The sequence below is a fragment of the Prauserella flavalba genome (assembly GCF_003202235.1).
GTDB lineage: Bacteria > Actinomycetota > Actinomycetes > Mycobacteriales > Pseudonocardiaceae > Prauserella_A > Prauserella_A flavalba.
The window spans coordinates 335,361-448,613 of record NZ_MASU01000002.1; the positions used below are offsets into that span (position 1 = coordinate 335,361).

The 113,253-nt window shown below is 71.0% G+C and carries 108 protein-coding genes (2 of these 108 running past the window's edge); 70 read left to right on the forward strand and 38 right to left on the reverse strand.

What is annotated here, in order from left to right:
* From BA062_RS03965 to BA062_RS03990, 6 genes are all read left to right on the forward strand, one after another.
* On the forward strand, positions 1-255 hold the final stretch of the coding sequence (locus BA062_RS03965) for a thioesterase family protein (protein WP_110334641.1). It extends 570 nt beyond the left edge of the window; the window shows 255 of its 825 coding nt (coding positions 571-825); the start codon falls outside the window, past its left edge; it ends in the stop codon at positions 253-255.
* Positions 256-265: 10 nt separating this feature from the next.
* Positions 266-1,078, forward strand: coding sequence for a pyrroline-5-carboxylate reductase (gene proC, locus BA062_RS03970; protein WP_110334642.1), 813 nt, complete (start codon positions 266-268; stop codon positions 1,076-1,078).
* 182 nt (positions 1,079-1,260) lie between these two features.
* Entirely contained in the window at positions 1,261-1,476 is a 216-nt protein-coding gene (locus BA062_RS03975; RefSeq protein ID WP_110334643.1) for a helix-turn-helix domain-containing protein, read from the forward strand.
* 110 nt (positions 1,477-1,586) lie between these two features.
* Positions 1,587-1,688: a 30S ribosomal protein bS22 gene (locus tag BA062_RS03980; RefSeq protein WP_005453035.1), complete on the forward strand. Its 102-nt coding sequence runs from the start codon at positions 1,587-1,589 to the stop codon at positions 1,686-1,688.
* A gap of 166 nt (positions 1,689-1,854) precedes the next feature.
* Entirely contained in the window at positions 1,855-2,889 is a 1,035-nt protein-coding gene (locus BA062_RS03985; protein ID WP_110334644.1) for an NAD-dependent epimerase/dehydratase family protein, read from the forward strand.
* Positions 2,886-3,854 (forward strand): lysophospholipid acyltransferase family protein, encoded by a 969-nt coding sequence (locus BA062_RS03990; protein ID WP_110334645.1) that lies wholly within the window; start codon positions 2,886-2,888, stop codon positions 3,852-3,854. Before BA062_RS03985 ends, BA062_RS03990 begins: the two co-directional genes overlap by 4 nt.
* An 84-nt stretch (positions 3,855-3,938) precedes the next feature.
* Here BA062_RS03990 and BA062_RS03995 read toward each other — a convergent pair whose 3' ends face one another.
* From BA062_RS03995 to BA062_RS04005, 3 genes are all read right to left on the reverse strand, one after another.
* Positions 3,939-4,892, reverse strand: a complete 954-nt coding sequence (locus tag BA062_RS03995) for an HAD family hydrolase (RefSeq protein WP_110334646.1) — start codon at positions 4,890-4,892, stop codon at positions 3,939-3,941.
* A gap of 60 nt (positions 4,893-4,952) precedes the next feature.
* Entirely contained in the window at positions 4,953-6,032 is a 1,080-nt protein-coding gene (locus BA062_RS04000; RefSeq protein ID WP_110334647.1) for a DUF5667 domain-containing protein, read from the reverse strand.
* A gap of 75 nt (positions 6,033-6,107) precedes the next feature.
* Positions 6,108-6,749, reverse strand: coding sequence for a sigma-70 family RNA polymerase sigma factor (locus tag BA062_RS04005; RefSeq protein ID WP_110334648.1), 642 nt, complete (start codon positions 6,747-6,749; stop codon positions 6,108-6,110).
* A 192-nt stretch (positions 6,750-6,941) separates the two neighbouring features.
* Here BA062_RS04005 and BA062_RS04010 point away from each other — a divergent pair, with 192 nt between their 5' ends.
* The 8 genes from BA062_RS04010 to BA062_RS04045 all read left to right on the forward strand — a co-directional run bounded on the left by BA062_RS04010 (position 6,942) and on the right by BA062_RS04045 (position 16,099).
* Positions 6,942-8,459 carry an AMP-binding protein gene (locus BA062_RS04010; protein ID WP_110334649.1) on the forward strand — a complete coding sequence of 506 codons (1,518 nt, stop codon included), beginning with the start codon at positions 6,942-6,944 and terminating at the stop codon, positions 8,457-8,459.
* Between the two features lie 7 nt (positions 8,460-8,466).
* On the forward strand, positions 8,467-8,703 hold the full coding sequence (locus BA062_RS04015) for a glutaredoxin family protein (RefSeq protein ID WP_110334650.1): 237 nt from the start codon (positions 8,467-8,469) through the stop codon (positions 8,701-8,703).
* Between the two features lie 57 nt (positions 8,704-8,760).
* Positions 8,761-10,320 carry a molybdopterin-dependent oxidoreductase gene (locus BA062_RS04020; RefSeq protein ID WP_110334651.1) on the forward strand — a complete coding sequence of 520 codons (1,560 nt, stop codon included), beginning with the start codon at positions 8,761-8,763 and terminating at the stop codon, positions 10,318-10,320.
* Between the two features lie 71 nt (positions 10,321-10,391).
* The gene (locus tag BA062_RS04025) at positions 10,392-11,075 is read left to right on the forward strand and encodes a fasciclin domain-containing protein (RefSeq protein ID WP_245959665.1); all 684 of its coding nucleotides are present in this window, start codon (positions 10,392-10,394) and stop codon (positions 11,073-11,075) included.
* A 266-nt stretch (positions 11,076-11,341) separates the two neighbouring features.
* On the forward strand, positions 11,342-12,169 hold the full coding sequence (locus tag BA062_RS04030; protein WP_110334652.1) for a redox-sensing transcriptional repressor Rex: 828 nt from the start codon (positions 11,342-11,344) through the stop codon (positions 12,167-12,169).
* On the forward strand, positions 12,166-13,497 hold the full coding sequence (locus tag BA062_RS04035) for a glutamyl-tRNA reductase (protein ID WP_110334653.1): 1,332 nt from the start codon (positions 12,166-12,168) through the stop codon (positions 13,495-13,497). Before BA062_RS04030 ends, BA062_RS04035 begins: the two co-directional genes overlap by 4 nt.
* 58 nt (positions 13,498-13,555) lie before the next feature.
* Positions 13,556-14,482: a hydroxymethylbilane synthase gene (gene hemC / locus BA062_RS04040; protein WP_110335017.1), complete on the forward strand. Its 927-nt coding sequence runs from the start codon at positions 13,556-13,558 to the stop codon at positions 14,480-14,482.
* A gap of 84 nt (positions 14,483-14,566) precedes the next feature.
* Positions 14,567-16,099: a bifunctional uroporphyrinogen-III C-methyltransferase/uroporphyrinogen-III synthase gene (locus BA062_RS04045; RefSeq protein ID WP_110334654.1), complete on the forward strand. Its 1,533-nt coding sequence runs from the start codon at positions 14,567-14,569 to the stop codon at positions 16,097-16,099.
* 73 nt (positions 16,100-16,172) lie between these two features.
* Here BA062_RS04045 and BA062_RS04050 read toward each other — a convergent pair whose 3' ends face one another.
* Positions 16,173-17,291 carry a M20 family metallopeptidase gene (locus BA062_RS04050; RefSeq protein ID WP_110334655.1) on the reverse strand — a complete coding sequence of 373 codons (1,119 nt, stop codon included), beginning with the start codon at positions 17,289-17,291 and terminating at the stop codon, positions 16,173-16,175.
* A 64-nt stretch (positions 17,292-17,355) separates the two neighbouring features.
* Between BA062_RS04050 and BA062_RS04055 the strand changes: the two genes are divergently transcribed.
* The 8 genes from BA062_RS04055 to BA062_RS04090 all read left to right on the forward strand — a co-directional run bounded on the left by BA062_RS04055 (position 17,356) and on the right by BA062_RS04090 (position 23,229).
* Entirely contained in the window at positions 17,356-18,285 is a 930-nt protein-coding gene (locus BA062_RS04055; RefSeq protein ID WP_110334656.1) for a nucleoside hydrolase, read from the forward strand.
* Positions 18,286-18,390: 105 nt separating this feature from the next.
* On the forward strand, positions 18,391-19,362 hold the full coding sequence (hemB, locus tag BA062_RS04060) for a porphobilinogen synthase (protein WP_110335018.1): 972 nt from the start codon (positions 18,391-18,393) through the stop codon (positions 19,360-19,362).
* 10 nt (positions 19,363-19,372) lie between these two features.
* Positions 19,373-19,891, forward strand: coding sequence for a hypothetical protein (locus BA062_RS04065; RefSeq protein ID WP_110334657.1), 519 nt, complete (start codon positions 19,373-19,375; stop codon positions 19,889-19,891).
* Positions 19,888-20,325, forward strand: a complete 438-nt coding sequence (locus tag BA062_RS04070; RefSeq protein WP_110334658.1) for a hypothetical protein — start codon at positions 19,888-19,890, stop codon at positions 20,323-20,325. Before BA062_RS04065 ends, BA062_RS04070 begins: the two co-directional genes overlap by 4 nt.
* Entirely contained in the window at positions 20,322-20,669 is a 348-nt protein-coding gene (locus BA062_RS04075) for a hypothetical protein (protein ID WP_110334659.1), read from the forward strand. Before BA062_RS04070 ends, BA062_RS04075 begins: the two co-directional genes overlap by 4 nt.
* A gap of 24 nt (positions 20,670-20,693) precedes the next feature.
* Positions 20,694-21,995, forward strand: a complete 1,302-nt coding sequence (gene hemL, locus BA062_RS04080) for a glutamate-1-semialdehyde 2,1-aminomutase (protein ID WP_110334660.1) — start codon at positions 20,694-20,696, stop codon at positions 21,993-21,995.
* Complete coding sequence (locus BA062_RS04085) at positions 21,992-22,624, forward strand: histidine phosphatase family protein (RefSeq protein WP_110334661.1); 633 nt, start codon at positions 21,992-21,994, stop codon at positions 22,622-22,624. The genes hemL and BA062_RS04085 overlap by 4 nt, the downstream gene beginning before the upstream one ends.
* Positions 22,621-23,229, forward strand: coding sequence for a TlpA family protein disulfide reductase (locus BA062_RS04090; protein ID WP_110334662.1), 609 nt, complete (start codon positions 22,621-22,623; stop codon positions 23,227-23,229). Before BA062_RS04085 ends, BA062_RS04090 begins: the two co-directional genes overlap by 4 nt.
* Here BA062_RS04090 and BA062_RS04095 read toward each other — a convergent pair.
* Positions 23,134-24,198 carry a hypothetical protein gene (locus BA062_RS04095; RefSeq protein WP_245959666.1) on the reverse strand — a complete coding sequence of 355 codons (1,065 nt, stop codon included), beginning with the start codon at positions 24,196-24,198 and terminating at the stop codon, positions 23,134-23,136. The genes BA062_RS04090 and BA062_RS04095 overlap by 96 nt on opposite strands.
* Positions 24,199-24,318: 120 nt before the next feature.
* Here BA062_RS04095 and BA062_RS04100 point away from each other — a divergent pair, with 120 nt between their 5' ends.
* The 4 genes from BA062_RS04100 (at position 24,319) to BA062_RS04115 (ending at position 28,941) form a co-directional block, all read left to right on the forward strand.
* The gene (locus BA062_RS04100) at positions 24,319-25,068 is read left to right on the forward strand and encodes a cytochrome c biogenesis CcdA family protein (protein WP_110335019.1); all 750 of its coding nucleotides are present in this window, start codon (positions 24,319-24,321) and stop codon (positions 25,066-25,068) included.
* Entirely contained in the window at positions 25,065-26,681 is a 1,617-nt protein-coding gene (gene resB / locus BA062_RS04105; RefSeq protein WP_110334663.1) for a cytochrome c biogenesis protein ResB, read from the forward strand. The genes BA062_RS04100 and resB overlap by 4 nt, the downstream gene beginning before the upstream one ends.
* Positions 26,681-27,649 (forward strand): c-type cytochrome biogenesis protein CcsB, encoded by a 969-nt coding sequence (gene ccsB / locus BA062_RS04110; protein ID WP_110334664.1) that lies wholly within the window; start codon positions 26,681-26,683, stop codon positions 27,647-27,649. Before resB ends, ccsB begins: the two co-directional genes overlap by 1 nt.
* An 86-nt stretch (positions 27,650-27,735) precedes the next feature.
* Positions 27,736-28,941 carry a MinD/ParA family ATP-binding protein gene (locus BA062_RS04115; protein WP_110334665.1) on the forward strand — a complete coding sequence of 402 codons (1,206 nt, stop codon included), beginning with the start codon at positions 27,736-27,738 and terminating at the stop codon, positions 28,939-28,941.
* Between the two features lie 25 nt (positions 28,942-28,966).
* Here the strand turns inward: BA062_RS04115 and BA062_RS04120 are convergent, their stop codons facing one another.
* Positions 28,967-29,152: a hypothetical protein gene (locus BA062_RS04120; RefSeq protein ID WP_110334666.1), complete on the reverse strand. Its 186-nt coding sequence runs from the start codon at positions 29,150-29,152 to the stop codon at positions 28,967-28,969.
* Positions 29,153-29,289: 137 nt separating this feature from the next.
* Positions 29,290-29,499 (reverse strand): BldC family transcriptional regulator, encoded by a 210-nt coding sequence (locus BA062_RS04125; RefSeq protein ID WP_110334667.1) that lies wholly within the window; start codon positions 29,497-29,499, stop codon positions 29,290-29,292.
* A 193-nt stretch (positions 29,500-29,692) separates the two neighbouring features.
* Here BA062_RS04125 and BA062_RS04130 point away from each other — a divergent pair, with 193 nt between their 5' ends.
* The 3 genes from BA062_RS04130 to cds1 are packed head-to-tail and all read left to right on the forward strand — an operon-like array spanning position 29,693 to position 31,517.
* A complete protein-coding gene (locus BA062_RS04130) occupies positions 29,693-30,151 on the forward strand; it encodes an Lrp/AsnC family transcriptional regulator (protein ID WP_110334668.1) in 459 nt (152 codons plus the stop codon).
* Between the two features lie 11 nt (positions 30,152-30,162).
* Positions 30,163-30,447 (forward strand): DUF4229 domain-containing protein, encoded by a 285-nt coding sequence (locus tag BA062_RS04135; RefSeq protein WP_110334669.1) that lies wholly within the window; start codon positions 30,163-30,165, stop codon positions 30,445-30,447.
* Positions 30,444-31,517, forward strand: a complete 1,074-nt coding sequence (gene cds1, locus BA062_RS04140) for an L-cysteine desulfhydrase Cds1 (RefSeq protein ID WP_110334670.1) — start codon at positions 30,444-30,446, stop codon at positions 31,515-31,517. Before BA062_RS04135 ends, cds1 begins: the two co-directional genes overlap by 4 nt.
* Here cds1 and BA062_RS04145 read toward each other — a convergent pair.
* The 4 genes from BA062_RS04145 to BA062_RS04160 form a co-directional block, all read right to left on the reverse strand.
* A complete protein-coding gene (locus tag BA062_RS04145) occupies positions 31,510-32,382 on the reverse strand; it encodes a 1,4-dihydroxy-2-naphthoate polyprenyltransferase (RefSeq protein ID WP_110335020.1) in 873 nt (290 codons plus the stop codon). The two genes, cds1 and BA062_RS04145, sit on opposite strands and share 8 nt — an antisense overlap.
* Before the next feature lie 100 nt (positions 32,383-32,482).
* A complete protein-coding gene (locus BA062_RS04150; protein ID WP_110334671.1) occupies positions 32,483-33,595 on the reverse strand; it encodes a hypothetical protein in 1,113 nt (370 codons plus the stop codon).
* 75 nt (positions 33,596-33,670) lie between these two features.
* A complete protein-coding gene (menE, locus tag BA062_RS04155) occupies positions 33,671-34,810 on the reverse strand; it encodes an o-succinylbenzoate--CoA ligase (protein ID WP_110334672.1) in 1,140 nt (379 codons plus the stop codon).
* Positions 34,810-35,733: a 1,4-dihydroxy-2-naphthoyl-CoA synthase gene (locus BA062_RS04160; protein ID WP_110334673.1), complete on the reverse strand. Its 924-nt coding sequence runs from the start codon at positions 35,731-35,733 to the stop codon at positions 34,810-34,812. The genes menE and BA062_RS04160 overlap by 1 nt, the downstream gene beginning before the upstream one ends.
* Before the next feature lie 48 nt (positions 35,734-35,781).
* Here BA062_RS04160 and menD point away from each other — a divergent pair, with 48 nt between their 5' ends.
* The 3 genes from menD to BA062_RS04175 all read left to right on the forward strand — a co-directional run bounded on the left by menD (position 35,782) and on the right by BA062_RS04175 (position 39,610).
* Positions 35,782-37,452, forward strand: coding sequence for a 2-succinyl-5-enolpyruvyl-6-hydroxy-3-cyclohexene-1-carboxylic-acid synthase (gene menD, locus BA062_RS04165; RefSeq protein WP_110334674.1), 1,671 nt, complete (start codon positions 35,782-35,784; stop codon positions 37,450-37,452).
* A 177-nt stretch (positions 37,453-37,629) separates the two neighbouring features.
* The gene (locus BA062_RS04170) at positions 37,630-39,138 is read left to right on the forward strand and encodes a M1 family metallopeptidase (RefSeq protein WP_110334675.1); all 1,509 of its coding nucleotides are present in this window, start codon (positions 37,630-37,632) and stop codon (positions 39,136-39,138) included.
* 22 nt (positions 39,139-39,160) lie between these two features.
* Positions 39,161-39,610, forward strand: coding sequence for a DUF3592 domain-containing protein (locus tag BA062_RS04175; protein ID WP_245959667.1), 450 nt, complete (start codon positions 39,161-39,163; stop codon positions 39,608-39,610).
* Positions 39,611-39,704: 94 nt separating this feature from the next.
* On the opposite strand, the gene BA062_RS04180 is transcribed toward BA062_RS04175, so the two are convergent.
* On the reverse strand, positions 39,705-40,547 hold the full coding sequence (locus tag BA062_RS04180; protein WP_110334676.1) for an inositol monophosphatase family protein: 843 nt from the start codon (positions 40,545-40,547) through the stop codon (positions 39,705-39,707).
* Positions 40,548-40,723: 176 nt separating this feature from the next.
* Here BA062_RS04180 and BA062_RS04185 point away from each other — a divergent pair, with 176 nt between their 5' ends.
* From BA062_RS04185 to nuoN, 18 genes are all read left to right on the forward strand, one after another.
* Complete coding sequence (locus BA062_RS04185; RefSeq protein WP_210406755.1) at positions 40,724-41,842, forward strand: glycosyltransferase family 4 protein; 1,119 nt, start codon at positions 40,724-40,726, stop codon at positions 41,840-41,842.
* Entirely contained in the window at positions 41,842-42,945 is a 1,104-nt protein-coding gene (locus BA062_RS04190) for a glycosyltransferase (RefSeq protein ID WP_110334677.1), read from the forward strand. The genes BA062_RS04185 and BA062_RS04190 overlap by 1 nt, the downstream gene beginning before the upstream one ends.
* Positions 42,946-42,955: 10 nt before the next feature.
* A complete protein-coding gene (locus BA062_RS04195) occupies positions 42,956-43,672 on the forward strand; it encodes a demethylmenaquinone methyltransferase (protein ID WP_110334678.1) in 717 nt (238 codons plus the stop codon).
* A complete protein-coding gene (locus tag BA062_RS04200; protein WP_110334679.1) occupies positions 43,669-44,937 on the forward strand; it encodes a geranylgeranyl reductase family protein in 1,269 nt (422 codons plus the stop codon). Before BA062_RS04195 ends, BA062_RS04200 begins: the two co-directional genes overlap by 4 nt.
* Positions 44,938-45,368: 431 nt before the next feature.
* The gene (locus BA062_RS04205) at positions 45,369-45,761 is read left to right on the forward strand and encodes an NADH-quinone oxidoreductase subunit A (RefSeq protein WP_391354980.1); all 393 of its coding nucleotides are present in this window, start codon (positions 45,369-45,371) and stop codon (positions 45,759-45,761) included.
* A gap of 4 nt (positions 45,762-45,765) precedes the next feature.
* Positions 45,766-46,314 (forward strand): NuoB/complex I 20 kDa subunit family protein, encoded by a 549-nt coding sequence (locus BA062_RS04210; RefSeq protein ID WP_110334681.1) that lies wholly within the window; start codon positions 45,766-45,768, stop codon positions 46,312-46,314.
* Positions 46,314-47,081 (forward strand): NADH-quinone oxidoreductase subunit C, encoded by a 768-nt coding sequence (locus BA062_RS04215; protein WP_110335023.1) that lies wholly within the window; start codon positions 46,314-46,316, stop codon positions 47,079-47,081. The genes BA062_RS04210 and BA062_RS04215 overlap by 1 nt, the downstream gene beginning before the upstream one ends.
* Positions 47,078-48,451, forward strand: a complete 1,374-nt coding sequence (locus BA062_RS04220; protein WP_110334682.1) for an NADH-quinone oxidoreductase subunit D — start codon at positions 47,078-47,080, stop codon at positions 48,449-48,451. Before BA062_RS04215 ends, BA062_RS04220 begins: the two co-directional genes overlap by 4 nt.
* Complete coding sequence (nuoE, locus tag BA062_RS04225; RefSeq protein ID WP_110334683.1) at positions 48,448-49,308, forward strand: NADH-quinone oxidoreductase subunit NuoE; 861 nt, start codon at positions 48,448-48,450, stop codon at positions 49,306-49,308. The genes BA062_RS04220 and nuoE overlap by 4 nt, the downstream gene beginning before the upstream one ends.
* Positions 49,305-50,588 (forward strand): NADH-quinone oxidoreductase subunit NuoF, encoded by a 1,284-nt coding sequence (gene nuoF, locus BA062_RS04230; RefSeq protein ID WP_110334684.1) that lies wholly within the window; start codon positions 49,305-49,307, stop codon positions 50,586-50,588. The genes nuoE and nuoF overlap by 4 nt, the downstream gene beginning before the upstream one ends.
* A complete protein-coding gene (locus tag BA062_RS04235; RefSeq protein ID WP_110334685.1) occupies positions 50,585-53,086 on the forward strand; it encodes an NADH-quinone oxidoreductase subunit G in 2,502 nt (833 codons plus the stop codon). Before nuoF ends, BA062_RS04235 begins: the two co-directional genes overlap by 4 nt.
* A gap of 29 nt (positions 53,087-53,115) precedes the next feature.
* The gene (nuoH, locus tag BA062_RS04240; RefSeq protein ID WP_110334686.1) at positions 53,116-54,414 is read left to right on the forward strand and encodes an NADH-quinone oxidoreductase subunit NuoH; all 1,299 of its coding nucleotides are present in this window, start codon (positions 53,116-53,118) and stop codon (positions 54,412-54,414) included.
* Between the two features lie 183 nt (positions 54,415-54,597).
* The gene (gene nuoI, locus BA062_RS04245) at positions 54,598-55,158 is read left to right on the forward strand and encodes an NADH-quinone oxidoreductase subunit NuoI (RefSeq protein WP_110334687.1); all 561 of its coding nucleotides are present in this window, start codon (positions 54,598-54,600) and stop codon (positions 55,156-55,158) included.
* A complete protein-coding gene (locus tag BA062_RS04250; RefSeq protein ID WP_110334688.1) occupies positions 55,158-56,042 on the forward strand; it encodes an NADH-quinone oxidoreductase subunit J in 885 nt (294 codons plus the stop codon). The genes nuoI and BA062_RS04250 overlap by 1 nt, the downstream gene beginning before the upstream one ends.
* Positions 56,039-56,338, forward strand: coding sequence for an NADH-quinone oxidoreductase subunit NuoK (gene nuoK / locus BA062_RS04255; protein WP_110334689.1), 300 nt, complete (start codon positions 56,039-56,041; stop codon positions 56,336-56,338). The genes BA062_RS04250 and nuoK overlap by 4 nt, the downstream gene beginning before the upstream one ends.
* A 10-nt stretch (positions 56,339-56,348) precedes the next feature.
* Positions 56,349-58,247: an NADH-quinone oxidoreductase subunit L gene (gene nuoL, locus BA062_RS04260; RefSeq protein WP_110334690.1), complete on the forward strand. Its 1,899-nt coding sequence runs from the start codon at positions 56,349-56,351 to the stop codon at positions 58,245-58,247.
* The gene (locus BA062_RS04265; protein WP_110334691.1) at positions 58,244-59,845 is read left to right on the forward strand and encodes an NADH-quinone oxidoreductase subunit M; all 1,602 of its coding nucleotides are present in this window, start codon (positions 58,244-58,246) and stop codon (positions 59,843-59,845) included. Before nuoL ends, BA062_RS04265 begins: the two co-directional genes overlap by 4 nt.
* A gap of 8 nt (positions 59,846-59,853) precedes the next feature.
* A complete protein-coding gene (gene nuoN, locus BA062_RS04270; RefSeq protein ID WP_110334692.1) occupies positions 59,854-61,422 on the forward strand; it encodes an NADH-quinone oxidoreductase subunit NuoN in 1,569 nt (522 codons plus the stop codon).
* Here the strand turns inward: nuoN and BA062_RS04275 are convergent.
* Genes BA062_RS04275 through BA062_RS04290 form a run of 4 tightly spaced genes read right to left on the reverse strand, consistent with a single transcriptional unit; the run spans position 61,415 to position 64,486 of the window.
* Positions 61,415-62,098, reverse strand: a complete 684-nt coding sequence (locus BA062_RS04275; RefSeq protein ID WP_245959668.1) for an ESX secretion-associated protein EspG — start codon at positions 62,096-62,098, stop codon at positions 61,415-61,417. The two genes, nuoN and BA062_RS04275, sit on opposite strands and share 8 nt — an antisense overlap.
* A gap of 3 nt (positions 62,099-62,101) precedes the next feature.
* Positions 62,102-63,406, reverse strand: coding sequence for a hypothetical protein (locus tag BA062_RS04280; protein WP_110334693.1), 1,305 nt, complete (start codon positions 63,404-63,406; stop codon positions 62,102-62,104).
* Between the two features lies 1 nt (position 63,407).
* Positions 63,408-64,037: a DUF3558 domain-containing protein gene (locus tag BA062_RS04285; RefSeq protein ID WP_110334694.1), complete on the reverse strand. Its 630-nt coding sequence runs from the start codon at positions 64,035-64,037 to the stop codon at positions 63,408-63,410.
* On the reverse strand, positions 64,037-64,486 hold the full coding sequence (locus BA062_RS04290; RefSeq protein ID WP_210406756.1) for a hypothetical protein: 450 nt from the start codon (positions 64,484-64,486) through the stop codon (positions 64,037-64,039). Before BA062_RS04290 ends, BA062_RS04285 begins: the two co-directional genes overlap by 1 nt.
* Before the next feature lie 231 nt (positions 64,487-64,717).
* Here BA062_RS04290 and BA062_RS04295 point away from each other — a divergent pair, with 231 nt between their 5' ends.
* Both BA062_RS04295 and BA062_RS04300 read left to right on the forward strand, forming a co-directional pair.
* The gene (locus BA062_RS04295) at positions 64,718-65,737 is read left to right on the forward strand and encodes a polyprenyl synthetase family protein (RefSeq protein WP_110334695.1); all 1,020 of its coding nucleotides are present in this window, start codon (positions 64,718-64,720) and stop codon (positions 65,735-65,737) included.
* A 16-nt stretch (positions 65,738-65,753) separates the two neighbouring features.
* Positions 65,754-67,022, forward strand: coding sequence for a sunset domain-containing protein (locus BA062_RS04300; RefSeq protein ID WP_110334696.1), 1,269 nt, complete (start codon positions 65,754-65,756; stop codon positions 67,020-67,022).
* Between the two features lie 95 nt (positions 67,023-67,117).
* Here the strand turns inward: BA062_RS04300 and BA062_RS04305 are convergent, their stop codons facing one another.
* From BA062_RS04305 to BA062_RS04315, 3 genes are all read right to left on the reverse strand, one after another.
* Positions 67,118-68,182 carry a 2-oxoacid:ferredoxin oxidoreductase subunit beta gene (locus BA062_RS04305; RefSeq protein ID WP_110334697.1) on the reverse strand — a complete coding sequence of 355 codons (1,065 nt, stop codon included), beginning with the start codon at positions 68,180-68,182 and terminating at the stop codon, positions 67,118-67,120.
* Positions 68,182-70,098, reverse strand: coding sequence for a 2-oxoacid:acceptor oxidoreductase subunit alpha (locus tag BA062_RS04310; protein ID WP_110334698.1), 1,917 nt, complete (start codon positions 70,096-70,098; stop codon positions 68,182-68,184). The genes BA062_RS04305 and BA062_RS04310 overlap by 1 nt, the downstream gene beginning before the upstream one ends.
* Positions 70,099-70,242: 144 nt before the next feature.
* Positions 70,243-70,689, reverse strand: coding sequence for an Lrp/AsnC family transcriptional regulator (locus BA062_RS04315; protein ID WP_110334699.1), 447 nt, complete (start codon positions 70,687-70,689; stop codon positions 70,243-70,245).
* A 73-nt stretch (positions 70,690-70,762) separates the two neighbouring features.
* Here BA062_RS04315 and ddaH point away from each other — a divergent pair, with 73 nt between their 5' ends.
* Complete coding sequence (ddaH, locus tag BA062_RS04320; protein WP_210406757.1) at positions 70,763-71,611, forward strand: dimethylargininase; 849 nt, start codon at positions 70,763-70,765, stop codon at positions 71,609-71,611.
* 59 nt (positions 71,612-71,670) lie between these two features.
* Here ddaH and BA062_RS04325 read toward each other — a convergent pair whose 3' ends face one another.
* The 4 genes from BA062_RS04325 to BA062_RS04340 are packed head-to-tail and all read right to left on the reverse strand — an operon-like array spanning position 71,671 to position 75,155.
* A complete protein-coding gene (locus BA062_RS04325; protein ID WP_110334700.1) occupies positions 71,671-72,540 on the reverse strand; it encodes a metal ABC transporter permease in 870 nt (289 codons plus the stop codon).
* The gene (locus tag BA062_RS04330) at positions 72,527-73,414 is read right to left on the reverse strand and encodes a metal ABC transporter permease (protein ID WP_110334701.1); all 888 of its coding nucleotides are present in this window, start codon (positions 73,412-73,414) and stop codon (positions 72,527-72,529) included. The genes BA062_RS04325 and BA062_RS04330 overlap by 14 nt, the downstream gene beginning before the upstream one ends.
* The gene (locus BA062_RS04335) at positions 73,411-74,160 is read right to left on the reverse strand and encodes a metal ABC transporter ATP-binding protein (protein WP_110334702.1); all 750 of its coding nucleotides are present in this window, start codon (positions 74,158-74,160) and stop codon (positions 73,411-73,413) included. The genes BA062_RS04330 and BA062_RS04335 overlap by 4 nt, the downstream gene beginning before the upstream one ends.
* Entirely contained in the window at positions 74,157-75,155 is a 999-nt protein-coding gene (locus tag BA062_RS04340) for a metal ABC transporter solute-binding protein, Zn/Mn family (protein ID WP_110334703.1), read from the reverse strand. Before BA062_RS04340 ends, BA062_RS04335 begins: the two co-directional genes overlap by 4 nt.
* 222 nt (positions 75,156-75,377) lie before the next feature.
* On the opposite strand from BA062_RS04340, the gene BA062_RS04345 reads away from it, so the two are divergent.
* Genes BA062_RS04345 through BA062_RS04385 form a run of 9 tightly spaced genes read left to right on the forward strand, consistent with a single transcriptional unit; the run spans position 75,378 to position 84,686 of the window.
* On the forward strand, positions 75,378-76,613 hold the full coding sequence (locus tag BA062_RS04345) for a class I SAM-dependent methyltransferase (protein WP_110334704.1): 1,236 nt from the start codon (positions 75,378-75,380) through the stop codon (positions 76,611-76,613).
* Complete coding sequence (locus tag BA062_RS04350) at positions 76,610-77,407, forward strand: glycosyltransferase family protein (RefSeq protein ID WP_110334705.1); 798 nt, start codon at positions 76,610-76,612, stop codon at positions 77,405-77,407. Before BA062_RS04345 ends, BA062_RS04350 begins: the two co-directional genes overlap by 4 nt.
* Positions 77,404-78,051, forward strand: a complete 648-nt coding sequence (locus tag BA062_RS04355; protein WP_110334706.1) for a PIG-L deacetylase family protein — start codon at positions 77,404-77,406, stop codon at positions 78,049-78,051. Before BA062_RS04350 ends, BA062_RS04355 begins: the two co-directional genes overlap by 4 nt.
* Positions 78,052-78,054: 3 nt before the next feature.
* Positions 78,055-79,077, forward strand: a complete 1,023-nt coding sequence (locus BA062_RS04360) for an NAD-dependent epimerase/dehydratase family protein (protein ID WP_110334707.1) — start codon at positions 78,055-78,057, stop codon at positions 79,075-79,077.
* The gene (locus BA062_RS04365) at positions 79,077-80,399 is read left to right on the forward strand and encodes a DUF4910 domain-containing protein (protein ID WP_110334708.1); all 1,323 of its coding nucleotides are present in this window, start codon (positions 79,077-79,079) and stop codon (positions 80,397-80,399) included. Before BA062_RS04360 ends, BA062_RS04365 begins: the two co-directional genes overlap by 1 nt.
* A gap of 3 nt (positions 80,400-80,402) precedes the next feature.
* A complete protein-coding gene (locus tag BA062_RS04370; protein WP_110334709.1) occupies positions 80,403-81,656 on the forward strand; it encodes an MATE family efflux transporter in 1,254 nt (417 codons plus the stop codon).
* Complete coding sequence (locus tag BA062_RS04375) at positions 81,653-82,810, forward strand: polysaccharide pyruvyl transferase family protein (protein WP_110334710.1); 1,158 nt, start codon at positions 81,653-81,655, stop codon at positions 82,808-82,810. The genes BA062_RS04370 and BA062_RS04375 overlap by 4 nt, the downstream gene beginning before the upstream one ends.
* Positions 82,807-83,355, forward strand: coding sequence for a dTDP-4-dehydrorhamnose 3,5-epimerase family protein (locus BA062_RS04380; RefSeq protein WP_110334711.1), 549 nt, complete (start codon positions 82,807-82,809; stop codon positions 83,353-83,355). Before BA062_RS04375 ends, BA062_RS04380 begins: the two co-directional genes overlap by 4 nt.
* Positions 83,356-83,366: 11 nt before the next feature.
* Positions 83,367-84,686: a glutamate-1-semialdehyde 2,1-aminomutase gene (locus tag BA062_RS04385; protein WP_210406774.1), complete on the forward strand. Its 1,320-nt coding sequence runs from the start codon at positions 83,367-83,369 to the stop codon at positions 84,684-84,686.
* Here the strand turns inward: BA062_RS04385 and BA062_RS04390 are convergent.
* Entirely contained in the window at positions 84,658-85,317 is a 660-nt protein-coding gene (locus tag BA062_RS04390) for a phosphatase PAP2 family protein (RefSeq protein ID WP_110334713.1), read from the reverse strand. The genes BA062_RS04385 and BA062_RS04390 overlap by 29 nt on opposite strands.
* A 124-nt stretch (positions 85,318-85,441) precedes the next feature.
* On the opposite strand from BA062_RS04390, the gene BA062_RS04395 reads away from it, so the two are divergent.
* Genes BA062_RS04395 through BA062_RS04410 form a run of 4 tightly spaced genes read left to right on the forward strand, consistent with a single transcriptional unit; the run spans position 85,442 to position 88,206 of the window.
* Positions 85,442-85,693, forward strand: a complete 252-nt coding sequence (locus tag BA062_RS04395; protein WP_110334714.1) for a PqqD family protein — start codon at positions 85,442-85,444, stop codon at positions 85,691-85,693.
* The gene (locus BA062_RS04400) at positions 85,674-86,843 is read left to right on the forward strand and encodes an asparagine synthase-related protein (protein WP_110334715.1); all 1,170 of its coding nucleotides are present in this window, start codon (positions 85,674-85,676) and stop codon (positions 86,841-86,843) included. Before BA062_RS04395 ends, BA062_RS04400 begins: the two co-directional genes overlap by 20 nt.
* Entirely contained in the window at positions 86,840-87,259 is a 420-nt protein-coding gene (locus BA062_RS04405) for a lasso peptide biosynthesis B2 protein (protein WP_245959669.1), read from the forward strand. The genes BA062_RS04400 and BA062_RS04405 overlap by 4 nt, the downstream gene beginning before the upstream one ends.
* A 5-nt stretch (positions 87,260-87,264) precedes the next feature.
* The gene (locus BA062_RS04410; protein WP_110334716.1) at positions 87,265-88,206 is read left to right on the forward strand and encodes a hypothetical protein; all 942 of its coding nucleotides are present in this window, start codon (positions 87,265-87,267) and stop codon (positions 88,204-88,206) included.
* Positions 88,207-88,467: 261 nt separating this feature from the next.
* Here BA062_RS04410 and BA062_RS04420 read toward each other — a convergent pair whose 3' ends face one another.
* Entirely contained in the window at positions 88,468-90,240 is a 1,773-nt protein-coding gene (locus BA062_RS04420; RefSeq protein WP_110334717.1) for an ABC transporter ATP-binding protein, read from the reverse strand.
* Between the two features lie 190 nt (positions 90,241-90,430).
* Between BA062_RS04420 and BA062_RS04425 the strand changes: the two genes are divergently transcribed.
* Both BA062_RS04425 and BA062_RS04430 read left to right on the forward strand, forming a co-directional pair.
* On the forward strand, positions 90,431-90,568 hold the full coding sequence (locus tag BA062_RS04425) for a lasso RiPP family leader peptide-containing protein (protein ID WP_110334718.1): 138 nt from the start codon (positions 90,431-90,433) through the stop codon (positions 90,566-90,568).
* 280 nt (positions 90,569-90,848) lie between these two features.
* A complete protein-coding gene (locus tag BA062_RS04430; RefSeq protein ID WP_245959670.1) occupies positions 90,849-92,018 on the forward strand; it encodes an asparagine synthase-related protein in 1,170 nt (389 codons plus the stop codon).
* On the opposite strand, the gene BA062_RS04435 is transcribed toward BA062_RS04430, so the two are convergent.
* From BA062_RS04435 to BA062_RS04450, 4 genes are all read right to left on the reverse strand, one after another.
* Complete coding sequence (locus BA062_RS04435) at positions 91,973-93,103, reverse strand: nucleotidyltransferase family protein (protein ID WP_110334720.1); 1,131 nt, start codon at positions 93,101-93,103, stop codon at positions 91,973-91,975. The genes BA062_RS04430 and BA062_RS04435 overlap by 46 nt on opposite strands.
* Positions 93,104-93,107: 4 nt before the next feature.
* Complete coding sequence (locus BA062_RS04440; RefSeq protein ID WP_210406758.1) at positions 93,108-93,968, reverse strand: class I SAM-dependent methyltransferase; 861 nt, start codon at positions 93,966-93,968, stop codon at positions 93,108-93,110.
* Positions 93,969-94,032: 64 nt separating this feature from the next.
* A complete protein-coding gene (locus BA062_RS04445; RefSeq protein WP_110334722.1) occupies positions 94,033-95,700 on the reverse strand; it encodes a right-handed parallel beta-helix repeat-containing protein in 1,668 nt (555 codons plus the stop codon).
* Between the two features lie 14 nt (positions 95,701-95,714).
* Positions 95,715-96,956 (reverse strand): O-antigen ligase family protein, encoded by a 1,242-nt coding sequence (locus tag BA062_RS04450; protein WP_245959671.1) that lies wholly within the window; start codon positions 96,954-96,956, stop codon positions 95,715-95,717.
* A gap of 333 nt (positions 96,957-97,289) precedes the next feature.
* On the opposite strand from BA062_RS04450, the gene BA062_RS04455 reads away from it, so the two are divergent.
* Positions 97,290-98,258 carry a glycosyltransferase family 2 protein gene (locus BA062_RS04455; RefSeq protein WP_110334723.1) on the forward strand — a complete coding sequence of 323 codons (969 nt, stop codon included), beginning with the start codon at positions 97,290-97,292 and terminating at the stop codon, positions 98,256-98,258.
* A gap of 20 nt (positions 98,259-98,278) precedes the next feature.
* On the opposite strand, the gene BA062_RS04460 is transcribed toward BA062_RS04455, so the two are convergent.
* From BA062_RS04460 to BA062_RS04500, 9 genes are all read right to left on the reverse strand, one after another.
* Complete coding sequence (locus tag BA062_RS04460) at positions 98,279-99,481, reverse strand: glycosyltransferase (protein WP_110334724.1); 1,203 nt, start codon at positions 99,479-99,481, stop codon at positions 98,279-98,281.
* A complete protein-coding gene (locus BA062_RS04465; protein WP_110334725.1) occupies positions 99,478-101,463 on the reverse strand; it encodes a heparinase II/III family protein in 1,986 nt (661 codons plus the stop codon). Before BA062_RS04465 ends, BA062_RS04460 begins: the two co-directional genes overlap by 4 nt.
* On the reverse strand, positions 101,463-103,628 hold the full coding sequence (locus BA062_RS04470) for a bi-domain-containing oxidoreductase (RefSeq protein WP_110334726.1): 2,166 nt from the start codon (positions 103,626-103,628) through the stop codon (positions 101,463-101,465). Before BA062_RS04470 ends, BA062_RS04465 begins: the two co-directional genes overlap by 1 nt.
* Entirely contained in the window at positions 103,625-105,529 is a 1,905-nt protein-coding gene (asnB, locus tag BA062_RS04475) for an asparagine synthase (glutamine-hydrolyzing) (RefSeq protein ID WP_110334727.1), read from the reverse strand. The genes BA062_RS04470 and asnB overlap by 4 nt, the downstream gene beginning before the upstream one ends.
* 1 nt (position 105,530) lies before the next feature.
* Positions 105,531-107,120 carry a Wzz/FepE/Etk N-terminal domain-containing protein gene (locus tag BA062_RS04480; protein ID WP_110334728.1) on the reverse strand — a complete coding sequence of 530 codons (1,590 nt, stop codon included), beginning with the start codon at positions 107,118-107,120 and terminating at the stop codon, positions 105,531-105,533.
* Complete coding sequence (locus BA062_RS04485) at positions 107,117-108,472, reverse strand: YveK family protein (protein WP_110334729.1); 1,356 nt, start codon at positions 108,470-108,472, stop codon at positions 107,117-107,119. Before BA062_RS04485 ends, BA062_RS04480 begins: the two co-directional genes overlap by 4 nt.
* A 138-nt stretch (positions 108,473-108,610) precedes the next feature.
* Positions 108,611-109,801: a glycosyltransferase family 4 protein gene (locus BA062_RS04490; RefSeq protein WP_110334730.1), complete on the reverse strand. Its 1,191-nt coding sequence runs from the start codon at positions 109,799-109,801 to the stop codon at positions 108,611-108,613.
* Positions 109,782-111,098, reverse strand: a complete 1,317-nt coding sequence (locus BA062_RS04495; RefSeq protein WP_110334731.1) for a nucleotide sugar dehydrogenase — start codon at positions 111,096-111,098, stop codon at positions 109,782-109,784. The genes BA062_RS04490 and BA062_RS04495 overlap by 20 nt, the downstream gene beginning before the upstream one ends.
* Before the next feature lie 418 nt (positions 111,099-111,516).
* The gene (locus BA062_RS04500; RefSeq protein WP_245959672.1) at positions 111,517-112,455 is read right to left on the reverse strand and encodes a YncE family protein; all 939 of its coding nucleotides are present in this window, start codon (positions 112,453-112,455) and stop codon (positions 111,517-111,519) included.
* 235 nt (positions 112,456-112,690) lie between these two features.
* Here BA062_RS04500 and htpX point away from each other — a divergent pair, with 235 nt between their 5' ends.
* Positions 112,691-113,253, forward strand: the 5' portion of a protein-coding gene (gene htpX, locus BA062_RS04505) for a zinc metalloprotease HtpX (RefSeq protein WP_110334733.1). 292 nt of this gene lie beyond the right edge of the window; only the first 563 of its 855 coding nucleotides appear in the window; it begins with the start codon at positions 112,691-112,693; the stop codon falls past the right edge of the window.

The window sequence follows — 113,253 nt, forward strand, 5'->3', positions numbered from 1 at the left end:
CCTGACCCGTACTTCGCGCTGCTGGCAGGTGACATCAACCCGCCCGTGGTGTTCAACCTCGGACGCTTCGGCTGGGCGCCGACGGCGCAGCTCACGGCGTTCGTGCGCACCCGTCCCTCGGCGGGCTGGCTGCGGGTGCTGGCGGAGAGCCGGTCGGTGCAGGAGGGCTGGTTCGACTCCGACGCGCTCGTGATCGACGCGCAGGGCCGCATCGTGTGCCAGGCACGGCAACTCGCGCTTTCGCCCTCGCCCTAAAGTCAGTCGCATGGCAACTATCGCTGTACTGGGTGCTGGCAAGATCGGTGAGGCGCTGCTCTCTGGCCTTCTGCACGCCGGGCGCAAGCCGGAGGAGCTGCTGTTCACCGAACGGCATCCGGAGCGCTCCGCCGAGCTGACCGGGCGCTACGGCATCGCCGGCGTCGACGTGTCCGAGGCGGCCAAGCGTGCGGACGTGCTGATCGTCGCCGTGAAGCCACAGGACATCGAGCCCGTACTGGACGAGCTGGCCCCGCTGGTGGGCCCGGGCTCCCTGGTGGTGTCGCTGTGCGCGGGCCTGCCGACGGCGCTGTACGAGCGCAGGCTTCCGGAGGGCACGCCGGTCGTCCGCGTCATGCCGAACACCCCGATGCTCGTGAACGAGGCGATGAGTGCCGTCTCGCCGGGCCGCCACGCCACCCCCGAGCACATCCGCGTGGTGGAGGAGCTGCTCTCCAGCGTCGGCAAGGTGCTGGAGGTGCCGGAGTCGCAGCAGGACGCCGTCACCGCGCTGTCCGGCTCGGGCCCCGCGTACTTCTTCTTCCTGGTCGAGGCCATGATCGACGCCGGGATACTGCTCGGGCTCCCTCGCGCGGTCGCCGAGCAGCTCATCGTCCAGTCGGCGGTCGGCGCCGCGAAGATGCTCGCCGAGAGCGCCGAGCACCCGGTGATCCTGCGCGAGGCGGTCACCTCGCCGGCCGGCACCACGATCAACGCGATCAGGGAGCTGGAGAAGCACGGTGTCAGGGCCGCGCTGCTCGCCGCTATCGAGGCCGCCCGCGACCGTTCGGTTGAACTCGGTAAGGCGCACGAGGAGGACTGACCGGCCTTCGACGTGCCGTTCGTCACGATGCGTGCTCGCGACCACGGTACGTATTGCCCTCGACAGCCGTCGCATTGGTCCCACGTGTCCCGCTACCCTCGGTGGTAGCACGTGCGTGTCGATACCGTTCGGTGGGGAAGCCGAGCGGCGCGACACGTGTAAAAGGACACGGTGAATGACCTATGCCGCCGAACAGGAAAGACGACGTGCCGGGCCCCCGGCAGGTCCAGTTCTTGACGGTCGCCGAGGTGGCGACGCTGATGCGGGTCTCCAAGATGACCGTCTACCGGCTCGTTCACTCGGGTGAGCTGCCCGCCGTCAGGGTGGGCAAGTCCTTCCGGGTGCCCGAGAAGGCCGTCCACGACTACCTCGACAACGCCTACTTCGACGTCGGTTAGCGGTAGCCGGAGACGAGCGCGGAAGAAGCCCCAGGTAACCTGATAGGCCGTTCGTGTGCTTGCCCCACGCGATTTTCACGACCGAACGTTCCGAACGTTAAGGAGCACCTGTGGGCTCGGTGATCAAGAAGCGCCGCAAGCGTATGTCCAAGAAGAAGCACCGCAAGCTGCTTCGCCGCACGCGGGTGCAGCGTCGCAAGCAGGGCAAGTAAACGCGCCTGGGCACAACTGCTTCACGCAGTCGGGTGAGCCCTGGTGGCCGGTAGGCGTAACCCCGGTTAATAGCATGTAAGAGGCGGTTCCGTAGCTCCCTGCGCGGAGTAACATCCGGAATCGCCTCGCCTCTTCGCAAACCGTCGCCTTCCGCCAGGGGGTCTGATGCCGCCCAACATCGTCCTCGTCACCGGGGTCGCCGGCGAGCTGGGCGGAAGGCTCCTGGCCAGGTTGGGCAACAACCCGGAGCTGGAACGGGTGATCGGCGTCGACACGTCGGCGCCGCACCCGGACATCCTCCGCCGGATCGGCAACGCGGAGTTCGTCCGCGCCGACATCCGCAACCCACTCATCGCGAAGATCATCAGCTCCGCGAAGGTCGACACGGTGGTGCACGCCTCGACGACGTGCCATCCCGCGGGTCCCGGCAGGCGGATGGCGATCAAGGAAGTGAACGTCATCGGCACCATGCGGCTGCTCGCCGCGTGCCAGCGTTCACCGCTCGTGCGCAAGCTCGTCGTCAAGTCCACCGCGGCCGTCTACGGCGCGAGCTCACGCTCGCCCGCGGTGTTCACCGAGAACTCCGAGCTCATCCCGGCCTCGTCCAACGGCTATGCCAAGGACGCCGTCGAGATGGAGGGCTACGTGCGCGGCCTGTCGCGCCGCCGCCCGGACATCACCGTGACGATGGGCCGGTTCGTCAACATCATCGGGCCCGAGGTCGACACCGTGCTCTCGCGCTACTTCGCGCTGCCGGTGGTGCCCACGGTCCTCGGCTACGACGCTCGCCTGCAACTGCTGCACTCCACCGATGCGCTGAACGTGCTGGAGTGCGCGACGTTGCAGGACAAGCCCGGTGTCTTCAACGTCGCCGCCGACGGCGTCATGACGCTCTCGCAGGCGATCCGCAGGGCGGGCCGGGTCGAGCTGCCCATGCCGCGCCAGGTGATGCCGTCGGTCAGCAGGCTGCTGCGGGGCGCCCGCGTGGTCGACTTCTCCTCCGACCAGGTGCGGCTGCTCAACTTCGGCCGGGTCGTGGACAACACGAGACTCAAGGACGAATTCGGGTACACCCCCCGGTGGAGCACCCGCGAGGCCTACGACGACTACATCCTCGGCCGGGGACTGCGGCCGGTGGTTGACGGTGACCGTCTCGCGGAGCTGGCCACCACGGTCGACGGTTGGAGGGTGAAGCAGTGACAACCGGCTCTTCGGCGCAGGTCATCCCACTGCACCGGAGCAGAGACGACGAGGCGCAGCCGGCCGCCCCCAGGGAGCACGACGCCCCCGTCGTGGCGTTTCCCGGTGCCACCGCGGACACGGAGCAGCAGGAACAGGGCGACCCGCTGGCGCGGTTCCTGACGTTCCTGCGGCACCGGCTCACCGGTGACTACACCGTGGACGAGTTCGGCTTCGACCCCGAGCTCACCGACACGCTCGTGCTGCCGCCGCTGCGTGTGCTGTACGAGAAGTGGTTCCGGGTGAGCACTCACGGCGTGGCCAACCTGCCCGCCGAGGGCGGCGCGCTGCTCGTGGCCAACCACTCCGGCGTGCTGCCGATCGACTCGGTGATGACCGCGTTCGCCGTCCACGAGCAGCGCGCGCGGCACCTGCGCATGCTGGGCGCCGACCTGGTGTTCAAGACGCCGCTGCTGGGCACGCTCGCCCGCAGGTCGGGGCAGACGCTCGCGTGTGGTCCCGACGCGGAGCGGCTGCTGCGCGCGGGCGAGCTCGTCGGCGTGTGGCCGGAGGGTTTCAAGGGCGTCGGCAAGCCGTTCTCGGAGCGGTACAAGCTGCAGCGGTTCGGTCGCGGCGGGTTCGTGTCGGCGGCGCTGCGCACGGGTGTGCCGATCATCCCGGTGTCGATCGTGGGCGCCGAGGAGATCTACCCGAAGCTCGCCGACCTGAAGCCGCTGGCCCGCCTGCTCGGGCTGCCGTACTTCCCGGTGACGCCGTTCTTCCCGCTGCTCGGCCCGCTCGGCGCGATCCCGCTGCCGACGAAGTGGCACATCGAGTTCGGCGAGCCGATCCCCACGGACGGCTTCGCGGCGGAGGCGGAGGAAGACCCGCTGCTGATCTTCAACCTCAACGACCAGGTCCGCGAGGCCATCCAGCAGATGCTGTACCGCCGCCTCTCCCAGCGCCGCAGCATCTTCCGCGACTGAGCCTTCCCCTACCGGCCCCCAAGGCCACCTTTGTTGCGTTCAACGCAACAAAGGTGGCCTTGGGGGCCGTTGGCGTTACTCCGGTCAGGCGGCTCGGCGGCGGTAGGCGATGCCCGCGGCGACGGCTCCGGCGACCGCGCCTGCGCCGAGCACGGAGGGCACGCCGATCTTCGCGGCCTTGCGCCCGGTGCGGAAGTCGCGGATCTCCCAGCCCCGGCTCCGCGCCGTCTCGCGCAGTCCCGAGTCGGGGTTGACGGCCACGGCGGTGCCGACGACCGAGAGCATCGGCACGTCGTTCTGCGAGTCCGAGTACGCCGTGCAGCGGCGCAGGTTCAGCCCCTCGCGGGCGGCCAGCGCGCGCACGGCGTGCGCCTTCGCCCTGCCGTGCAGCAGATCCCCGACGAGCCGTCCGGTGTACACGCCGTCGACGCTCTCCGCGACCGTGCCCAGCGCGCCGGTGAGCCCCAGGCGCCGCGCGATGATGGCCGCCAGCTCGACGGGTGTCGCCGTCACGAGCCACACGCGCTGACCCGCGTCGAGGTGCATCTGGGCGAGTGCACGCGTGCCGGACCAGATCTTGTCGGCCATCAGCTCGTCGTAGATCTCCTCGCCGACGGCCACCATCTCGTCGACGGTCCGTCCCGCCACAAAGGACAGTGCCTGCTCGCGGCTGGACTGCATGCCCTGCTTATCCTCGCGCCCACCGACGCGGAACTTCACCTGCTGCCACGCGAACCCGGCGAGGTCGGAGGTGGTGAAGTACTTGCGCGCGGCGAGTCCCCGCGCGAAGTGGAAGATCGACGCGCCCATCATCATCGTGTTGTCCACGTCGAAGAACGCCGCCGCGGTGAGGTCGGGCGGAGCGGGTGGTGGAGCGGGTCCGCCGCCCTCGGGCGCCGGGACCTCGAGGGTCGCCACCTGCGCGGCTTCCATGGCCACGGCAGCGTCGGCCGAGGCTTCGCCTGCCAGTGCGGCGAGCCGCTCGCGTTCGTGCCCCTTACCGCGGGCCCGCCACAGTGCCACGCACACCGCCTCCACGTTCGAGTTGCACTCCGGTGCTGTGCACAGAGTAGCGAGGATACAACTGACGACGGAGCGCTATCCGATGCTCACCCCCGGCAGCCCCGGCAACAGCGGCGGGATGGACACGACCGGGGCGGGCGGCGGCGACGAGTCCGGCAGCCGCGGCCCCGTCGGCGCCGGGATGGGCGCGGGAACGGCGGTCTCGCTCGGTGTGGGCGCCGGTGTCGGCGGTGGAGGTGTCGGTGACGGCGTGAGTACGGGCTCGGGCGTTGAGGTGCCCGCGCTCGTCAGCGGCTGGACCGCCGGTGGCTCGGGTGGCTCGTAGGCGGGCGGCGGGATGGTGCCCGGTCGCCGGTACTCCCCGGCGCGCAGGCTCTCCGGGAGGCCACACGTCCCGGTGGCGGGCAGCGCGCCCAGCTCGTCGAACTCGCCCGAGGTGATCTGGTAGCAACCCATCCGGTCGCTCAGCGCGGTGACGCGCTGCCGGACCCTGGCCAGCAGCTCCACCGGCTCGGTGGCGTCGGTGGCATTCGCCGGGAGCACCCGGTGCAGTGCCGCGAGCCTGCTCGACTGCCGCTCCGCCCAGTCGCCGAGCGGCTCCAGCTGCCGCCCGTCCGAACTGGTCGCGAGCGCGGTGAGCTGGAGGACGCCGGCCCGCGTGTCTCCGGTGAAGTCGGCCATGCCGGTCGCGTAAGCGTGCTCGTCGAACCGCCCCCGCTCGACGAGCACGGTCAGCTCGTCGATACGGCGCGCGGCGTACTCCAGGTGCGTGAGCGCCCTGGCCTCGTCGTCGAACGTCAGCTCCAGCACGGCCGTCTCGCGCAGGCGCTTCAGGTCGTAGAGCGGCTCGCCGGGCAATGCGTCGTCGGCGAGCAGCAGCCCGAGCCCCGACAGCGCGAAGAGCAGCGCCATCGCGGCAGCGACCACGGGAACGGTGCGGGGACGGCGGCGTGGCGGCCGCTGCCGCGCGTCCTCGATGCGGCCCGCGATGCGCGTGCGGGCCTCGTCGTCCGGCGCGGTGTCGGCGCCGAGCCTGCGCAGCGCGGCGACCACAGCCAGCTCGTCGCTGAACTCGGGCCCGTGCCCGTGCTCGACCGCGCGAGCGAAGCGCTCGTGTTCCCCGCGCCCCTGGCGCGGCCACGGAGGCCTCCACATGTCGCGCGCCTCCCGGCCTGCTCCGCCGAATCCTTCGCACTGGCAACGATCGGCGGGGTGACCGGTTACGCGGAATCAGCGCAGACCGGTGGGCAGAAGTTTCGCGAGCCTGCGCACGGCGCGGTGCTGGAGTGCCTTCACGGCGCCCTCGTTGCGCTGCATGATCTGCGCGGTCTCGGACACCGAGAAGCCCTGGATGAACCGAAGGATGATGCATTCCCGCTGGTCGTCGCCCAGCCCGGCGATGCAGCGCAGCAGCTCGTCGTTGGTGGTCTTGCTGATCACCTGCTGCTCGGGGCCCGGCGAGTGCTGCGCGGAGGCGCCGAAGGTCTGGGTGCCGGATTCGGTCACCTCGTCGGTGACGATCTCCAGGCGGAACCGGCTCGACTTCACGTGGTCGAGCACCAGGTTGCGGGCGATCGTGGTGAACCACGCACCGACGTCGCGGCCCTGGTACGAGATCGACGTGATCCGGCGCAACGCGCGCAGGAAGGTCTCGCTCGTGACGTCCTCCGCGAGGTGGCGGTCGCCGACCCGCAGCAGCACGTACCGGTACACCCAGTCGACGTAGCGGTCGTAGAGCTTGCCGAACGCCGCGGTGTCGCCGCGCTGGGCCGCGCGCACCAGATCCCAGTTCTCGTCGACGCTCGCGTCGCTCTCCACCGCGCGGAGCCTCGCAGGCGCTGGACCTGCCGCAACAGCGATCGGCATGCTCATCGTGTTGCACCTCCTCCGGGCCCGTTCCCGGACTCCGCGTGATCATCGCCACTACGTCGCCTGACGGAGCATACGCGTTGTTACCGCGAAGTAGGTAGTGGTGTCTCGATTGCGAAAAGGAGACGAGGTCAAAACCACCTTGTGACGTCGCACTCGGCTGGCACACTGGCCGGTGATCGAAAGGGGCTGGTTGTGGCTGCTGGGGCAGGCAGTGTCGCCGAAGTCGCCAACGTCGCGGACCTCGTCGCCGCCAACGCGCGCGAGCGGCCCGGAGCGACCGCGCTCGTCGACACCGTGGCCGAGACCACACTGACCTGGGCGGAACTCGACGCCGCCGTCGACACGCAGGCCCGCCGCCTGCTCGGAGCCGGGCTGGGCCGCGGCGACCGCGTGGCACTGCGGCTGCCGACCTCCTCGGCGTTCGCGGTGGCCTTCTTCGCGGTGACCAGGGCTGGCGGGATCGCCGTGCCGCTGTCGCCGCAGGCGCCGGAGGGCGAGTGGCGGCCCGTGCTCGCCGACAGTGGCGCGCGGCTGCTCGTCGGCGCCGACCCGGGCGAACCGGACGTGCCCGTGCTGGAACCCGTGATCGACACCTCCGCGGGCGAGCCCGTCGAGGCGACCGGGGCGGGCGAGGACGTCGCCGCGCTGTTCTACACCTCGGGCACCACCGGACCCCCGCGCGGCGTGATGCTGTCGCACCGCGCGCTGCTGGCCAACGTCGCCCAGCTCGGGCAGCTGAGCCCGCCCGTGGCCGACCCCGGCGACCGGGTGTTCGTGGCCATCCCGCTGCACCACATCTACGGGCTCGGGCCGGGCCTGCTCAACGCCGTCGCCGCCGGGGCCACCGCGGTGCTCGCGCAGCGGTTCGACGCGCGGAAGGCGCTCGCCGCGTGCGCCGACCACCGCGTGACCGTGATCGTCGGGGTGCCCGCGATGTACGCCGAGCTGGCCGTGCTGCCCGCCGACGAGGTCGGCGAAGCGCTGTCGACGGTCCGCCTGCTCGTGTCGGGTGCCGCACCGCTGCACCCGAAGGTGCTCGCCGCCATCCGGGGCGCCACGGGGCTGGCCGTGTTCGAGGGTTACGGGCTCACCGAGGCCGCGCCCGTGGTGACGTCCACGCTGGTCACCGGCTACGCCAAGCCGGGGTCGGTCGGCCGCCCGCTGCCCGGCGTCGAGCTGCGGCTCGTCGAGAGCGACGGCACGCCGGGCCCGGTGCCGCTCGACCCCGCGGATCCGTCCGACGCGTTCGCCGACGACACCGGCGGCACCGGACTGGTCGCCGTGCGCGGGCGGAACCTGTTCAGCGGGTACTGGCCCGACGGCGCACACGGGCCGGACGAGGACGGCTGGTTCCGCACGGGCGATGTCGGTTACGTCGACGTCGACGGCGACCTGCACCTGGTCGACCGCGCCAACGACCTGATCATCGTCAACGGCTTCAACGTGTTCCCGCACGAGGTGGAGGACGTGATCGGCGCACTGCCCGAGGTCGCCGAGGTCGCGGTGGTCGGGGTGCTGGACGAGCGCAGTGGCGAGGCGGTGAAGGCCGTGGTCGTGCCGAAGCCGGGTGTGGCGCTGTCCGAACAGCAGGTGGTGGACGCCTGCGCGGCCACGCTCGCGGCGTACAAGGTGCCGCGCACCGTCGAGTTCGCCGAGGCGCTGCCGCATTCGTCGGTCGGCAAGCTGCGCCGCTTCCGGTTGCGGGGATGATGGAGCCATGCATCGGGTGACCGTGATGACGAGGGTCGGCTGCCACGCGTGCGAGCACGCGGAGGAGGACGTGGCGCGGATCTGCGGTGAGCTCGGCGTCGAGTGGACCACCGCCGACGTCGACTCCGACCCCGAGTGGCGGGCCGAGTACGGCGACCGCGTTCCGGTGATCCTCGTGGACGACGAGGAGCACGGGTACTGGAAGGTCGAGGAAGACCGCCTGCGGGCCGCGTTGCGGTCGTAAGCCACTCGTAAGCGCCGCGCAGCAGTCCGGAAGCCGTTCGGCGCCGAATATGGGGACATGAGCGATCTCGCCGTCTCCGAACGCACCGACACGCGCCTGCGGGCGACCCACGCCGTGCTCTGCGGCCTGCTCGGGCTCGCCTCGGCGCTGGCCGCGGGGCATCTCGTGGCGGCCTTCGTCGGCCGGAACGCCTCGCCGTACCTAGCGGTCGGCAACTCGGCGATCGACCTCACGCCCACCTGGCTGAAGGACTGGGCGGTGCGCACCTTCGGCACCGCGGACAAGCTCGTGCTGCTCAGCGGCATGGCCGTGGTGCTCGTGGCGGTGGCCGCCGGTGCGGGGCTGCTGTCGCGCCGGAGCCCGCTGGTGGGGACCGTGGTCATCGGGGTGTTCGGCGTCCTCGGCGGCCTCGCGGTGTTCACCCGACCCGACCTCGGGCAGCTGGCGCTGGCCGCTCCCGCGGCGAGCCTGCTCGCGGGCCTGTGGGCGTTCCGCTGGCTGCACGCGCGGGCGCTGCGGGCGGCCGGGGCCGGGGACATCGGCTCGCCCGAGCGGCGGCGGTTCCTGCTCGGCGCGGGCGCGATCGCGGCCGGGGCAGGCGTGGCCGGGCTCGCCGGTCAGCTGCTCGGCTCCAGCCGCAGCGCGGACAGCTCACGCGCGGCGGTGGGCGAGCTCGAACCGGCCCGGCGCGTGCCGCCGGTTCCCGCCGACGCCGACTTCGCCAAGCTCGGCACGCCGTCGTTCCTCACGCCGAACGAGAACTTCTACCGCATCGACACCGCGCTGATCGTGCCGCAGGTCCGCGCTGAGGACTGGAGCCTGCGCATCCACGGCATGGTGGAGCGGGAGCTGACGTTCACCTTCGACGACATCCGCGACCGCCGACTGGTGGAGCGCACGATCACGCTGTGCTGTGTGTCCAATGAGGTCGGTGGGTCGCTGATCTCCACCGCGAACTTCGTCGGTGTCGACCTGGGGGAGTTGTTGCGTGAGGCCGGAATCCGGCGTGGCGCGCAGCAGCTGTACTCCACGAGCACTGACGGCTGGACGTGCGGCACACCGCTGGACGTGGTGCTCGAACCCGGCAGGGGCGCGCTGCTCGCCATCGGCATGAACGGCGAACCGCTACCGGTCGAACACGGCTTCCCCGCCCGCATGGTGGTTCCCGGGCTCTACGGGTACGTGTCGGGCACCAAGTGGGTCACCGACCTGGAGGTGACCACGTGGGAGGCGCGGCAGGCGTACTGGCTCGAGCGCGGCTGGGCGCGGGAGGCTCCCGTGAAGACGCAGTCGCGCATCGACTCGCCCAAGGGCTTCGCGACGTTGTCGCCCGGCCGTGTCGTGGTCGCCGGGATCGCGTGGGCACAGCACACGGGCATCGAGAAGGTCGAGGTGCGCCTTGACCGTGGGCCGTGGCGGGAGGCGGAACTGTCCACAGTGGTCACCGACGACGCGTGGCGGATGTGGCAGGTCGCACTCGACGTCACCGAGCCGGGCAGTCACCAGCTCACCTGCCGCGCCACGGACAAGTCCGGGTACACGCAGACCGAGCACCGTGCACCCGTGGTGCCCGACGGCGCGACCGGCTGGCACACCGTCACATTCACCACCCGATAGCGGCAATCCCTCCGGGAACCGGCTCCGAATCACTCACAACGACAGGGACAGTCGAGAATGGAGTGATCTTCGTGAGCAACGCGCGACGCTATGCCGGTGCCGGATTCGTGTTGGCCGCCGTACTCGGGCTGGCCGCCTGTGGCAGCGGTGAGGGTTCGGAGGACAGGGCCCAGGCGGACGCGGGCGGTCAGCGGTCGGGCAGCAGTCAGCTGCCGCAGAGCAGCAGCTCGGCGATGCCGTCCGGGGAGGGTGTGACCACGGCCGACGACGTCTTCGGCCCCGCCTGTGGCCAACTGCCCCAGGGCAACGAGCCCGGCAGCCTCGACTCGATGGGCCCGCAGTCGGTCGCCACGGCGGCGAGCACCAACCCGCTGCTGACCAAGCTCGTGGCCGCCGTGAAGGCCACCGACCTCGTGGACACGCTCAACAGCCAGGAGGCCATCACGGTCTTCGCGCCCGCCGACGCGGCCTTCGACGCGCTCGGTGAGCAGAAGCTCAACGAGCTCGCGGGCAAGCCGGACGAGCTGGCGCCGATCCTGCAGTACCACGTCCTCGGCCAGCGCTATGACGCCAAGGGCCTCGAGCAGGCCGGCGAGGTGGACACCCTCAACACCGAGGGCGGTCCGGTGACGATCGAGGGCAGCGGCGAGAACCTGACCGTCAACGGCGCGAAGGTGCTGTGCGGCAACATCCCGACCAAGAACGCCACGGTGTTCGTGATCGACCAGGTGCTCACCCCAGGCGCCAACATGTGATGTGCCCCACCGGCACCAACCGCAGTGAAGGCCACCTTGCCTGCGTTCAACGCAGTGAAGGTGGCCTTCACTGCGGACGGCGAAAATGGTGACAGGGCGTCAGAAAAGGGCTTCGCGCGACGATTTCAGTGGGTTAACCAGCCGCTTTGTGCCTGCGTTCACAAATGAACTACCGTATTGCCACCAAGCGCTGCGCCGGTATCGAACACCGTCGCGCGCGCTCGGTCAAGGGTTGACTTCTCGAACTCGGCGACAGGAGAGCCAGCGTGGTGGCACAGCGGGGCCGGCGCAACGGAGCCGCCGCGCACAAGCGCACCCGAGGGGGAGCGACCCCCGACGCTGACAACGCTCCCACCGCCGAGATCCCCGCCGTCGCGGAGAACGGCGCCGACCCGGAGGTCCGCGCCAAGTCGATCCCCGAGGCGGCCGTCGCCCGCCTCGCCGTCTACCTGCGGATCCTCTCCGCGATGGCCGAGCAGGGCGCCACCACCGTCTCCAGCGAGGAGCTCTCCACCGCCGCGGGGGTCAACTCCGCCAAGCTCCGCAAGGATCTCTCCTACCTCGGCTCCTACGGCACGCGTGGCGTCGGTTACGAGGTGGCCGTCCTCGTCGGCCAGATCGAGCGCGTGCTCGGACTCACACGTCAGCACAAGGTCGCCGTCGTGGGAATCGGTAACCTCGGACATGCGTTGGCCAACTACGGTGGCTTCCCCGGAAGGGGTTTCCCGGTCGAGGCGCTCTTCGACATCGACCCGGACCTGATCGGGGTGCCGGTGGGCGGCATTCCGGTGACACACCTCGACGACATCCCGCAGGTGTGCGCCGATCGCCAGATCTCCATCGGGGTCATCGCGACGCCGCCTGCCGCGGCCCAGACGGTGTGCGACCGGCTCGTCGAGGGTGGGGTGCAGTGCATCCTGAACTTCGCTCCGGTGGTGCTGCAAGTGCCGGAACATGTCGAGGTGCGAAAGGTCGACCTGGCTGTGGAACTGCAGATCCTGTCCTTCCACGTCGCGCGGAGGGCGGACAACGAGCCGAACGGCAAGGTGGCCGAAAGCACCGTCGCGGGCAACGGGGCGGTGTTGCAGTCGTGAGCATCCTGGCGATCGGGCTGTCCCACCGGACCGCCGACCTCACCACCCTCGAGCGCGCCGCCGTGCCCGCCGCCGAACTGGGGAAGGTGCTGCACGAGCTCCAGCAGACCGACCACGTCTCCGAGGTCATGCTGCTCTCGACCTGCAACCGCATCGAGGTCTACGCCGTCGTCGAGACGTTCCACGGCGGCCTCGCCGACATCTCCGAGGTCCTCGCCCGCCAGGCCGGCATGGAGGCGCAGGAGCTCTACGACAACTTCTACGTGCACTACGCGGGCGCCGCGGTGGAGCACGTGTTCTCCGTGGCGTCCGGGCTCGACTCGATGGTGGTCGGCGAGACCCAGATCCTCGGCCAGGTCCGCTCCGCCTACGCCACGGCCCGCGAGGCCGGCACGGTCGGCCGGGTCCTGCACGAGCTGGTGCAGACGACGCTGCGCGTCGGCAAGCGCGTGCACACCGAGACGGGGCTCGACGCGCTCGGCGCGTCCGTGGTCTCCGAGGCGCTCGCCGCCGCCGGTGAGCTCGCCGGGCAGCGCGCGCTGATCGTCGGCGCCGGTTCGATGGGCGCGCTCGCCGCGTCGCAGCTGCGCAAGGCCGGCATCGGCGACGTCGCCGTGGCCAACCGCACATTCGCCAACGCCGAGCGCCTCGCCGCGTCGGTCGCCGAGCAGGGCGTGCCCGCTCGCGCCGTGCCGATGACCGGGCTCGCGGCCGCGCTGGCGCAGGCCGACGTCGTGGTGGCGTGCACCGGAGCGAAGGGTGCCGTGCTCGGTACCGAACACGTCGCGCCGCGTGCGGACGCACCCGTGGTGATCTGCGACCTCGGCCTGCCCCGCGACGTCGAGGCTGCCGTCGCCGACGTGGCCGGGGTCACCGTCGTCGACCTGGAGACCGTCCGCCGCCGGATGCACGAGTCCGGCAGCGGGACGACGGAACGGCAGACCGCGAAGGCCGCGGGCATCGTGCTCGACGAGGTGCGCGCCTACCTGGCGGGCCAGCGCAGTGCCGCCGTCACGCCCACCGTGACCGCGCTGCGCAAGCGGGCCGCCGAGGTGGTGGACGCCGAGCTGCTGCGCCTCGACAAGCGGCTGCCCGAACTCGACGCGGATGTCCGCGACGAGCTGGGCCGCACGGTCCGCCGGGTCGTGGACAAGCTCCTGCACGCGCCCACGGTGCGCGTGAAGCAACTCGCCGCTGAGACGGCGGACACCGACTACGCCAACGCGTTGCGCGAGCTGTTCGAGCTCGACCCGCAGGCGCCGAACATCGTGTCCAGCCCCTCGGCAGGCTCCAAGCACGATCAGATCGACGGTGACAAGCGTGGCTGACAGTCCCTCCCGCCGCCCGACCGCCACCCCTGGCGGAGCCGCTGCGCGGCGCAGTGTTATCCGGATCGGCACCCGCGGCAGCAAGCTCGCCGTGGCGCAGACCGGGACCATCGCGAAGAAGCTCGAGGACGCGGGCCAGCGCGTCGAGATCGTCACGGTCTCGACGCCGGGCGACCGGTCGAGCGCCCCGATCGCCGAGATCGGCGTCGGCGTGTTCACCTCCGCGTTGCGCGAGGCGCTGCTGGCCAAGCAGGTCGACGTGGCCGTGCACTCGTACAAGGACCTGCCGACCGCGCCGGAGCAGGGCATCTCGCTCGCGGCCGTGCCGCCGCGCGAGGACCCGAGGGACGCGCTGATCGCGCGGGACGGACTCACCCTGGGGGAGCTGCCGCCCGGCTCGGTCGTCGGCACCGGCTCGCCCCGCCGCATCGCGCAGCTGCGTGCGCTGGGCCTCGGCCTCGAGGTCGTGCCGATCCGCGGCAACATCGACACCAGGATCGGCAAGGTCACCTCGGGCGAGCTGGACGCCGTGGTGCTCGCCCGTGCAGGCCTGTCCAGGGTGGGCAGGCTCGATGTGATCACCGAGACGCTCGACCCGATCCAGATGCTGCCCGCCCCCGCACAGGGTGCGCTGGCTGTCGAGACCCGCGTCGACGACGTGGACACCGAACACCTGCTTCAGTCCATTGTGGACGACGAAGCGACACGGGCGGCCGTTGCCGCTGAGCGGGCCATGCTGGCCGCGCTCGAGGCCGGTTGCAGCGCGCCCGTCGGCGCACTGGCCGATGTCGTGGAGGACCTGGACGGCGATGGGGCTGTGCTCGAACGCCTCTCGCTGCGCGGGATCGCCGCCACCGGGGTCGAAGGTGACTCCGTCCAGATCCTTCGTGCCTCGGCCATCGCCGAGAAACACGAAGCGGACAAGCTCGGCCGCGACCTGGCCGCCGAGCTGCTCGACCTCGGTGCCGGGGCCCTGTCCCGCTGAGGTCCCGCTGAGTTCAACAGCACGCACGAAGAACGATTCGGCCGCTGTCGTGGTTGACGGCCGACAAGAGGAGAGACGAAGTAGATGACCCGCGCACGCAAGACCACGGGGCGCGTCGCCTTCGTGGGCTCGGGCCCCGGCGACGCCGGACTGCTGACCGTCCGTGCCCAGGAGCTGCTCGCGAAGGCCGAGCTCGTGGTGACGGACCCGGATGTGCCGGCAGGTGTGCTCGCCTTCGCGGGCCCGGAGGCGGAGGTCCGCCCCGCCGTCGGCGAGCCGGGTGACGTCGCCAAGGACCTGACCACCGAGGCGAAGGCGGGCCGGCTCGTGCTGCGCCTCGTCGCCGGTGACCCGCTGACCCAGCCCGCTGTGGTGTCCGAGGTGCAGGCCGTGTCGCGCACGAGCGCCGTGTTCGACGTCGTGCCGGGTGTCTCGCCCGGCGCCGCCGTGCCCGCCTACGCGGGCGTGGCGCTCGGCGGAGCCCACACCGAGGTCGACGTCCGGGGCGAGGTCGACTGGGCCGGGCTCGCGGGCACGCCGGGCACGATCGTGCTGCACGCGACGTCGAGCCACCTCGCCGAGGCGGCCTCCGCGCTGGTCGAGCACGGTCTCGCACCGCAGACGCCGGTGGCCGTGACGTCCAACGGCACCATCAACACCCAGCGCACCGTCGACTCGACGCTCGCGTCGCTGGCCGCTGACGCGGGCGAGCTCGTCGGCCCGCTCGTGGTGAGCATCGGCTCCGTCGTCGGCAACCGTTCGAAGCTGTCGTGGTGGGAGTCGCGCGCACTGTACGGCTGGAAGGTGCTCGTGCCGCGCACCAAGGAGCAGGCGGGCGACATGGCCGACCGGCTCCGCAGCCACGGCGCGACGTCGCACGAGGTGCCGACGATCTCCGTCGAGCCGCCGCGCAGCCCAGCGCAGATGGAGCGCGCGGTGAAGGGCCTCGTCGACGGCCGCTACCAGTGGATCGTGTTCACCTCCACCAACGCGGTGCGCGCGGTGTGGGAGAAGTTCGCCGAGTTCGGCCTCGACGCCCGCGCGTTCTCCGGCGTGAAGATCGCCTGCGTCGGGGAGTCGACCGCGGAGAAGGTGCGCTCGTTCGGGATCCTGCCCGAGCTGGTGCCCAGCGGCGAGCAGTCGAGCGAGGGCCTGCTCGCGGAGTTCCCGCCCTACGACGACGTGCTCGACCCGGTGGACCGCGTGCTGCTGCCGCGCGCCGACATCGCCACCGAGACGCTGTCGGCCGGGCTGCGCGACCGCGGCTGGGAGATCGACGACGTGACGGCGTACCGCACCGTGCGTGCGGCTCCGCCGCCGGCCGAGACCCGCGAGATGATCAAGACCGGTGGCTTCGACGCGGTGTGCTTCACCTCGTCGTCCACGGTCCGCAACCTCGTGGGCATCGCGGGCAAGCCGCACGCGCGCACGCTCGTGGCGTGCATCGGCCCGAAGACGGCCGAGACGGCGACCGAGTTCGGCCTGCGCGTGGACGTGCAGCCGGAGAAGCCGAACGTGATCGAGCTGGTGGACGCTCTCGCCGAGCACGCCGCCAAGCTGCGCGCCGAGGGCGCCCTCCCGCCGCCCCGCAAGGCCAAGCGCGCCCGCCGCTCCTGAGCGGGTAACGCTCCCCAAGGCCACCTTTGTTGCGTTCAACGCAACAAAGGTGGCCTTGGGTGCTTCTGGGGTACTACGTGCCGCACCAGGCGACGGCGACGCGCTCCAGGATCGCCACCGATTCGGCGAGGTTCGTGATCGAGACCCACTCGTCGGTCACGTGGGCCTGTTCGGCCTCGCCCGGTCCGCAGATCACCGTCGGCACCAGGCCGAACGCCGGCGTCAGTACCGAGGCGTCCGTGAAGTAGGTCGCCGCGCGCGGCGAGCCGTCGCCGTGGCCGGTGATCTCCCGCGCGATCTCCGCGACCGACGCCGCCCACGCGTCGCCCGGCTCCGTCCACACCGGTGGCAGGTCCACGAGCGGCGCCAGGCGCACCTCGTCACCCACCCGCTCGGCAAGGCTCGCCAGCACGGCGGCGTGGTCCTGCCCGGCCACGGTGCGCACGTCCACGGTCGCCTCCGCGCTGTCGGGCACCGAGTTGGTGTTGAGCCCGCCGCGGAACGTCCCCACGTTCAGCGTCGGCCCGCCCATCACCGGATGTGGCCGCGCGTCGAAGGCGTACGACTCCAACCGGGTCACCGCCCGCGCGAGCTTGTACACGGCGTTGTCGCCGAGGTGCGGCATCGAGCCGTGCGCCGTCACCCCGGCCGTCCTCGCCGACAGCCACAGGGCGCCCTTGTGGCCGTGGAGCACGGCGTTGCCGGTCGGCTCGGTGATCACGAGCGGTCCGCTCGGCCGTCCCGCCAGGCGTTCCGCGGCGAGCCGGGCGCCCGCGGAACCGGTTTCCTCAGCGGCCGTCAGCACCAGCCGCAACCCGGCCCGGCTCGGCCGCAGCGTCGCGATCTTCGTCGCGGCGGCCACGATCGCGGCCACGCCGCCCTTCATGTCGCTCGTGCCCCTGCCGTGCAGGCGGTCGCCGTCGGGTTCGGCGCGGAACGGGTCGTGCTGCCAGGACGCCGCGCCCAGCGGCACCGTGTCGACGTGGCCGGACAGGCACAACGGCGGCTCGCCGAGCCCGGTGTGCCACTCCGCGATGAGCGTGCCCCGGCCCGGCTCGTGCTCGGCGACGTCCACGGTGAAGCCCGCCGTCTCCAGCAGCGGGGCCACCACGGCCAGTGCGGTGCTCTCGGAGTGGCCGATCGTGTCGACCGCCACGAGTTCCCTGGTGAGGTTCAGTACGTCGGCGCTCATCGAGCCAGCCTAGGGCTGATCGCGGCCTTGCGGGGGCGATGCGACGCCGGTTGGCTCGGTGACCATGACGCCGATCATCCTCGACTGCGATCCCGGGCACGACGACGCGATCGCGATCCTGCTGGCGGCCGGTGACCCGGCGGCGGAACTGCTCGCGATCACGACCGTCGGCGGTAACCAGACGCTGGAGAAGACCACGCTCAACGCGCTGCGCGTGTGCACGATCGCCGGGATCACCGACGTGCCCGTCGCCGCCGGGTGCCCGCGCCCGCTGACCCGGCCGCTGCGGATCGCCGACGACGTGCACGGCGAGTCCGGGCTGGACGGGCCGACGTTCGGCGATCCGTCGGTGCGGGTGAGCGGCGAGCACGCCGTGGAGCTGATGCACCGGATACTGACCACGCACCCCGAGCCGGTGACGCTCGTGCCGACCGGCCCGCTCACCAACATCGCGCTGCTGCTCACGCGGTACCCGGAGGACGCGGAGCGCATCCGTGAGGTCGTGTTGATGGGCGGCTCGACCGAACGCGGCAACGTGACGCCCTACGCCGAGGCGAACGTCTACGTGGACCCGGAGGCGGCGGCGATCGTGTTCGCCGCCGAGGTGCCGGTGACGATGTGCGGGCTGAACGTCACGCATCACGCGCTGGTGACGCCGGAGGTGGTGGCCCGCTTCGAAGGGCTCGCCGGCGCGCTGGGGCGGACGTGTGTCGAGCTGATGACGTTCTTCGGCTCGACGTACCGGCGGCTGTTCGGCTTCGAGGCGCCGCCGTTGCACGACCCGGTGGCCGTGGCGCGGGTGCTCGACCCGGCGCTGGTGCGGTGCGTGGACGCGCACGTCGCCGTGGAGCTGCACGGCGAGCTCACGCGCGGGGCGACGGTGGTGGACCTGCACGGCTACCTCGGCGAACCGCCGAACGCGAAGGTCGCCATGACCCTCGACGCGGACCCTTTCTGGGATCGCGTCCTCGCGGCCGTCTCCCGCCTCGGCTGACTGCACCCAAGGCCACCTTAGGTGCGTTGAGCGCAACAAAGGTGGCCTTGGGGGCAGGTGTGGGCGCGGTGAAAGGGGCGGCCGTGGCGGAGTAGCGTGTACGGGGTGTTTCCTGAGCATCGGCCTCGCCGGTTGCGGGGTACGGCCGCCATGCGGCGCCTGGTCAGCGAGACCACGCTGCGGCCACGTCAGCTGATCCTGCCCATGTTCGTCGCGGAGGGCGCCGACTCGCCGCGCCCCATCAGCAGCATGCCGGGCGTCGTCCAGCACAGCAGGGACTCCCTGCGCAAGGCCGCCGTCGAGGCGGTGCGCGCCGGGGTCGGCGGGCTGATGCTGTTCGGCGTCCCCAAGGTCCACGACGCCATCGGCTCCGGCGCCACCGACGAGAACGGCGTGCTCAACGCCGCGCTGCGCGACCTGCGCGCCGAGCTGGGCGACGACACGGTGCTGATGGCCGACACGTGCCTCGACGAGTTCACCGACCACGGCCACTGCGGTGTGCTCGACGACGCGGGCGGCGTGGACAACGACGCCACGCTGGAGCGCTACGCCGAGATGGCGATCGCGCAGGCGAAGGCCGGCGCCCACCTGCTCGGCCCCAGCGGGATGATGGACGGCCAGGTCGGCGTGATCCGCAGGGCCCTCGACGACGCCGGCTACACCGACACCGGCATCCTCGCCTACTCCGCCAAGTACGCCAGCGCCTTCTACGGCCCCTTCCGCGAGGCCGTCGACTCGCAGCTCAAGGGCGACCGCAAGACCTACCAGCAGGATCCCGGCAACGCCCGCGAGGCGCTGCGCGAGATCGAGCTGGACCTCGCCGAGGGCGCCGACGCGATCATGGTCAAGCCCGCGCTGTCCTATCTGGACGTCATCAAGGCGGCCGCGGAGCTGTCGCCGGTGCCGGTGGCGGCGTACAACATCTCCGGCGAGTACTCGATGATCGAGGCGGCCGCCGCCAACGGCTGGCTCGACCGGCAGCGCACGATCCTCGAGGTGCTCACGTCGATCCGCCGCGCGGGCGCCGACCTGATCCTCACGTACTGGGCGGCCGAGGCCGCGGCCTGGCTGGACTAAGGTCTGCAGCGTGAGCGACTCAGACGAAACGGACGACCAGCGGCGCAAGAAGGGCCTGCCGCCCGCGCCCCGGCTCAGCGGTTCGGAGCGGGAGCCCGTCAACCCGCCGACGCCGGTCAAGGTGTCGTTCGTGCTGTGGGTGGTGTCCGGGCTCGTGCTGATCGCGGGTTTCGGGCTGACGCTGACGGCCAAGCAGGACATCGTGGACCGGCTCGTCGAGATGAACAACGACCCGCGCATCACCGACGAGCAGCTGGCCTCCGGCGCCACGTCGCTGCTGTGGACGCTGTTCGTGGGCGCCATCGTGTTCGCGGTGCTGTTCGCGCTGTTCGCCTACAAGGCGCGTGAGGGAACGCGCTCGGCGCGCACGATCCTCACGGTGCTGGCCGCGGTGTCGCTGATCTTCCAGATGGTGCTGTTCTCCAACATCATCACGCTCGCCTCGGCCCTGGTCTCGATCGTCGCGGTGGCGATCATGTACCTGCCGAGCGTGCAGGACTACTTCCCCAAGGTGCCCAAGTCACTGTGACGGAGCTGTACTCCGAGCGTGGCGCGAGTGGCTGGCCCCTGGTGTGGGGGCCGCTGTTCGCCGTGCTCGGGTTGCTCTCCGAACTCATCATCGGCGACCGCCCGCACACGCTCATGTGGATCGTCACCGGGCTCGGCCTGCTGTGGCTCACGGCGGTGTGGGTGTACGCGCGGCGCCGGTTCCTGGCCGTCAGGGTCACTTCGACGCACCTGACGCAAGGCCGGGAGCACCTGAAGATCGCCGACATCGCGTCGCTGCCGGACGAGGAGGCCAAGCCCGGTACGCGGGTGCTCGGCGGCGGGCTGAGCGTGCCGCGCAAGTACGCCGAGGTGCCGGTGCGGCTCAAGGACGGCACCAGGGTGCTGGCCTGGGCGAGCGACGCGGAGGCGTTTCGCGACGCACTGCGCACGGCCGTGAAAGACTGCACGCCGTGAGCGACGTCGTCTGGCCAGCGGTACCCGGTTACTCCACCGAGCGGCTCCATCAGCCGTGGCGGCTGTTCGTCGCCGCGTGCGAGGTCGTGGTGGCCGCCGTGGCGGTCTGGGTCGCGTTCCTCGCGTGGGACAACTCCCTCACCACGGTCACGGTCCGCCTCGACGACGGCACCGAGCTCGTCTCCCGGGTCTACGCGGGCAACTGGATCGCGCTCGCGATCGGGCTCGGCGGGCTCGCCGGGATCCTGGTGGTCGACGCGATCCGGCAGGTGCTGCTAGGCGTGCGCGCGCGCAGGCGCAGGTACCGCAAGTCACGCGACAACGGGCAGGTCGCCGAGGGCTGACCCGGCTTTGCCAGACTGGCAGGCGTGACAGGAGTCGAGCAGAGCAAGTCCTGGTTCGAACGCGCCGCCTCGGCCACGCCCGGCGGGGTCAACTCGCCGGTTCGCGCTTTCGCCGCGGTGGGCGGCACGCCCCGCTTCATGGTGCGCGGCGAGGGCCCGCACCTGTGGGACGCCGACGGTAACCGCTACGTCGACCTCGTGTCGTCATGGGGACCGATGATCCTCGGTCACGCCCATCCCGACGTCGTCGGCGCGGCCCGCGACGCCGCGTCGTCCGGGCTCTCCTTCGGCACACCCACCACCGGTGAGGTCGAGCTCGCCGAGGAGATCATCCGCCGGGTCGGGCCGGTGGAGCAGGTGCGCCTGGTCAACTCGGGCACCGAGGCGACGATGAGCGCCATCCGGCTGGCCCGCGGCTTCACCGGCCGCGCCAAGATCATCAAGTTCGCCGGCTGCTACCACGGCCACGTCGACGCGCTGCTCGCCCAGGCGGGCTCCGGCGTCGCGACGCTCGGCCTGCCGACCTCGCCCGGCGTCACCGGTGCGCAGGCGGCCGACACGATCGTGCTGCCCTACAACGACATCGAGGCCGTGCGGAAGTCCTTCGCCGACAACCCGGACTCGGTCGCCGCCGTGATCACCGAGGCCGCCGCGGGCAACATGGGCGCCGTCGCCCCACGCGAGGGGTTCAACGCCGCACTGCGTGAGCTGGCCCACGAGCACGGCGCGCTGCTGATCATGGACGAGGTCATGACGGGCTTCCGGGTCTCGGCCGCTGGCTGGTACGGCCTCGACGGCGTGGCAGGGGACCTCTACACGTTCGGAAAGGTCATGTCCGGCGGGCTGCCCGCCGCCGCGTTCGGCGGGCGCGCCGACGTGATGGCCAAACTCGCCCCGAGCGGCCCCGTCTACCAGGCGGGCACGCTCTCCGGCAACCCCGTCGCGGTCGCCGCGGGCCTCGCCACGCTGCGGGCCGCCGACGAGAACGTCTACCGGGCGCTCGACGCCAACGCGCGCAGGCTCGGCGACCTCTTCGGGCGGGCGCTCACGGCCGAAGGGGTTCCGCACACCGTGGCCTTCGCGGGCAACCTGGTGAGCGTGTTCTTCACCGAACAGCCCGTGCACGACTACGCGGGCGCGGCGGCGGCGGAGACCTGGCGGTTCGCGCCGTTCTTCCACGCGCTGCTCGACGGCGGCGTGTACGCGCCGCCGAGCGCGTTCGAGGCGTGGTTCGTCAACGCGGCGATGGACGACGCCGCGTTCGAGGTGATCGAGACCGCGCTCAAGCAGGCGGCGAGGGCGGCCGCGGCGGCGGAGCGGCCATGAGCAAGCAGACGCTGGTGCACCTGCTGCGCCACGGCGAGGTGCACAACCCCGACGGCGTGCTCTACGGGCGCATGCCCGGGTTCGTGCTCTCCGAGCGGGGCCGCCAGCAGGCGCTGACCGTGGCCGAGGCGCTGGCCGGGCACGGGCTCGTGCACGTCGTGGCGTCGCCGCTGGAGCGTGCGCAGGAGACCGCCGCGCCGATCGCCGCGGCCCACCGGCTCGACATCGCCACCGACGAGCGGCTGATCGAGGCGGGAAACCAGTTCGAGGGCCTCAAGGTCGGGGTCGGCGACGGCGCGCTGCGCCAGCCGCGGCACTGGAGCAAGCTGCGCAACCCCCTCGTGCCGTCGTGGGGCGAGCCCTACATGGAGATCGCCCACCGGATGCTCGGCGCCGTGTACCGGGCCCGCGCGCAGGCCGAGGGCTACGAGGCGCTGTGCGTGTCTCACCAGCTGCCGATCTGGACGCTGCGCCGGTTCCTCGAGGGCAAGCGGCTCTGGCACGACCCGCGCAGGCGGCAGTGCTCGCTCGCGTCGCTGACCACACTGATCTTCACCGGCGAGGAGCTCACCGACATCGTCTACAGCGAGCCAGCGGGCACCACGGATCCGACGGTGACCGGCGCATGAGAAGGGCACTGGCACTCCTGCTCGCGGCGGCGTTCGTGCTCGCGGGCTGCAGCACCGGCGACGACGCCGTCTCGCGCGGCACGAGCTTCGAGTTCGTCTCGCCCGGCGGCAAGACCGACATCTTCTACGAGGGCGCCGACCGGCAGCAGGTGCCGGACGTCTCCGGCGAGGACCTGTTCGACGAGAACAAGGAACTGTCCATTCGCGACTACCGGGGCAAGGTCGTCGTCCTCAACATCTGGGGCCAGTGGTGCGGTCCCTGCCGTACCGAGGCACCCGAGATGCAGCGGGTGCAGGACCAGCTCGGCGACAAGGTGCAGGTGCTCGGCATCGACGTCCGCGACCCCGACCGTTCCGCGCCGCAGGACTTCATGCGCAACCGGCAGCTGACCTACCCGTCGATCTACGACCCGGCGGGCAGGTCCCTGCTGCGGTTCTCCGGTTACCCGCGCAACGTGGTGCCCTCGACGATCATCGTGGACGAGCAGCAGCGCGTGGCCGCGGTGTTCCTACGCGACCTGCTCGCCACCGACGTGATTCCCGTGGTGAACCGGCTTGCCGCCGAGGGCGGCCAGCCGCCAGGCACCGAGCAGGCGGGCCGCTGAGCCGCCGACCGGACCCACGGCATCGGCGAGCGTCCGCGCGTCGGGCAGCCGGGCGCCGGTGACCGCGGGCACGGCCCGTGCCGCGTCGGCGATGGTGGACGAGCACACGTCGAGCAGGTAGTCCGGCACCCGCAGTGCCGGATCGGTGACGCCGACGAGCGGGGTGCCGACCGCCGCGATCAGCGGGAAGACCGTGCCGGGGATGCCGATGCACGCCTCGGCGCGGGCAGAGGCCCGCACCGTCGGCACGTCGCTGATCTCGTAGCGGTCCCACAGGGAACGGTCCTCGCGCGGGTGCAGGCCGACGAGGATGTGCTTGCCCTCGGCGGCGAGCCGTTCCGCCGATTCCAGCAGCACCTCGGTGCCCGGCGCGGCGCCGCCCGTGCCGTCGGGGCGGGTGACGCTCGTCGCCACCAGCACCACGCCCGGCTCCGGCCTGCGCTCCGGCAGGTCGTCGGTCTGCGGGGAGCCGACCACCTGGATCTTGCGGTGGGTGCCGAGGTAGCTCGCGAACGCGCGGCCCTCGGCGGGAGAGGACGACGTGATCCACTTCAGGCGCCTGCGAAGCCGGTGGGCCAGCTCCGCCTCGGCGGGCCCGAGGTAGGCGAGCGAACTCACCGCGAGGGGCAGCCGGGAAAACCGCTCGGCGCAGCGCACCGGCCACTCGCCCGCGCCGGTCACTACGAGCAGATCGGCGTGCCGGACCTGCTCCGGCGTCGCGACGGGCACGGGCTCACCGGGTTCGATCTCGGAGAGGTCCGGCACGAGCTGGGTCAGCCGCCAGCCCCGGCGCGCGGCCTCACCGAGCAGCGGTTGGACGTGGTAGGTGCCCCACGGTTCGTTGGTGGCCACGACCACGTGCAGAGGACGCGGGGGACGGGCGTGCGCGGTGCCGCCGAGGACGGCGAGCCCGGCGCCGCCCGCGGCACCGAGCAGGACTGAGCGGCGGGATACCCCAGACGATTGCATGATCGGGAACGTAGCCACCGCTGGTGAACAGCAGGGGAGCAGTAAGTAGCAGGCAGACCCTGCGACTTCACACGAAACCCATTCCTTACTCTGAAGGTCGTGGATCCGACCGAGCTGGCGATGACCGGCCCGCTGCTGCTCGCGGCAGCCGTGGCCCTCCTGGCCGGTACGGTTTCGTTCGCGTCGCCGTGTGTCGTGCCTCTCGTTCCCGGCTATCTCGCCTACCTCGCCGCGCTCGTCGGCTCCGACGCGCCCGCCGTGCGGCCCGGCGAGGAGCGCAAGAAGGGACGCGGCGCCGTGGTCGGCGCCGCCGCGCTGTTCGTGCTCGGGTTCACGGTGGTCTTCACCGCGGGCGTCGGCACGCTGGTCTGGCTCGCCGACGCGCTGCTGACCAACGAGCAGACGTTGCAGCGCATCGGCGGCGTGCTCACCATCGCGATGGCGCTGGTGTTCCTCGGCCTGATCCCCGGCCTGCAGCGCGACGTCCGTTCGCACCACGTCCCGAAGGCGGGGCTGTGGGGCGCGCCCGTGCTGGGAGCCGTGTTCGGCCTCGGCTGGACGCCGTGCATCGGGCCGACGCTGTCGGGGGTGCTCTCGATCGCGGCCGCGAGCGGTGGCACCGGCGCTCGCGGTTTCGTGCTGGTGCTCGTCTACTGCCTCGGTCTCGGCCTGCCGTTCCTGCTCATCGCCGCGGGCGCACGGTGGGCGGTCGGCGCCACCGACTGGCTGCGCCGCAACGGCCGGCGCGTGCAGATCTTCGGCGGCGTGCTGCTGCTCGCCGTCGGCGTGCTCCTCGTCACGGGCCTGTGGGCCGAGCTGGTGGCCTGGATGCGCGACGCGTTCATCAGCGACGTGAGGCTGCCACTGTGACGAGCACGGTCACGCCAGAGCGCAAGCAGTACCGGCCCACTCCCGCCCGCCGCGCGCTGGCGTTCCTGCGCAACACCTGGCGTGGCCTCACGTCGATGCGCACCGCGCTGGTGCTGCTGTTCCTGCTCGCGCTCGCCGCGCTGCCCGGCGCGCTGCTGCCCCAGCACGACCTCAACGAGCCGAAGACGCAGGAGTACATCGCCAACCACGGCTGGTGGGGCCGGCTGCTCGACCGGCTGCAGTTCTTCGACGTCTACTCCAGCGTCTGGTTCTCGGCGATCTACCTGCTGCTGATGGTGTCGCTGGTCGGCTGCCTCGCGCCGCGCAGCGTCGAGTACGTGCGCTCGATGCGTGCCAAGCCCGTGCTGACGCCCCGCAATCTCGGTCGGCTCCCGCACCACGTGCGCGCCGAGCTCGACGCCGACCCCGACGAGGTGCTCGCCGCGGCGGACCGGCGGCTGCGTGGCTGGCGCCGCGTCCAGCGCGAGGAGAAGGACGGAGCCCGCAGCATCAGCGCCGAGCGCGGGTACCTCCGCGAGACCGGCAACCTGTTCTTCCACTTCGGCATGCTCGGCGTGATCGTCGCGTTCGCACTCGGCGCGATGTACTCCTACGAGGGCCAGGTGATCGTCTTCGCCGACGGCTCCGAGGCCTCCGAGTTCTGCAACTCCGGCATCTACGCCTACGACTCGTTCAACCCGGGCCTTCGCGTCGACGGCACCGAGCTGACGCCGTTCTGCCTGCGGGTCAACGACTTCGCGGCGACCTACGCCGACACCGGGCAGCCGATCGCCTACGAGGCGAACATCGAGTACCAGTCCGGCGCCGACCTCGCGGACGACACGTGGCGCCCTTACCACCTCGAGGTCAACGAGCCGCTGCGCACCGAGGGCGACCGCGTCTACCTGCTCGACCACGGCTTCGCCCCGACGTTCACCGTCACCTTCCCCGACGGCACCAGCCGGACGCAGGCCATCCAGTGGCGGCCGGTGGACAACACCACGGGACTCTCCGAGGGCGCGACGAAGTTCGAGCCGCCCGGGGTCACCGACCCCGAGCAGCGCAGGAAGAACCAGCTCGCGGTGACCGGCCTGTTCGCGCCGACCGCCGTGCTGAACGGCAACATCCTCACCTCGGCGGGCCCGCAGCTCGCCGATCCGGCGGTGGCGATCGACGTGATGCGCGGTGACCTGGGCGTCGACTCGGGCCGAGGCCAGTCGATCTTCGAGATCGACCAGTCGATGGTGGACAGCGGGCGGCTGGAGCGCGTCGCGAGGGAGAACCTCGACGTCGGCGAGCAGCTGACCCTGGACGACGGCACGAAGGTGCGCTTCGACGGGGTCGACCAGTGGGTGTCGCTCCAGGTGTCGCACGACCCGACCCAGGTGTGGGTGCTGGGCTTCGCGATCGCGATGTTCGCCGGGCTCGGCGGCTCGCTGTTCATCAAGCGGCGCAGGCTGTGGGTCCGGGTGGCCCCGGTCGGGGACGCCGACGGCAAACGACGTACCGTAGTAGAGGTGGGCGGTCTCGCCCGCACGGATCAAGCCGGGTACGGCGAGGAGTTCGCCAAGATCGCCGACGACCTCCTGACCGGTGACAGAAAGGCACCCTGATGCCGGTGAACGAGACGCTGTCGCAGTACAGCGACTGGTCCTACACCACAGCGGTAGCGGTGTACGTGTTCGCGATGGTGTTCTTCCTCGTCGAACAGTCCTTCGGCCGGAAGGGTCGTCAGGCCGCCGCGCGCACCCGCTCGCGGGAGCTCGTCGGCGCAGGAGGCCCGAGCACCACGGTCACGCCGCCCGCCGGCGAGGAGCCCCCGGCGCAGCCGCGCACCAGGGCCGAGCGCATCGGCCGCATGGGTGTGGCGCTGACCATCCTCGGTGCCCTGCTCCACCTGGCCTCGCTCGTGCTGCGCGGGCTCGCGACGAGCCGCGTGCCGTGGGGCAACATGTACGAGTACATCGCGATCATCTGCTTCGTCACGGTGGTGACGTGGCTGGTGGTGCTGCGGAAGTCCCCGGTGCGGCACCTGTCGGCGTTCGTGCTGCTGCCGGTCGTGATCCTGATGTTCGTGGGCGGCACGTGGCTCTACACGATCGCCGCGCCGCTGCAGCCCGCGCTCCAGTCGTACTGGCTGGTCATCCACGTCTCCGCGGCCGCGGTCGGCTCCGGCATCTTCCTGATCCCGGGCGTGGCGAGCCTGCTGTACCTCGTGAAGGCGCGCAACGAGAAGAACCCCGCCAAGTTCGCGCGGTTCGGCTCGAAGCTGCCCTCGCTGGACGTGCTCGACCGGATCGCCTACCGCACCACGGTGTTCGCGTTCCCGGTGTTCACGTTCGGTGTGCTGTGCGGCGCGGTGTGGGCCGAGGCGGCGTGGGGCCGGTTCTGGGGCTGGGACCCCAAGGAGACCGTCGCGTTCATCGCCTGGGTGATCTACGCCGCCTACCTGCACTCGCGGGCGACGGCGGGCTGGCGCGGCAACCGGGCCGCGGTGATCAACGTGATCGGCTTCGCGGCGACGGTCTTCAACCTGTTCTTCGTGAATCTGGTGACCGTGGGTCTTCACTCGTATGCCTAGGCAACATGCTGTCTTGAGGTGGCACCGACTACCGTCGCGGGTGAAGGTAAGGGGGACAACCTCGCGACCATCGGAGGAATGACGCGGTGACCGGACCCATCGACCCGAACGGGCAGGATCAGCCGCTCTCATCCGAGGCGAGCACGGATTCCACGCCCCACCCCGCCGTGCCGCCCGCGCAGCCGCCCCAGCGGCCCGCGTACCCGCCGCAGCAGCAGGCCTACGATCCGAACCTGCCCCCGCTGGCTCCGCAGGCGCAGCAGCCGGCTCAGCCCCAGCACCCGTACGCCCCGGCGCCCCAGCAGGGCGGTCAGCAGCTGCCGCCGTTGCCGCAGCCGCAGCGCTCGCGGCACGCGCTGGGCAACGGCGCCGACCTCACCGGCGGCCAGTTCGTCAAGCGCATGAAGCGCACCCCGCAGTCGGGCTGGCGCAAGGCGCTCTACCTGGGCACGGGCAAGCTGATCAACCCGGGGGAGAGCCCGGCCGACCGCAGGCGCCGCGAGCTGATCTCGCGGGTCAACCAGCCGCTGCGGGGCTGCTACAAGATCGCGATGCTGAGCCTCAAGGGCGGCGTCGGCAAGACCACCACCACGACCACGCTCGGGTCCACGTTCGCGTCGCTGCGCGGCGACCGGGTGATCGCGGTGGACGCGAACCCGGACCGGGGCACGCTGTCGCAGAAGATCCCGATCGAGACCACGGCGACCGTGCGGCACCTGCTGCGCGACGCCGACCGGATCACGCGCTACAGCGACGTGCGGGCCTACACGTCACAGGGCTCGAGCAGGCTGGAGATCCTGGCGAGCGAGCAGGATCCCGCTGTCTCGGAGGCGTTCTCGGAGCTCGACTACCGGCGCACGGTGGCGCTGCTGGAGCACTTCTACAACATCGTCCTCACCGACTGCGGCACCGGACTGATGCACTCGGCGATGAAGGGCGTGCTGGACTCGGCGGACTCGCTCGTGATCGTGTCGTCGGGCTCGGTCGACGGTGCGCGCAGCGCGTCGGCCACGCTCGACTGGCTCGACGCGCACGGCTACGGCGACCTGGTAAAACGCTCGGTCACGGTGATCAACTCGGTGCGCCCGAAGGCGGGTTCGGTCGATCTCGACAAGCTGGCCGCGCACTTCGCGGCGCGGACGAGGGGGGTCGTGCGGATCCCGTTCGATCCGCATCTCGAGGAGGGCGCGGAGATCGAGCTGGAGCGCCTGGAGGAGCCCACCAGGCTCGCGCTGCTCGAACTGGCCGCGACGGTCGCCGACGGCTTCGCCGCCGACCGGATGGTGCGCTGACGCGAAAGCCGGCCCCGAGGGCCGGTCAGCTCTTGTCGTCCTCGTCGGGCTTCTTCCGATGCTGCTCGCCGAGCTTGCGAAGGAAGTCCGGGTCGTCGTCGGGAGCGACGGGGCCGGGTCGTTGCGGAACGCCGACGCGTTCGGCCGCGAAGACCCGCCACAACAGGACGGCGATGGTCAGCGCGCCGATCGCCGCGAGCAGGTAGAGCATGCTCGCTCCCTTCGTTGTGCTGCGCGAGGTGGACTGTGCTTACCCCGAGATTAACCTTTTTGCCGGGTTCGGGGGCGGAGGGTGCCCTGCGTCGTTGAAGGGTTGCCCTCCGTCACCACCATCGCGCGGGCGTCCGGTCAGGCGCGCTTGGGCTCGCTGGCGTCAGTGGTCAGCTCGGCGAGGAGCTCGTTGACCTCGGACTCGCGGAACCTGCGGTGCCCTCCGGGGGTGCGGATCGAGCCGATTCGCCCTGCCGTCGCCCAGCGGGTCACCGTCTTCGGGTCCACCCTGAACAACGCGGCGACCTCGCCCGGTGTCAGTAGCCGTCCTCCCGTGGTCGCGGTCACTTTCCGCCTCCTTCACACCATCAGTGCTATACCGAGAGCGCGTCGGGCTTCACAAACCGGCGTGCCTGGTCTTCAACGACACAATCGTTGCACTTCACCCGCCGGGTACTCGAACGGTTGTCAAAGGGTAAAGAGGTAGTAAGGGACAAAAGGGCCGGTTCGGACACGGTTCGCCTGGATCTAGCCTTGGCCCGTGGACCAACTCGACCGCAAGATCATCGCCGAGCTCCGGAACAACGGCAGGGCCACCTACGCCGAGCTCGGCAGAACCGTCGGCCTCTCCGCTTCATCCGTACACGAACGCGTCGGAAAACTCGAGGCCGCCGGGGTGATCACGGGGTATCACGCCGTGGTCGACCCGCGCAGGGTCGGCCTCGGGGTCACCGCGCTCGTCGGCATCCAGCCCACCGACACCGCCTCCGACGACGAGGTCGCCGTCGCGCTCGGCGAGCTGCCCGAGGTGGAGAGCTGCTACGCGGTCGCGGGCGACGAGGCGTTCGTGGTCAAGGTCAGGGTCGAGACGGTCGACGAGCTGGAACGCACCCTCGGCAGGCTCCGCCGCATCGACGGCGTCGCGCGCACCCACACCACGGTGGTGCTGTCGACCCGGTTCGAGGGCCGCCCCAACAACACCGGCCTCGACCAGGGGTAGCCTCGGAGAGCGTGAGCGAACGACCAGGTGAGCACCTCGCCCGCGACCTGACGCTGTACGTGCTGGCGCGCTTCGTGCTGGTGGGCGTGGTGGCCGCGATTCTCGTGCTGGTGGGAGTGCCGCTGCTCGTGGCACTCGCGGTGGGGCTGGTCGTCGGTCTTCCGCTCGGCCTGCTCCTGCTCCGCAAGCTCAACGCCCGCGTCACCGCGGGGCTGGCCGCGCGCAACGAGCACCGGGCCCGCGAGCGCGCCACACTGCGGGCGCAGCTGCGCGGGGACACGCCGGAGACGGAGTGAGCGAGAGCACCGCCGCGTGGGTCCGGGAGGCCATCCGGGTCCTCGAGGCCGACGCCAACCGCAGCGCCGACACGCATCTGCACGTCTTCCCTTTACCTTCCGAGTGGGGCATCGACCTCTACCTCAAGGACGAGTCCGTGCACCCCACGGGCTCGCTCAAGCACCGGCTCGCGCGCTCGCTGTTCCTCTACGGGCTCGTCAACGGCCGGATCGGGCCGGACACGGTGCTCATCGAGGCCTCCAGCGGCTCCACGGCCGTGTCCGAGGCCTACTTCGCCAGGATGCTCGGGCTCGAGTTCGTGACGGTGGTTCCGCGCAAGACGAGCCAGGAGAAGATCGACCTCATCGAGTTCTACGGCGGCCGGTGTCACTTCGTGGACGCCGCGCCCGCGATGTACTCCGAGGCCGAGCGGCTCGCCGCCGAATGCGGCGGGCACTACCTCGACCAGTTCACCTTCGCCGAGCGGGCCACCGACTGGCGCGGCAACAACAACATCGCCGAGTCGGTGTTCACGCAGCTGCGCTCGGAGCGGCACCCGGTGCCGTCGTGGATCGTGGTCGGCGCGGGCACGGGCGGCACGAGCGCGACGTTCGGCCGCTACGTCCGCTACCGCAGGCACCACACGAAGATCGCCGTGGTGGATCCGGAGAACTCGGCGTTCTTCGGCGCATGGGAGACCGGTGCGCTGGACTACGCCACCGGCATGCCGTCGCGGATCGAGGGCATCGGCAGGCCGCGCGTGGAGCCGTCGTTCGTGCCGGAGATCATCGACGAGATGTTCCAGGTGCCCGACGCGGGCTCGCTCGCGGCGATCAGGTTCCTGCGCGAGCGCACCGGGCACTGGGCGGGCGGTTCGACGGGCACGAACCTCTACGGCGCGTTCACCCTGATCTCTCGGATGCTCGCCGAGGGGAAACAGGGCAGCGTCGTGACGCTGCTGTGCGACGGCGGGGAGCGCTACGCCAAGACCTACTACGACGACGCGTGGGTGGCCGAGCAGGGCCACGACCTCGCCCCGCACCGGGCGGCGATGGAGCGGTTCCTGGAAACCGGGCGGTTCCCTAGCTGAACGCGAGCGCGCCGCCGGTCAGGACGGCCCAGGCGAGCATGGCCATGCCGGTGCCGCCGAGCACGGGGATCAGGGCCCTGCCCGAGCCGCCGCCCGCGATCGTGCGCACCGGCACCGCCAGCAGGGGCGCGGCGAGCAGGCCGAGGAACGCGAGCGGGTTCGTGACGCCGAGCGCCACGGTGACCGCGAACGGAACGCTCACGAGCACCAGGTACAGCCGTCGCGTCCCGGCGTCGCCGAGCTTGACGGCGAGCGTGCGCTTGCCCGCCTCGCGGTCGGTGGGGATGTCGCGGAGGTTGTTGGCCACGAGCACGCCGGTGGACAGTGAGCCGATCGCGACCGCGCAGCCGAGCGCCGCCCAGCTGACGGTGCCGGCCTGCACGTAGACCGTGCCGAGCACGGCGGCGAGGCCGAAGAAGACGAACACGGCGACCTCGCCGAGGCCGGCGTAGCCGTAGGGCCTGCGACCACCCGTGTAGAACCACGCGCCCGCGATGCACGCGGCACCCAGCAGGAGCAGCCACCACGTACCCGTCGCGGCGACGAGCACGAGCCCGAGCACCCCGGCGATGCCGAGCGAGGCGAGTGCGGCGGCGAGCACGACCTTCGGCCTGGCCACGCCGGAGCCGACCAGCCGCAGCGGGCCGACGCGCTCGGTGTCGGTGCCGCGCACGCCGTCGGAGTAGTCGTTGGCGAAGTTGACGCCGATGATCAGCGCGAGCGCCACGAGCAGGGCCAGCAGCGACTGCCACCACGAGAACGCGCCGAGCTGCACGGTCGCGCCGACGCCTGCGAGCACGGGGGCGACGGCGTTGGGCAACGTCCGCGGCCGCGCCCCCTCGATCCACTCCGCAACGGTTGCCATGCCGCCATTCTTCGCCATGCCGATCTCCACCCGGCCCCGACCGCAGTGAAGGTGGCCTTCACTGCGGCTGGAGTGGGCGAGGCGCGGCGGCTGGAACAGCTCAGCACATGGGGGCGGGCAGGGCTTCGCGGATGTGGGCGGCCGAGACGTACATGCCGGGCGCCAGGCGGTACCAGCGGTCCGAGTGGCCCTGGGAGCCCGCCTGCCACTGCCCCACGGCGACGCACTCGATGCGCACCTGCGCGGCCGGCGCGGCGAAGCCCACCTGTGGCGCCGAGAGCGACGGTCCCGTGCGCACGTTGAGCGCCCACGGCGCCTCGACGGTGCCCCGCGGCCCGTACCCGGTCCACTGGTAGGTCACGTTCACCCACGCGTTGTCGGTGAGGCGCAGGCCGTCCCAGAAGGTGCCGTCGGCGAGGTCTATGCCCGCCGGGTTCTTCACCTTGCGCCCGAACTGGTCGCGCCCGCCGTTGTAGCCGCTCTGGTACGCGGCCTGCGCCTGCGGCACGCCGTGCGGCAGGTCGCGCCACGACTCGCGGTCGGGGTTCCAGTGGTCGTCCTTGGTGTTCCACGGCCCGACGTCCCACACGGGCGCCCATTCGCAGCGCGTGTTGCCGATGGTGCAGACCTTCACCGTGTAGTCGCCGCCGTCGCGGGTGGCGAGGCCGCGTCGCGAGGGCAGCGCGACAAAGTGGTCCCGCTCGGTGATCACGTGCCCGTTCGCGGTGGTGCCGCCGACCAGACCCTCGCGCGTGGCGAAGATCCGGAACGTCGTGCCGTGGGCCGTGTCGCCGGGCTCCGCCGCGGCGTCGTGCCAGGCGGTGAGCGTCACCGGCTTCGGCGCGCCGGAGGCGGTCGTCACCACGCGGGCCTGCACCGACGTCGTGCGCTCGGGGAGGACGGCCGGTGTGCTCTCGCCGATCTCGATCCACTCCGACCACGTGCCGTCGGCGCGCAGCCCGCGCACGTCCACGGCGGCACCGGGGCCGGGCGCGGTGGCGGTGACGGCGTTGACGCCGACGTCGAGGTGCTCGACGGGGTGGTCGGTGACGCCGAGCCCCAGCGGGTCGGTCGTCGCGCGGGCCACGGGGCCGGGTGCGGGGTCGAGGGTCCAGCTGACCGTTTCGTCCGCATCGGCCGAGGCCCCCGGAAGCGTGAGCGCCAGTCCGATGATCGCCGACAACGCGGCTGACCTGCATCTTCGCTGCTTCATGCCCGCAGGAAAAGCCGCAGCCGCGGGCATGTCAACGAACCACGATGTGCCGTCGTAGAACGCCAGCCTGCCGGGTTACCCCCGCAGGGTGGAGCGCACGGCGGCGCGGTCGACCTTGCCCGGTCCGATCAGGGGCAGCTCGGCCACGAACGCGAGCCGTTTCGGGACGCCCGGCGCGCCCAGCGCCTCGCGCACGAGCGCCTTCAGCTCCTCGGCGGACGGCTCCGGCCCTTCGGGCACCACCGCCGCCGCCACGATCTGCCCCCACTCCGGGTCCGGCAGCGCCACCACGCACGCCGCCCGCACGCCCGCGTGCGTCGCGAGCACCCGCTCCACGCTGCCTGCGGGCACCTTCACGCCACCGGTGTTGATCACGTCGTCGGCGCGGCCCAGCACCTCGAGCCGCCCGTCGTCGTGGAGCCTGCCCACGTCGCTCGTGCGGAACCAGCCGCCGGAGAACGCCTCGGCGGTCAGCTCCGGCCGCAGCCGGTAGCCGTGCGCGAGCACGTCGCCCGCGATCTCCACGCGGTCACCGTCGCCCAGCCGCACGCGCACCCCGTCGAGCGGCACGCCCTCGTAGACGCAGCCGCTCGCCGTCTCGCTCATCCCGTACGCCGACACCACGCGCACGCCCGCGTGCGCGGCCCGCTCGCGCAGCCGGTCGTCGAGACGCGCCCCGCCGAGCACGATCGCGGCGAATCCGTCCGCGCCCGAGCCGCCCGCGTCGAGCAGCCGGGCCAGCTGGGTGGGCACGAGCGCCGTGTAATGCGGGCCGGGCGAGGCGAACAGTGCGGCCGCGGCCTCGGCGAACGCGGCCGGGTCGAAACCGCCGGACGTGTCGAGCACCACCGGTTCCGAGCCCGCGACGTGCGCGCGCACGAGAACCTGCAGGCCACCGACGTAGTTGGCGGGCGTGGCGAGCAGCCAGCGCCCCGGTCCGCCCAGCCGGGCGTGCGTCGCGTGCGCCGAGGCCAGCAGCGCCTTCGCCGACAGGAGCACGCCCTTGGGCCCGCCCGTGGAACCCGAGGTCGGGATGATCACCGCCGTGCCCGGTTCGACAGGCGTCTCCGGCTCCATCGCCGCGACCAGGTCGCGGGCGGCAGGGTTGCGCGGGTCGAGCGGCAGGACGGCGGGCCCCCCGTCGAGAGCGGCGAGCACCGCGGCCCGCAGCTCACCGACCGAGGCGGGATCCCCGCCGGTCCAGACGACGCGCATCAGTAGTAGTACGGGTAGTCCGACCAGTCGGGCTCGCGCTTCTGGAGGAACGAGTCGCGACCCTCGACGGCCTCGTCCTGCATGTACGCCAGGCGCGTGGTCTCACCCGCGAACAGCTGCTGGCCGACGAGCCCGTCGTCGATGAGGTTGAACGAGTACTTGAGCATGCGCTGGGCGGTCGGCGACTTGCCGAGCACCTCGAACCCCCACTGCATCGCGGTCTTCTCCAGCTCCGCGTGCGGGATCGCGGCGTTGACGGCGCCCATCTGGTGCGCCTCCTCGGCGGTGTAGGCCCGGCCGAGGAAGAAGATCTCGCGCGCGAACTTCTGGCCGACCTGGCGGGCGAGGTAGGCCGAGCCGTACCCGCCGTCGAACGAGCCCACGTCGGCGTCGGTCTGCTTGAACCGCGCGTGCTCCGCGGAGGCGAGCGTGAGGTCGCACACGACGTGCAGCGAGTGCCCGCCGCCCGCGGCCCAGCCGGGCACCACCGCGATCACGACCTTCGGCATGAACCGGATCAGCCGCTGCACCTCGAGAATGTGCAGCCTGCCCGCCCGCGCGGGGTCCACCGTGTCCGAAGTCTCGCCGCTCGCGTACTGATACCCGGACCGACCGCGAATACGCTGGTCACCGCCGGAACAAAAGGCCCAGCCCCCGTCCTTGGGTGACGGGCCGTTCCCGGTGAGCAGGACGCAGCCGACGTCCGGGCTCATCCGGGCGTGGTCGAGCGCGCGGTACAGCTCGTCGACGGTGTGCGGCCGGAAGGCGTTGCGGACCTCGGGACGGTCGAACGCGATCCGGACGATGCGCTTGCCAGATCGGCTCTCCGTGGAACGGTGGTAGGTGATGTCGGTGAAGTCGAAACCCTCCAGCTGCGTCCACGCGGCGGGGTCGAACAGTTCCGATACCTGGGCGTCATGCACGCTTGGGAGAATATGCCGTTCATCCGTCAGCCTTGAGGGGGCTCGCTCGTGAACCCTTCCACCGCGCAGGCGAGGGTCATCGTCGACGAGCTCGTTCGCAACACCGTGTCCCACGTGGTGCTGAGCCCGGGGTCGCGCAACGCGCCGCTGTCGCTGGCGCTGTACGAGGCGGCCGCCGAGGGCAAGCTCACCCTGCACGTCCGCATCGACGAGCGGGGCGGGGCGTTCCTCGCGCTCGGCATCGCGGCGCGTACCGGACGGCCCGTGGCCGTGGTGTGCACGTCGGGCACGGCCGCCGCGAACTTCCACCCCGCCGTGCTGGAGGCCGACCGCGCGGGCGTGCCGCTGATCGTGCTCACCGCCGACCGCCCGCCTGAGCTGCGCGCGGCCGGGGCGAACCAGGTGATCGACCAGCACAACCTCTACGGCGACGCCGTGCGCTACTTCGACGAGCTCGCGGTCGCCGAGCGCGGGGCGGGCCAGAACGCGTACTGGCGCAGCCAGGTGTGCCGGGCGTGGAACGCCGCGTACGGCGAGTGGCGGTGCGGCCCGGTCCACCTCAACGTGCCGTTTCGCGAGCCGCTGGTGCCCGACGGCGACGACGAGTGGTACGAGTCGCTCGACGGCCGCCCGCAGGGCGCCCGCTGGACAGAGCTGCCCGACTTCGGTGCGCTGCCGTCGTTCGTGGTCCCCTCGGCAAGGCACGGGCTGGTGATCGCGTGCGACGCCGGGGTGCGCGCGGCGAGCGAGTGGGCCGAGCAGCACGGCTGGCCCGTGGTGTCGGAGACCGGCGGGCTCGGCCTCGGCGGCGCGACCGCGATCTCGGGCGGGGCGTGGGTGCTCGGCGTCGAGGAGTTCATCGCCGCGCACAAGCCGGAGCAGGTGCTGTGCATCGGGAGGCCCACGGTGTTCCGGCAGGTCCAGCGTGTGCTCTCGGACCCGTCGATCGAGGTGCTGCTGGTGCGGCCCGACTCGGACTGGCCCGCGCCGTCGCACAACGTGCGCCAGGTGGGGCAGTGGTTCGACGAGCCCACCAAGCCGTCGGACCCGGAGTGGCTCGCGCGCTGGCAGCGGGCGGACGCCGCGGCCACCGAGACCGTGCGGGACCTGCTCGCCGCCGAGCCGTGGCCGAGCGGGTTGCGCGTGGCCGAGGAACTGGTGCGCGGGCTGCCGCAAGACTCGCTGCTGGTGGTCGGCTCGTCCAACCCGGCGCGGGACGTCGCGCTGGCCGGCGGGCAGCGGCCCGACGTGCTGGTGCACCGCAACCGCGGCGTCGCGGGCATCGACGGCACGGTGTCCACGGCGATCGGCGCGGCCACGGTGCACCGAGGGCCGTCGTACGCGCTGCTCGGCGACCTGACGTTCCTGCACGACATCAACGGCCTGCTCACCGGTCCCGCCGAGCAACGCCCCGACCTCACGATCGTGGTGCTCAACGACGACGGCGGCGGCATCTTCTCGCTGCTGGAGCAGGGCGCCCCCGAGCACAGCGACGCCTTCGAGCGGGTGTTCGGCACCCCGCACGGCGCCGACCTGGCCGCGCTGTGCGCCGGGTACCACGTGCCGCACACGCTCGCCGAGACGCTCACGGAGTTTCGCGCCGCACTGCGCCCGCAGCCCGGCCTGCGCGTGGTGGAGGTGCGAGTGGACCGTTCGCGGCACCGGGACCTGCACGCTCGGCTCCGCGCCGCCGTGGCCGAGTCGGTCACCAGCTCCTGACGGATGCAGTGAAGGCCACCTTCCCTGCGTTGATCGAACACAGCGGCGCGGAGCGCCTCCGTTTGGGTGGTGGCGGGAGACAGGCGCAGGCATGGTGGCCTTCACGGTCGGGCAACAGGGACAAGAGCCGCCTTTCGGCTGTGTTCCCCAGGTGAAAACGGCGCTAGTTTGCCCGCCATGCGCCTTCCCACACGCGCCGCTACCGGCGCAGTCGCGACGGGTCTCGCGACGGTTCTCCTGGCGACCACGGCCAGTGCGGCTCCCGCACCCGGTGACCCCGGGCTCGGCGACCCGTACTACCCGGGCGCGGGCAACGGCGGTTACGACGTCGCCCACTACGACATCCGGCTCACCTACCAGCCGGACACCGACCGGCTGGCGGGCACCACCACGATCCTCGCCACCACCACGCAGGAACTCTCCAGCTTCAACCTCGACTTCGGGCTCAAGGTCGACTCGGTGCGGGTGAACAACCAGCCCGCCCAGTTCGCCAAGGACCCCGACGACTTCACCGAGCTGGTGGTCACGCCGCGAAAGCCCCTGGCGAAGAACCAGTTCGTGACCGTGGTCGTCACCTACGCCGACGTGCCCTCGAAGATCACCATCGACGGCTACCAGGCGTGGAAGAAGACGCCGACCGGCGCGCTCGGCGTCGACCAGCCGACCATCGCCGAGTGGTGGTACCCGTCGAACGACCACCCGACCGACAAGGCGACCTTCGACATCTCCGTCGAGGTGCCCGACGACGTCTCGGCCCTGTCCAACGGCACGCTCGTGCGCAAGACCAAGCAGCGCAAGGACTGGACGCGCTGGAACTGGCGCAGCACCGAGCCGATGGCGACCTACCTCGCGTTCATCGCGGTCGGCGACTACGAGGTGCTGCAGTCGGAGACGCCGAGCGGCCAGCCGTTCGTCACCGCCTACGACCCGCTGCTCGGGCCGAGCCTGCCCGCCGCGAAGGCGAGCATCGAGCGCTCGCCCGAGGTCGTCGAGTTCCTGGAGGGCTACTTCGGCCCGTACCCGTTCGAGGCGCAGGGCGGCATCGCCACCACGGGCCTCGGCTTCGCGCTGGAGAACCAGACGCGCTCGGTGTACGACGCGGCGTTCTTCCGCTCCGGCACCAACATGTCCGTGGTGGTGCACGAGAACGCCCACCAGTGGTTCGGCGACTCCGTCGCGCTCGGCGCGTGGAGTGACATCTGGCTCAACGAGGGCTTCGCCACCTACGCGGAGTTCCTGTGGTCGGAGTACGCGGGCGAGGGCACGGCCGACGAGCTGGCCCAGTACATCTACGAGCTCTACCCGGCCGACGACGAGTTCTGGCAGGTCCTGCCCGGTGACCCCGGTCCGGAGAACCAGTTCCACGCCGCCGTCTACGACCGGGGCGCGCTCGCCGCCCACGCGCTGCGCAAGGCCGTCGGCGACGAGGCGTTCTTCGCGATCCTACGGACGTGGCTCGAGAAGAAGGAGGACGGCCACGGCACGATCCCGGAGTTCGTGAAGCTCGCCGAGCGGATCTCCGGCCAGCAGCTGGACGAGGTGTTCGACACGTGGCTCTTCACCGAGGGCAAGCCCGCCGAGAGCCCCAACGGCACGCCCGCGACGGCACGCGCCGCGGCCGCGGCCCAGCCAGAGTCGTACCCCGAGATCCGGTTCACGCACGAGCAACTGGCCGCGGGCGAGTGATCGAGGCGGTTATGCTCGCCGCGTGCTAGGAATCCCGAACGAACGAGCGTTGCGCATCGGGGCGTGGGTGGTTCTCGGAGTGGCCGCCGTGATCACGCTCCTGTGCGCGACGCTCGTCTTCGGGGCCCTGCGCAACGACCGCGCGATCGCGGCCAACCACGGCGTCGCCACGGCACAGGTGGATCAGGTGCTGTTCGACCGCACGATCATCCGCTTCGACACGCCAGACGGTGTCACGCACAGCCCGTCGAACGGCGTGCTCTACCCGGACGGGCTCAACGCGGGCCAGCTCGTGCGCATCGAGTACGACACCACCAACCCGGACCTGGCGAAGGTCGCCGGGCGCACGTGGCTGCTGACGCTGCTGCCGGTGGGCACCACGGCGCTGTTCACGTGGCTGGTCGCGGGCCCGCTGCTGTGGTGGATCCGCTCGCGTCGCCGCAAGCTGTCCGAGGAACCCGTCCCCGCCTAGCCAAACCGCAGTGTGTCCCAACTGCACCCACTGCAGTGAAGGCCACCTTCACTGCGGTCGGGGTGGGGCCTGAGGGGCCAAGGGGCTGGCGGGCTCAGCGGGCCGGGGCTGGCACCACGCCCGACCACCAGCTCATCACCTCGTCGGCAACGCCCGGTGCGGCGACCAGCAGGCCGTCGGTGGGCAGCACGGTGCCCTCGCCGCGCCGGTCGAGCACCACGGCGCCCGCCTCGATCGCCAGCGCCACCGCGCCCGCGACGTCCCACTCGTGGTAGCTGTGCAGCACGGCCGCCGTCGCGTGGCCCAGCGCGACCTGCGCGATCGACAGCGCCGCCGAGCCGAGCACCCGCACGCCCGCGTGTGCCGCGGCCGCGCGCTCGATGAACTCGCCCATGCCCGGCCACGGACCCGTCCGCGCCAGCTCGGTGCACACGATCGCGCCCGCCGTCCTCGCCCGCTCCGTGAGCTGCACCGGCTTGCCGTTGGCCCGCGCACCCCGGCCCCTGGCCGCCGCGTAGATCTGCGCGCGGTACGGGTCGGCCACCACACCGACCACCGGCCCGGAGGCGTCCACCAGCGCGAGGCTGTAGGCGCACCACGGCACCCCGGCGACGTAGTTGGCGGTGCCGTCGACGGGATCCACCACCCAGCGGTACTCGGCGGCGTCGGCGCCCACGTCCGGCCCGTACTCCTCACCGACGACGGGGATGCCGGGGAACTCCGAGGTCAGCACCCGCCGCGTGTGCCGTTCGAGGGTGCGGTCGGTGTCGGTGACCCAGTCGAACGGCGAGTCCTTGGTGCCGGGGTGAGCGCCCCGTCCGGCCGTCGCGGTGATCACGTCGGTGGCGTCGTTGGCCAGGCGGCCCGCGACCTCCAGGGCCTTGGAGAGCAGGCCCGGTTCGACCGGCCGCGCCCGGCGAGAGGACAAGAGGGTCATGCCTCTCTAGCGTGGCGGCACCGAGTGTCCGGCACGCGACGCGCAGATGAAGGGTCGCTCGCCATTCGCCAACGACTACGCTTTGTAACGCCGTGGCCGAAGAGTTTCGGCACCGTTGGCTCGTCCGTTACGTGTCCGTGGTCCGGTTGCCCGTGACCGCTGCGAGAGTGCGGTACGTGCGAGTCGCCATCGTCACCGAGAGCTTCCTGCCCCAGGTGAACGGCGTGACCAACTCCGTGCTCCGGGTCGTGGAGCACCTGCGTGAACACGGCCACGAGGTGCTCGTGATCGCGCCGGGTGCGGGTCCTGAGGAGTACCGGGGTGCCCCCGTGGTGCGGGTGCCCGCCGTGGACCTGCCCGTCGTCAATTCACTGCCGGTCGGTGTGCCGACCAGGACCGTGCTGACCGCACTCGCGAGCTTCGTGCCGGACGTCGTGCACCTGGCGTCACCCTTCGTGGTCGGGGCGCGGGGGCTCGCCGCCGCGCGGCGGCTCGGGGTGCCGGTGGTCGCCGTCTACCAGACGGACATCGCCGGGTTCGCCACCGCGTACGGGCTCGGCCTCGGTGCCCGCGCCGCGTGGCGCTGGGTGCGCCGGCTGCACAGCAAGGCCGACCGGACACTCGCGCCGTCCACCCATTCCGTGCGTGAGCTGCGGTTGCACGGTGTGCCGCGCGTGTACCGCTGGGGCAGGGGCGTTGACGTCGAGCGGTTCTCCCCTGCGCACGCGGACCCGGTCCTGCGCGCCGAACTGGCCCCGAACGGCGAGCTGCTGGTCGGTTTCGTGGGCAGGCTGGCGCCGGAGAAGGAGGTCGACCGGCTGGCCGCGCTCGCCGGGCTGGAGGGCGTGCGCGTGGTCGTGGTCGGCGACGGCCCCGAGCTCGACGGCCTGCGCGCGAGCCTGCCCGGCGCGGCGTTCCTCGGCGCCCGCTACGGCGAGGAGCTGGCGACGGCGTACGCGAGCCTCGACGTGTTCGTGCACACGGGCCCACACGAGACGTTCTGCCAGGCCGTGCAGGAGGGCATGGCGTCGGGCCTGCCCGTCCTCGCGCCCGCGGCGGGTGGACCCCGTGACCTCGTCGACCACGGTTCGACGGGGTTCCTGCTGTCGCCGGAGCGCGAACGCTTCGCCACCGAGCTGCGGGCGCGCGTCGGTGAACTGCGCGACGACGGGCTGCGCGCCCGGCTCGGCGCACAGGCGCGGCGCAGCGTGCTCGGGCGCACCTGGCCCGCCGTATGCGACCAGCTGGTTGCCCACTACGAAGCCGTACGGGGCCACGTCTTACGGGCGGCGTGATGCACATCGTGCAGCTCGCGAACTTCTACGGCCCCCGCTCCGGCGGGTTGCGGACCGCGCTGCACCACCTCGGCGCCGGCTACGTCGCGAGCGGGCACCGCGTGACGCTGGTCGTGCCAGGTGCCCGCTACGCCGACGAGCTGCTGCCCGACGGCGTGCGCCGCGTGACGCTGCCCGCGCCGCGCATCCCCGGCACCGGCGGGTACCGCGCGGTCGACCCGTACCGCGTGCGGACCCTGCTGCGCGCGCTGGAGCCCGACCGACTCGAGGTGTCCGACCGGCTCACGCTGCGCGGCATGGGCCGGTGGGCGCGCGAACGGGGCGTGCCCAGCGTCGTGATCTCCCACGAGCGGCTCGACCGGCTGCTGGAGCAGTTCCTGCTACCGGGACCCGTCGCCCGCCGCGTCGCCGACACGGCCAACCGGCGCATGGCGGCCGGCTACGACAAGGTGGTGTGCACCACGGCGTTCGCCCGCGCCGAGTTCGACCGCATCGGCGCGCCGAACGTTCAGCGGGTGCCGCTCGGCGTCGACCTGCGGGCGTTCACGCCGACCCTGCGCGACGACGGGTGGCGGCACACGCTCTCCGACGGCGCCGACGCGCTGATCGTGCACTGTGGACGGCTCTCGCCCGAGAAACACGTCGAGCGCAGCGTCGACACGGTAGCCGAGCTGACCGAGTCGGGCGCCAAGGTGCGGCTCGTCGTCGCCGGTGACGGGCCGAGGCGCAGGGCGCTGGAGCGCAGGGCCCGTGGGCTGCCGGTGACGTTCCTCGGGTTCCTCGCCGACCGCACCGAGGTCGCCAGGCTGCTCGCGAGCGCGGACGTGTCGCTGGCCCCCGGCCCGCACGAGACGTTCGGGCTCGCGGCGCTGGAGGCGCTCGCGTCGGGCACGCCCGTGGTGGTGTCGGCCTCGTCGGCGCTGCGGGAGATCGTGCGGCCCGGCTGCGGGGCCGCCGTCGCCGACCACGCGCCCGCCTTCGCCACGGCGGTGACGGGGCTGCTGGACTCGCCGGAGCCCGACCGCAGGGCGGCGGCGCGGGCGAGGGCGGAGGAATTCGCGTGGCCGGTCTCGGTGCGGGGGATGCTGTCGGTTCTCGCCTAGACTCGCGGGCATGTCACGAGCGAGCCTGGACAAGGATCCTCGCGAGGTCGCCGCCATGTTCGACGGAGTCGCGGCGGGCTACGACCGCGCGAACTCCGTCATGACGTTCGGCTTCGACCGGCGCTGGCGCATCACCACGGCCAAGGTGCTGGAGGCGCGGCGCGGGGAGGCGGTGCTCGATCTCGCGGCCGGTACCGGCGTCTCGACCAAGGAGTACTCGCGGGGCGGCGCCTACTGCGTCGCCGCGGACTTCTCGCTGGAGATGCTGCGCAACGGCAGGCAGCGTGGCGTGCCGATGGTCGCGGCGGACGCCCTCCGGCTGCCGTTCGCCGACGAGAGCTTCGACGCGGCGACGATCTCCTTCGGCATTCGCAACTTCGTGGACACCAAGGCCGCGCTGACCGAGATCGCCCGCGTGGTCAAGCCGGGCGGGCGGCTGGTGATCTGCGAGGTGTCGACGCCCACGTTCCCGCCGATCCGGTTCGTGTACCGCAAGGTGATCCTGCGCGCGATGACCTGGCTCGGCAGGCGCGCATCGTCCAATCCGGACGCCTACGGCTACCTGGCCGAGTCGATGCTCACGTGGCCCGACCAGCGCGCACTCGGCGAGATCATCGCCTCGGCGGGCTGGACGAAGGTGGAGTGGCTCAACCTCACCTTCGGCGTGGTGGCCATCCACCGCGCCCGCAAACCCGCCGCGGAGGCGTCCGTAAACTCGGACGCATGAACAACGACGCCGAGGTCATCGTCGTCGGTGCGGGTCCGGCCGGCTCCACGGTGGCCACGTACCTCGCCCGCGCCGGTGTGGACGTGCTGCTGCTGGAGAAGACCGCGTTCCCGCGCGAGAAGGTGTGCGGCGACGGCCTCACGCCGCGCGGCGTGAAGCAGCTCATCGACCTCGGTATCGACACGAGCCGCGAGGCGGGCTGGGTGCACAGCAGGGGCCTGCGCATCCTCACCGGCGACCTGACGCTGGAGCTGGACTGGCCGGACTTGACGAGCTACCCGCCCTACGGCGTCTCGCGGACCCGGCACGACTTCGACGACATCCTCGCGAAGACCGCGGTCAAGGCCGGTGCCCGGCTCTACGAGCGCACCACGGTCACGGGCGCGATCACCGACGCCGCGGGCCGCGTGGTCGGCGTGGAAGCCAAGGTGGGTCCCGAGAAGACGCCGGTCAGCTACCGCGCGCCGCTGGTGCTCGCGTGTGACGGCGTGTCCGCGCGGCTCGCGCTCTCGGTGGGCATCGACAAGGACGAGAAGCGGCCGATGGGCGTGGCCGTGCGCCGCTACTACAAGAGCCCGCGCCACGACGACGCCTACATCGAGGGTCACCTCGAGCTGTGGGACCGCAGCGATCCGCGCAGACCGAAGCTGCTGCCCGGGTACGGCTGGGCGTTCCCGCTCGGCGACGGCACCGTGAACGTCGGGCTCGGCATGCTCTCGACGTCGGCGTCGTTCCGCAACACCGACTACCGCGCGCTCATGCGCTCGTGGCTCGATTCGACGCCGGAGGAATGGGGCTACCGCGAGGAGAACGCGGTCGGCAAGATCGGTGGCGCGGGCCTGCCGATGGGCTTCAACCGCACGCCCCACTACCGCGACGGCCTGCTGCTGCTCGGCGACGCGGGCGGGATGGTGAGCCCGTTCAACGGCGAGGGCATCTCCGCGGCGATGGAGTCGGCGCAGCTGGCCGCCGAGCACGTGGTGCAGGCGCTGGCGCGGCCGGAGGGGCCCTCGCGCGAGCGCGCGCTGAGCGGCTACCCGAGGGCGCTCGCGGACCTGATGGGCGGCTACTACCGGCTCGGCAACCTCTTCGCCAAGGCCATCGGCAACCCGAAGGTGATGCGCGCGGCGACGAAATACGGCCTGCGCGTGAACCCGTTGATCCCGCTGATCTACAAGGGCCTCTCCGGCTGTTACGACGCGAAGGGCGGCGACGGCGTCGACCGCCTCATCTCGCTGCTCGCGCGCGTCACGCCCAGTGCCTGAGCGGCACGTGGGATAGCTCACAGTACGGCTGTACTTTGTGCTGCGCGCACGGCTCTGTTCGTCGCTTTTGCGCTGGTGACGGGGGTTCACGCGACGCTGTGTGTGCACTCTGTCGCGCGACAAGTTAGGTAACCCTTATACCACGGGGACTAGCGACAAGGCTGTGAGTCGCGTCCTACACTGCCCCCATGCTTTGTGAACGGCTTCACAACTTCGACGAGAAGCTTGTGAACTATTTCACAAGCATCCCTGTGCTCTCGGGCGGTGACAGGGGTGGTTGACCACGCGGGGTAAGGGTGGCCTAACCCTCAGAGGTGTGACCCAGGTCCCTTAGGGTGCCGCCCAGAAGTCGCACAGAACACACGTCCGTAACGCAGCGGCGCGGAAAGGATGGTGCCGCAGTGAACTCATCGGTTGCCTCGGCAGGGGCGGTGCTGGCACAGGGCGGCGCGGAGGCCGGCATCGGTGTCTACCTGCCGCTGGTGCTGATCCTCGCACTGGCGATCGCCTTCGCCGTGTTCTCCGTGCTGCTGGGCCCGCTGGTCGGGCCGAGCCGGTACAACAAGGCCAAGCTCTCGGCCTACGAGTGCGGCATCGAACCGTCGCCGCAGCCACTCGTCGGCGCGGGCCGCATGCCCGTCGCCTACTACGTGACGGCGATGCTGTTCATCCTCTTCGACATCGAGATGGTGTTCCTGTTCCCCTACGCGGTCTCGGCCGACGCGCTCGGTCTGTGGGGCGTCGCGGCGGCCACCCTCTTCATCGCAACCTTCTTCATCGCCGACGCCTACGTATGGCGCCGCGGCGGGCTGGATTGGAACTGACGCAATGGGTCTCGAAGAGAAGCTCCCCAACGGAATCCTGCTGGCCAAGCTCGAAGGCGTGGTGAACTGGGCCCGCAAGAACTCGCTGTGGCCCGCGACGTTCGGGCTCGCCTGCTGCGCCATCGAGATGATGACCACCGGCGGGTCCCGCTACGACATCGCACGGTTCGGCATGGAGCGCTTCAGCGCCACCCCGCGCCAGGCCGACCTGATGATCGTCGCGGGCAGGGTGACCCAGAAGATGGCCCCGGTCCTGCGCCAGATCTACGACCAGATGGCCGAGCCGCGCTGGGTGCTGGCGATGGGCGTGTGCGCCTCTTCCGGCGGCATGTTCAACAACTACGCCGTGGTGCAGGGCGTCGACCACATCGTTCCGGTGGACATGTACCTGCCGGGCTGCCCGCCCCGGCCGGAGATGCTCCTCGACGCGATCCTGAAGCTGCACGCCAAGATCCAGGACGAGCCGATGGGCCCGCGCCGCGCCGCGGCCCGCGCCGCCAGCGGTGAGACCACCGCGATCGTGCCCTCGTCGATCAAGTTCGCGAAGAAGTGATCCCAGTGCCTGAAGAGAAGCCAGAGACCGGCGCCGAGCAGTCGAGCGCCGAGCGGCCGGAGAGCGGGCTCGAACCGCGTGGCGCCGAACCGGCGCGGCCGGTGGAGCCGGTGGTCGCGGGCCGGGAGCGCCGGGGGATGTTCGGTGTCTCCGGCACCGGCGACACCTCGGGCTACGGCGGCCTGCGGCTGCCCGCCTACTCGCCGCCGCCCGCCGAGCGGCCCTACGGCGGCTGGTTCGACGCCTTCGCCGACGAGTTCTACGCGGCGCTGGCCGACAACGGCATTCCCGCCGAGTCGATCCTGCAGGTGACCGTCGACCGCGGTGAGATCACCTTCTACGTCGCCCGCGAGCACCTCGTCGCCATCTGCCGCACACTGCGCGACGACGCGGGCCTGCGGTTCGAGCTGTGCAGCTCCGTGTCCGGTGTGGACTACGGCGTCGACGTGCCGCAGCGCCTGCACTCGGTGTACCACCTGACGTCGATGACCTACCGGCGCCGGATTCGCCTCGAGGTGACGCTCGACGTCGAGGATCCACACGTGCCATCCATTGTGGACGTCTATCCGACAGCCGACTGGCACGAGCGGGAGACCTACGACATGTTCGGGATCGTCTACGACGGTCACCCCGCGCTCACGCGCATCCTCATGCCGGACGACTGGGACGGGCACCCGCAGCGCAAGGACTACCCGCTCGGCGGGATCCCGGTGGAGTACAAGGGCGCGGAGATCCCGCCGCCCGACACGCGGAGGTCGTACTCATGACAACCAGCGATCGCCTCGCAGACGCCACGACCGGCACCGACACCACGCCCGAGGGCGCCGACAGCGTCGGCTACGCCGAGCACCGCGAGACCACCGAGGGCCGCGTCTACACGGTCAGCGGTGGCGACTGGGACGACGTCCTCTCCGACGCCACGCACGACGAGCGCATGGTCATCAACATGGGCCCGCAGCACCCGTCGACGCACGGCGTGCTGCGGCTCGTGCTGGAGATGGAGGGCGAGACCGTCACCCAGCTCCGCTCGGTGATCGGCTACCTGCACACCGGGATCGAGAAGAACTGCGAGTACCGCACGTGGACCCAGGGCGTCACGTTCGTGACGCGCATGGACTACCTCGCGCCCCTTTCGAACGAGATGGGCTACTGCCTCGCCGTCGAGAAGCTGCTCGGCATCGAGGCGCCTCGGCGCGCGCAGCTGCTGCGCGTGCTGCTGCTGGAGCTCAACCGCATCGGCTCGCACCTCGTCTACATCGCCACCGGCGGCATGGAGCTCGGCGCCACCACGGCGATGACGCTCGGCTTCCGCGAGCGCGAGGAGGTGCTGCACCTGCTGGAGCACCTCACCGGCCTGCGGATGAACCACGCGTTCATCCGGCCCGGCGGGCTCGCGCAGGACATGCCGGAGGACTTCCACGAGGCCGTCACCGAGTTCTGCAAGGTCATGGACGAGCGGCTTCCGCTCTACGACAAGCTCTTCACCGGCCAGCCGATCTGGCGCAACCGGCTCAAGGGCGTCGGCTACCTGCCCGTCGACGCGTGCCTCGCGCTCGGTGTCACCGGGCCGGTGCTGCGCTCCGCGGGCCTGCCGTGGGACCTGCGCAAGGTGGAGCCGTACTCCTCCTACGACGAGTTCGAGTTCGACGTCCCCACCTCCACCGACGCCGACTGCTGGGCCCGCTACCTGATCCGGGTCGAGGAGATGCACCAGTCGCTGCGGATCATCCGCCAGGTGCTGAAGAAGCTCGAACCGGGCCCGGTGATGGTGGAGGACAAGAAGATCGCGTGGCCCGCGCAGCTGTCGATCTCCAGCGACGGCATGGGCAACTCGCTCGAGCACGTCCGCAAGATCATGGGTCAGTCGATGGAGTCGCTGATCCACCACTTCAAGCTCGTGACCGAGGGCTTCCACGTGCCGCCCGGCCAGGTGTACGTGCCGGTGGAGTCGCCACGCGGCGAGCTCGGCTACCACCTCGTGTCCGACGGCGGCACCCGGCCGTTGCGCGTGCATGTGCGCGAGCCGAGTTTCGTGAACCTGCAGTCGATGCCGGCGATGTCGGAGGGCGGCCTCGTCGCCGACGTGATCGCCGCGATCGCCTCGATCGACCCGGTGATGGGGGGAGTGGACCGATGACCACGCCGTCGGAGACGCCGAGGCCGGGCCCTCGGCCCGCCAAGGAGACCTTCGCCGCCGCCGGCGAGGACGTCGACGTCGTCGCGATCTCGCCCGTCCAGGAGGAGGGCATGCTGCGCGACGACGCGCTCGCCGACCCCTTCGGCCCCGGCATCGAGGCCAAGGCGAAGGAGCTGGCCGCCCGCTACCCGCAGTCGCGCTCGGCGCTGCTGCCGATGCTGCACCTCGTGCAGTCGGTGCAGGGCTACGTGAGCCAGGAGGGCATCGCCTTCTGCGCCCACCAGCTGGACCTCTCCGAGGCCGAGGTCAGCGCGGTGGCCACGTTCTACACCATGTACAAGCGCAAGCCCTGCGGCGAGCACCTGGTGAGCGTGTGCACCAACACGCTGTGCGCCGCCCTGGGCGGCGACGCGATCTACAAGCGGCTCCAGGAACACCTCGGCGAGGACGGGAAACCGCTGGGGCACGAGGAGACCGCGGGCACGCCGGGCGAGCCGGGCTCGATCACCATCGAGCACGCCGAATGCCTCGCCGCGTGCGACCTCGGCCCCGTGCTGCAGGTCAACTACGAGTACTACGACAACCAGACGCCCGAGCAGGCGGTGGAGCTCGTGGACGCGTTGCGGCGCGGGGAGAAGCCCGCCCCTTCGCGCGGTGCCCCGCTGTCCGACTTCAAGTCGGTGGAGCTGCAGCTCGCCGGGTTCTTCCCCGAGGACGACGAGGCGTTCCGCATCGACGTCGACGGTCCTTCGCAGGCCGTCGAGACGCTGCGGGGCGCGCAGCTGGCCGCGGAGCGCGGCTGGACGGCGCCTGCGATGGCGGATGACGTACCCCTGCCGGAGGTGGAGGCGAAATGAGCGCGGATCCCATTACCCCGGTACTCACCAAGCGGTGGCTGTCCCCGCAGTCGTGGCGGCTGTCGACCTACGAGAAGCTCGAGGGCTACACGGCGCTGCGCAAGGCGTTGAAGGGCACGCCGGAGCAGCTCGTGCAGCTCGTCAAGGACTCGGGCCTGCGCGGTCGAGGCGGCGCGGGCTTCCCCGCGGGCGTCAAGTGGTCGTTCATGCCGCCGAACGAGGACAAGCCGCACTACCTCGTGATCAACGCCGACGAGGGCGAACCGGGAACCTGCAAGGACATCCCGCTGATGATGGCCGACCCGCACTCGCTCATCGAGGGCTGCGTCATCGCCTCGTACGCGATGCGCTCGCACCACTGCTTCATCTACGTGCGCGGTGAGGCACTGCATCCGATCCGCAGGCTCAACGCGGCCGTGCGCGAGGCCAAGCAGGCGGGCTACCTCGGCACCGACATCCTCGGCTCCGGGTTCGACCTGGAGATCACCGTCCACGCGGGAGCGGGCGCCTACATCTGCGGCGAGGAGACGGCGCTGCTCGACTCGCTCGAGGGCCGGCGCGGCCAGCCGAGGCTCAAGCCGCCGTTCCCCGCCGCGGCGGGCCTGTACGCCGCGCCGACGACGGTGAACAACGTCGAGACCATCGCGAGCGTGCCCTACATCGTCAACGGCGGGGCCGACTGGTTCCGCCAGATGGGCCGGGAGAAGTCGCCGGGGCCGAAGATCTTCTCGATCTCGGGCCACGTCGAGCGCCCGGGCCAGTACGAGGCCCCGCTGGGCACGACACTGCGGGAGCTGCTGGAGCTGTGCGGGGGCATGAAGGACGGCATCCCGCTGAAGTTCTGGACGCCGGGCGGCTCGTCGACACCGCTGTTCACGGCCGAGCACCTGGATGTGCCGCTCGACTTCGAGGGCGCAGCCGAGGCGGGCTCGATGCTCGGGACCACCGCGGTGCAGGTGTTCAACGAGACCGTCTCCGTGCCGTGGGCCGTGATGAAGTGGACGCAGTTCTACGAGCACGAGTCGTGCGGCAAGTGCACCCCGTGCCGCGAGGGCACGTACTGGCTGGCCCAGATCCTGGAGCGCATGGTCGAGGGACACGGCACGGAGGAGGACATCGACACCCTCCTCGACGTCTGCGACAACATCCTCGGCCGCTCGTTCTGCGCGCTCGGTGACGGCGCGGTCAGCCCGATCACCAGCGGCATCAAGTACTTCCGGGACGAGTTCCTGGCGCTCTGCGAGAGCAACAAGCGTGAACTGGTGGGAGCGCAAGCATGACGATGGCGCCAGAAGAACCCAAGGTCGAGGTACCGGAGGGCTACGTCAAGCTGACCGTCGACGGTGAAGAGGTGATCGCACCCAAGGGCGAGCTGCTCATCCGCACCGCCGAGCGGCTCGGCACCGTCATCCCGCGGTTCTGTGACCACCCGCTGCTCGACCCGGCCGGCGCGTGCCGCCAGTGCCTCGTCGAGGTGGAGATGGGCGGAAGGCCGATGCCGAAGCCGCAGGCTTCGTGCACGATGACGGTCGCCGACGGCATGGTGGTCAAGACGCAGCGCACGTCGCCGGTCGCCGACAAGGCGCAGCAGGGCGTGATGGAGCTGCTGCTGATCAACCACCCGCTCGACTGCCCCATCTGCGACAAGGGCGGCGAGTGCCCGCTGCAGAACCAGGCGATGGCGCACGGACGGCCGGAGTCGCGGTTCCGGGACAAGAAGCGCACGTTCCCCAAGCCGCTGCCGATCTCGACGCAGGTGCTGCTCGACCGTGAGCGGTGCGTGCTGTGCCAGCGCTGCACGCGGTTCTCCGCCCAGATCGCGGGCGACCCGTTCATCGAGCTGCTCGAACGCGGGGCGCACCAGCAGATCGGCACCGCGGAGACGGCCGATGTGCTGGACATGGCCTCGCGCACCACCAGCGGCAAGCCGTTCCAGAGCTACTTCTCCGGCAACACCATCCAGATCTGCCCGGTCGGTGCGCTCACGAGCGCGCAGTACCGGTTCCGGTCACGGCCGTTCGACCTGGTGTCCTCGCCGAGCGTGTGCGAGCACTGCTCGTCGGGCTGCGCGGAACGCACCGACTTCCGGCGCGGCAAGGTGATGCGCAAGCTCGCCGGTGAGGACCCCGAGGTCAACGAGGAGTGGATCTGCGACAAGGGCCGCTTCGCGTTCCGGTACTCCACGGCCGCCGACCGCATCCGCACGCCGCTCGTGCGCAACGCCGAGACCGGTGAGCTGGAGCAGGCGTCCTGGACGCAGGCGCTGCGCGTCGCCGCCGAGGGGCTGGCCAAGGCCCGCGACGGCAAGGGCGTCGGCGTGCTGCCCGGCGGTCGCTCGACGGTCGAGGACGCCTACGCCTACAGCAAGTTCGCCCGCGTCGCGTTGCGCACCAACGACATCGACGCGCGCGCGAGGGCGCATTCGCCGGAGGAGCTGGACTTCCTGGCCTCGCGCGTCGTGGGCACGAGCCCCGAGAACGGCGTCACGTTCCACGCGCTGGAGCACGCGCCGCTCGTGCTGTGCGTGGCGTTCGAACCGGAGGAGGAGGCCCCGGCCGTCTACCTGCGGCTGCGCAAGGGCGCCCGCAAACGCGGCACCAAGGTGGTCCACATCGGACAGTGGACGACGCCCGCGGTGACGAGGACGTTCGGCGAGCTGCTCGCGTGTCTGCCCGGCGGTGAGGCGAGCGCGGTGGAGGGCATCGCCCAGCACGCGCCCGACCTCGACGAGGGGCTGCGCGCCGAGGGCGCCGTGGTGCTCGTCGGTGAGCGGGCCGCCGAGGTGCCCGGCCTGTTCTCCGCGCTGCACCGGCTTTCCGAGCGGACCGGCGCCCGGCTCGCGTGGATCCCGCGCAGGGCCGGCGAGCGCGGCGCGGTGGAGGTCGGCGCGCTGCCGACGCTGCTGCCCGCCGGCCGGTCGGTCACCGACGCGGCGGCGCGCGCGGAGGTGGAGCAGGCGTGGGGCCTCGCGGAGGGGTCGCTGCCCGCCGAGCCGGGCCGCGACACCACGGGCATCCTCAACGCGCTGGTCACACGCGACCTCGACGGCCTGCTCGTCGGTGGCGTCGACCCCGACGACCTGCCGGACCCGGCGCTGGCGCGCAAGGCGCTCGCGGCGGCGGGCTTCGTGGTGAGCCTGGAGCTGCGGCCGAGCGCGGTGACCGAACACGCCGACGTGGTGCTTCCCATCGCTCCGGTCGACGAGAAGGCGGGCAGCTTCCTGAACTGGGAGGGCCGCCGCCGCGAGTTCTCGGTGACGCTGGAGGGCACGGGCGCGCTGCCCGACTGCCGCGTCCTCGACACGCTGGCCGTCGAAATGGACGCCGACCTCTTCACCCAAACCCCCGCCGCCGCGGCAGGCGACCTCGCCCGGCTGTCCCCCAAGGCCACCTTAGGTGCGTTGAGCGCAACAAAGGTGGCCTTGGGGGCCGCTCCGGACGTCCCGAACGGAGCGGTGGCGACGGCGGGTGAGGGGCAGGCGGTGCTGGCGACCTGGCGGCAGCTGATCGACGACGGCTCCCTGCAGGTCGACGAGCCGCACCTGGCCGGAACCGCGCGCCCCGTGGTCGCCAGGATGTCGGCCGCCACGGCCGAGGGGTTGAACGGCCACGTGACCGTCTCCACCGAGCGCGGCTCGATCACCCTGCCCGTCGAGGTCGCCGACCTGCCCGACGGCGTGGTCTGGCTGCCCGGCAACTCACCGGGCTCGAAGGTCCGCGCCACGCTGGGCGCCGGACACGGTGCCGTGGTCTCCATCGCGGCCGGAGGTGCACAGTGACCCCCCTGCTTGCCCAGGTTCAGGAGCCCATGACCAGGGCGGAGCTGCTCGCGGACGACCCGCTGTGGCTCATCCTGATCAAGGCCGTCGTGCTCATGCTCGTGGGCCCGATCCTCACCGTCGTGCTGATCGTCGGCGAGCGCAAGATCGTCGGCCGCATGCAGAACCGGCCCGGCCCCAACCGCGTGGGCCCGTTCGGGATGCTCCAGTCGATCGCCGACGCGATCAAGCTGCCGTTCAAGGAACAGGTCATCCCCGACACAGCCGACCGCAAGGTGTACTTCCTCGCGCCCGTGATCGCCGTGGTGCCCGCGCTGATCGGCCTCGCCGCGATCCCGTTCGGTCCCGAGGTGTCGATCTTCGGTGAGCGCACGGTCCTGCAGCTCGTGGAGCTGCCGGTCGGTGTGCTGCTCGTGCTGGCCGGTGCGTCGGTGGGCGTCTACGGCATCGTGCTCGCGGGCTGGGCGTCCGGCTCGCCGTACCCGCTCCTGGGTGGCATGCGCTCGGCGGCACAGGTGATCTCCTACGAGATCGCGATGGGGCTGGCGATCATCGGCGTGGTGCTCTACGCGCAGTCGATGGCCACCGGCGCGATCGTCGAGGCGCAGGCCAGCGGCTGGTACTTCTACCTGCTGCTGCCGAGTTTCGTGATCTACCTGATCTCGATGGTCGGTGAGACCAACCGCGCGCCGTTCGACCTGCCCGAGGCCGAGTCCGAGCTCGTCGGCGGTTTCCACACCGAGTACAGCTCGATGAAGTTCGCGATGTTCTTCCTCGCCGAGTACACGAACATGGTGATCGTCTCGGCGTTCGCGACCACACTGTTCCTCGGCGGCTGGATGTTCCCGTTCGTCGGGCTCGACTCCCCGCTCAACCAGGGCTGGTGGCCGGTCCTGTGGTTCTTCGGCAAGATGTCGATCCTGCTGTTCGGCTTCATCTGGCTGCGCGGCACGCTCCCCCGGTTCCGCTACGACCAGTTCATGAAGCTGGGCTGGAAGGTCCTCGTGCCCGCCGGCCTCGTGTGGCTCGTTCTCATCGCGCTGGTGAGGGCCATCCGCAACGACGGCAACGTCTCCACCGGGCAGATCCTCGTGATCGGCGGCATCGCCATCGTGGTGATCGTGCTGCTGACGCTGTTGATTCCGGAGAAGCGCATCGAGGACGACGACTCGGTGCCGATCACCGGAGGCGGCCACCCGGTGCCGCCGCTGGACCTCAAGGTGCCGGAGACGACCCCGCGCAGGAAGGCACTCAAGGCCAAGGCCAAGTCCGCCAAGCGGACCGCCGCGCTCGCCTCGACGAAGGAGGGTTCCGATGGGGATCTTTGATCCGCGCGCGTCGAACACGGCGAAACCTCCGGCGAGCGCGGCCGACGCGGCGCTGGGCTTGTGCGGGACACCCGCGCCCGGGGCATCCGTTATGGGCGAGCCCGAGTACGACCCGGTACGAGGACTTGCCTCCGCCTTGCGAGGCATCCACGTCGATCCACGCTCGCTGATCGGAGGCACGCCATGTTCGACGCGCTGAAGGGCTTCGGCGTCACCTTCGGGATGATGTTCAAGAAGGTGGCCACCGAGGAGTATCCGGAGATCGGCGCGCCCGCGGCTCCCCGCTACCACGGCAGGCACCAGCTGAACCGGCACCCGGACGGGCTGGAGAAGTGCGTCGGCTGCGAGCTGTGCGCCTGGGCGTGTCCCGCCGACGCGATCTTCGTCGAGGGCGGCGACAACACCGACGAGGCCCGCTACTCGCCGGGTGAGCGGTACGGCAAGGACTACCAGATCAACTACCTCCGCTGCATCGGCTGCGGCCTGTGCGTGGAGGCGTGCCCGACCCGGTCCCTCACGATGATCAACTTCTACGAGCTGGCCGACGACGACCGGCAGAAGCTGATCTACACCAAGGAGGACCTGCTCGCGCCTCTGCTGCCCGGCATGGAGCAGCCGCCGCACCCGATGCGGCTCGGCGACGACGAGCAGGACTACTACGTGCACGGCCCCGAACTGGCCCGCGGCCGCGGTGTCCCGTCCGGCGAGACCGTGGAGACGTCCGAAGAGAAGGCCATGCAGTGATGACGCAGAGTGCTCTTTTCCTCGCTCAGGCGGGCGCCGAGGCGACCGTCTCGACCGGGGAGGCCGTCTCGTTCTGGGTGCTGGCGCCGATCGCGGTGGCGGGTGCGCTGGGCATGATCTTCGCCCGCAACGCGGTGCACTCGGCGCTGTGGCTCGTGCTCACGATGCTCTCGCTCGGGATGCTCTACCTGATCCAGCAGGCGCCGTTCCTCGGCTTCACGCAGATCATCGTCTACACCGGCGCGATCATGATGCTCTTCCTGTTCGTGCTCATGATGGTGGGCAGGGAGTCGTCGGACTCGGTGGTCGAGGTGCTGCGCGGGCAGCGGCTCGCCGCGGCCGTGCTCGGCATCGGCGTCGCCGGGGTGCTCGCGGGCGCGCTCACGCGGGCGCTCACCGACGTCACGCCCGCGCCCACGCTCGACCCGTGGTCGCCGGACGGCGGCGGTGCGGGCGGCCTCGGCAGGCTGATCTTCACCGACTACCTGTTCCCGTTCGAGCTCACGTCCGCGCTGCTGATCACCGCAGGGATGGGCGCGATGGTGCTCACGTTCACCGACCGGCACTCCAAGACCGGCAGGCGTTCCCAGCGTGAGCTGGTGGTTGCGCGGTTCCGCGGCGAGTACGAGCGCCCGTCGCCGAAGCCCGGCCCCGGCGTGTTCGCCACCTCGAACTCCGTCGCGACGCCCGCGCTGCTGCCCGACGGCTCCGTGGCGCCCGAGTCGCTGTCCGAGCTCATCGAGTCGACCTCCGCCGCCCGGCTGGAGGCCGAGCGCAAACAGGTGACCGGCGAGACGCCGCAGCCCGACGCACACGCGCTGGTCGGCTCCGAGCACGACGCCGCGAAGCCCGCCGAAGGCGAGAGGGAGGACGGCGACCGATGACACCGACGTACTACCTGCTGCTGTCGGCGTTGCTGTTCACCATCGGCGCCGTCGGTGTGCTGGTGCGGCGCAACGCGATCGTCGTGTTCATGTGCATCGAGCTGATGCTCAACGCCGTGAACCTGACCCTCGTGACGTTCGCGCGCATCAACGGCGACATCAACGGCCAGGTGATGGCGTTCTTCGTGATGGTCGTCGCCGCCGCCGAGGTCGTGGTGGGGCTCGCGATCATCATGGCGATCTTCCGCACCCGCCGTTCGGCCTCGGTCGACGACACCAACCTCCTGAAGTACTAGGGGACCAACCTTGATCGCATCATCGTGGCTGCTGGTCGCGTTCCCGGCGCTCGGCGCGCTCATCCTGCTGGCAGGCGGTAAACGCACCAACGGATGGGGGCACCTGCTCGGGTGCGCGACGGTCATCGCGTCGTTCGTCTACGGCCTGGTGCTGTTCTTCTCCGAGTCCTTCGAGCAGGCCAGTGACACCACCGTCTACTCGTGGATCCCGGTCGAGGCGCTGCAGGTCGACTTCGGACTGCGCATCGACGCGCTGTCCGTGACGTTCGTGCTGCTGATCACCGGTGTCGGGTCGCTGATCCACATCTACTCGATCGGCTACATGGCGGACGACGCCGACCGGCGCCGGTTTTTCGGCTTCCTGAACCTCTTCGTCGCCTCGATGCTGGTGCTGGTGCTGGGCAACAGCTTCGTGACGCTGTACCTCGGCTGGGAGGGTGTCGGCCTCGCGTCGTACCTGCTGATCGGCTGGTACCAGGACCGCCCGTCCGCGGCCACGGCGGCGAAGAAGGCGTTCCTGATGAACCGCGTCGGTGACGTCGGCCTCGCGCTCGCGATCTTCCTGATGTTCAAGTACATCGGCAGCACCGGCTACGAGGAGGTGTTCGCGGGCATCGGCGACGTCTCGCCCGCCGTGGTCACCGCGATCGGCCTGCTGCTCCTGCTCGGTGCCTGCGGCAAGTCGGGCCAGTTCCCGCTGCAGGCGTGGTTGCCCGACGCGATGGAGGGCCCCACCCCGGTGTCGGCCCTGATCCACGCGGCCACGATGGTGACAGCCGGTGTCTACCTGGTGGCCCGCTCGGCGCCGATCTACAACCTCACCGAGGACGGCAGGCTCGTCGTCACCCTCGTCGGTGCGTTCACGCTGCTGCTTGGGTCGATCATCGGCTGTGCCTACGACGACATCAAGAAGGTGCTCGCGTACTCCACGGTGAGCCAGATCGGGTACATGATGCTGGCCGTCGGGCTCGGCCCGTTCGGCTACGCGCTGGGCATCGCACACCTGCTCACGCACGGCTTCTTCAAGGCGGGTCTCTTCCTCGGTGCCGGTTCGGTCATGCACGCCATGAACGACGAGGTCGACATGCGCAAGTTCGGCGGCCTCTACAAGAAGATGCCGATCACGTTCGCGACGTTCGGTCTCGGCTACCTCGCGATCATCGGGTTCCCGTTCCTGTCCGGCTTCTACACCAAGGACGCGATCATCGAGGCCGCGTTCGGCCAGGAGGGCTGGCGCGGCTGGGTGTTCGGCGGCTCGGCGCTGCTGGCGGCCGGGATCACGGGCTTCTACATGACCCGCCTGGTGCTGCTGACGTTCTTCGGCAAGGAACGCTGGCGCGAGACGAAGTCCGCCGACGGCAGGGAGTTCCACCCGCACGAGTCGCCCGCGGTGATGACCGCGCCGATGATCGTGCTCGCGGTGGGCTCCGTCGCCGCCGGCGCGCTGCTGATCAGCGGCGACACGCTCGCCGAGTTCCTCGTGCCGTCGGTGGGTGAGCTGGCCGAGGGCGAGCACGGCGTGCTGCCGCACGCGCTCGTGCCGTGGCTCACCGTGCTGATCTCCGCGCTCGGCGTCGGCCTCGCCTGGATGCTGTTCGGGCGCAGGGACACCGCGATCGAGCGTCCGCAGAACGTGGCCTGGCCGGTGCGGGCCGCGCGCAAGGACCTGTACGGCAACGCGCTCAACGAGGCGCTGGTCGCCACGCCGAGCCTGTGGGCGACGCGCTTCGCGGTGTTCCTCGACAACCGGGGCGTCGACGGCGCCGTCAACGGGCTCGCCGCCGCACTCGGCGGCGGGTCGGGCCGAATGCGCAGACTCCAGACCGGCTTCGTCCGCTCGTATGCGCTGTCGATGCTCGGCGGCTCGTTCCTGATCGTCGCCGCCCTGCTGATGGTGAGGTTCTCATGACCTGGCTTCTGGCCCTGATCCTGCTGCCGCTGGCGGGCGCGCTCGTCGTCGCGGGGCTGCGATCCAACGACCGGCTGGCGACGACGGTCGCGCTCGCGGTGTCCCTTGTGGAACTCGCGCTGATCGTGCCGTTCTGGCTCGCCTACGACCCGGCTGGCGAGCGCATCCAGCAGGCGTCGTCGATGGAGTGGATCCCGACCTTCGGCATCCACATCTCGTTCGGCACCGATGGCATCTCGCTGATCATGATCGCCGTGATCGCGCTGCTGGTGCCGATCATCATCGGCACGCTGAACTCCACCGGGAAGCTGCCGGAGGGGCGCAGCGCAGGAGGATTCCTCTCGCTGGTGCTGGTGCAGGAGGCGCTGACGATCGCCGTGTTCGCGGCGACCGACGTGTTCCTGTTCTACGTGCTCTTCGAGATCATGCTGATCCCGATGTACTTCCTCATCGGCGGCTACGGCGGCGCCAACCGCCAGTACGCGGCGGTGAAGTTCTTCCTCTACTCGTTCCTCGGCGGCCTGATCATGCTGGCCTCGGCGATCGGCGCGTACTCGCTCGCCTCCGACGAGCTGGGCCAGGGCACGTTCGACTGGGCCACCCTCGTCGAGGTGGTTCGCGACGCCCCGGCCAGCACGCAGATCTGGCTGTTCCTCGGCTTCTTCCTGGCGTTCGCGATCAAGGCGCCGCTGGTGCCGTTCCACACCTGGCTGCCGGACGCGGCCGGGCAGGCGCCGATCGGTGTCACCGTGCTGCTCGTCGGCGTGCTCGACAAGGTCGGCACGTTCGGCTTCCTGCGCTACTGCCTGCCGATGTTCCCCGAGGCCAGCGAGCGGCTGGCGCCGCTCGTGCTCGTGCTCGCCGTCGCGGGCGTGATCTACGGCTCGGTGCTCGCGGCGGGCCAGCAGGACATGAAGCGCTTCGTCGCCTACGTCTCCATCGCCCACTTCGGCTTCATCGCACTCGGCATCTTCGCGTTCACGCCGCAGTCGGTGGTGGGCTCGGCGACGTACATGCTCAACCACAGCCTCGCCACCGGAATGCTGATCATCGTCGTCGGCATCATCGCCGCGCGCGGCGGTTCCACGCGGATCTCCGACTACGGCGGCATGGCGAAGGTGACCCCGATCCTCGGCGGCATGCTGCTGATCGCGGGTCTGTCCACCTTGTCCCTGCCGGGCACGAACTCGTTCATCAGCGAGTTCCTGGTGCTGCTCGGCTCGTTCGACACCAGGCCCGTCTACGCGATCATCGCCACGGTCGGCATGGTGCTCGCCGCCGCGTACGTGCTGTGGCTGTACCAGCGGATCATGACCGGCCCCGTGCGTGGCGACGCGCTCGTCGGGGCTGTGGAGGACCCAGCGGCGCGAAGCGCCTCCGTGGTGGGCGGTGGCGGGCGGCGGGTGGGCGGTCCCGGAACGGCGGTGGCTCCCGAGGTCGGGGAGAAGAAGGCCATCCGTGATCTGTCGGTGAAGGAGATCGCGGTACTCGCGCCGCTGGTGGTGCTGATCGTCGGACTCGGCTTCTACCCGAAGCCGGTGCTCGACACGGTCACGCCGTCGGTGGAAGCGACCCTCACAGCGGTGCAGGAAAGGTAATCCCAGCCGTGAACGTTTTTCTCGCCCAGCAGGCGGACCGCATCGACGTGCCCGCCATCGACTACGCGGCCATCCTGCCGATGCTGATCATCCTCGGCGCCGCGTGCATCGGCGTGCTGTTCGAGGCGTTCCTGCCCAAGCACCAGCGGTGGCCAGGGCAGGTCGTGCTGACCTTGCTCGCGATCGCCGCGGCCGGGGTCGCGCTCGGCGCCTACGTCGGTGACTCGCCCGCGCGCGGCGTCACCACGCTGAGCGGCACGCTGTCGATCGACAAGCCCGCACTGTTCCTTTGGGGCACGCTGCTCGCGCTCGCGCTCGGCGCCGTGTTGCTGATCGCCGACCGGTCCATCGAGCCCGGCGGCGCTTTCGTGGCTCAGGCCGGGATCGCGCCCGGCACCGTGCAGGACCGTGCGCAGGTCGGCTCCACCGGCATGCAGACCGAGGTGTTCCCGCTGGCGCTGTTCGCGCTCGGCGGCATGATGGCGTTCTGCTCGGCCAACGACCTGCTGACGATGTTCATCGCGCTCGAGGTGCTGAGCCTGCCGCTGTACCTGATGTGCGGGCTCGCCCGTCGTCGTCGCCTGCTCTCGCAGGAGGCCGCGGTCAAGTACTTCCTGCTCGGTGCGTTCGCGAGCGCGTTCTTCCTCTACGGCCTCGCGCTGCTCTACGGTTACGCGGGCTCGGTGAAGCTCGCCGACATCGCCAACGCGACCGCGGGCACCGACCGTTCCGACACGCTGCTCTTCGCCGGTCTCGGCCTGCTGATGGTGGGTCTGCTGTTCAAGGGCTCCGTCGGCCCGTTCCACACCTGGACCCCCGACGTCTACCAGGGCGCGCCCACGCCGGTGACGGCGTTCATGGCGGCGTGCACGAAGGTCGCCGCCTTCGGCGGGATGCTGCGGGTGCTGGCGGTCGCGTTCGAGTCGACCAGCTGGGAGTGGCGCGGCGTGCTCTGGGGCGTCGCGATCATCTCGATGGTGATCGGCGCCGTGCTCGGGCTCACCCAGACCGACGTCAAACGCATGATCGCGTACTCGTCGATCGCGCACGCCGGGTTCCTGCTCGTCGGCACGATGGCGCTGACCGAGGACGGCCTGTCCGGCACGCTGTTCTACCTGCTTGCCTACGGCTTCACCACGCTCGCCGCGTTCGGCGTAATCTCGCTGGTGCGTGACTCCTCCGGCGAGGCGACGCACCTGTCGGCGTGGGCGGGCCTTGCGAAACGGTCACCGCTGCTGGCAGCCGTGTTCACGTTCCTGCTCCTCGCGCTCGCCGGTATCCCGCTGACGAGCGGCTTCGTGGGCAAGTTCGTGGTGTTCTCGGCGGCGCTATCCGACGGCATGGCCCCGCTGGTGGTGATCGCGCTCGTCTTCAGCGCCGTCGCGGCGTTCTTCTACCTGCGCGTCGTGGTGCTGATGTACTTCTCCGAACCGGCTCCGGACGGACCGACGGTGAGCGTGCCCGGCGCGTTCACCACGGCTGCGATCACGCTCGGCGTGGCGGTGACCCTGCTGCTCGGCGTGCTCCCGGCGTTCGCGCTGAACTGGGCGGGCGCGGGCGGCTTCGCGCTCAGCTGAGGGTGGCCCTCACGGCGGTGAGCCGGGCGGCCAGCTGCCCGGGCTCGCCGGCGAACACCGTGAGGTGCCCGCCGCCCTCGGCGTGGGTGAAGCCGAGCCTGCCGGTGTCGCTGTCGAGGTAGCCGACCGGCGCGGGTGCCTCCACCCGTTCGCCGCCCCCGGCGCGGCGGGCGACGTGCAGGAAGCCCATGCCCCGGGGATTGTCGAGCAGGCGAGCGAGGCCGTCGAGGTCGCCCTTCGGCAGGGAGAACGTCTCGACGGGCGCGGGCCGGTAGCGCGGGAGCTGCCCGGCGAGCACGGTCGGATAGTCGCGGTCGCCGAGTGAGCGCAGGTGAACGGTGCGGTCGCGGTGCCGGGCGAGTACGGCCGAGCGGCCCCGGATCGCGACGAGCACCCCGTACTGCGTGTCGCCACTGCGGATGTGGGCGAAGTACTCGGTGTGCGGCCGGTCGAGGACGTGCAGCACGTCCTCGAAGTCGGGATCGAGAGCCTTGCCGACCGTGAGACCCTGCTCGGTGAGCCGCTCGAACGCCTCGCGGTCGACCTGCCGCGCCGCCGCCGGCGGCACGTAGCGGACGCCGCCGGAGAAGATCGCGTGCGGCTCGCCGCAGCCCGCCCACGTCATCGCCGTGAGCAGGGTGTGCAGCGGCAGCTCCGCCGGCCCCGTCCAGAACACGGACTAGTGGGTCTTGCGCTCGCCGAGCACCGGCGGCGTGGTCTTCTCGACCGGACCCGCGAACGTCTCGTCGGGATCGGGGTTGCGCAGGTAGGCCGGGGGAGTGCGCTCCTTGTCCTCCTCCTTGCCGCGCCCGCCGCCGACGGCGCCCATCGGCATGCCGGTGGCGCCGCGTGCGTTCGCGCCCGTGCCCGGCGCGGTGCCGCCGCGGGCCGCAGTCTCGCCCGGAATCCCGGCGCCGGTGCCGCGGCCTGGCGGTGGGGCGACCTGTCCGCCCTGGCCGGGTGCGCCCGGTGTGCCGGGTGTTGCGCCGGGTAGCCGAGCGAATCCGTTGCCTGTGCCTGTGCCTGTGCCGGTTCCCGCTCCCGTTCCGGGGCGTGGGCCGGCGCCGGGTGCGGGGGCGTAACCGGTGTAGGGATTGGGCGGCGCCCACGGCCCGGTGCCGGTGTTGAGGTGGTTGATGGGCTTGCCGGTGGGGCCGAACTGGTAGTCGGGCGGCGAGGTGACCGGCGGGTTGACGGGCTGGGGCCGGTACGCGGCCGCGTGGGTGCCGTCGTCGGCCGGGGTGCCGCCGGTGTTGCTACTCGTGTCGCCGTCTGGGGTGTTGCCGGTCTGGCTGCCGGTCTGGCCGATGGGTGTTGCGGTGCTACCGATCGGCGTGCCTTGAGGGCTCCCGACGCTCCCGCCGGTGACCGGAGCCCGCTGCACGCCGCCAACGATGGGGGCCGGGGCGGTGTCCCGTGCGGCGGTGGCTTCCCTGCCGGTACCGCTGTCGATGAGGCTGACGGGTGCGCCGAGGTCGGCAAGGGAGGCATAACGTGCGGGCATGGTCTCGCCGTTGGCGGTACTGGCCTGGTGGTAGGCGCCGAAAGCCTGCACGTTGGCCTGGCTGTCGGCGTTGTACTGGTCGAGTTTGGCCTGATAGGAATTCTCACCCTGCATGAAGGAGACGAAGTCGTCGGCGGTGATGGCAGGCGGATCGGCGGAAACGGGAACCACGCTGTTGCTCACGGTGCCGAACGCGCTGATCTGATCGGTGACGGCCCGATCCGCGATGTCGAGGTACTTACTGTCCACATCGGACGCCTTGGCGAGTGGCCAGGCGGCATTGGCGGCGGCACTCCCACCCTCACCCTGCCAGCCGGAGTCGATCTGCCCGGCAAGCTTGGCAACCATGTCCGCGCAGGCCTCGAGTTCCTGGCGGAGGCGGTATGTAGCGTCGCCGGCCGCCGTCAGCTTCGCGGCACCGCTGCCGCCGGTGATCTGTTCGTAGATCTCCGCGGCCGTCAGTGGCCCTTCGACAGCCATGTCAGCTCCTCGCTTGGATATTGCCGATGACGGCGGTTGCGACTTCTTCCGCTGCTTCGCAAGGGTCAACGTTGCCTATCGCCCGCTGGCTCAGGTAGATGTTGATGTCTACCGTTGCGTCGTTGCTGGTTCCGACACGGACCGCGCACTCTCCCTGATCACGGCTGTCGACCCCGTCGTAGGCCACGGCGGGATATCCGTCTGCGATCAGGTCGAGTTCCTCGAAGAACGCGTACTCGGATCGATGGGCGTAGAGCGCCGACAACCCCTTGCTGCTCAGCTCGGGGAAAGTGACCACGATTCCGGCCCGGACGTTGTCGCTTTCGGTGAACCATGCGCATTCCGGGCCGTTAGGTCCGTCCGGGCGTGCCTCGGGTTGAATTCCCGGGCCGAAATACTCTTCGATCTGCGCGCTCGAGATGGTGTCACACGGAGACTCGGTGAAGGCGGAGATGTTCAACGGGTTCCTGACCTCAGGTGCGTCGGCTGGGCTGCTGGTTGATGACGACGCACTGGCGCTCGGCGCTGACCCCCGGGTGCTCGGGCTGGCATCACCGGGTTCCTTGCCGGAACACGCTGCCAGCGCTGCGGCTGTGGCTACGACAAAGGCAATCTTCGGCCACCGCCGCATCAGAACTTCCCCCCGTCGCTTCTGATCTCGGTCGAAGCTTCGTCTTCTTGGTTCAGGTACGCGCCACTCGCTTCGCGGAATCGTTCCGCCATCGTTCGGCAGTATTGCGCGCGCTGACTCAGCGTTTCTCGCAGGGCGACCCCGGAGGACCGTACTTTCTCGGCGTTTCCCTGGCTGGCGTACTCAAGGCCGGGCCCGTCGGCTTCGATGAGGAAGCTTGCGTTGCGTTCGGCATCGGTGAACCGTTCCGCCAAGCCCTGCCACGTTTCCGCTATTCTCCCGAGCTGTTCCGCGTCGAAGGCGAAGCCTGGGCCTTGGTTCGGGCCGCTGCCGCCTCCCTGGGACGCCCACGGGACCGTGCCGCCGGACTGGTTCGGTTCGGGGTCCTGCGGGGTCGGCACGTAGACCTTCGGGTCCGGCATGGCATGCCCCCGGATCTCCCTGGCCATCGCGCCCCCTCCACTATGACCGTTACGTCGCGAATACGCTCTGTGCCCGTCCTCGCAACGTAGCACGCTATCCACCCTCGCACCGGCGTTTTCCCAAGGTTGGCGCGCAAGCGCTTGCGCCGACATGTCGCCAGCATCACGATTCCGCTGGTCCAGAGGGTCATCGACCGTTGATCCGTTGCCATTAGGCTGGTGGCGATCGTTACCCAGTGCCGAGAGGGCGGAACCGACGTGTCAGTGCGTGATGGCGCCATCGACGACTTGCGCGCCGCGGTCGGGCTGCAGATCGCCGACGAGGAACTGCTCCGTGACCTCGCCGGCGGGCTGCGCGACGTCGAGGAACTGCTCCACGAGGTGGTCCGCAGTGACGTCGAGGCCGTCAACGAGGCCGCCCGGCACCTGGTGGAGGCCGGTGGCAAACGCTTCCGTCCGCTGTTCACGCTCCTGGCGTCCCAGTTCGGCAAGGGGGGCCGCGAGGCGGTGATCACCGCGGCCGCGGCGGTCGAGCTCGTGCACCTCGCCACGCTGTACCACGACGACGTGATGGACGAGGCCACCATGCGCCGCGGCGCCCCGAGCGTCAACGCCCGCTGGGACAACACCATCGCCATTCTCACCGGCGACTTCCTCTTCGCGCACGCGTCCCGCCTCGTGGCCGACCTCGGCACCGACGCGGCGCGCATCACCGCCGAGACGTTCAGCGAGCTGGTGACCGGTCAGATGCGCGAGACGGTCGGCCCCCGCGACGGCGAGGATCCCGTCGCGCACTACCTGTCGGTCATCGCGCAGAAGACGGGTTCCCTGATCGCCACGGCCGGCCGCTTCGGCGGAATGCTCTCCGACGCCCCGCAGGAGCACATCGACGCGCTGCGCCGCTTCGGCGAGATCATCGGCACCGCGTTCCAGATCTCCGACGACATCATTGACATCGACTCGCCGTCCCACGAGCTGGGCAAGTCTCAGGGCACCGACCTCCGCGAGGGCGTGCGCACGCTGCCGATGCTGTACGAGCTCGCCGGGGACCGGCCCGACCCGAGGCTGGCCGAGCTGCTCCGCGGCCCTCTCGACGACGACGCGCTGATCGAGGAGGCGCTCGGGTTGCTGCGCACGTCGCGTGGTCTCGAGCGCGCGAGGGTCACCCTTTCCGACTACGCTCGGCGCGCGAGGACGGAGCTGGCGGCGTTGCCGCCGTCTCCGGCGCGGGACGCCTGCGAGTCGGTGGCCGACTACCTCGTCGCACGCACCCACTAGGGAGGACAGCGCGAGTATGTCCATTTTCGGGCAGGTCTGGGTGTTCAGCGCGGTGGCGTTCGTGCTGGGCGCTCTGCTGGCCTGGCTCTTCCTGGTCAGGCCGGCCCAGCGGCGCATCCGGGAGCTGGAGCGCAGACTCGCCTCGGCCGAGAGCGCGCCCGTGCCCGCCCCGGTCAACGCGCCCGCCCCGGCTCCGGAGACCAGGACCTTCGCGCCCGCGGGCGAGCGGGAGGCGGAGGAGCCGGTGGCGCCCATGCCGTCGACCCGCCACTTCGAGCCCGCCGAGCCGGAGCCCGAGTCCGCCGAGATGACACAGCACATCGCCCCGGTCACCGACTGGCCCGAGCGCAACAGCCTCGCCGAGCACCGGTCGCGGCAGCCGGAGCAGGACGAGCGGCAGCCCGCCGAGGACGACTTCCACCTGGCCGACCAGCCTTGGGACCTGGAGCCACAGGAGCAGCCCGGTGTGTCCTCGGTGCTCGACGGTGGCGACACCGGTCAGGGGCGGCACGTGCAGCCCGAGCCGTACGACGAGGAACCCGCCGGTCAGCACCGCGAGCCGGAGCCTTACCGCGAGCCCGAGCCCGAGCCCGAGGCTTACCGCGAGCCCGAGCGGTACGAGGAGCCCGAGCCCGAGCGGTACGAGGAGCCGGAGCCCTACCGGGAGCCCGAGTCCTACCGGGAGCCGGAGCCTGAACCACAGCCCGAGCCCGAACCTCGCCCGGCGCCCCGCAAGGCCCCCAGCCTGTTCGAGCCGGTGCCGTTCGACATGGAGGACGAGGAGCCCGAGCCGGAGCGCAGGGAGCCCGAGGCCCCGCCCGCCTACGCGTTCGGCGAGCCCGGCGCCACGCCCGATGCCGAGGACGCCGTGGAGCAGACGCAGGTGCTGCCCAAGCGCCAGCCGAGGAAGTCGCCGCTCGGTGGGTTCGAGCCGCCGAGGCCGATCCAGCCGTCGATGCGGGCGATCGAGCGGCGGGAGCCGGAGTCCGACGGCGGTGCGCACAGCGGTTCCCTCTTCGAGCCCGCCGTGGCGCCGGGTGGTGCGGCACCACCCGCCCGTGAGTCCACAGCGGACGGTGAACTTCCCCCTGGCCCCTTCGGTCCTGGCTCGGCGATGCCGCGTCCCGGTGGCGGGAGGCCGTCGGAGGAGTTCGCCGTGAAAGCGAGCGTCACGGCGCTGCGCTACTGCACTGAGGACTCGGCGCAGTTCCCGCGCATGGTGGCCGAGGTGTGGTTCCGTACGCCCGCCGACGCCGAGCGCGTCGGCTTCCGCCCGTTGTCGTAGCAGCTCCACTCGCGCAGTCGGCAAAGGCCCCCAAGGCCACCTTAGGTGCGTTGAACGCACCTAAGGTGGCCTTGGGGGCCCGTTGGGTTCAGGGGTCAGGCGACCGTCCAGGTGTCCTTGCCGGTGAGCAGGGCCTGCAGGTTCGGGGCCTTGGCCTGGGCGGCCTGCTCGACCTGGGCGCGGGCCTGGTCGTCGTAGGTGGGCCGCTCGACCTGGCGGAAGATGCCGGTCGGGGTGTGGTTCAGGTGCTGGTCGCCGATCCGGGACAGCGCGAACGCGTAGGACGTGTCCTGGATCGTCGGGTCGTGGACCACGAGGTCGTCCTCGCCGATGTCGGCGACCTTGCCGACCTCCAAGCCGCCCCAGCCGCTGCGGGTGACGCCGTACTCGCCCTCGGGGCCGAAGCGAATCGGCTCACCCGCCCTGAGTGGGATGATCCGCTGGGCGGCCTCGTCCTTGTCCTTGAGGACGTCGAACGCGCCGTCGTTGAAGATCGGGCAGTTCTGGTAGATCTCCACGAACGCGGAGCCGCGGTGCTGGGCGGCGGCGGTCAGGACCTCGGTGAGGCCCTTCTTGTCGCTGTCGAGCGCGCGGCCCACGAACGACGCCTCGGCGCCGAGCGCCAGCGAGACGGGGTTGAACGGCGTGTCCAGCGAGCCCATCGGCGTGGACTTGGTGACCGTGCCCTGGTCGCTGGTGGGCGAGTACTGGCCCTTGGTCAGCCCGTAGATCCGGTTGTTGAACAGCAGGATCTTGAGGTTGACGTTGCGGCGCAGGGTGTGGACCAGGTGGTTGCCGCCGATGGAGAGCGCGTCGCCGTCACCGGTCACGACCCACACGGACAGGTCCGGACGAGTGGTGGCGAGGCCGGTGGCGATCGCGGGCGCACGGCCGTGGATGGAGTGCATCCCGTAGGTGTTCATGTAGTACGGGAAGCGGCTGGAGCAGCCGATCCCCGACACGAACACGATGTTCTCGCGCTTGAGACCCAACGTCGGCAGGAACGACTGGATGGTGTTGAGCACGACGTAGTCGCCGCAGCCGGGGCACCAGCGCACTTCCTGGTCGGACTTGTAGTCCTTGGCCTTCTGCGGTTCGTCCGTCGCGGGGACGAGGTCCAGCCCGCCGAGGCGGGGTAGGCCCAGGTCGGTGGCGGTCATCAGCGCGCGACCTCCTTGGTGCTGGTGATGATGTCGGTGAAGACGCCCTCGAGCTCCTCCGCCTTGAACGGCAGCCCGGCGATCTTCGTGTAGGAGTTGATGTCCACGAGGTACTTGGCGCGCAGCAGCATCGCCAGCTGGCCGAGGTTCATCTCCGGCACCACGACCGTGTCGTAGCGGGAGAGGACCTCGCCGAGGTTCGCGGGGAACGGGTTGAGGTGCCGCAGGTGCGCCTGCGCGATCGGCAGGCCCTTCTTGCGGACCCGCCGCGCCGCGGCGCCGATGGGACCGTAGGACGAGCCCCAGCCCAGCGCCAGCACGCGCGCCTCGCCGCCGGAAGGATCGTCGACCGTCAGGTCCGGCACGTCAATGCCGTCGATCTTGGCCTGGCGCAGCCGCACCATCTTGTCGTGGTTGTCGGGGTCGTAGGAGATGTTGCCCTTGCCGTCGGCCTTCTCCAGACCACCGATGCGGTGTTGCAGACCAGGCGTGCCGGGCACGGCCCACTCGCGGGCCAGCGTCTCCGGGTCGCGCACGTACGGCCAGTGCTCACCGGAGCCGTCCGGCGCGTTCGGCTCGGTGGCGAACACCACCGACAGGTCCGGAAGCGTGCCGACGTCGGGGATGAGCCACGGCTCGGAGCCGTTGGCGATCGCGCCGTCGGAGAGCAGCAGCACCGGCGTGCGGTAGGTCAGCGCGATCCGGGTGGCCTCCAGCGCGGCGTCGAAGCAGTCCGCGGGCGAGCACGGCGCGATGATCGGCACCGGCGACTCGCTGTTGCGGCCGAACATCGCCTGCAGCAGGTCAGCCTGCTCCGTCTTGGTCGGCAGACCCGTCGAGGGGCCACCGCGCTGCACGTCGATGACGATCAGCGGCAGCTCGGTCATCACGCCGAGGCCGATGGTCTCCGACTTGAGCGCGATACCGGGACCCGAGGTGGAGGTGACACCCAGCGCGCCACCGTAGGCGGCGCCGAGCGCGGCGCCGATGCCGGCGATCTCGTCCTCGGCCTGGAACGTGGTGACGCCGAAGTTCTTGTGCTTCGATAGCTCGTGCAGGATGTCCGACGCCGGGGTGATCGGGTAGGTGCCCAGCAGGATCGGCAGCTTCGCCAGCTGTCCGGCCGCGACGATGCCGTAGGCGAGCGCCGTGTTGCCGGTGATCTGCCGGTAGGTGCCCTGCTCCAGCTTCGCGGGGGCCACCTCGAACGTGGTGGCGAACGACTCGGTGGTCTCGCCGTAGTTCCAGCCCGCACGGAAGGCCAGGATGTTGGCCTCGGCGATGTCGGGCTTCTTGGCGAACTTCTCGCGCAGGAAGCGTTCGGTGCCCTCGGTCGGCCGGTGGTACATCCACGACAGCAGGCCGAGCGCGAACATGTTCTTGCAGCGCTCGGCGTCCTTTTTGCCGAGGCCGGTGTCGGCGAGCGCGCCCTGCGTGAGGGTGGACATGGCCACGCGGTGCACCTCGTACGCCGAGAGCGAGTCGTCGCCGAGCGGGTCGGCGTCGTAGCCCACCTTGGTCAGGTTGCGCTTGGAGAACTCGTCGGTGTTGACGATGACGGTCCCGCCATGCGGAACGTCGCCGAGGTTCGCCTTCAGGGCCGCGGGGTTCATCGCCACCAGCACGTCGGGGCGGTCGCCGGGCGTGAGGATGTCGTAGTCGGCGAAATGCACCTGGAAACTCGACACGCCGGGGATGGTGCCCTGAGGGGCGCGGATCTCGGCGGGGAAGTTCGGCAGGGTGGCCAGGTCGTTGCCGAAGGCCGCCGCCTCCGAGGTGAACCGGTCGCCCGTCAGCTGCATACCGTCGCCGGAGTCACCGGCGAAGCGGATGACGACTCGATCGAGCTGGCTGACCTCGGTGGGTCGCGTCGCCGACAGCGCGCCAGTGCCACTGCCGTTCGCACTCGTGCTCATGGGCCAGGAAATCCCTCTCTCACGACTGGGCGCGCACAGCGCTAATACTTCGAGATTACTTGGTGTTTGGGTGGGGCCGAGAGCGGTGTGATCTGCCTTACCAGCGACCGGCTGCAGCGCACCGGTGGATCCCAGCTTCTGAGATCAGCTCTCCGGGTTCGGAGGGCGTTCCAGCAGGGTCGAGAGCACCACGGTGGACACAGTGCGGTCGATGATCTCCAACCCGCGTAGGCGCTCCAACGCGGATTCGAGGTGGTGAATGTCCGCTGCCCGTAGGTGCACGATCGCATCGGCTGCTCCAGAAACAGTGTAGGCCGCCACGACCTCCGGCAGTGGTTCGAGGTGCGTGCGGATCCTGGCAGGTGAGACGTTGCCCTGGCAGTGGACCTCCACGAACGCCTCGGTGCCCCAGCCGAGTGCCTCGGGATCCACCACCGCCGTGAAGCCCCGCAGCACGCCCGTGTCGACCAGCCGGTCGACCCGGCGTTTCACCGCGGGAGCCGACAGCCCCACCACCTTGCCGATCTCCGCGTAGCTCGACCGCGCATTGGAGACGAGGCACGAAACGATCCGCTGATCCAACGTGTTCATACGCAACATTCTGCACGTGTACGCGCAATCAACATCGATTGATTGCGGGATCAGGCGGACATACATTCGAATCATGACGGAAGTCCCGCCGCTGCCCGTGCGTGTTCCGACGCCCCGCCACTACCTGATGTGCCCGCCTCGGTACTTCGCCGTCGAGTACGCGATCAACCCGTGGATGGACCCGGGCAAGCCCGTCGACACCGACCGCGCGCTCGCGCAGTGGACGGAGCTGCGAGACACCTACCGCCGGCTCGGGCACACGGTCGACGAGGTGCCGCCTGAGCCGGGGCTGCCCGACATGGTGTTCGCCGCCAACTCGGGCACGGTGATCGACGGGCGCGTGCTCGGCGCGCGGTTCCGGGCGCCGCAGCGGGCCGCGGAGGCCGAGCATTTCCGGCGCTGGTTCGTGGAGCACGGCTACCGCGACGTCACGATGCCGAGGCAGATCAACGAGGCCGAGGGTGACTTCGCCTGGACGGGCAGGCTGCTGCTCGCGGGCACGGGGTTCCGTACCGACCCCGCGGCGCACGCGGAGGCACAGGAAACGCTGGGCGTGCCCGTGGTGTCGCTGCGTCTCACCGACCCGCGCTACTACCACCTGGACACGGCGTTGTTCGTGCTCAGCGAGGCGACCGAGGCGGCGCCCGCCCGCGTGGCGTACTACCCCGAGGCGTTCTCGCGGGGCTCGCGGCGGGTGCTGGAGCGGTTGTTCCCCGACGCGGTGCTCGCCACGGCGGCCGACGCGGCGTGCTTCGGGCTCAACGCGGTCTCCGACGGCCGCAACGTGGTGCTGCCGGTGGAGGCGACGGGCCTGGCCGGCCGGCTCGCCGCGCTGGGCTACGAGCCGGTGTTCGTCGACATCTCGGAGTTGCGCAAGGCGGGCGGCGGCCCGAAGTGCTGCACGCTGGAGCTCCGCAAGTAGCACCGGCCCGGATGCAGTGAAGGCCACCTTCACTGCGTTCAACGCAGGCATGGTGGCCTTCACTGCATCTGGCGGACCCTGCGGGTGAGGAGGCCGCGGCGCGGGGCGAAGAGCAGGGCCAGCAGGAAGAGGGCTCCCGCGGTGAGGCCGATGGTGCCCGGGATGGACGTGTCGAACGCGACCGCGGCGCGCTGGCCTCCGAACGCGCTCAGCCAGCCCACCGCGACGGCGACCACGAGCATCGTGCCGACCCGCCGCACCAGCAGCCGCGCCGTGGAGGCGGGCACCACGAAGAACGTGATCACCAGGATCGCGCCGACGCTGTCGAAGGCCACCACCGCGAGCCCCGCGACCGCCACCAGCAGCACCTGACTGACCAGCCGTCCCCGCAGGCCGCCCAGCTCCGCGAAGTCCGGGTCGAACGTGCTCGCCTGCAGCGGCCGCCACAGCAACGTCACGAGCAGCACCGTCGCGAGCGTCGCGCCGCCGGTGATCACCAGTGAGCGGGGGACGTCGGCGCCGGCGATCTCGATCGTGCGCAGCGGCGCGAAGGTCACGTCGCCGAAGATCGCCGAGTCGAGGTCGATGTGCGCGCCCGAGGCGAACCGGCTGATCAGCAGGATTCCCATCGAGAACAGGGCGGGGAAGACGAGCGCGAGCGCCGCGTCGGAGCCGACGATGCCGGTGCGCCGCAGCCAGTCGAACCCGGCGACGCAGGCGACGCCGAACGCCGTCGCGCCGAGCACGGTCGCCAGCGACGCGCGTTCGCCGGTGAGCAGGAAGATCAGCACGATCCCGGGCAGCACCGCGTGGCTCACCGCGTCGGGCAGCAGTGCCTGACGCCGCAGCACGAGGAAGCTCCCGAGCAGGGCGCACGCCGTGGAGAGCAGCCCCGTGATCACCACGATCATGACGTCATCGGGCGACACGGGCCCTCCTCCGCCTGGTCCTCGCGACGATGCCCCTGCGTGGTGCGAACGTCACCGACAGCACCGCGACAGCCGTCGCGAGGAGCACGATCACCGGGCCGGCGGGCAGCTCGGCCCGCCCGGACAGGACGCCGCCGACCGCGCCGCACGCGGCGCCGACGGCGCCCGAGAGCGGCACGAGCGTGGCGAGCCGCTTCGTGAGCTGCCGGGCCGTCACCACCGGCGCCACGAGCAGCGCCACCATCAGGATCGCGCCCACCGTGCGTACCCCGAGCACCACGGCGAGCGCGAGCAGGCCGGTGCTCGCGACGTCGACCGCCCACGTCGGCACACCGGCGACCGAGGTGAACCCGGGGTCGAACGTCGCCGAGCGCACCAGCCGGAAGCCCACCAGCAGCACGGTCAGCGCCACCGCGCCGAGTGCGAGCGCGAGCATGATGTCGCGCTCGGTGAGCCCGGCCGTCTGGCCGAGCAGGTAGGAGTTGAGCCCGGACTGCTCGCTGTTGCCGCTGCTCGCGATGTGGGTCAGCAGCACGATGCCGAGCGTGAGCGACACCGACAGCACCACGCCGATCGCGGCGTCGGGGCGCAGCCGGCCGGTGCGTTCCAGTGCGATCATGGCGAACGCCGCGAGCGCGGCGGAGATCGTGGCGCCGAGCAGCAGCACCTCGGGCACCTTCGCGCCCGTGACCAGGAACGCGACCGCGACGCCGGCGAGGGTGCCGTGACTCATCGCGTCGCCGAACATGCTGCGCTGCCGCAGCACCGCCAGCGGGCCGAGCGCACCCGCGACGAACCCGACCACGGCCGTGCCGACCACCACCACCGCGTCGGGATACGACAGCGGGAGCGCGTCGAGCAGCCAGCCGATCATCGGTTCAGCGCCAGCGGGGCCATGCCGTACGCGCGCTCCAGGTGCTCTGCGGTGAGCACCTGCTCGGGCGCGCCCTCGGCGATCACGGTGCCCGCGAGCAGGACGGCGTGGTCGAAGCGGTCGAGCACGGTGCGCAGATCGTGGTGCACGGCGATCACGGAGCGGCCCTCCTCGCACAGCGATGTGAGCACCTCCAGCAGCGCCGACTCGGTGCGCGCGTCGACGGCCGTGAACGGCTCGTCGAGGATGATCAGGTCCGCGCCCTGGGCGAGCGCGCGGGCCAGGAACACGCGCTGGCGCTGCCCTCCGGAGAGCTCGTCGATGGGGCTTTCGGCGAGGTCGGAGACGTTCACCTGCTCCATCGCGGCGGCCACCAGCTCGTCGTCCTCCCGGGTGAGCCTGCGCAGCCAGCCGCGGTGCGGGTAGCGGCCCATCTCGACCACCTGGACGGCGGTGATGGGGAAGTCCTGCGCGACGCTGTCCTGCTGCGGCACGTAGGCGACCCGGCGGCGGACGCGCCGCAGCGGTTCGCCGAGCAGCGTGACGTGCCCGCGCACGGACGGCACGAGCCCGAGCGCGGCCTTGACCATCGTTGACTTCCCTGCGCCGTTGGGGCCGACGACGGCGGACAGCGTCGCGGGCGGGATCTCCACGCTGACACCGTCGAGCACGGTTCGCCCGCCGTAGGAGGCGCTGACCTCGTGCAGTCTCAGCGCGGAAGCCGGCTTCACCACGGTCGTCGTCATCGCAGTCCCTCCACGAGCGTCTCGGCGTTGGCGCGCACCATGCCGAGGTAGGTGCCCTCGGGTGTGCCGTCGTCTCCAGCGGCGTCGGAGAAGAGCTCGCCGCCGATCCTGATGTCGCTGCCCTGTCTGCGGGCCGCCGCGAGCACGGACTCGAGCGTCTGCCTCGGCACGCTCGACTCCACGAACACCGAGCGCACGCCGCTCGCGGCGATGCCGGCGGCCACGCGCGAGACGTCGGCCGTGGTCGCCTCCTGCTGCGTGGAGATCCCCTGGATCGCGACGACTTCCATGCCGAAGGCCCTCCCGAAGTAGCGGAACGCGTCGTGTGAGGTGACGAGCTGCCGGTGCGCGGGCGGGATCCGCTCGATCAGCGCGCGCACCTCAGCGGCCATCGCGAGCACGTCCGCGCGGTAGGCGGCACCGTTGCGGCGGTAGTCCGCGGCGTGCTCCGGGTCGAGCTTCGCGAGCTCGTCGGTGACGGAGTCGACCACGTACACCCACAGGTGCGGGTCGAACCAGACGTGTGGGTCGTGCTCCTCCTCGGGGGCCGCGCCCGCCGGAGGCGAGAGCAGCTTCTCCTCGGGAATGGCCTCGCCCGCGAAGAGCACCGGTTTGGTTCTGGCGATCTCGTCCAGCGTCTGTTGCAGCGACCCTTCGAGGTAGAGGCCGACGGCGATCACCGCGTCCGCCTCGCGCATCTCGGTGAGGTCGCTCGCCTTGGCCTGGTACAGGTGCGGGTCGACGCCGGGGCCCATGAGCCGCACGGTCTCCACGTGCTCGCCGCCGATGCGGCGTACGGTGTCGTCGAGGAAGTTCGTGGTGGTGACCAGGCGCAGGCCCTCGTGCGCCGGATCGGCCCCCGGCTGCATGGCGTAGCCGACGGCCCCGGACAGCGCCAGCACGAACACGGCGGCGAGCGCGACGAGCAGCCGCGCGTCGCGCCTGCGCGCGTGCCGCCTGCGACGCGCGGTGTCCCTGATCCGCTCGGTGTCCATCGCCCTTCCCAAAGTTCGGTGCAACGAACTTTAGCGTACGCCGCGTCGAACACAACCATGACGGCGAATGTCTCACAGCCATTCCGCATTTTCGGAAATGCGGAAACGTCACAGGTCTCATTTGGGAATCGCCTCGCGCCGCTGTCCGAATTCGCTGTAACAACGGACTGCTGGCCAGCGAATCAGGCTTTGCACGAACACCGCGGCCAAGGAGCCAAGTAGATGACAACATGCCGATTGTGCGGCTCCGCGAGCATGGCAGGTGTCGTGGATCTCGGGGCGACGCCACCGTGTGAGCGGTTTCTGACGCGAGACCAGCTCGACGAACCGGAAGTCACGTATCCGCTGCATCTGCGTGTCTGCACCGAATGCTGGCTCGCCCAGATCCCGCCGCTCATCACGCCGGAGGACACTTTCACCGAGTACGCCTACTTCTCGTCGTACTCGCAGTCCTGGGTGGACCACGCGCGGCGTTTCGTCGAGGGTGCGGTGGACCGTGCGGAGCTGGACGAGAACTCGTTCGTCGTCGAGGTCGCCAGCAACGACGGGTACCTGTTGCAGCACGTGGTGTCACGGTCGATGCGCTGTCTTGGCATCGAGCCCTCGGTGAACGTCGGACAGGCCGCGCGTGACAAGGGAGTTCCCACGCTCACGGCGTTCCTCGGCCCGGAGACGGGGGCCGAGGTCCGCGCCGAGCACGGTCCCGCGAACCTGGTGGTGGCCAACAACGTCTACGCGCACATCCCCGACGTGGTGGGCTTCACGCACGGACTCCGCGCGCTCGTCGCCGACGACGGCTGGGTGTCGATCGAGGTGCAGCACCTGCTGACGCTGATCCAGAAGGTGCAGTACGACACGATCTACCACGAGCATTTCCAGTACTACACGGTGGAGTCGGCGCGAAGGGCGCTCGCCGTGGGCGGCTTGTCCGTTGTGGACGTCGAGCTGTTGCCGACGCACGGCGGTTCGATCCGGCTGTGGGCGCGGCCGTTCGAGGTCGCGGGCGAGCCGAGCGCACGCATGGTGGACGTGCTCGCCCGTGAGAAGGCCGCCGGACTGCACGAGCTGAGCGGCTACACCGCGTTCGCCGCCGAGGTGGACCGCGTGCGGCTGGACCTGCTGCGCTTCCTCACCGACGCGGCCGCGAACGGCAAGACCGTGGTGGGCTACGGCGCGCCCGGCAAGGGCAACACGCTGCTTAACCACTGCGGCATCCGGCCCGACCTGCTCGCCTACACGGTGGATCGCAACCCCTACAAGCACGGCCGGTACACGCCGGGCACGCGGATCCCGATCCTGCCGCCCGAGCAGATCGCGCTCGACCGGCCCGACTACGTGCTCGTGCTCCCGTGGAACCTCAGGGAAGAGCTCACGGAGCAGTTGTCCTATGTAGACGAGTGGGGCGGACGGCTGGTGTTCCCGATCCCACGACTGGAGATCGTCGAGGTGGCATCGTGAAGGTCGTTCTCTTCTGCGGCGGGTACGGCATGCGCATGCGCAACGGCACGGCCTCGGACGTGCCCAAGCCCATGCAGATGGTGGGCCCGCGCCCGTTGATCTGGCACGTGATGCGCTACTACGCGCATTTCGGGCACACCGAGTTCATCCTGTGTCTCGGCTACGGTGCCCATCACATCAAGGACTTCTTCCTCAACTACGAGGAGACCACGTCCAACGACTTCGTGTTGCGGGGCGGCAAGGCGGAACTGCTCTCCACCGACATCTCGGACTGGTCGATCACGTTCGTGCAGACCGGCATCGAGTCGGCGATCGGGGAGCGGCTGCGCCGGGTGCGCCACCACCTCGACGGTGACGAGATGTTCCTCGCGAACTACGCCGACGTGCTCACCGATGCTCCGCTGCCCGACATCATCGAGCGGTTCTCCACCTCCGACGCGGGTGCGTCGATGATGGTGGTGCCGCCGCAGTCGTCGTTCCACTGCGTGGAAATGGACGAGGGCGGCATGGTCGGTTCGATCACGGCGGTGAGCGAGATGCCGCTGTGGGAGAACGGCGGGTACTTCGTGCTGCGCCAGGAGATCTTCGACCACATCCCGGAGAACGGCGACCTCGTGGCCGACGGCTGCGGTGAGCTCGCCAAGCGCGGCAGGCTGCTCGCCTACCCGTACCGGGGCTTCTGGAAGCCGACCGACACGGTCAAGGAGCGCGCCGCGCTCGACGAGGCGTACGCCAGGGGCGATCGGCCGTGGGCGCTGTGGGAGAACGGGCGAGAGGTCGCGAGGACGGCGTGATCCGACTGCTCGCCGACCGGCTCACGCGGGTCGTGGCGCTCGGCGCCCACTGTGACGACATCGCCATCGGCGCCGGGGGAACGTTGCTGACCCTGTGCTCGGCGTGGCCGGGGGTGCGGGTCGAGGCGCTCGTGCTCTCCGGCGGCGGCACCGACCGCGAGGACGAGGAGCGTGCCGCGCTCGCCGCGTTCTGCCCCGGCGCCGACGTGGACGTGACCGTGCTGAAACTGCCCGACGGGCGGCTGCCCGCGCACTGGGACGAGGCGAAGTCCGCGCTGGAGGAGCTGCGCAGGCGCACCGAACCGGAGCTGGTGATCGCGCCGAGCACCGGCGACGCGCACCAGGACCACCGGGGGCTCGCGCGGCTGGTGCCCACCGTGTTCCGCGACCACCTCGCGCTCGGCTACGAGATCGTGAAATGGGACGGCGACCTCGGCACGCCCTCGGCCTACCAGCCGCTCTCGCGGGAGATCGCCGAGGAAAAGGTGCGTCTGCTGCAACAGCACTACCCCTCCCAGCGACATCGTCCTTGGTACGACCGGGAGGCCTTCCTCGGGCTGGCCCGGATCCGCGGCATCGAGTGCGGGCAGCACTACGCCGAGGGCTTCTACACCCACAAGTTCACTCTTGCCCTGGAGGGCTGAGACATGCGTGTGTTGCTGACCGGGCACAAGGGCTACCTGGGCACGGTGATGGCGCCGGTGCTCGCGGCCGAGGGCCACGAGGTGATCGGCCTCGACTCCGGTCTTTTCGACGACTGCGTGCTCGGCCTGTTGCCCGGCGACCCGCCCGGTCACCGAGTGGACCTGCGCGACGTCGGCCCCGAGCACGTGTCCGGCATCGATGCGGTGATCCACCTGGCCGCGCTGTCGAACGACCCGCTCGGCGCGCTCGCGCCGCAGCTCACCTACGACATCAACCACCACGCGGCCGTGCGGCTCGCCGAGCTGGCCAGGGCAGCGGGGGTGAGCCGGTTCCTCTACGCCTCGACGTGCTCGGTCTACGGCGCGTCCGGCGGTGCGGGGCTCGTGGACGAGGACGCGCCGCTTCGGCCCGTGACCCCGTACGCCGAATCGAAGGTCAAGGTGGAGGGCGACGTCGGGGCGATGGCCGACGACGACTTCACGCCGGTGTTCATGCGCAACGCCACCGCGTTCGGCTACTCGCCGCGGCTGCGTGCCGACATCGTGCTCAACAACCTCGTCGGGCACGCCGTGCTCTCCGGCGAGGTGCTGGTGCTCTCCGACGGCACTCCGTGGCGGCCGCTCGTGCACGCCGTCGACATCGCGCGCGCGTTCGCCGCCGCGCTCGCCGCGCCGAGGGAGGCCGTGCACAACCGGGCCTTCAACATCGGCACCGAGCGCAACAACGTCACCGTCGCCGAGATCGCCGAGCAGGTGGTGGAGGCCGTGCCGGGCGCGCGGCTGCGGATCACCGGCGAGGCAGGCGCCGACCCGCGCTCGTACCGCGTCGACTTCTCGCGCTTCCGCGAGGCCGTGCCCGGCTTCGACTGCCAGTGGAGCGTCAAGGACGGCGCGGTGGAGCTCGTGGAGGCCTACCAGCGCTTCGCGCTGACGTCGGAGGACTTCGCGCGGCGCTTCACGCGGCTGGCGTGGCTGCGGGACCGGATGGACGACGGCACCGTCGACGACACCCTGCGCGGGCAGTGATGAGTCCCGGCGCCGAGATGCACGCGCTGGTGGAGCGGCTCTACCCGCTCTGCCGCAGCATCACGGGTGACGGGGTGCGCCGGACGCTGGAGATCGTCGGCGAGTATGTGCCGTTGCGCCTGCACGAGGTGCCCACCGGCACGCAGGTCTTCGACTGGACCGTGCCGAAGGAGTGGAACATCTCCGACGCCTGGATCGCCGACGCCGAGGGCAAGCGTGTGGTGGACTTCGCCGAGTCGAGCCTGCACGTGGTGAGCTACAGCGTCCCGGTGTCGGCGACGATGAGCCTCACGGAGCTGCGCGAGCACCTGCACACGCTGCCCGACCAGCCCTCGCTCGTGCCGTACCGGACCAGCTACTACTCGCCCGACTGGGGTTTCTGCCTTTCGCAGAACGCGCTCGACGCCCTGCCCGACGGTGACTACGAGGTCCGGATCGACTCGACGCTGGAGGACGGGCACCTCACCTACGCCGAGCACGTGGTGCCGGGCGAGGTCACCGACGAGGTGATCGTGTCGTGCCACGTGTGCCACCCCTCGCTGGCCAACGACAACCTCGCCGGCATCGCCGTCGCGACGTTCCTCGCGCGGGAGCTGGCGCGGCGGGAGCCGTACTACACCTACCGGTTCCTGTTCGTGCCCGGCACGATCGGCTCGATCACGTGGCTGGCCCGCAACGCCGAGCGCATCGGAAAGGTCAAGCACGGGCTCGTGCTCGCCTGCGCGGGCGACCCCGGATCCTTGACGTACAAGAAGAGCAGGCGCGGCGACGCCGAGATCGACCGCGTCGTCCAGCACGTGCTCGCCGGGCGCGAGCACACGGTGGTGGACTTCTCGCCGTACGGCTACGACGAGCGGCAGTTCTGCTCGCCAGGATTCAACCTCGGCGTCGGCTCGCTCACGCGCACGCCCTATGCGGGCTACCCCGAGTACCACACCTCCGCCGACAACCCGGACTTCGTGACCGCGGAGGCTTTGGCCGACACGCTGGCCGCGTGCCGGGACGCGTTCTCGGTGCTCGACCGCAACCGTCGCTACGTGAACCTGAGCCCGTACGGCGAGCCGCAGCTCGGCAAGCGCGGGCTTTACGGCTCCCTTGGGGGCCGTAGCGACGCCGGAAGAGACACCGCAACGGGGGGTGGTGGGCGGGGCGACGGGAGGGCACAGCTCGCGATGCTGTGGGTGCTCAACCTCTCCGACGGCGACCACACGCTGCTCGACATCGCGCAGCGTTCTGGCATCGCCTTCGACGCGGTGGTGGCCGCCGCCGACGCGCTGTACGCCGCCGGGCTGCTCGCCCCGGCCCCGCCCGCGAGGGAGTGAGCGATGCGGCAAGGCGTGCGCGCGATGGCGGGGCGGCTCAGCTGGGGCCTGGGTGACCAGGCCGTGTCGAGCCTGTCGAATTTCGCGGTCGGCATCGTCGTCGCACGCGGCCTCGGCGCCACGGGCTTCGGTGTGTTCACGCTCGCGTGGGTGACCTACGGCGTGCTGCTCAACGTCTCCCGCGGGCTCGCGACCGACCCGCTCGTGGTGCGCTTCAGCGGCGCGGCGGACGAGCGCTGGCGCGCCGCGGTCGCGCGCTCGTCGGGCACGGCGATGCTGATCGGTCTCGCCTCGGGCGCGCTGAGCGTGCTCGCGGGGCTCGCACTCGGCGGTGAGGTCGGCTGGGCGTTCCTCGGGCTCGGCGTGGTCCTGCCAGGTCTGCTGGTGCAGGACTCGTGGCGGTACGCGTTCTTCGCCTCGGGACAGGGGCACCGGGCGTTCCTCAACGACATCGTCTGGGCCGCGGCGATGGTGCCCGCGCTGCTCTTCGCCGCCCGGTCGGGCAGTGTGTTCGCCTTCGTGCTCGCGTGGGGCCTCTCCGCCGCGCTCGCCGCGGCCTTCGGCGCGCTCCAGTCCGGGGTGCTGCCCCGCGCGGCCGGGGTGCGGGAATGGGTGTCGCACCACCGCGACCTCGGCTCGCGCTACCTCGTCGAGAACGTCAGCAACAGCGGCGCCTCGCAGCTGCGGTCGTACGGCCTCGGCGCGATCGCCGGCCTGTCCGCCGTCGGCGCCATCCGCGGCGGTGAGCTGCTGCTCGCGCCGTTCCTCGCGCTGCTCATGGGCGTGAGCCTCGTGGCCGTCCCCGAGGCGGCACGGGTGCTCAAGCGTGCCCCCGCCCGGCTGCCGACGTTCTGCCTCGTGCTCGGCGGAGGGCAGGCCGCCGCGGCGCTGGTGTGGGGCCTCGGGATCCTGTTCTTCCTGCCCGACTCCGTGGGCACGCTCGTGCTCGGCTCCGTGTGGGGACCCGCCCAGGAGCTGATCCTGCCGATCACGCTCTCGGTCACCGCCGCGGGCGTGATCGCCGGTGCGACGGCGGGCCTGCGCGCACTCGGAGCGGCGAAGCTCAGCCTGCGGGCCCAGCTGTTCGCCTCCGCGGGCTACCTCGGCGGCGGGCTCGCCGGTGCCGCGCTCGCCGGTGCCGTCGGCGCGAGCTGGGGTTCCGCGATCGCGATGTGGTGCGGGGCCGTCGTCTGGTGGTGGCAGCTGCGCGTGGGCTTCCGCGCACGTACCGGGACCGAGGCGGTGGGTGTCCGATGAGCAGAGCGCCACGGGTCGGGTTCTTCGGGCTGCTGGGCTCGGGCAACCTCGGCAACGACGGATCCTTCGAGGCCGTGCTGAACTTCCTGCGCTCCGAGCACCCGGACGCCCGCATCGACGCGTTCTGCGCGGGCCCGGATGTGGTGCGCGCCCGCTACGGCATCGCGGCGACCCGGCTGAACTGGTACCGGGCGGAGTACCAGACGGCCTCCGGTGTGCGCTCGATCGTGCTCAAGGCGTTCGGCAAGGTCGTGGACGCCTTCCGCACCGCGGCGTGGGTGCGCAGGCAGGACGTGGTGATCGTGCCCGGCATGGGCGTGCTGGAGGCGACACTGCCGCTGCGCCCGTGGGGCCTGCCGTACTCGCTGCTGCTGCTCACCCTCTCGGGCAGGGTCCTCGGCACGAAGGTCGCGCTCGTGAGCGTCGGCGCCGCCGTGATCGAGCGGAGGGCCACGCGCACGCTCACCACGTGGGCGGCCCGGCTCGCGACGTACCGTTCGTACCGCGACGAGCTGTCCCGCGACGCGATGCGCCGCATGGGCGTCGACACCAGCGACGACGAGGTCTACCCGGACCTCGCGTTCGCATTGCCTGTTCCCGAGGCGCCCTCGTCGCGCGCGGTCGGCGTCGGCGTGATGGCCTACCACGGCGGCAACGACGATCGCGCCCGCGCCGAGGAGATCCACGCTCGCTACGTGGGTGAACTGAAGCGGTTCGTCAAGCAGCTCGTCGCCGACGGTCGTCAGGTACGCCTGTTCGTCGGCGACGACGCCGACCAGGTGGTGGTGGACAGGCTCGTGGCCGACGGCGTCACGGCCGCCCGTACGTCCACATTGGAGGAGCTGATGCGGGAGATGGCGGCCGTCGACACCGTGGTGGCCACCCGCTACCACAACGTGCTGTGCGCGCTGAAGCTCGGCAAGCCGACGATCTCGCTCGGCTACGCAGCCAAGAACGACGTGCTCATGGCGAGCATGGGCCTCGGCGAGTTCTGCCAGCAGGCGCGGTCGGTGGACGTCGACCGCCTGCTCGCGCAGTTCCGGGAGCTGGAGCGCCGCCGGGCCGAGCTGGTCGCCACGCTCGCCGAACGCAACCGGCTCCAGTCCGAACGCCTGCGCAAGCAGTTCGACCGCCTTTCCAGGGAGATCCGATGAAGGCCATCCCCGTCCCCGCCATCGCGGGCGCCTACCTGTTCGAGCCGACACCGCACGTCGACACGCGCGGGTTCTTCTCCCGCACGTTCGACCGGGAGGTGGTGCGTTCGGTCGGCATCGACCCCGACGGCTTCGCGCAGGACAGCCTCTCCCGCTCGGCCAAGGGCGTGATCCGGGGCATGCACCTGCGCTCGGGCCGGGGCGAGGCGAAGCTGGTGCGCTGCTCCTACGGTGAGGTGTTCGACGTGGTCGTGGACCTGCGGCCCGGTTCGCCGACCTTCCGCAATCTGGAGTTCTTCCAGCTCTCCGGAGACACGCAGGTGACCGTATACGTGCCCGCGGGCTGCGCGCACGGCTTCCAGGCGCTGACCGAACCCGCCGACGTGTCCTACCGCATCGACCGGCCCCACGATCCCGCCGAGGACGTCGCGATCGCGTACGACGACCCGGAACTGGCCATTCCGTGGCCGCTGCCACCCACCCTGCTGTCGGACCGGGACAGGCTGGCCCCCTCGCTCGCCGACGCACTCCGGATGCGGAGGTAACCGACATGCACATCGAACGGACGCTGCCCCGTTCCCGTGTGGCCAACGAGCGGCTGCACCAGCTGGTCCCCGGTGGCGCGCACACCTACGCCAAGGGCGACGACCAGTACCCCGAGGGCCTCGCGCCCGTGATCTCGCACGGCGTCGGCGCACACGTGTGGGACGTCGACGGCAACCGCTACATCGAGTACGGCTCGGGCCTGCGCTCAGTGAGCCTCGGCCACGCGCATCCCCGCGTCACCGAGGCCGCGCGGCGGGAGCTCGACCGGGGCTCCAACTTCGTCCGGCCCGGCATCCTCGAACTCGAGGCGGCGGAACGGTTCCTGACCACGGTGCCCACGGCGGAGATGGTGAAGTTCGCGAAGAACGGCTCCGACGTCACCACCGCCGCCGTGCGGCTCGCGCGCGCCGCCACCGGCCGACAGTTCGTGGCCGTCTGCGCCGACCAGCCGTTCTTCTCCACCGACGACTGGTTCATCGCCACCACCGCGATGGACGCGGGCATCCCCGCGCGGACGACCGGCCTCACGGTGACGTTCCCGTACGGCGACCTCGACGCGACGGAGGAGCTGCTACGGCGGCACGACGGGCAGATCGCGTGTCTCATGCTGGAGGCGGCCTCGGGGCAGCTGGAACCTTCGCCGGGGTATCTCGAAGGGCTGCGCTCGCTCGCCGACACCTACGGCTGCGTGTTGATCTTCGACGAGATGATCACCGGGTTCCGCTGGTCGGAGGCCGGGGCGCAGGGCCTCTACGGCGTGGCTCCCGACCTGTCGACGTTCGGCAAGGCCCTCGGCAACGGCTTCGCCGTGTCCGCGCTCGCGGGCAAGCGCGAGCTGATGGAGCTCGGCGGGCTGCGAGGCAGGGGCGACCGCGTCTTCCTCCTCTCCACCACACACGGCGCCGAGACGCACTCGCTCGCCGCCGCGATGGCCGTGCTGGAGACCTACACCGAGGAGGGCATCACCGCGCGCCTGCACGACCTCGGCGAGCGGCTGGCCGCTGGGGTGCGCGAGGTGGCCGACGGCATGGGCGTCGGCGACCACGTCCTCGTCCGCGGCCGCGCGAGCAACCTGGTGTTCGCGACGCTGGACGAGCACGGCAGGCCCTCGCAGCAGTACCGGACCCTGTTCCTGCGTCAGCTCGTGTCCGGCGGCGTGCTCGGCCCTTCGTTCGTGGTGAGCAGCGCGTTGTCCAACGAGGACATCGAGCGGACCGTCGAGGTCGTGGCGCAGGCGTGCGCCGTGTACCGCAAGGCCCTCGACGCGCAGGATCCCACGGCGTGGATGGGCGGGCGCTCGGTCAAACCGGTGTTCCGCCGCCGGGCCTGATCCGCGCGGAGACGGCATCGATCGCCACGGCCAGCACGGGCACAAGCACGAAGGCCGTGGCGAAGCCGCCGAGCGTGTCCGTGGCGTAGTGGGCGTCCAGCGACGTCTGCGCCCACGCCATCTCCGCGCCGCCCAGCAGCGCCGTTCCCGTGACGACGGCGAGAGCCGCCCGGCCGCCGACGCGGAAGACGTCCACCACGAGCAGCCCGAACACGATGCCGATCGCGGTGGCGAACGCGGTGTGCCCACTGGGGTAGGACAGGTGGTCGCCGTTGATCGTGCGGTCGAAGACGTCCTTCAGGGGCGTGGTGGCGAACGCGGGCACGAGACAGGCGACGGTGAGAATCGCGAGCCGGAACCTCCGCAGTGCCAGGCACATTCCGGCCAGCACCGCGACGAGGATCGCGGCGCCGACGGGTTCGCCGCCGAAGTCGACCATGAGCGCGACCTCGTGTCTCACCCCGGTCGGTGCACCGACCACGGACTCGACCCACGCGTCCACGCCGCTCGCGCTCGACTCGCCGGCGTGGAGCACGCCGAGCAGGAGCACCACGAGCACCCCGGCTCCCGCGGCCACGCCGAGGGGAAGCCGCAGCCGCCTCGGCAGGGCGAGTCCGGCGTCCTCGCTCACTCGTTCCGTGTGCACACCACTAAGTCGGCGTTGCCGGATCGTTCGTTTCGAGGGCAGCCGTTCGGCGTAACGATCTTGCCTCCCAACGCGAATCCACTATGGAACCGCGGAGGAGGGGGACCCCATGCGCCTGCGATCCGCAGAGCTGTCCACGCGAACCATCGGTGACGAGACGATCGTGCTCAGCCTGGCCACCTCCCGGTACTTCGCGATCACCGGGGTCGGCACACGGCTGTTCGAGCTCCTGGCGGAGGAGACGTCGGTCGACGCGCTGGTGGGCACGATCGTCGCCGAGTACGACGTTGACGACGCGACCGCGCGGCGGGACGTCGAGGCGTTCGTCGAACGGCTGCGCGATGCCCGGCTCCTGCACTGACGACCGGCGCACGGTGCTGCCGAGGCTCTCGGCGCGGGAGATCGCGCTCGGGTGCCCGGTCGGCTCCGTGCCGCTGCTGCTCGCGAGGGCCGCGCGGGTCGATCCGGATCCGGTGCGCGCGTTGCGTGACGCCGTGCGGCCCGCGCTGCTGCGTCCCCCGTGCGTCGTGGCCTTCTCTGGCGGAAGGGACTCCTCGCTGCTGCTGGCCGTCGCCGCCGACCTCGCCGCGCGCGAGGGCCTACCCGCTCCGATCGCGGTGACGTTCCGCTATCCCGGCGATCCCGCCGCAGACGAGACGTCGTGGCAGGAGAAGTTGCTGGCGCACCTTGGTTCGCGGATCGAATGGATCCGCCGTGACATCAACGGTGAGCTCGACGTGCTCGGCCCACTCACGGCGCCGGTGCTGCGCGCGCACGGCGCGCCGGTGTATCCCGCCGCGCTCGGCAACACGGTGCTGCTCGCGCGGTACGCGCGCGGCGGCAGCCTCGTGACCGGCAACGGCGGCGACGAAGTGCTCGGCGGGCATCGTGCCGCGGTGCTGAGGGCCGTGGTGCGCAGGCGTGGCCGTGGGCTGACCGGTGCCGACTGGCGGCTCGCGGCGACCTGTGCGGCACCCGCCTCGGTGCGCAGGCACCGGGCCCGCCGGGTGCTCGGCGACGCGCCGTGGCTGCGCCCGGCGGTGCGCAGGGAGCTGGGTGTGGACGGCGCCGCGCGGCCGTTGCGTTTCGACCGCAGCGTGTGGTCGGCCCTGGCGCCCCGCGCCGTGGTGGTCGGCAGGCGCACGCGGGCCGCCGTTGCCCGCGAATACGACTGCGCTCTCGTGGAACCGCTGGGGGCGGCCGGCTTCGTCGCGTCCTATGCGGCCTTCGGCGGGCCGTGGGGCGGGCTGACGCGCGCGGAGGGGACCCGGCTGCTGGCCGGCGAGCTGCTGCCTGCCGAGGTGGTCTCGCGGCGGGACAAGGCGTACTTCAACGCGTCGCGGTTCGGTGCCGTGTCGCGTGCGTTCGCGCGGGAATGGGACGGCGGTGGGGTCGATGCCGGCCTCGTCGATCCGGACGCGCTGCGCGCGGCGTGGCTGGCGGACGTCCCGCCCGCGTCCACGGCGCTGCTGCTGCAGCAGGCGTGGCTGGCGAGCACGGAGGAGCGATGAGCGTGCGCGGGGTGGTGCGGTTCGCGGCTGAGGTGCCGCGTGCGGTCGTGACGTTGGCGCGGATCGAACGGAGCCTGCGCAGCGAGGACCTGCCGTCGACGTGCCGCCGGCTCGGCGTCGGCTGGGACCTCGACAGCGCGGCCCCGCCCGCGAGCCAACGGGCCGTGCTGCCGAGACGCACGCGTCCGGCCGTCGTCGCGTCGAGGCTCGTCGCCGCGTGCTGGCCCGCGGGCGACACGTGCCTGCGCCGGTGCCTGCTGATCGGGCACCGCCTGCGCGAACTGGGCCCGGTGCTGCGGATCGGCGTGCGGCGCGAGGACGGCGCGTTCTTCGCGCACTCGTGGCTGGAGATCGGCGGCCGCTCGCTCGACCCCGGCGCGTCGGCGTTCGCGACCCTCGGCGCGGCGGGGCGGTGAGCGGCGTGGCGTACCGGTACCGGGCGCACGGCCTGGGGATCGTGAGCGACGTGGAACTCCCCCTGCCGCCCGGCGACGGGGCGTCCGACGTGACCCTTCGGCTCGGCGGGGCGGTGGACGTTCCGCACCGTCGGCCGGATGGCACGCCGCTCGCGGAGCTGTCGCGTGAGGGCGGGCGGCTGTTCTACGCGCTCGCGCGCGCGGGCGAGCGGACGGTTTTGCGCTACCCGGAGCTGGCCGAGTTCACCGGCGACGCGGACCTCGCGGACGTCACCGCGCATCCGCACCGCGGAGCCGATCCGGGCCTGCTGCCCGTGCTGGCGTCGGGCACGCTCCTGGCGGTGCACCTGCTGCTGCGGCGGCACCTCGTGCTGCACGCGAGCGCCGTGGAGGCCGAGGGGCGGGCCCTCGCGTTCGTCGGCGCGTCGGGCATGGGCAAGTCGACGCTCGCCGCCGCGCTCTGCGGAGCCGGGTGCGGGCTGGTGGCGGACGACGTGCTGCGGGTCGACCCGGCCGGTGCGGATGGGTTCGTGGTGCATCCGGGAAGCACCGAGAGCCGGCTGCGCCCGAACGCGCGGCAACTGGCCGACTCGGCGCCGTCGAGCGCGGTGCGCCCCACCGCGGACGGCAGGCTGGCGCTGCGGCCGGGCACCCATGCGGATGGGCCACTGCCGCTCACGGCGTGCGTCGTACCCCGGCCGAGCCGCGAGGCCGCCGACGTCGTGCTGCGCCGCGTACCCCCTTCGAGGGCACTGTTGTGGCTGTGCCGGTTCCCGCGCGTGCTCGGGTGGTCGGACCCCTCCTCGCTGGGGCACACCTTTCAGGCGCTCGGTGACCTCGTCGAACGCGTACCCCTCTTCGAGGCGACCGTCCCGTGGGGCCCGCCGTTCCGCCCGGAGATCCCGGCGCGCCTACTGGAGGCCCTGGCGGAACCGGCAAGGGTCTAACCGCCCGCGAGTCGTACCTTCCCGCGCGCGAGTCGTGCACTCAGGACCGCGAGTCGTGCACTCAGGACGCCGAGTTGTGCACTCAGGGCGCCGAGTTGTGCGTTCGGGCGCGCGCGAGTCCCCCTTCCGGCACGCGAGTTCCCAGCTCCGGCCGAGTCGGGAACGCACAACTCGCGGTCGGGAGCGCGCAACTCGCGGTCGGGAGTGCACGACTCGCGGTCGGGAGTGCACGACTCGCGGTCGGGAGTGCACGACTCGCGGTCAGCGGTAGGCCGCCGATTGGAGGGTGTACAGCTCGGCGTACTGGCCTGCCCGCGACATGAGCTCGTCGTGGGTGCCGCATTCGACGACCCGGCCACCATCGAGAACGTAGATGCGGTCGGCGAGGCGCGTGCTGGAGAAGCGGTGCGAGATGAGCAGGGCCGCGCGGCCCCCGAGCATGGCCCGCACGTCGGCGAACAGCTCGTACTCGGCACGCGGGTCGAGGGACGCGGCGGGCTCGTCGAGCACCACAAGCCCCGTGTCGCGGTACAACGCCCTCGCCAGCGCCACCCGCTGCCACTGCCCACCCGAAAGGTCCACACCCTCGTCGAGGTCGCGGCCGAGCATCGTGTCGAGCCCGTCGGGCAGCTCGCGCGTCGCCGCGAGCAGGCCCGCGCGCTTGGCGGCGTCCTCGACGTCGCTCTCGTCGTGGTACTCGTCGCTGATCACGATGTTGTCGCGCAGGGTCAGTTGGTAGCGCACGAAGTCCTGGAAGATCACCGTCACCGAGGCCCGCACGTCGGCGGCGGGCACGACGGCGCCGTCCCACCGCCGCGAGCCCGTGTCCGGCGCGTACAGCCCGGCCGCGATCTTGGCGAGCGTGGTCTTGCCGGAGCCGTTCTCGCCGACCAGCGCCACCACCTCGCCCGCGCCGATCCGGATGTCGACGCCGTCCACCGCGGGCCGCTCCTGCCCGGGGTAGCGGAACGTGACGTCACACAGGGCGACCCCCTCGGTGAGCGCCCGCTTGCGCCCGCGCGCCTCGGCCGGCGGCACCGAGGCCACGAACCGTTCGAGATCGGCGAGGAACGGGGCCGACTCGAACAGGCCACCGATGGCCGTGAACAGCGTGCTGAGCTGCCCGGACAGCAGCCGCACGGCGATCGCGGCGGCACCGGCCTCCGCCAACCCGATCCGGCCCTGCCGGACGAGCGCGACGATCGCGAGCAGCGCCCCCGTCAACGCCGCCGCGACCCCGAGCGTGGTCAGCGCGGCGATGAGCTGCCGGTGCCGCACCTGTTTGCGCAGGCCGGCGTTCACGTCGCGGTTGAGTTCCTCGTGCTTCTCCCGCAGCCTGCCGGTCGAGTCGAACGCGCGCAGCTCAGCGGCGTAGGGCCGCTGCGTGAGCAGTTGCCGCAGGTAGTTGCGCCGCCGGGCCAACGGCGTGAGCCGGTGGGCGAACGTGAACTCCGTGCGGCTCGCCCAGCGCGAGAGCAGCACCGCGGGCAGCCCGGCAGCGAGCAGGATCGGCACCAGCAGCGGCTCGACGCCGATCAGCACCGCCGACAACGTCACCACGCCGAGCAGGCCGCCGGTGAGCCCGAGCAGGGAGGTCGTGACGGCGAACGGTCTGGTCAGCGCGTTCTGCTGGATCCGCTCGAGTGAGGTCGCGAAGCCGGACGACTCGTAGGTCACCAGGTCGGCGCGCGCGGTGGTGTCGAGCACCCGGTCCCACACCCGCTGCGACACCCGCTCGCCGAGCAGCCGGTGCTGCTGCGTCTGGAGTGGACCGACCGAACCGGACAGCGCGGTCGCGAGCGCGAGCAACAGCAGCGACGGGGTGATCCCGAGCGCGGCCTGTTCGGGCTGAAGCAGCGCGTCGAAGGTGAGCTTGCCGGCGGCGACGACACCGAGCGCCGCGGTGGCGCCGATGATCTGATACACCGAGGCGACCATTGTCCCCAGTGGATCGGCTCGGCGGACCTCACGCGCGGCGGCCGCGATCAGCCGCGGGGTGTTCACCGAGGCTCTGGCCACTCTTCGCAGGCGCACCAGCAGATTTTATCCGCGGCGAGGGAGAAAACCGAGTCGTGCACAATACCTCAGCGGTACCGGTTTCGTTGCCGAGTGGACACGTTATCCGTCCAGGCGTAACGAATGCGCCGAAAGTACGAATGGTCTGCTAGGCGCGGTGGTTCGCCTGTTTTGCCGTGGTTCCAGTTGTTCGGAAAGGGTGTGCGGAATGAAAGAAATTTACACCGCTCCCGTGCTCGAGGAGCTCGGTTCGGTCGCCGAGATCACGCTCGGACAGTCGCAGGGAAGCCGGCTCGACGCCGACTTCGCGGCGGGCACCATCTTCGGTGACCTGACCTTCTCCTGAGAAGTTCTGCCACGTCGACACACGGAGAGGAGGTGCACCCATGCGCCAGCCGTACCAACCACCCGAGCTCACCACTCTGGGGACGGTTATGGAGATGACGCAGTCCGCTATCGGCGGGGACAACGCGGACAACCTGTCCTGGCTTCCGATCCTCGGGCCGATTTTCGGCGACGACACATTCTCCTGACGGATCAGCCACGGGGTCGAGAGAATCGCCAGCGGCCCCGTGGCCCGTTGGCGCGTCACGAATTCGTGAGAATGCCCGAAAGAAAGGTGCTCCGTGGGCAACCTGTACACAATGGACGAGCTGGAGATCGCGGGCGGCTGGGTCAACGGTTACGAGCGGGTGCCGCTGCCGGAGCCGCCGTACGGCTCGCCGAGGCAGGTGCTCGACCGGATCCTGCTGCCGCACCTGACCCGCTCGCCCTGCCTGGTCGCGTTCTCCGGAGGCAGGGACTCGTCCGTGCTGCTCGCCGCGGCGGTCCACGCCGCGCGCCGCGAGGGCCTGCCGTTGCCGGTGCCGGTGACCCTGACCTACCCGAACGCGCCCGCGACCGACGAGGGCCAGTGGCAGCAGGCCGTGCTGGACCACCTTGGCATGGACGAGCGCGTGATCCTCTCCGTGCTGGACGAGCACGACCCGATCGGCCCCGTGGCCGCGCCGCTGCTGCGCGAGCACGGTCTACTGTGGCCGCCCAACATCGCGCCGACCTGGCGCATGATGAACCTCGCCCGCGGCGGGGTGCTGCTCACCGGAGAGAGCGGCGACGAGGTGTTCGGCCTCAAGCGCATCACGCCGCTGACGAAGGTCCTCAAGGCCAGGGGCAAGGTGCGCCCGCGGGTCTACCCGTACGTGGCGAGGGCGTTGGCCCCGGCGGTGGTGCGCAGGCGCTGGGCGCTACGTCACCACTATCGGCGGCCGTGGCTGCGGCACGACGTCGCGCGCCTGCTCGCCCGCAGGGATGCCGACGACGTCGCCGCTTCGTCGCTGCACGCGGGGCAGCACGCCTGGCAGTTCGCGACGCGCCGGAGCGTGCGCCGCGCCTACGAGACCGTGCGTACGCTCGGGGAGACGATCGGCGTCGAGTACGTGCAGACGTTCGGCGAGCTGGAGCTCGTCGCCGCGGTGCGCGAGACGGCCGGGTTCTGGGGCTGGAGCGGCCGCACCGACGCGATGCGTTCGCTGTTCGGCGACCTGCTGCCGCGCACGGTCCTGGAGCGCGACAGCAAGGCCGCGTTCGCCTCGGCGCTGTTCACCACCCACACGCGCGAGTTCGCCGGGAACTGGACCGGTGAGGGCGTCGACGCCGAGCTGGTGGACCCCGGCGTGCTGCGGCGGCTGTGGCTGTCCGACACGCCCTCGGCGCCGTCGATGACGCTGCTGCAGCAGGCGTGGCTGTCCACTCAGGACCGGGCCGCCCGGCCCCTGCGCACCTCGCGCACGGCGTAGCCGAACCGGCTCAGCGCCGAGCGGTGCCTGCCCGCGACGTACTCCGCGTCGGGCAGCAGCAGCGCCCGCACGTACGCGGCCCGGTCGCGCCACGGCAGGACCCGCACCGTGGCGAGCGCCTGCGCGGCGAACGTCTTGTTCGCGTGGGTGTGCAGTGCGAGCCACGACACCTCGCGCCTGCTCGGCACGTAGCCGGGTGCCCACCGCGTCAGCTTCCCGTCGGCGGGCAGGCCGAGCAGGCGCGTGCAGTCGGCGACCGCGGCGGCGACGATCGCCTCGATTCCCCACTCGCGCGCGATGCCGAGGATCGCCACGCCGTCGCTGTCGGCCCAGCGCAGCATCTCGGCGATGTCGCGCAGCGAGCCGAGCCGCAGGGGCCAGTCGCCGAGCGCGGCGTGGTAGCAGGCGTGCAGGAAGCGGTTGCGGCGCGAGAGCGCGCGCAGCGGATGACCGCCGAGCTCGAACGCCTCGCCGTCGTCCCATAGCGAATCCAGTCGCACCAGCCTGCCCCACGGCCCGAGCACGAAGGTGCGGTGCAGGTCGAGCTCGTACCCGGCGGCGTGCCGCAGTGTGGTGCCTTTGTCGAAGCGGCGGTCGAACCCGGGCGACGGCTCGGCCAGCGTCCGCGTGAGGCCCGTCGTGCCGAGCGTGGTGACCGTGCGCTCGAAGTCGGCGGCCCGCACGAGCACGTCGAGGTCGATGAACCAACGCAGCGCGGGCTCGCGGTAGTCGAGGCGCGCGACCGCGCTGCCCTTGAGCACCCTCGTGTCGATGCCCGCGTCGCCGAGCAGGCGTACCAGCGCCAGCAGCGCCTGCTCCAGCGACAACACGCGCAGCAGGCCCGCGCGGTGGACGGCGCGCACGTCGGCGGCCTGCCGATCGTGCGCGGGCAGATCGCCCTCGTCGACGGCCTTGCGCAGCTGGCCGAGCACGCGGTGGGTGCGGGCGGCGGCCAGCAGCGCGGTCCACGCCTCGGCACCGAGCGGCTCGGTGGGGAAGGCACGCGTGGCGCCGGGCAGACCGTGTGCGGCCACGGCGAGCAGCGCGGCCGGGTAGTGCTCCTCACCGCAGACCCGACGCGCCATCGCCTCAGTCCCTGCCCGTCCAGGCGATGCCGGTGCCGTCACCGGGGTGCCAGTGATCCTCCGGCTGCTCCTGGAAGTACAGGAACCGGCGGCCCGTCTTCTCGGCGTGCTCGATCAGCACGTCGGTCTCGGCCGCGTTGTCGGTGAGCAGCACCGCGTTCTCCGTGAGCTTGCCCTCCATGAGCGTGAACTCCGCGCGCTCGTGGTCGGGGCTGTGCCAGCTGTCGTGGATGAACAGATCGACGGGCTCGGTCAGCACCGGGATGGTCTCCAGCGAGTCGCCCCTTCGCACGTCCACGACCTCGCGGTACGGACCCTGGATCAGGTAGCCGGCGTCGGGGTTGATGTCGAGCGCGCTGAGCCTGCCGGGATGCCCCTCCCCGGCGTTGCGCAGCAGGGCCGAGGCGATGAGGCACGAGCCGAGGCCCTTGTCGATGCCCGACTCCACCACGTGCCGGGGCTTCAGCGCGCGCACCAGCGCGTACCAGCCGACCCTGCGGCCGTAGCGCACCACCTCGTCGGCGAGGCCACGCCGGTCACTCGTGGCGACCCCGCGGGCGATCAGCGCGCGCAGCGCGTCGTCGCCGTCCACCTCGTCGAGCCAGCCGCGGAAGGCGTTCACGTCCACACCGGTCACGGCCGAGAGGAACCACGCGAGGTGCTCCCGATTGCGGGGCGTGAGGTCGTAGGTGAAGTTGTGGTGCTCCCTGGACGTGAACAACCAGCGCGCGGACGTACCGACCACGTGCGCGTCGTGTCTCAGCACGCTCATCGCGCGAACCGGGAACGCCGCGACGGGGGCCAGCCTGCTGCGCGCGATCCGGCGGCTCAGCGCACTGGACTGGCTGAATGCACCTGTTCTCACTGTGGTTTCCGTTCTTCGAAATGCTTGCTGGTTATTCGGGTTCCCGTGCGCGGTCGTTACGGTCTCAGGGCGTCAGGGAATAGGTGCTGCCCTTGTCCTGGCCGAACGTGGTGGGACGGTTGTCGTCGGTGAACATGTCGGGCACGATCGGTGCAGGCGAGGTCCATTCCTCCCAGGACACCCGGCCACCGTTCGGTTTGCTGGGCTGGAAACCCGCGAACTGCCAGTCGCCGTAGTACTGGTTGTTCCGGAACACGTTGCCCTGCTGGAACGTGGCCCGCCACATCACCTCGTAGCCCGCGAACTCCGGATACGTCCCGTACCCTGCGAAAAGCCCGTTGAGCCCGCAGAAGTCGTTGCCGGCGCAGCCCGCGCCGACCGCGTTCTTGTCGATGCGGAAGACGTTGTTCTCCACCACGTTGTTCTCGGTCGACCATCGGCAGCGGTACTTGTCCCCGATGCTGTCCGGGATCTCGTCGTTGACGTCGGTCTCGCACTGCGCGTCGTCGTAGAGGTTCACCTTGATCGTGCAGAACGGCGGATGGGTGTGCGCCGACGAGCCGCAGTAGCGGTCGGCGCTCTCCCACAGTGTGACGCCGCCCCAGTTGTCCTCGAAGTTGTTGTGGCTGATCACGGTGGGCACGAACTTCAGCCCGTGCCCGCGCGGGCTGCCGTTCTCCGACACGTAGATCGCGCCGATCGGGAACGGGTCACCGCCCTGCTGGAACTCCCGGCCCGTCACGATGGCGTTGCGCTTGATGTTGTTGTAGCGCACGCGCGCGTCGTAACCTGCCTCCAGGAAGATGGCGTTGCCGTCGTTGTTGTCGATGTAGTTGTGCTCGATCACGAACCCGCGGTTGTTGTTGTCGAGCCACAACCCGGTGCCGCGGTTGTCGTGCACCCAGTTGTTGGTCACCGTGACGTTGTCGTTGATCCAGAACTTGACGCCGCCGGTGCACCCGCAGCCCTCGACCTTGCTCTCCCAGTCGGCGGTGTTGTTGCCGGTGATCTCGTTGTGGTCGAGGACGATGTCGCTCACCGGTTCGGCCTCGGTGCCGCAGCAGGCGTTGATGCCGTACTGGCCGTTGTCCTTGATGCAGTTGTAGCGGTAGGTGTTGCCGGGTGCGCCGATCATCAGCCCGGCGCCCTCGTTGTCGGTGATGGTGCTGTACTCGATGAGCCAGTTGGTGCCGTCGTTGTGGTTGACGACGCCCTCGTTCATGGGCGCGACGAAGTTGCGCACGGTCAGGTAGCGGATGGTGACGCGGTCGGCCTCGCCGGTGAAGGCGTAGCGGTTGATGCGCTTGCCGTCGAGGATCGCGCCGGGCGCACCGACGAACGTGCTGCCGCTGCCCGGGATGATCTGGCCGAACTCGTCGCGCGACAGCGTGTGCACGCCGGGGGCGAACCAGAACGTGGTGTTCTCCGCCTGCAGGTCGAGCTCCATCGAGCTGTTGTCGCCAGCGGGCACCACGACGGCGCCCTGCGGCGGCTCGGCGGGGCCCTTGCCGAGGATCTCCTGGTTGCCGCAGACGCGGGCGGGCGGTTCGGCGGGCCAGCCCCCGGCCGAGGGGTCGAGGTCCGAGCGCCCCTGCCCGCCGGGTCCACCGTTGCCCTCGCCGGTGTCGCGGCTGACCACGACGATGATCCCGACGACCACGAGTAGCAGCACGCCGGCCACGGCGAGCGCCTTGCGTTGCCTGAGGACGGTGTCGAGTCGCCGCATGGCCATGTTGCTCCGCTCGTTCAGGCTCGGTCGAAACTGTGGAGGGTTCGCCGCTCGACGGGTGGGGGCGTCAGCAACGCGGCCGCCACGACGAAGTGCAGCAGGTAGCCCGTCACGTCACCAAGCCCCACCTGCGTGTACGACGCGATGAGGCCGTAGACCACCAGGAACACGGCACACGCGCGGGAGGGCGACGGCGGCCGGGTCGCGATGCCGAACAGCAGCCCGAGCAGCATCAGCACCACGATGCTGATCCCGAGGATGCCCTGCTCGTGGTACACGGCGAGCCACGTGCTGTCGATCGGCAGGCCGCCGAAGGACTTGTCGGTGAGCCCGACGCCGAGTATCTGCTCGCGGACGGTGCGGTCCTCGGCCAGCAGCGCGTCCCACACGAACTGCCGCCCGGTGAGGTTGGAGAACGAACTGTCGTCCTGGCCGCGCTGGAACCACGCCGTGAACGCCGTGGAGAACACGACAGCCAGCACGGTCGCCCCCATCGTGATCACGGCGATCGTCTTGCGGGCGCGGGCGTTGGTCAGCGCCAGCGTCAGCCCGGCCACCGGAACGCCGGCGAGCAGGCCGACGGTCGCCGTGCGGGTGTGGGTGAGCAGCAGCAGGAACACCGCGGGCACGGCGATGAACAGGACGCTCTTGGCCGGGGTCGCGCGTGAGAGCCACAGCACGAGCGTCAGCCCGGCGACCACGGCCGCGTAGTCGGCCACCTGGGTCGCCGTGATCGGCCACAGGATGCCGACGAGGCGGCCGTCGAAGTCGGCGGGCAGCGCGGTGCCGGGGGAGAGCACGAGCCCGGCCGCCACCACGGCGAGCACGGCGGTCAGCGCGCGGATGTGGTGGCGCACGAACGAGAGGCTCCCGTCCCACCACCGCGTCAGCAGCCACAGCGTCGCGATGAACAGCGCGAGCCGGGCACAGCGGAACAACGCGCCCAAGCCGGAGTCGAGGAACAAGCTCGACACGACGCTGACCACCGCGAGCATGCTCAGCAGCAACAGGAACGCGTTCGGGCGGATGCGTAGTTTGCGATTGAGCAACAGGGCCAGCACGAAAGCGACACAGAGCGAGCCCATCGTGATCAGCTGCAGGACCCTGCGCGGGATCGGCACGAGCGTGTCGACGCCGAGCGAGCCCAGGGTGTTGATCACCAGCAGGCCCCAGATCAGCCCGATCAGCCAGGAAACGCCACGCTGGCCCGGAAAATCCGGTTCGGCCAGTGGGCGTGCGGTGCTCGTGGAGGCTGTCACGGTCGGCCTCCTCCGTTGGGCTCGTACGACCTAGGCCGCGTCTGCCAATCCGATCGCCTGCTGCGCGGAGCCAGCGCGGCGCGGCGCTGCGCTGCCGGCAAGCCCCAGTACGGCCCAGTACGAGGACTTGCCTCCGCCTTGCGCTGCATCCACGCTGATCTCCGCTCGCGACGGCAGAGGATTGTCAGACCCGACCTAGATGAAGTCGTCTCACCGCACCGCTCGTTACAGCGCGCGAGGGTGATCGCGTAACGGCTCACCGGCCACCGCCGACTCTGCCTGTGACACCCCGCAAGGGAATCTCCCTCTGTGCGGCGAAGGGATTGAGGACTCGTGAGTTCTGTTCCGCGGCTGAGCATCGGCCTACCCATCTACAACGGCGAGCGTTACCTGGCCGAGTCCCTCGACGCGCTGCTCGGGCAGACCTACGAGGACTTCGAGCTGATCATCTCCGACAACGCCTCCACCGACGGAACGGAGGAGATCTGCCGCGACTACGCCGCGCGGGACAGCCGGATCCGCTACCTCCGGCAGCGCACCAACATCGGAGCGTGCCCCAACCACAACGTCACCGTGCGCGAGGCCCGGGGCGAGCTGTTCAAGTGGGCCTCCCACGACGACCTCTACGGCGCGGACCTGCTGAAGGTGTGCGTCGAGGCCCTCGACGAGCACCCCGATGTGGTGCTCGCCCATTCGTACAAGGCGCTCATCGACGAGCGCGGCGCCGTGACGCGGCCCGTCGAGTACACGCTCACCACGGAGTCGCCGAGCGCACCCGAGCGGTTCCGGAGTGTCCTTTTCGGAGTCGGCGGGGACGACTTCTACGGCGTGATACGCACCGACGTGCTGCGCAGGACGCCGCTCAACGGCAGCTACCACCACTCCGACCGCACGATCATCGCCGAGCTTGCGTTGCTCGGCCGGTTCCACCAGGTGCCGGAGCTGCTGTTCTTCCGCCGCGACCATCCTGACCGCGCCGAGCGGGCGAAGCCGACCATTCGCGCCAGGTGCGCCAACATGGACCCGATCCGTGCCGACCGGCTGCGCCACCCGACCGTGCGGCTGCTCGCCGAATACGTGTGGGGGTTCGTGGACGCGATCCGCCGGACACCGCTCTCGCAAGCCGACCGCTGGAAGTGCTACGGGCACCTCGCGCAGTGGGCCGCGAGCCGCGTGCACATCGGCAGCGGCGAGCGGGCCGAGGACGCCGCGCCCGTGCGGCTCGACGTGCCCATCCTGGTGGAGACGATCGTGCCGGGGCAGCGGGAGCGTGCCCGCCGCCAGCCCGAGCCGTTGAGCTGAACCCGCCAAGTGCGCCATCGTCACACCGGCTCGTGGGAGGCGGGGGTGGCGATGGCCGCGCGGTAGCCCTCGACCAGGCCGGTGAGCCCCGCCCTGGGGTCGAAGTCGCGCTCGTAGCGCCCGCGCGCGGCCGCGCCCATCGCCCGGTTGCGTTCGGGGGAGGCGACGATGCGGCGCAGGCAGCCCGCGAGCGACTCCGCGTCACCCGGCCGGTGCAGCAGCCCGGTCACGCCGTCGTCGACCAGCTCCACGAACGCGCCGTGCCCCGCCGCGACCGACGGCACACCGGCCGCGGCGGCTTCCACCACCACGAGGCCGAACCCCTCCAGCCACTGCGACGGCGCCACGAGCGCGGCCGCCCGCGCGGTCAGCTCGGCGCACTCGTCGCGGGTGCGCAGGCCGAGGTAGCGCACGTCGGCGCGCTCGCGGGCCCATCCGGCGACCTCGCCGTCGAGCGGTCCCGAACCGGCCACCACGAGGGGAAGGCCCACGCCGCCGCGCGCGCGGAGCAGGTCCCACGCCGCCATGAGCAGGCGGACGCCCTTCTCCTCGGTCAACCGTCCGATGTAGAGCAGGTGCTCCCCGTCGCCGTCCCGCCGGTAAGGCGGCTCCTCGACGAAGTTGTACTTCACCGCGAGCTTCCCGGCGGGCATCCCGGCCTCGACGAGCATGCGGCGCAGGGCACCGGAGATGCAGAAGAACCGCGTGATGCCCGACCACCAGCGGCGCCGGTTCACCGCGAGGCTCAGCGCCAGCGGCGCCGTCGCCACGGGGGAGCCGCGGTAGCAGCCGTGCCGGACGGCGGGCAGCGGTGTGCCGCCGACGCAGTCGGTGCAGATGCGGCCGTCGCGGTACAGCGTGCCGGGGGTGCACACCTGCTGGTAGTTGTGCAGGGTCGCGACCGAGGGCACGCCCGCGTCGGCGCACGCGGCCACGACCGACGGGCTGAGCAGCGGGAACGTGCTGTGGATGTGCACCACGTCCGGCCGCACGTCCAGCAGGGTGCGAGCCAGCTCTGAGCGCGCCGCCGGGTTCCACGGCACCAGCAGCGGCACGGCGGCCTTCCTCGGCAGGGACATCCCGGCGATGTCGTCGCTGCGCCGTTCGAAGAGCACCACGTCGTGACCCGCGGAGGACAGCAGCGCCGTCTCCTGGTCGACCACGCGATCCTCACCGCTCGGGTGCTCCGAGCGATAGCGGTTGTGCACCACGACGATCCTCATGCCCGGTTCCCCTCGAAGCGCAGGGTCGTGGCGAGGCCGGTGGAGGGCTCCGCGGTGCCCGTGCCCAGCAGCGTCACGGCGGGTTCGCGGATCCCGAACCCGGGCGAGTACCAGCCCAGCGGCGGCTCGGTCTCGCCGCGGTGTGTGCTCCAGCGCAGCTCGGGCGGCAGCTCCAGCACCGCGGTGCGCTCCCCGTGCTCCCCCCGCCAGCGCAGCAAGGCAGTACGGCCGTCGAGGTCGGCCTCCACCGTGGGGCCGAGGTGGAACGCGAGCCGGCACGGATGCCGTTCGGAGCCCAGCACCTCGTCGAACACGCGCAGCTCGGCCCTGACGTCGTCCAGCTCGACGGAACGCCGGTGCAGCGCGGGGCTGTTGGTGTGGGAGTAGCCCTCGTGTTCGGCACACCACCTGGCGACGCCCGTGCGGGGCGTGTGCACCACGAGCACCTGGCTCTCGGCGTGCCGGGTCCACAGGAACGGGCCGCCCGACGCCGACTGGTCGGTGCCGTCGAGCTCGAGCGTGTTGTGCGCGAGCGTGGACCGGAAGTACGAACGCCACTCCGGTTCGCCGTGGTAGCAGTAGGTTCCCGGGTCGGCGAGGATGTCGACGCCGTCGTGCCGCACTTCCAGTGAGAGCGCGTCGGCGTGCGCGTGCGCCGCGATCGAGAGGAAGCCGTGCGGGCCGCCGTCGCAGCGGCACCAGATCTCCTCGCGCCCGGCACCGGCACGCAGGATCGTGAGCCCGGCGTCGGCGAAGTGGGCGGGGCGCCGGGCCGGGCGGTCGCCGGTCAGCTCGGGCGGGGCGGCGAGCGAGCCGACGAGCGCGGTGAAGACGTCGGCCTCGGCGACCTTCGGCCACCAGTCGAGCCGGCCGAACAGCAGCTCACCCGTGGTGAGCAGGGCGGCCCAGCGGTCGCGGCCCTCGCCGTCGAGCACGAGGCCGTAGCCGTCGTCGGCGTCGCCCTGCCTCGGCGGCCGCAGCCGGGTGTCCACAATGGCCGCGAGCGCGTCGGTCATGCGGCGCAGCGTCAGCCACGCCGACGCGGGCACGGCCATCCCGGCGAGGCTCGCCTCCGTGAGCCCGGCGAGGCCGAGCTCCAGCACCAGCCCGTGGTATTCGGTGGCCAGCTCGCGGTTGAGCCCCGAACCGAACGTGTTGTGCCGCAGCTGTTCGTCGAGCGAGCGCAGCGCGTCGGAACGCCACCGCGGTGAGTCGGGGAACCAGCCGAACGCGCACGCGGCGGCGAGCTGTCCCGCGTCCTCGGCGATCACGTGGTTGTTGGCCGAAGAGCCCCGGCTGTGGAACGTCGCGAGCCAGCGCTGGTGCCAGTAGATCTGGTGCAGGGCGACCGGGTTGTTCTCGAACAGCTCCGCCGCGCCGGACCAGCCGTCGAGCAGCCTGCGCACCCACACCCACGACAGCAGCCGGATGCCGAGCTCGATGCCGCTGACCCAGTGCACGCCGTACATCGGCGGGTTTGCAGCCCACCACGACTTGAGGTGGTCGGCCACCCGCTCGGCGTAGCGATCCTCCCCGGTGCAGGCGTAGGCGGCGGCGAGCACGGTGAGGTGCTGGTGCCGCGAGGGCTCCCAGATCTGCTTGACGTCGCCGATGGCCTGCTCGTCGCGGTACGGCACGTCGAAGGCGTAGCCGTCGGCGGGTGCCCTGCGGCCGGTCTTGGGGTCGAACGACCAGTCGGGGCACACCAGGTCGTCGCGGGTGCGGCCGAAGTACTCGGCGTGGCCGTCCATGATCGTCTCGGCGCCCGCGACCAGGCGTTGCCGTGCGGCGGGCGGGATCGAGGCGAGCGCCGTGCCCGGCACCGTGGCGGCGAACCGGCGCTGCTCGTGCCACACCGTCGTGACGGGCGCGGTCAGCACCCGCCGCCACCGGCGCCTGCGCACGGCGTCGCCGACCCGGCCCGCCACCTCGGCGGGCCCCATGCGCGAGAGCCGTCGCAGGTACCAGCCCGCGCTGGTCATCAGCGCGACTCGATCCGCACGGGCGCGCCGGTCGCGAGGCTCGTGTGCACGGCCAGTGTCGCGAGCGTGGTGGAGACCAGCGATGACAGCGGTACCGGCATCGGCCCCCCGGAACGGACGGCCTCGACGAACGCGGCGAGCTCCGCCGCCTGCCCCTTGTCCCTGCCCTGCGGCAGCTTCGGGCTCACCGAGCGCTTGCGGCCGTACAGCGACGCGCGCTGGAAGTCGTCGAAGCGCAGCACCTTGCCGTCGGCGGTGACGTCGATGGTCTCCTTCGGGAAGGTCGGCGCACCGGAGGTGGTGTAGCCGATCGACGCCGTCGAACCGTCGTCGTAGCGGAGCAGGAGCTGCAGGTCGGCCTGGCCCGGCGTCGCGCACGCGTACACCGACACCGGGTCGGCCCCGAGCAGCCAGCTCACCGTGTCGATGAAGTGCCCGCCCTCGCCCGCGAAGCGCGAACCCTCGGTGTCCTCCTGGTTGTACCAGCTGCCCTGCTCCAGCCGCCCCGCGTTGACGAGGTAGCGCACCGACGCCGGGCCGACGCGCGTGCCGAACCGGTTGCGGGCCTGGTTCAGCAGCGGGGCGAAGCGGCGGTTGAAGCCCACCTGCACGCGGTCGTTGCCGGACTCCTCGACGGCGGTCAGCACCTTCTCCAGCTCGGCCTCGCTGAGCGCGAGGGGTTTCTCGACGAACACGGCCTTGCCCGCCAGCAGCGCCTGCCGCGTCAGCTCGGCGTGCGAGCTGTGCCGGGTCACCACGAACACCGCGTCGACCGAAGGGTCGGCGAGCAACGCGGCGGTGTCGGTGGACGCCTCGGCGAAGCCGAACTTGCGCTGGGCGTTGGCGCCGGACAGGGCCGAGGTGGTGACCACCCGGTGCAGCTCCACGTCCTCGCGTTCGGCGAGGTGCGGCAGCAGCATCGAGGACGCGTAGTTGCCCGCGCCGATGAAGCCGACGCGGATCCGGCCCTTCGGCGTCACGCGGGCGGGGGCGGGGCGCGGGACCGTGGCCGACGTGACCGGCTCCGCGGCGGCCGTGGCGGCGCCGGGGTAGCGGAACAACACGGCGACGGCCTTCAGCTCACCCTCCGACAGTTGCCGGTAGGTCTCCACGGCATCGCCGAAGTCGGCGACGTGCGACACCAGGGGCTCCACGTCGAGCCGCCCGCGCGCGAGCAGGTCGACGAAGCACTCCAGGTTGCGGCGCTCGGTCCAGCGGACGTAGCCGATGGGGTAGTCGCGGCCCTCCAGCTCGTACCCCGGGTCGTAGCGGCCGGGGCCGTACGAGCGGGAGAACCGGACGTCCAGTTCCTTCTCGTAGTAGGCGTTCCACGGCAGGTTGAGGCTGCACTTGCCGATGTCGACCACGGTGGCGCGGTCGCGCGCGAGCTTCGCGGCCAGCTCCACCGGCTCGTTGCTGCTCCCGCCGGCGGCGAGGTAGACCTGGTCGACGCCGTGGCCGCCGGTCAGCTCGCCGACCGCGGAGTCCACGAGCCCCGAGCCGGGGTCGGCGCACACGAGTGCGCCCAGTCGCTCGGCGAGCCTGCAGCGCGCCGGCGCCGGGTCGACGCCCACCACCCGCACACCCGAGGCGACCAGCAGCTGCACCACGAGCTGGCCGATGAGCCCCAGCCCGATCACCAGCGCGACGTCGCCGAGCCGCGGTTCGCCCCGGCGCACGCCCTGCAACGCGATCGAACCGACCGTGCCGAACGCGGCGTGCCGGGGCTCCACGCCCTCGGGCACGCGGCTGTAGAGGTTCTTCGGCACCCAGTTCAGCTCGGAGTGCAGCGCGTGCTCGTTGCCGGCGCACGCGACGAGATCGCCCACGGCGACGTCGTCGACCCCGGCGCCGACCTCCTCCACCACGCCGCACAGCGAGTAGCCGAGCGGGGTGTAGGAGTCGAGCTTGCTCGTCACCTTGCGGTAGGTCGCCGAAAGGCCGTTGGCGGCGACGCTCTGCATCACCTTGGCGACCTGGTCGGGCCGTGCCTTCGCCTTGCCCAGCAACGACATCCCGGCCTCGGAGACCTTCATCAGCTCGGTGCCGGTGGAGATCAGCGAGTAGCGGGTCCGCACGAGGACGCCACCCGGTTTGCACGCGGGGGCGGGCACGTCGAGCAGTGCCAGCTCCCCGCTCTTGTAGTTCTGCACGACCTGCTTCACGGAGTGAACCCTTCTGTGGCACCGCGATACCAGTACTCGAGAGTCAAGATGTGCCAGAGGTGCTTCGAGCGGTCCTGCCTGCCGGAGGCGTCCTCGTCCACGAGCCGTTGCAGCGCCTCGCGCCGCAGCAGCCCGGATCTCACGAGCTCGCCCTCGTTGACGACCTCGCGTACGAGCGGCGCGAGGTCCCGGCTCATCCACGCCCGCAGCGGCGCGCTGAACAGGCCCTTCGGCCGGTACACGATCTCGCTGGGCAGGATCGATGACGCGGCTTCCTTCAGCGCGACTTTGCCCTGCCTGCCGACGATCTTGTGGTTGCCCGGGATGCTGAACGCGGCCTTCACCACCTCGACGTCCACGAACGGCACCCGCACCTCCGTGGAGGCGGCCATGCTGGAACGGTCGGTGTAGGTGAGGTTGAGCCCCGGCAGGAAGAGCCGAGCGTCGGCGAGGCACATGCGGTTGACGAAGTCGGTGAGCGCCGTGTCGTGGTAGGTGTCGGCGTGTTCGGTGAGCACGTCGTCGACGGCGGGCGCGAGGTCAGGGTCGAGCAGTTCGAGCAGCTCCGCGCGGTCGTACATCGTGTAGCTGCGCCGGAACGCCGTCTCCTCGGGCAGCTCCGCGAACGACAGGAACCGCTTGGCGAAGCGCACCGAGCGCAGGCCCCGTCTGGAGGTCGCCACCGGCAGCCGGTCCACAATGGACTTCACGGGCGAGCGCACCCCGCCGGGCACCCGCTGGTAGCGCAGGGCCAGCAGGTTCGCCAGGTGCTTGCGGTAGCCGGCGAACAGCTCGTCGGCGCCCATCCCGGAGAGCATCACCTTCACCCCGGCGTCGCGTGCCGCGGTGCAGATGAGGAACGTGTTGATGGCCGCGGGGTCGCCGATCGGCTCGTCGAGGTGGTAGGTCATGCGCGGCAACAGGTCCAGCACCTTCGGCGCGATCTCGATCTCGTGTAGGTCCACGCCGAATTTCGAGGCCACCTGCCGCGCGTAGCGCAGGTCGTCGGGCATCGCCTCGAACTTCGCGTCCTCGGCGCGGAAACCGATGGTGTAGGCGGAGATCCCCGGCTGCTCGCGGGCCGCGAGCGCGGTCAGGTAGCTGGAGTCGAGGCCGCCGGAGAGGAACGTCGCCACCGGGACGTCGGAGAGCAGGTGCTTACGCGTGGATTCGGCCACCACCTCGGCGAGGTCGGCCTCCGGCTCGTGCGCGGCCTGCTCGGCGACGTCGCGGATCGAGTAGAACCGTCCTCGCCGCACGCGGCCGTCCGGCAGGCACCGCAGCCACGTGCCGGGCGGCAGCTTCTCGGCCTCGCGGTAGGCGCAGCGCCCGTCGGGCACCCAGTAGTAGAGCAACGAGGCCACGAGCGCGGTCTCGTCCACTCGCAGCGAGTCGCCCAGCTCCGTCGCGAGTGCCTTCAGCTCGGAGGAGAACACCACGCCCCGGCCCCGCCTGAGCAGGAACAGCGGTTTGATGCCGAGCTGGTCACGCACGAGCGTCAGCTCACCGGTGCGCTCCTCGAAGACGCCGAACGCGAACATCCCGCGCAGCCGGGGCAGGCAGTCGGTGCCCCAGCGCCGCCACGCCTGCAGCACCACCTCGGTGTCGGACGTGCCGCGGAAGCTCACGCCCGCGCTTTCCAGCTCCGCGCGCAGCTCGGGCGCGTTGTACAGCTCGCCGTTGTACGTGAGCGCGAAGCCGTCGAGCACCATCGGCTGCGCGCCGGTCTCCGAGAGGTCGAGGATCGAGAGCCTGCGGTGCCCGAGGTGCACCTCGCCGTCGGCGACCGCCCCCGCGTACCGGCCCGAGCCGTCCGGGCCCCGGTGGGCGAGCCGCTTGGTGAGCCGGTCGGTCAGCGGACCGCCGTCGGTCCACAGGTACGTCCCCGCGATTCCGCACACCTCAGGAGACCTCCGCGTCGTTGGGCCGCACCGGGGCGAACCGCTTGGTGGGCAGGTCGTCGGCGTGCGAGAGGCCGTTCTCGTGCTGCACCGGGGCGAACACCTCGGTCTTCTGCTCGTCGGCCTTCGCCTCGACGCGGGCGGTGGGCAGCTCGCGCCCGGCCCTGCCCCGCAGCGCGGTGTGCAGGCCGTTCCACAGCGTCCCGTCGGAGCGGTCATTCGGGTCCGGCCCGACGAGCACGACACCGATGATCGGGATCCGCGCGTCGGCCAGCTGCCTGGCCACCGTGTGCAGCCAAAGGCTCGTGGCGTGCCCGGCCCTGACGACGAGCACGGTCTCGGTGCCGAGCCGGGCGAGGTCGGTCCACGCCGTGCCCGGCGACACCGAGCCGACACCGACGTGCAGCTCCTCCGGCCAGACCGGCAGCGGGAGGCTGCTCGCCTCGACGATCCGGATCGGTCGCTCCGTGGTGCCGGCGAGCCTGCCGAGCTGCGCGCCTGGGAGGTCGTCGATCAGCACCACCTTGCCGTCGATGGCCAGCTCCTCGGCGACGTCGAGCGCGAGTGCCGCCGCGGTCTCCGCGCATCCGAGCTCCAGCACCGACACCGGTTCGGAGTCCTCCCGCACGAGCCGGGCGAGCGTCACGGCGACCCGCTTGCGGTCCTTGACCGTCCGGGACCGCCGCCACAGCGCCGGCGGGCCCCGGTGGGGCAGCGGCAGCTCCGCGATCACCGACGCACCGAGGTCCTCCGCGACCTCCCTGCGCAGCACCGGCCGCTCGCGCACCACGCTCAGCACGGCCGTGAGCCCGAGGCCCGCGGCGAGCCCGAGCGCGAGACCGATGAAGGCGTTCATGGCGACGGCGGTGACCAGCGAATCGGGGACGGGCCTCGGCGCGTCCACGATCTGCGTGCCCGCGATGACGCCCGGCTCACCGATCCTGGCCTGCTCGGCCTCCTCGTTGAGCTGCGCGATCTGAGACTCCAGCTCGGCGCGCCGGGCGTAGAGGGTCTGCAGGTGCGCGGCGTCGTTCTGGTCGCCGCTCACCGTCAGCTCCGTGATGGTTCCGTTCACGGAGCTGAGCTCGCCCTGTGCCCGGTCGCGCTGGTCGACCAAAGCCTGCGCGGCCGCGTCGGCCGCGGTGCGGATCCGCTGCCGGTAGTCGGCGATGAACGTGTCGGCGAGCGCCTGCGCCCGCCTCATCGCCTCGCCCTGGCTGGTCGCCTCGACGCTGATCTCCATGATGTTGTTGGTGACCGGCGTGCCCCGGTAGGTCTTCAGGAAGTCCTCGGGCGACTCGTTGGCGCCCAGCCTGCGCAGCGCCTGCTCGGCGACCCGGGTGGTCTGCAGCAGTGCCACGTCGGTCGCGACGAGCGTGCCGCTGTCGGTGGGCGTATCGGCCTGGTGGATCACCAGCACGCGCGTCGCCGCCGAGGGCGGCGAGGGCATGAGCACCGCCAGTGCGCCGCCCAGCACCAGGCCGAGCAGGCCCAGCGAGAGCCAGAACCGCCTGCGTCTGCGAATCGTCATCCCCAGCCGCTGCAGGTCGAGCAGCGGCTGGGTCGTCTGGGTGTTCTCCGTCGCCGTCACGCTGACCCCGCCATCGCGTCGTCGGTCGAGGGCTCGGGTGCCTGCCGCTCGCGCGGCGCCCGGGCGCGGTAGGTCACCACCGCGCCGATCACCCGGTGTCCCGCGTCGGCACACGCCTCCGCGATGCCGACCAGCTCCCAGCCGGTGCGGCTGCCCGCCGTGAGCACCACGAGCACGCCGTCGGCCTCGGTGCGGTCCGGCACGGTCGGCCTGCCCGCGGAGACGTCGATGACGCGCAGCGTCGTCCCTTGCCCCCCGGAGCGGTTCCCAGCCGCGGCCGCGAGGCGGGCGGCGGCCGCCTGCGCGGCGGCGTCGTCGTCGGGGGCGAGCACCAGCAGGCGCCCCGTCCGGCCGTTCGCGGGCAGTTTCGCGACGATCCGCCGCAGGCGGGTGCTTCTGCCCTCCTCGTCACCGGTGAGCAGCACCGGAGCGAGGTCGAGCGGCTCGTCGTCCCACACCAGCCTGCGCAGCCTCGCCCACCCGCTCGCCTCCCTGCGCTTGGGCGGCTTGCCGTCGCCGGGCACGTCGACGATGCCGAGCACCGGCGAGCCGAGCGCGGCCGCGATGTCGGACTCCTGGCGCAGCCTCCGGTCGGTGCGGATCGCCAGCAGCTGGGCGAACACCCCGAGCAGCAGGAAGACGAGCACGCCACCGCCGACGAAGTGCAGCATCGTCGGGCTGGCCGGGCCGGACGGCACGGGCGCGGGGCCCATGATCACCATGTTCGACCGGCTCGTGGTGGCCTCGGTCTCGTTCAGCGTGGTCATGGCCTCCGCGAGCGAGGTGCGCAGTGCCTCCAGGTCGGTGCGCATCTGCACGTCCTCGACGGTCAGGTTCTGCGCGGCCGCGTGCAGCTCCGTGATGCGGCGGTTGGTCTCGGCGACCTGCCTGCGCAGCGTCTCCTGCTGCTGGCGCACCAGCCTGCTGGCCGCGTCCGCGGAGTTGTTGGCGAGCTGGCCCGAGTAACGCACGAACTCCTCGGCCACGGTGTCCGCGATGCGCTGTGCCTGCGCGGGTTCGTCGGCGCCGCCGGTGATCCGGATGACGCCGCCGTCGACGACCTCGGCCGTCACCGAGCCCCGCAGCTCGCCGCCCCCTCCGGAGCGGCCGAGCGCGAGCGCGGCGCGGTCGAGCACCGCCGAGCTCATCGCCACCTGCTCCTGCGTCAGCAGCTCGTTCTCCTCCCGCGGGCCTTGCAACAGCACGCTCGTGGTCGTCTCGTACCCGGGGGAGAAGACCAGCGAAGCGCCGGCACCGACGAGCCCCCCGAGCACGGCGAGTACGACGAGCTGTCGCCAGCGCCTGCGGAGGACCTCCCAGACCAGGGACAACCGAACCGGTTCATCACTCAACGCCGGAGCCTCCCCTCTCGTTTATCGAGTGCCGTTTCGGACTGGTATTCACCCACCAGGTCGCGGCGATTAGGCCATTGGTTACAAGCACCGCGCAGTCTTGTTCAAAACGCGACCTGGAATCTGTCCGAAACCGAGTTATTCGCACGCGGCGGCATAAGCGGCGAGCAACGACGCCGCCGAGTTGCGCCAGGAGAGCGCCCCGTTTACGCGTTCGTTGCCGAGCGTTCCCATGCGGGCCCGCTCCGCGGGGTCGTCGAGCAGTCGCGCGGTGAGCTTGGCGAACTCGCGCACGTCGTTGGCCGGCGCGTAGACGGCGGCGTCACCTGCCGAGACCCGCGCCTCCTTCAGGTCGAACGAGACGATCGGGCGGCTCATCGCCATGTACTCCATGATCTTGTTCATGGTCGACAGGTCGTTGAGCGGGTTCAGCGGGTCGGGCGAGAGGCACACGTCGGCCGTGGAGAGGTAACGAACCAGGTCCGCATCTGGTATGCGACCGGTGAACTCGACGTGGTCGGCCAGTCCAAGCTCGCGGGAAAGAGCCACCATCGCGTCGAACGTGTCGCCGGAGCCGATGAACGCCGCGTGCCAGTCGGTGCGGCCCAGGTCGTCGCGCAGCGACGCGAGCGCGCGCAACGCGTAGTCCACGCCGTCCTGTGGCCCCATCACGCCGAGGTAGCACAGCAGGTGTGGCTTGCCGTGCTTGAGCTCCGGCTCGGGTGGCACCTGGTGGAACCGCTCGATCGCGGGCGCGCTGCGCACCACGAACACGTCCTCGGGCGCCTTGTTCCCCCGCGTCAACGCCACCGCACGGTAGCTCTCGTTGGTGGCGATCACGACATCGGCCGCGCGGTAGGTCGCCCGCTCCAGCGCGCACACGCCCTTGTAGAGCAGGTCCTTCCCGCGATCGAAGCGGGAGAGGTACAGCTCGGGCACCAGGTCGTGCTGGTCGAACACGAACCGCGCGCCGCGCCGTTTCAGCATGCGGGCCACGAGGAACAGCAGGTCGGGCGGGTTGCAGGCGTGCACGACGTCGACGCGGCCGATGCGCCGCGCGATCCGGAACGTGTGCCACAGCGCGGATCCGTACTCCTGGACGTACCCCGAGGGCCCGCCCGTCGCGGCACGCAGCGGGTAGCGGTGGATGCGCACCCCGTCGACGACCGCTTCGCGCTCGGTGTCCCTTTTCGTCCCTTGTGGACAGATGACGTGGACCTCCCAGCCCGCGTCGCGCAGCGTCGTGCACTCCTGCCACACGCGCCGGTCGAACGGGACGGAAAGGTTCTCGACGAGGATCAGCGCTCTCTTACCAGGCAAGGCCCACATACCCCTCTTCGGTCCTGCGCACGTCGGCGTCGGGAAGGCGGACGAGATCGATGAGCACCCGCTCGCCGCCGTGCGGGAGCGCGGCCAGGACCGACGAGTCCGTGCTGCCGACGAGGCACACCTCGGCGTGCGCGAGCACCTCTTCGACGGACCCGGCGAGCAGCTGGCCGAGGTGCGGCAGCCTGCTCTCGATGTACTCGCGGTTGGCGCCGAGCAGCCGCGAGAGGCTCACGTTGGCGTCGTAGATCCTGAGGTCGTAGCCCTTGCCGAGCAGCCGCTCCGCCAGCTCCACGAGCGGGCTCTCGCGCAGGTCGTCCGTGCCGGGTTTGAACGAGAGCCCGAACAGGCCCACGCGGCGCTTTCCGGTGCGCACCACGAGATCGACCGCGCGCCGCAGGTGCTCCTCGTTGGAGGGCAGGACGTGCGACAGGATCGGCACGGACACGTCGGCGCGGTGTGCCGCGTGGACCAGACCACGCAGGTCCTTCGGCAGGCACGAGCCGCCGAACGCGAACCCGGGCCGCAGATAGGCGGGGCTGACGTTGAGCTTGCGGTCGGCGAGGAACACGTCCATCACGCGGTGGGAGTCGAGCCCGAGTGCCCGGCAGATCGCGCCGAGCTCGTTGGCGAAGCCGATCTTGAGGCCGTGAAAGGCGTTGTCGGCGTACTTCGTCATCTCGGCAACCGGTACCGGAACGCGGAACACCTCGCCGGGAAGGCCCTCGTACAGCGCGGCCACGGCGTCGCCGCTGGCGGCGTCGAACTCGCCGATCACCGTCTTCGGTGGGTCGAAGAAGTCCTTGACACTGCTGCCTTCGCGCAGGAACTCGGGGTTCACGGCCACGCCGAAGTCGACCCCCGCGGTGCGACCCGACGCCTTCTCCAGGATCGGCACCAGCAGTTCGAGACACGTGCCGGGCAGCATCGTGCTGCGGAAGACCACGGTGTGCCGGTGGTCCACCTCGGCCAGCGCCGAGCCGATCTCCTCGGTCACGCGCTCCAGGTACGCCGTGGAAAGGCTGCCGTTAGGCGCGGACGGTGTACCCACGCACACCAGGGAGATCTCGCTGTTCGCGATCGCCTCGGCGACATCCGTGGTGGCACGCAGCGCGCCCGAGGCCACGACCTGCGCGGTCAGCTCACCGATGCGTTCCTCCACGACCGGCGCCTTGCCCGCGCGCACCAAGTCGATCTTGATCGGGTTGACATCGACGCCGATGACCTGGTTCCCGCGGCCGGCAAGGCACGCGGCGGACACGCAGCCCACGTAGCCGAGCCCGAAGACACTGATCTTCATGTGGCTCTCCTCCCGCCACCGCCCGCCAGGGCGGCCGCGACTCTCCTGCTGATTCGCTGGGCGAGCGGAGGTCGTTACGCGATTTACCGAGTGGTGATGTCAGCGGAAGCCGGTGAATGAGAATCGATCGGACGCGCTTGTCGGTGAACAACGCACTCGCGCGGGAAGGATATTGATCGGTCCGGAGTGGACTCTCATTTTCTCAATTATTCGAGAGTGAGAACGACCCTTTGCGGAAAATGTCCAACCGAGTCGCGTGGTGGACGTCTCGGCACCAGCCCCGGTCACCGACCGCAGTGAAGGCCACCTTCACTGCGTCGGATCAACACAGCGGCGCGCAGCGCCTCCGTCTGGGCGGCGGGGGGAGACGGGCGGGCGCAGGCAAGGTGGCCTTCACTGCGGTGGGCGTCCCCCAGGGTCAGAAGTCGCGGACCACGCAGACCGAGTCGTGCACCGGGTCGGTCGCGTAGACGACCCGCGTGTGCTGGTCCACGGCCACGGCGCCGGGGTTGATGCCGAGCGGCAGCTCGCCCGTCCGCTCGCCGCGGGACCCGTCGATCCGCACGAGACCGTTCGCCCCGCCGTTGGCGTAGACGGTGGCGGTGCCCTGGTGCACGGCGACGGCCGAGGCCGCGCTGCCGAGCAGGATCGTCTCCGTCTCGGTGCGGGTGGAGCCGTCGAGCACCGAGAGGTGGTGGATGCCGGAGTTGGCGACGTAGACGGTGTTGCTCAGCCGGTGCAGCGCGACGCCCGCGGGCGAGCGGCCCACCGGGATCGAGCCCGTGAACCGCGCGGTGTGCAGGTCGAGCACCTCCACCCGCGCCGAGTCCACGCTCGTGCAGTAGGCCAGCCGCCTGCCCGGGTCGACGCAGATCCCGCCGAGGGCGGCCGCCTCGCCCAGCACGAGGTTCGCGAACGACCCGGCCACGCCGTCGAGCACCGTCACCGCTCCGCTCGCGTCACTGGCGACGTAGACCGTGTCGGTGGTCTCGTCCACGGCGAGCGCCGCCGCACCCGGTCCCGCCGCGATGGTGCTCAGCACCCGGCCGGTGGCTCCTTCGAAGACGGTCACGGTTCCGGCACGGCGGTTGCTCGCGTACACCCGCCCGGTGACCTGGTTCACCGCGACACCGCTCACCGTGGACCCGACGGGCACGACCGCGCGCAGCACGCCCGCGCGGTCGAGCACGCACACCGTGCCGTCGCCCTCGCAGCCGACGTAGACCGATCCGGTGAGTGAGTTCACAGCGAGGCTCGACGGCGACCGGCCCACCGGCACGCCCGTGACCTGCGTCGCTCCGGCCCTTCCCGCAGGCAGGAGCGAGGCCAGCGCGGCCACCGCGGTTCCGAGCACCACGCGACGCGCCCACCTCGGCTCGGCCACTCCGACCCCCCGTTTTTCCTCCACGTTTCTGCGCTGTTGTCGGTCGGACCGTAACCTGAGGGCAGGCTGAACGTCGGCTGAAATGCGAGTGTGATTGCGGCTTCGCCCCTGCCGAGTGACGTTCACCAGGAACTTCGCAAGCATCGACGGCGTTCGATCTAGTGAAGCCGGCGCCCATCGGCCGGCACTCGAAGGGAGGCGTGAGCACGTGCACAAGCACCGCAACGGGCTGAAAACCGCGATGCTGCTCGGCCTGCTGAGTGCCCTCATCATCGCGATCAGCGGCCTCTTCGGCCGCGGCGCGTTGTTCATCGGACTGGCGATCGCGATCGGCATGAACGCCTACGCGTACTTCCAGTCCGACAAGCTCGCACTGCGAGCCATGCGTGCGCGGCCGGTGTCGGAGGCCCAGCAGCCCGCGATGTACCGCATCGTGCGCGAGCTGGCCACCCAGGCGCGTCAGCCCATGCCGAGGCTCTACATCAGCCCCACCCAGGCGCCCAACGCGTTCGCGACGGGCCGCAACCCGCGCAACGCCGCCGTCTGCTGCACCACCGGCATCCTGGAGATCCTCAACGAGCGGGAGCTACGGGCCGTGCTCGGCCACGAGCTGTCGCACGTCTACAACCGCGACATCCTCATCTCGTGCGTGGCCGGTGCGCTGGCCAGTGTGGTGAGCGTGCTGGCGAACCTGGCCCTGTTCACGGGGGGCAACCGCGAGGGGGGCAACCCGTTCGTCTCGCTGCTGCTCGTCTTCCTCGGCCCCATCGC

What these genes read in the sequence shown, in the direction of transcription:
- proC (WP_110334642.1), top strand. Translation starts at nt 266, where the DNA reads ATGGCAACTATCGCTGTACTGGGTGCTGGCAAGATCGGTGAGGCGCTG.
- BA062_RS03975 (WP_110334643.1), top strand. Translation starts at nt 1,261, where the DNA reads ATGCCGCCGAACAGGAAAGACGACGTGCCGGGCCCCCGGCAGGTCCAG.
- BA062_RS03985 (WP_110334644.1), top strand. Translation starts at nt 1,855, where the DNA reads ATGCCGCCCAACATCGTCCTCGTCACCGGGGTCGCCGGCGAGCTGGGC.
- BA062_RS04000 (WP_110334647.1), bottom strand. Translation starts at nt 6,032, where the DNA reads ATGTGGAGGCCTCCGTGGCCGCGCCAGGGGCGCGGGGAACACGAGCGC.
- BA062_RS04005 (WP_110334648.1), bottom strand. Translation starts at nt 6,749, where the DNA reads ATGAGCATGCCGATCGCTGTTGCGGCAGGTCCAGCGCCTGCGAGGCTC.
- BA062_RS04015 (WP_110334650.1), top strand. Translation starts at nt 8,467, where the DNA reads ATGCATCGGGTGACCGTGATGACGAGGGTCGGCTGCCACGCGTGCGAG.
- BA062_RS04020 (WP_110334651.1), top strand. Translation starts at nt 8,761, where the DNA reads ATGAGCGATCTCGCCGTCTCCGAACGCACCGACACGCGCCTGCGGGCG.
- BA062_RS04045 (WP_110334654.1), top strand. Translation starts at nt 14,567, where the DNA reads ATGACCCGCGCACGCAAGACCACGGGGCGCGTCGCCTTCGTGGGCTCG.
- BA062_RS04050 (WP_110334655.1), bottom strand. Translation starts at nt 17,291, where the DNA reads ATGAGCGCCGACGTACTGAACCTCACCAGGGAACTCGTGGCGGTCGAC.
- BA062_RS04055 (WP_110334656.1), top strand. Translation starts at nt 17,356, where the DNA reads ATGACGCCGATCATCCTCGACTGCGATCCCGGGCACGACGACGCGATC.
- BA062_RS04085 (WP_110334661.1), top strand. Translation starts at nt 21,992, where the DNA reads ATGAGCAAGCAGACGCTGGTGCACCTGCTGCGCCACGGCGAGGTGCAC.
- BA062_RS04090 (WP_110334662.1), top strand. Translation starts at nt 22,621, where the DNA reads ATGAGAAGGGCACTGGCACTCCTGCTCGCGGCGGCGTTCGTGCTCGCG.
- BA062_RS04095 (WP_245959666.1), bottom strand. Translation starts at nt 24,198, where the DNA reads ATGCAATCGTCTGGGGTATCCCGCCGCTCAGTCCTGCTCGGTGCCGCG.
- BA062_RS04100 (WP_110335019.1), top strand. Translation starts at nt 24,319, where the DNA reads ATGACCGGCCCGCTGCTGCTCGCGGCAGCCGTGGCCCTCCTGGCCGGT.
- ccsB (WP_110334664.1), top strand. Translation starts at nt 26,681, where the DNA reads ATGCCGGTGAACGAGACGCTGTCGCAGTACAGCGACTGGTCCTACACC.
- BA062_RS04120 (WP_110334666.1), bottom strand. Translation starts at nt 29,152, where the DNA reads ATGCTCTACCTGCTCGCGGCGATCGGCGCGCTGACCATCGCCGTCCTG.
- BA062_RS04145 (WP_110335020.1), bottom strand. Translation starts at nt 32,382, where the DNA reads ATGGCAACCGTTGCGGAGTGGATCGAGGGGGCGCGGCCGCGGACGTTG.
- BA062_RS04150 (WP_110334671.1), bottom strand. Translation starts at nt 33,595, where the DNA reads ATGAAGCAGCGAAGATGCAGGTCAGCCGCGTTGTCGGCGATCATCGGA.
- menE (WP_110334672.1), bottom strand. Translation starts at nt 34,810, where the DNA reads ATGCGCGTCGTCTGGACCGGCGGGGATCCCGCCTCGGTCGGTGAGCTG.
- BA062_RS04170 (WP_110334675.1), top strand. Translation starts at nt 37,630, where the DNA reads ATGCGCCTTCCCACACGCGCCGCTACCGGCGCAGTCGCGACGGGTCTC.
- BA062_RS04180 (WP_110334676.1), bottom strand. Translation starts at nt 40,547, where the DNA reads ATGACCCTCTTGTCCTCTCGCCGGGCGCGGCCGGTCGAACCGGGCCTG.
- BA062_RS04190 (WP_110334677.1), top strand. Translation starts at nt 41,842, where the DNA reads ATGCACATCGTGCAGCTCGCGAACTTCTACGGCCCCCGCTCCGGCGGG.
- BA062_RS04195 (WP_110334678.1), top strand. Translation starts at nt 42,956, where the DNA reads ATGTCACGAGCGAGCCTGGACAAGGATCCTCGCGAGGTCGCCGCCATG.
- BA062_RS04200 (WP_110334679.1), top strand. Translation starts at nt 43,669, where the DNA reads ATGAACAACGACGCCGAGGTCATCGTCGTCGGTGCGGGTCCGGCCGGC.
- BA062_RS04210 (WP_110334681.1), top strand. Translation starts at nt 45,766, where the DNA reads ATGGGTCTCGAAGAGAAGCTCCCCAACGGAATCCTGCTGGCCAAGCTC.
- BA062_RS04220 (WP_110334682.1), top strand. Translation starts at nt 47,078, where the DNA reads ATGACAACCAGCGATCGCCTCGCAGACGCCACGACCGGCACCGACACC.
- nuoE (WP_110334683.1), top strand. Translation starts at nt 48,448, where the DNA reads ATGACCACGCCGTCGGAGACGCCGAGGCCGGGCCCTCGGCCCGCCAAG.
- nuoF (WP_110334684.1), top strand. Translation starts at nt 49,305, where the DNA reads ATGAGCGCGGATCCCATTACCCCGGTACTCACCAAGCGGTGGCTGTCC.
- BA062_RS04235 (WP_110334685.1), top strand. Translation starts at nt 50,585, where the DNA reads ATGACGATGGCGCCAGAAGAACCCAAGGTCGAGGTACCGGAGGGCTAC.
- nuoH (WP_110334686.1), top strand. Translation starts at nt 53,116, where the DNA reads ATGACCAGGGCGGAGCTGCTCGCGGACGACCCGCTGTGGCTCATCCTG.
- nuoI (WP_110334687.1), top strand. Translation starts at nt 54,598, where the DNA reads ATGTTCGACGCGCTGAAGGGCTTCGGCGTCACCTTCGGGATGATGTTC.
- BA062_RS04250 (WP_110334688.1), top strand. Translation starts at nt 55,158, where the DNA reads ATGACGCAGAGTGCTCTTTTCCTCGCTCAGGCGGGCGCCGAGGCGACC.
- nuoK (WP_110334689.1), top strand. Translation starts at nt 56,039, where the DNA reads ATGACACCGACGTACTACCTGCTGCTGTCGGCGTTGCTGTTCACCATC.
- BA062_RS04265 (WP_110334691.1), top strand. Translation starts at nt 58,244, where the DNA reads ATGACCTGGCTTCTGGCCCTGATCCTGCTGCCGCTGGCGGGCGCGCTC.
- BA062_RS04280 (WP_110334693.1), bottom strand. Translation starts at nt 63,406, where the DNA reads ATGGCTGTCGAAGGGCCACTGACGGCCGCGGAGATCTACGAACAGATC.
- BA062_RS04285 (WP_110334694.1), bottom strand. Translation starts at nt 64,037, where the DNA reads ATGCGGCGGTGGCCGAAGATTGCCTTTGTCGTAGCCACAGCCGCAGCG.
- BA062_RS04290 (WP_210406756.1), bottom strand. Translation starts at nt 64,486, where the DNA reads ATGGCCAGGGAGATCCGGGGGCATGCCATGCCGGACCCGAAGGTCTAC.
- BA062_RS04300 (WP_110334696.1), top strand. Translation starts at nt 65,754, where the DNA reads ATGTCCATTTTCGGGCAGGTCTGGGTGTTCAGCGCGGTGGCGTTCGTG.
- BA062_RS04305 (WP_110334697.1), bottom strand. Translation starts at nt 68,182, where the DNA reads ATGACCGCCACCGACCTGGGCCTACCCCGCCTCGGCGGGCTGGACCTC.
- BA062_RS04310 (WP_110334698.1), bottom strand. Translation starts at nt 70,098, where the DNA reads ATGAGCACGAGTGCGAACGGCAGTGGCACTGGCGCGCTGTCGGCGACG.
- BA062_RS04315 (WP_110334699.1), bottom strand. Translation starts at nt 70,689, where the DNA reads ATGAACACGTTGGATCAGCGGATCGTTTCGTGCCTCGTCTCCAATGCG.
- ddaH (WP_210406757.1), top strand. Translation starts at nt 70,763, where the DNA reads ATGACGGAAGTCCCGCCGCTGCCCGTGCGTGTTCCGACGCCCCGCCAC.
- BA062_RS04330 (WP_110334701.1), bottom strand. Translation starts at nt 73,414, where the DNA reads ATGATCGGCTGGCTGCTCGACGCGCTCCCGCTGTCGTATCCCGACGCG.
- BA062_RS04335 (WP_110334702.1), bottom strand. Translation starts at nt 74,160, where the DNA reads ATGACGACGACCGTGGTGAAGCCGGCTTCCGCGCTGAGACTGCACGAG.
- BA062_RS04340 (WP_110334703.1), bottom strand. Translation starts at nt 75,155, where the DNA reads ATGGACACCGAGCGGATCAGGGACACCGCGCGTCGCAGGCGGCACGCG.
- BA062_RS04345 (WP_110334704.1), top strand. Translation starts at nt 75,378, where the DNA reads ATGACAACATGCCGATTGTGCGGCTCCGCGAGCATGGCAGGTGTCGTG.
- BA062_RS04360 (WP_110334707.1), top strand. Translation starts at nt 78,055, where the DNA reads ATGCGTGTGTTGCTGACCGGGCACAAGGGCTACCTGGGCACGGTGATG.
- BA062_RS04365 (WP_110334708.1), top strand. Translation starts at nt 79,077, where the DNA reads ATGAGTCCCGGCGCCGAGATGCACGCGCTGGTGGAGCGGCTCTACCCG.
- BA062_RS04370 (WP_110334709.1), top strand. Translation starts at nt 80,403, where the DNA reads ATGCGGCAAGGCGTGCGCGCGATGGCGGGGCGGCTCAGCTGGGGCCTG.
- BA062_RS04375 (WP_110334710.1), top strand. Translation starts at nt 81,653, where the DNA reads ATGAGCAGAGCGCCACGGGTCGGGTTCTTCGGGCTGCTGGGCTCGGGC.
- BA062_RS04380 (WP_110334711.1), top strand. Translation starts at nt 82,807, where the DNA reads ATGAAGGCCATCCCCGTCCCCGCCATCGCGGGCGCCTACCTGTTCGAG.
- BA062_RS04395 (WP_110334714.1), top strand. Translation starts at nt 85,442, where the DNA reads ATGCGCCTGCGATCCGCAGAGCTGTCCACGCGAACCATCGGTGACGAG.
- BA062_RS04400 (WP_110334715.1), top strand. Translation starts at nt 85,674, where the DNA reads ATGCCCGGCTCCTGCACTGACGACCGGCGCACGGTGCTGCCGAGGCTC.
- BA062_RS04405 (WP_245959669.1), top strand. Translation starts at nt 86,840, where the DNA reads ATGAGCGTGCGCGGGGTGGTGCGGTTCGCGGCTGAGGTGCCGCGTGCG.
- BA062_RS04425 (WP_110334718.1), top strand. Translation starts at nt 90,431, where the DNA reads ATGAAAGAAATTTACACCGCTCCCGTGCTCGAGGAGCTCGGTTCGGTC.
- BA062_RS04435 (WP_110334720.1), bottom strand. Translation starts at nt 93,103, where the DNA reads ATGGCGCGTCGGGTCTGCGGTGAGGAGCACTACCCGGCCGCGCTGCTC.
- BA062_RS04445 (WP_110334722.1), bottom strand. Translation starts at nt 95,700, where the DNA reads ATGGCCATGCGGCGACTCGACACCGTCCTCAGGCAACGCAAGGCGCTC.
- BA062_RS04460 (WP_110334724.1), bottom strand. Translation starts at nt 99,481, where the DNA reads ATGAGGATCGTCGTGGTGCACAACCGCTATCGCTCGGAGCACCCGAGC.
- BA062_RS04465 (WP_110334725.1), bottom strand. Translation starts at nt 101,463, where the DNA reads ATGACCAGCGCGGGCTGGTACCTGCGACGGCTCTCGCGCATGGGGCCC.
- BA062_RS04490 (WP_110334730.1), bottom strand. Translation starts at nt 109,801, where the DNA reads ATGTGGGCCTTGCCTGGTAAGAGAGCGCTGATCCTCGTCGAGAACCTT.
- BA062_RS04495 (WP_110334731.1), bottom strand. Translation starts at nt 111,098, where the DNA reads ATGAAGATCAGTGTCTTCGGGCTCGGCTACGTGGGCTGCGTGTCCGCC.